The organism is Lysobacter stagni (assembly GCF_030053425.1).
GTDB lineage: Bacteria > Pseudomonadota > Gammaproteobacteria > Xanthomonadales > Xanthomonadaceae > Lysobacter_J > Lysobacter_J stagni.
Window position 1 is genome coordinate 1029941 of sequence record NZ_JASGBI010000001.1, and the last position, 113196, is coordinate 1143136.

The window sequence follows — 113196 nt, forward strand, 5'->3', positions numbered from 1 at the left end:
TGTACAGCGCGCCGCGTCGCAGGCGCGAGCACAGCGAACACATGGTCTTGCCTTCGGGCACCACGCGCGTCACCACCGAGTAGGTGTCCTGCTCGATGATGTGGTACGGGACGCCGATGGATTCCAGGTACCGCGGCAGCACGTGCTCGGGGAAATCCGGTTGTTTCTGGTCCAGGTTCACCGCGACCAGCTCGAACTTCACCGGCGCCTTCTGCTGCAGCTGCAGGAGGATGTCGAGCATCGTGTAGCTGTCCTTGCCACCGGACAGGCACACCATCACTTTGTCGCCGTCCTCGATCATGCCGAAGTCGGCGATCGCGCGACCGACCTGGTGGCGCAATCGCTTGGCGAGCTTGTGGTTCTCGTGCGCACGGCGCTGCGACGCGCGCACGTGCGGCTGGGGTTCCAGAAGGGGCAGGACGGTGCTCATGGACCGGCCATTCTACCGGCCGCGCCGCGGTGACGCTGGGCGCGGGGGCGCGTTAAGCTTCGCGCATGATCGAAAGCGACGATCCCGCGGTGCTCGCACGCAAGCTGGCCGAACTCCGGCTGGAGCACCGCGATCTGGACGCCGCCATCGATCGTCTGGCTGTGGCCGCCGACGCGGACGAGCTGACGGTCAAGCGCCTGAAGAAGCGCAGGTTGTGGCTGAAGGACTGCATCGCGCGGCTGGAAAGCGCGCTGATTCCCGACGAACCCGCGTAGGGCGGAAGCGCCGCTGTTTCCCTTCTCCCTGCGGGAGAAGGTGCCCGAAGGGCGGATGAGGGGAAACGGGGCGTCAAGCCTGGAACCGCAGTGCGGTGCTGCACTGCTGGTTCAGCCGCTTTCCCTACGACGCTCCTCACCCCAACCCCTCTCCCGTTGGGAGAGGGGCTCCCAAGGTCACTCCGCCACGGTAGCCGGAGCCGGCTTCGCGCTCTCCGGGCTGATCTTCTCGATGGTGTGGCGCAGCTCGCGGCCGAGGATGAACTTGGCGTCCTTCGCCCACACGTCCAGGCGCGAGTCGAAAGCCAGCTTGCCGTTCTCATCCGGCCAGACCAGTTTCATCTCGCGCAGCTTCTGGATGAAGCCGCGGAACAGCGTCTTGTCGAAGAACTCCGGCGCCGCCGGCGCATACAACAGCGACAAACGCTGCGCGGCGAGCTGGCACAGGCTTTCCAGTTCGCCGGCGGTGAGCGTGCCCGGACCGTTCTTCACCAGCACCGAAATGGCGATGTAGTAGCGCTCGAAGGCCTGCTGCAGCGAATGGCCGATGGCGCGCAGGCGGAACACCTCGTCGGTCTGCCCCGCGTTGCGCGCGAGGATGCCGCCCTCGTCGTCGCTGATCCGCTCCAGCAGCCCTTCGCGGATGAACACCTCCACGGTGCGCGTGAGGCGCTGGGCGAACTCGTCCTCGGTCCACGGCAGGAACAGCTCTTCCTGCAGGAACGGGTACACGCTGCGACCCAGGCGCAACACGCCGCCCAGGCTCATGCGGCGGTTGTTCTGGAAACAGCACGCGATCCACGACGCCGCGGTGAACAGGTGCAGCACGTTGTTGCGGAAATAGCTGAGCAGCACCGCCTTGTCGCCGCTCACGCCCAGCACGTCGCCCAGCGGGTGCGAGGTGCGCGAGAGCACGTTGATCTCCTCGCCGTGGGCGACGATCTCCTGCGGCGAATGCGGCGTGACCGTCACGCGGTCCGAGTACGGCAGTTCGGCCAGCAGCGACTTGCTCAGCGCGATCTGCGTCAGCAGGTCGGACTCGCCCATCGCGTGCTTGGGCGTGGACAGCAGCGCCAGCGCGAGCAGGTTGATCGGATTGACGTCGGCGGCGCGGTTGACGTTGACCTGGATCTGGTGCGCCAGGGAGTCGACGGTATTGGAGAACCACGCCGGCTTCTCTTCCTCGCCCACCGGCTGGCCGTCCCAGTCCGGCGCATGCTGGCCGAGCACGTCGTTGAGGCGGATGGGCTCGCCGAAGTTCACCACCACCTGGCCGTAGTTGCTGCGCAGCACCTTGGGGATGCCCATCATCAGCTGCCAGATCGATTCCTTCTCCTTGGGCTTGCCGGAGAGTTCGTCCAGGTAGCTGTTGCCCTCCATCAGCTTCTCGTAGCCGATGTACACCGGCTGGAACAGCACCGGACGCGTGGGCTGGCGCAGGAACGCGCGCAGCGTCATCGCCACCATGCCGCCCTTGGGCGGCAGCAGGCGGCCCGTGCGCGAACGGCCGCCTTCGACGAAGTACTCGATCGAATAGCCACCGGCGACCAGCTGCGCCACGTACTCGCTGAGCACCGCCGAATACAGCGCGCTGCCGCGGATGCTGCGACGGATGAAGAACGCGCCGCCCTTGCGCAGCAGCGTGCCGACCACCGGCAGGTTGAGGTTGATGCCGGCCACGATGTGCGGCGGCACGATGCCGCGCGTGTACAGCAGGTAGCTCAGCAGCAGGTAGTCCATGTGGCTGCGGTGGCAGGGCACGTAGACCACTTCATAGCCGGGCGCGTCTTCCTTGAGCTTGTCCAGGTGGTGGACCAGCACACCGCGGTAGATGCGGTTCCACACCGGCGTCAGCAGGAAGCTGACCGAACGCACGACCGGGTGCGAATAGTCGGCGGCGATCTCGTACGCAAAGGCGTGCGCCTTCTTCCAGGCATCGGCGAGCGAGCTCTTGTCGCGGCCAGCCTGGTCGGCGATGGCTTCCTTCACGGTCGGCGCGGTCAGCACCTGGTCCACGAGCAGGCGTCGCGTCGACAGGTCCGGGCCGATCACCGCCGCTCGGATGCGGCGGAAATGCGTGCGCAGCACGCGCGAAAGCTTGCGCACCGTGCGTTCGGCCGGCAGGCCTTCGTCGACGATCGAGCGCAGGCCCACCGGCGGCGCGAAGCGCACCAGCGTGTCGCGACCGTTCAATGCGATGGCGAGCAGGCGACGGAAGCGGCCGACCAGCGTCCAGTTCTCCGAGAACAGCACCGAGAACCAGCCGCTGCTCTTGTCCGGCGCGCGGCCGACGAAGATCGACACCGGCACCAGCTGCACGTCCAGCGAGGGGTCCTCGCGGTGCGCTTCGAGCAGGCGTGCCAGTGACCCCGAGTGGCTCTTCGGCGATGCCGGGGCCGTGCCCAGCGACTGCTGCAACTGGGCCAGCGTGTTGACGTTGCGGCGCGACAGCGCGAGGTAGGCGCGCTTGCGTCGCAGCGGATCGCCCGGCAGCGGTTGCAGCGGCGACGGCAGGCCGGCCTCGCGGCAGGCGCGCTCGAGGATCAGCGCATTGCTCAGGCCGTAGTCCTCGAGCACATAGCAGACCGGGCGGCCGGTCCATTCCTCGGGGATCTCGGCCGCGGGATTGCGCGGTTCGATGGTCAGCTGCACCCACGGGGCCATCAACCGGCCCAGCAGCTTGGCCCACCACGGGCGACGCGGTTCGCCGGCACGACGCGGGCCGCGACGGCCGCGGTCGGCATCGGTGGGGCTGGCGATCGGCAGTTCGGTCTGGGCCGGGTCGACGGCCGGACGCGCAGCGTCCTCGGCCACCGGTCCGGCGGTCGGTTCGCCGGCGTCACCGTCGGTGCGCTCGGTCGTGGAGGGGGCGGCCGTGGCGTCCTTGTCGGCTTCCGGGAAAGGCAGAGGGGTCTGTTTCGGCATCGCGGGCATTATGCCTTTCGCGGCTGTAACCGCGTTCAGCCCGCCGGGGCGCCCGTCGGCGCGGCGGCTGTGGCCGCCGGACGGTCGGCTTCGGCGCGCGCATGGCGCAGGGCGTCGGTGAGGTACCAGTGGCCGTCGATCCGTTCGACCGCGAGCTCTGCGGTGATGGCCTGTCCGGCCAGGGTGTACGTCAGGCGCACGCGGGCGTGGTCGCCGTCGCGCTCGATCAGGCTCTTCCGTGCGGTGCCCAGGTCGGCATCAAGATCGAGCGCGTAGGTCCGCAGGACCTGCTTGAAGCGTTCGAAGAAGGGACCCAGCCGTTCCAGGCTGCGTTCCATCCCGAGGTCGCGGAAGCGTTGCGGGCCGCCCGCCAGCCCGGTCTGCCGGGCCGCTGCGGTCAGCATCGGGATGGTCTGGCGCGCGCGTTGCAGGTCGCCCAGAGGTGCGCGCTGGCCCCAACGGCTGACCGCACCCACCAGTTGGATGTAATGCGCGCGCTCGTCCGGGCTGTAGTCGCCTTCGTTGCGCAGATATTGGGTGGCGAACAGCCCCAGCGTGGCCGCAGCGGAGCGGAGCTCGGCGCTCGCGCCGGAAAATTGGCGTCGGTAAACCGCCAGCAGCCGGCGATCGGCATCCGGAGCGGCCAGGGCATCTAGGAACGCCGGCAGCCGGTCGTCCAGGGGCAGTTCGGTCAGCGGCCAGCGCGTGCGGCCTTCCGCCCAGGCCACGTCCAGCCGGGCGTGCAGGTCCGGCGGGACGGCATGGCGCGACCAGGCCACCAGGTCGTTGTGGCGCAGATCGCGGATCAGCTGGTCGACCGCCAGCGTCGGTTCGGTCGGCGTCGGTTCGATCACCGGCGCAGGCGCGCGCTGGCAACCGGCAGCCACAAGGGCGGCCGCCAGCGTCAACGCAGCAGTGGCGCGGGCAATCGGATGCATGGGTGTGCGGCTCCCCCCAAGTCGCTGCCGGCATCTTGGCGGCCGACCGGGGGTGGAGCAAGCCAAGGTAGTCGCGGATTGGAAAACCCGCCGGAATATCGGCACGACGTCACTGAACTTAAGGTCAAAAAGTGACGCGATTGGGCCTAACCGACACTCAGAGTCGGAAACTGTGATCGAAATCTCGTTCAGCTTTGCGAAAACAGGCCCTTCACGCGCGCCTCACGAGCTCTGAACGGTTCTGCGACGGCTGGCACGGTTTCTGCTTTCTACGCAGGGACCCCCGGCATTGCGCCGGTTGCACAGCGCCAACCGCGCGGAGAAAACCCATGAAGCTCCTGAACACCGCCCTTGCCCTCGCCCTGTTTGCCGCCGCCCCGGCGGCGATGGCCGGCACCGCCACCGCCAACTTCCAGGTCTCGATCAAGCTGGACAACAGCTGCTCGATCGCCACCAACCCGCTGAACTTCAACACCCAGACCACGCTGGCCAGCAACGTCGACGCGCAGACCACCCTGACGGTCACCTGCGTCTCGGCCGGTCCGTACACCGTGGGCATCAGCGCCGGCGGCGGTACGGGCGCCACGTTCGCCAGCCGCAAGATGAAGCACGCCACCCTGACCGACACCATCAACTACTCGCTGTACGCCGAAACCGGCCGCACGAACGTGATCGGCGACGGCACCTCGGGTAACGTCACGCTGTCGGGTTCGGCCGCCGGTGCCACCGCCTTCACCATCTACGGCCGCGTGTTCGGCTCGCAGAACCCGAAGGCGACCGGTGACTACTCCGACACCGTCACCGCCACGGTCTCGTTCTGATGATCCTGCGCCGCACCCTGGTTGCCGGACTGGCCATCCTCGCCCTGACGGGCGGGGTCGCGCAGGCGCGCGGCCAGTTGCAGGCCCGCCAGACCAGCGTTGACCTGATGCCCGGCAATCGCGGCGGCAGGCTCATGCTCGGCAACGCCGGCGACAGCCCGGTGGCGGCGCAGATCCGTGTGTACCGTTGGACCCAGGACGGCAATGACGACGTCCTGGTGCCGAGCAACGATCTGACGGTCAGCCCGCCGGTGGTGGAAATCGCCGGTGGCGCGGACCAGCTGGTCCGGCTCGTGCGCAATTCCGATGCCGCTCCGCAGCGCGAAGAAACCTATCGCGTGGTCGTCGATGAGCTCCCGGGTGATCCGGCCGCTCAGCAGGGCAGCGCCGTCACCGTGCGCATGCGCTATCTCATTCCGGTGTTCGTGCGCGCAGTGGATCCCGCCCCGGCGGCGCTCGAATGCCACCTCGGTGCGGCCGAACTGGCCTGCAGCAACCGCGGCGGCGTCGCGGCCCAGCTCGGCGCCAGTCGCCTGCTGTCGGCCGACGGCCGCAGCGTCCAGATCACCGACGGTCTGCTGGGCTATGTGCTGTCAGGCAGTTCCCGCCGCTTTCCGCTCGACGCCGACAAGCTTGGCCCGGCGGCTCAGTGGAAGCAGCTCGAGGTCCGGCTGAACGGTCAGCCGGCGACGATTGCACTGTCGGCAGCGCCCTAAGGTCCGTCGCCTCGCGTATGCCCTGTCGGCCGCGATGTTCGTGGCCGTGGTGGGGCAGGCGCACGCGGCCATCGGCCTGAGCCCGGGCGACGAGAAGCTCTCGGCCGACCAGCAGCGCGCGCTGCTGGCGGCGCCGCAATCGCTGTACCTGGACATCGTCATGGATGGCCAGATCGTCCGTCCGCTGGTGCGCTTCGAGCGCTCCGGCGGAAACCTGTCGGTGGACGCCGCCGACCTGGACGCGATCGGCCTGCTGCTGCCGGCCGACGTGACCGCCGATCCGACCGGCCGCATCGCGCTCGACGCCATCGACGGCCTGTCCTACGCCTACGACGCGGCGCTGCAGCAGGTGGTGCTGGTGCCCGCGCCGGGCCTGCGTCGCGCCAACCAGATCGGCTACCGCTCGCCGACGCCGATCACCGTCAATCGGGACCAGGGCCTGGTGCTCGACTGGGACGCCTACACGCGCCGCTACGAAGACAGCCATACCGAATCGGTGGGCACGTCGCTGCGCTGGTTCGGCCGTTTCGGCAGCCTGCAGAACACCGGCGTCAGCCGCACCGGCGACCAGGACAACGGTTACCTGCGCCTGGACTCGCGCTGGATGATTTCCGATCCCCAGAACATGTGGACCTGGACCGCCGGCGACCTGATTTCCGGCGGCCTGTCGTGGAGCCGCCCGGTGCGCATGGGCGGTGTGCAATGGCGGCGCAACTTCAGCGTGCGCCCGGACCTCATCATCTATCCGATGCCGCAGTTCGCCGCCGACGCCACGGTGCCGTCGTCGGTGGACCTGTACATCAACAACGTCCGCCAGTTCAGCACGCAGGTCGATCCGGGCCCGTTCGTGCTCAGCGACTTCCCGCGCCTGGCCGGCGCCGGCCAGGCCACGGTCGTGGTGACCGACGCGCTCGGCCGCACCACGCAGACGGTGGTGCCGCTGTACGTGGACTACCAGCGCCTGGCGCGCGGGCTCAACGACTTCTCGTTCGAAGCCGGTGCGCTGCGTCGCAACTACGGCCTGCGCTCGAACGACTACAGCGATCACATCGCCGCCAGTGGCAGCTGGCGCCGCGGCCTCACCGACAACCTGACCGGCGAAATGCACGGCGAGTACGGCGACGACCTCACCCAGGGTGGCGTCGGCATGGCGTGGTCGCCGATGGGCCGGTTCGGTGTGTTCTCGGCCAACTACGCCTACAGCGGCGGTCTGGCCGGTGGCGAGCAGTACGGCGGCGGCTACCAGTGGTTCGGCCAGCGCGTGGGTTTCGACCTCTACGCGCAACGCGCCAGCCGCGGCTACCGCGACCTGGGTTCGATCGACGACGGCAGCCTGCCGTTGCTGCGGCAGGACCGCGCGTCCGCGTGGCTCTCGATTCCGCGCGGCTCGATCTCGCTGTCGTGGATCCGCTACGAGGACCGCAACCCGGAAAACCCGGGCAGCCGCACGATCGGTTTCGGTTTCAACCAGAGTTACCGCGCGTTCTCGTGGACCATCAGCGCGTTCGACGACGATCGCTCCGGTCGCGGCGCGTCGCTTTCGCTGAGCATTCCGCTGGGCGACCTGGACGCTTCGCTCTCGGTCGATCGCCAGGGCGGCGAGACCGATGCGATCGCCGCGCTGCGCAAGCCGCTGCCCTACGGCGGTGGCCTGGGTTGGGAAGTGCAGGCGCGCGACAACGGCGACGGCGTGCTTGGCGCCGGCTGGCGCGCGCGCTCGGGCGATGTGTGGGGCGGCCTCGATCACGTGGGCAACGAAACCGGCGCCTTCGCGCAGGCCAACGGCAGCGTGGTGTGGATGGGCGGCTCGGTGTTCACCAGTCGCACGATTCCCGATTCGTTCGCCGTGGTTTCGACGAACGGCGTGGCCGATGTGCCGATCCTCTACGAGAACCGCGTCGCCGGACGCACCAACAGCCACGGCTACCTGCTGCTGCCGGAACTGCGTGGCTGGCAGCGCAACCGCGTTGCGATCGACCCGGATGGCCTGCCGTCCTCGATGGAAGTGCCTTCGGTCGAGCGCCTGGTGACGCCGCCGGACCGCAGCGGCGTGCACGTGCCGTTCGCGATCCGCCAGGTGCGTACCGCCACGATCACGCTGCGCGACGCCAACGGGCAGCCGGTGGAGGCCGGCATGCGCGTGGTGCGTGCCGATGGGCGTGAAGCCATCGTCGCCTTCGATGGCGCACTGTGGCTCGACAATTACACCGACGGTGAAACGCTGCGCTGGACCCGTGCCGGCGTGGATTGCAGCACCGCCGCGCCGGCCATGGCGCGCGCCGCGGAGCCGGGTGCCACCGCGCCCGCGCAATGCCGAACGAAGGAGCAACCCTGATGCGTCGCACCCTAGCCGTCGTCGCTCTCGCCCTGGCCGCGTGGTTCGCGCCCGGCAAGGCGTCCGCCGCGATCACCTGCCAGATCGACAACGCCACCGACCTGAGCTTCGGCACGCTGACGCTGCCGGTGGGTGCGGCGACGTCCACCCTGACGGTGACGGCTTCGTGCCGTGGTACCGCACAGGCCGATGTCGGCGCCACCGCGCTGGTCTGCGCCGGCACCAACAACGGCGGCACCCCGCGCGAGATGGACCGCACCGCCACGCCGGTGCGCACGCTGGCGTACGACATCTACACCGACGCGACCTACACGCAGCAGGCCAACTACACCTACAACGCGTCGACGCTCATCACCATCACCTCGCGCAACACCTGGATCAGCCGCCCGATCACGCTGTACGGCCGGCTGGCGAACACGCAGCCGGACAACCCGACGCCGGGCAACTACACCGAAGCCATCAGCGCGGTGTGGGGCTACTCGACCGCCAACAATGCCAACTGCGCGACCAACGTCTCGCCGGGCACGCCGAACTACACCTTCACCTCGCGCGCGACACTGCAGGGCAGCTGCCTGATCGCGGCGCAGAACATGAACTTCGGCACCTACACCTCGCTGGCCGCCGCGCGCGACGCGCAGGCCAACCTGACGGTGACCTGCACCAACGGCACTGCGTACACGGTGAAGCTGGACGGCGGCAAGTCGGGCAACGTCAACGACCGCCGCATGTTCCTCAACGGCAGCGGTCCACAGTTCGTCTCCTACAACCTCTACACCACCGCCGCGCGTAACACGATCTGGGGCACCGGCGGTGGCAGCGGCAGCACGGTCATCGGCACCGGCACCGGCGCCGGCCAGGGCAGTCCGGTCACGATGACGGTCTACGGTCGCGTCCCGGCGGCGGGAACCTTCACCGCCGGCACCTACACCGACAGCATCACCGCTACCGTCGAGTACTGAGCGCCGCCGGCGCCGCGCAAAGACTCGCGCAAAGAAAAAGGAGGCGCGGGGGCCTCCTTCAAATCCGGCCAGGGGCCGGAGGACTTCGAGTTGTGGCATGGCTCCGGCTCGCGCCGGACGGAGGGCAGACTACCTGCCCGCCAAACCTGATGCAACACCTCAAGATATCGCATCTAACCTGTTGATTTTACGTGACCGGTTGAGCCGTCCGATCACTGGGCCACGTTCAGCGCGTCGCGCTTGGCCTGGCGACGGGCCTCGCGGGGCTGGCTCCAGTCGTTGTTGAACACCGCCGGCTCCCAGCTGCCGTAGGTCGGATTGGGCAGCATCCACCAGCGCTCGCCGAACCAGTCGCCGTACTGCTCCAGCAACTGCGCGCGACCCTCGCGCGTGTTGGCGGTGATCTGCACGAAGTCGCCGAGCTGGTCGCCGAACTGCATCAGCACGCGGTACTGCTGGCCGGCCAGGCGACGGCGGCAGTTCTTCTCGCTGCCGTTCTGCTCGCAGCCCTCGACCACCGTGCCCAGGCCCAGGAACACGCTGTCGTCCTTCACCGGCATGCCGACCGCCTTGAGGTTGGCGATGGTGGCGTCCTTCAGGTGCACGGCGCGGTTGGACAGGTACAGGATGGTCACGCCCTTCGCCGCTGCGGCCTTGGCGAAATCGACCACGCCCGGCACGGCCTTGGCGTTCTTCTCGGCGACCCAGGCGTCCCAGGTGACTTCGTCGTATTCCTTGCCATCGCGCACCAGGCGGGCCTGGTAAGGCGAGTTGTCCAGCACCGTTTCGTCCACGTCCATGACCACCGCCGGCGGCAGGCCCGTGGCCGCGTTGCCGCGCTCATCGGTCACCAGTGCGTCCCAGTGCTTCTGCTTGAGCGCGGTGTCGAGCTTGTCCGCGGCGGCGCGGTAGACCGTCGTGGTCGCGGCCGGGTACTCGGCGGCCGTCTGCATCCACAGCACGGCATTGAGGTTGTCGTCGGCCTGGACGACGGCCTTCGGCGCGGTGGTCGCGGCAGTGGCCGGCGCGGGCGACGGGGTCGGTTCGGTGTCGCTGCGCTTGCACGCGGTCAGAGCGAGCGCGCAGGCGAGAAGGGAAAGCGGAAGGACGCGAGGCTGCATGGCACGGGACAGTGGCCGGATCGGGGCGCGAGTGTAGCCCGAGGTCGGCGTCGGTGTTGTGTCCGTGCCTGCCGGCATTGGCCTGGCGCAGGAACGGGGCCGGCTTGCCGGCCCCGTCGTCCAGCGTGGATCAGAAGCGCAGTTCCAGACCGAGCGTGGTGGTGTTCGCTGTGCTCGAGTCGTCTTCCAGCTCGCCGTTCTCGTCCATTGGCGAGTAGGCGTAGCCGTTGAACATCACGTTGACGTTGAAGTTCGGCGTGACGTCCACGCCAATGCCCGCGCCGAAGTAGGCGCCACCGCCGTCCTCGCTCTCGGACACGCTCTCGCTGCCGTTGAACTGGCTGAGGAACGGGTCGTTGTACGTAAAGCGATAGCTGGCGTTGAGGTTCTGTTCGTAAGCCATGTAGCCGGCGCGGCCGATGGCGAACCAGCGGCTGTTGGGGCCGAAGCTGAAGCGAGCGTTGGCGCCGAGATGCGCGTAACGGACATCGAAGCCGACCCGGGCCTCTTCCGAGTAGACATCACCGGAATAGGAAAAGCCCTCGCTGATCTCGTCGACCTTGCCGCCACCGGCCTCCAGGCCGATCTGCACGATCGAACCGGCCTGCCAGCGATAGCCCAGGCTGAGCGCACTGGTGTTGGCCTTGTCTTCCGACAGACCGCTGTCCTCGTACGTCGCCTGGCCGGCCTGGCCAGCGACAAAGAAGTTTCCGTTGGCCTGCGCAGCAGGCGCAGCCACGCCGCACGCGATGGCGAGCAGCGCCATGCATCCATTCTTGGACATGTATTCCCCGTAATGCTTGATGTGATGGACGGACGCCATTGCGGCATCCGAGGGCCCTCCCCAGGGCCCGCCATACTTTAGCGGCATTCCGGGCCCGACGTCCGCAGCGCCTGTCAGGCCGATGCCACCTGCAGCGACACCTGTTTGCGCCCGTCGGCGACCCATTGCGTGCCGACCTCGCGGAAACCGAAGCCCGCGTGGAAGCGTCGCGAGGCTTCGTTGGGCGGCACGGTGTAGAACTCGCACGTCACCGCTTCCACGGCCTGCGCGCGTGCGAAGTCGAACAGGTCGCGATACAACCGCGGGCCGAGCTTGCGCCCCTGGTGCGAGGACGCCACGACCACGCGATCCACGTAAAGGAAACGCGGATAGCGCGCCGCGAACCAGCGGTAGTTGGGGCTGTCGTAGTCCACGCCCTCGCGGAAGGCGAGCAGGAACGCGACCACCTCATCGCCCTCGCACACGACGCGGTGGTACGCCGCCATCGTGTCGAGCTGGCGCAGGCGTGCGGCGTCCACCGGGCTCAGCATCTCCTCGGATTCGAGGTTGAGCGCGAGGATGCGCGGATGGTCGGTGTCCTGCGCGTCGCGAATGGCGAACGTCATGGCGCCTCGTACAGTTCGATCGGCAAATCGTCCGGATCGGCGAGGAAAGTGAAACGGCGCCCGGTGTACTCGTCGATGCGGATGGGCTCCACCGCGACGCCGAGCGCGACGAGCTCTTCCGCCGACGCCGCAACGTCGCTGACCTCGAATGCCAGGTGCCGCAGACCGCAGGCCTCCGGATACGACGGACGCGGCGGCGGCGACGGGAACGAGAACAGCTCCAGCTGCGTGCCGTCGGGCAGGGCGAGATCGAGCTTCCACGAATCGCGCGCATCGCGGTACACCTCGGCGAGAACGCGCAGCCCAAGCACCTGCGTATAGAAGCGTTTGGAACGCGCGTAGTCGGACGCGATGATCGCGACGTGGTGGATGCGTTGGAGGTTCATGGTCGCGATTGTCCTCGCAATGGATCGCGAATGTCGTCGTCCCGGCCATCGCGGAACGGTCGCCGTCGCGCGGCGACCGCCCCGATCACTCGCCGAGCAACGCCTTGATTGCCGCAAACCCCGCGGCGGCGCGCTCCTGCTTGCGCGCGGCATCGGCGACGGGGTCGGAGCCGTCGCGCTGGATCTCGGCGCCGGGCAGTTCGTCGAAGAAACGGCTGGGTTGCAGGCGCAGCTTGTCGCCCCACTTCTGTGCCTCGCGCGAGTGCGACAGCCACAACTGTTCCTTTGCGCGCGTGATGCCGACGTAGAGCAGGCGGCGCTCTTCTTCCAGTGAGCCTTCCTCCAGCGCCATCTCGTGCGGCAGCGTGCCGTCCTCCATGCCGACGATGAAGACGTAGCGGAACTCCAGACCCTTGGCCGCATGCAGCGACATCAGGCGCACCTGGTTGCCGGCATCGCCCTTGTCGGCGTGTGAAAGCAGGGCAAGCTGCGCGGCCAGTTCGCCCGGGCCGGAGCCCTTGCCGCCATCGAACCAGTCGGACAGTTCCTCCAGGTTCTCCTTGCGTCGCTTGAAGCTCGCCTCGTCCTTGCACTGCGCGCGGATCGCGGCGAGCAGGCCGCTCTTGTCGGCCAGCACGCGCACCAGTTCCGCCGGGCTGATCTTGAACGCTTCGCTGCGCAGGTGGCGCACGATGTTGACGAAGCCATCCATCGCGTTCGCCGCACGCGGCTGCAACTGCTTGAGCACGCCGATCTGCTCGGCCGCGCGCGACATCGGCATGTGCATGTGCTGCGCCATTTCGGCCAGCTTCGACAGCGTGGTCGCACCGATCTCGCGCTTGGGCGACTGCACCGCGCGCAGGAAGGCTGCGTCATCGTCGGGATTGGCGATCAGGCGCAGCCACGACAGCGCGTCCTTCACTTCGCCGCGCTCCAGGAACGCGGTGCCGCCGCTGAGGTGGTAGGGCACCCGCAGCAGCTGCAGCGCCTTCTCCAGCGCACGGCTCTGGTGGTTGCCCCGGAACAGGATGCAGAAATCGCTCCACGGCGCGGTCTTGGCGGCCGCGAGGAAGTGGATCTCCGCGGCAACTTTCTCCGCCTCGTGCGCACCGTCGCGGCATTCCCACACGCGGATGCGCTCGCCGTCGGCCTGGTCGCTCCACAGCGTCTTGGGGTGCTCGTGCGGGTTGTGCGCGATCAACGCATTGGCCGTGCGCAGCACGCGGTTGGAGCAGCGGTAGTTCTGCTCGAGCTTGATGATCTTGAGCTGCGGGTAATCCTTGCCCAGCTGGAACAGGTTGTCCGGATTCGCGCCGCGCCAGGCGTAGATGGACTGGTCGTCGTCGCCCACGCAGGTGAACAGGCCCTTCTCGCCGGCCAGCGCCATCAACAGGCGGTACTGCGCGTCGTTGGTGTCCTGGCACTCGTCCACCAGCAGGTAGCCGATGCGTTCGCGCCAGGCCAGGCGCACGGTCTCGTCGGACTCGAGAATCTGCACGGGCAGGCGGATCAGGTCGTCGAAGTCCACCGCGTTGAACGTGGACAGTCGCGCCTGGTAGCGCTGGTACATCAGCGCCGCTTCCATCTCGCGCGGGCTCTTCGACACGGCCAGCGCCTCTTCCGGCGACAACCCTGCGTTCTTCGCGCGCGAGATGAGGTTGCGCATGTCGTCGATGGCGTCGGGCTTGCTGCCCGGCGGCATCAGGTCCTTGATCTGCGCGTTGCTGTCGTCGCTGTCGAACACCGAGAAGCCGCGACGCAGACCGGCCTTGGCGTGGTCGATCTGCAGGAACTTCAGGCCCAATGCGTGGAAGGTGCAGACGGTGAGGCCTTCGGCCGCGTCGCCCTTGATGCGCTTGGCCACGCGCTCCTTCATTTCCTTCGCCGATTTGTTGGTGAAGGTGATGGCCGCGATGCGCTTGGCCGGCATGCGGCCGGAGGAGATCAGGTGCGCGATCTTCTCCACGATCACGCGCGTCTTGCCGCTGCCCGCACCGGCGAGCACGAGCAGGGGGCCCTCGGTGTGGAGGACGGCGGCGCGTTGGGGAGGATTGAGACCGTGCATGAACCGGGTTTACTGCCGCGGAGGCGGCGGCGTATTGTGCCGTAACCGCGGCGGCGGACCAGCGCGACGGTCACAATCGCCTGCTTTCGGTCGCCCCGGCGCGGCCGAGGGGCCACTAAGCCCGCGATCGACATCCAGGAGACGGCATGGAACTGCTCGCCACGGTGCTCTTCGCTGCCGCATTGTCCGCCGGGGATGGCGCCGTCGAGCCCACGCCCGACGCGCGCGCGGCCGTCGTGGCCGATACCGACCGCATGAATGCGCACACCTTCGACGTGCGCGCACGCTTCGCCAACGCCCTGCCCAACGAGCGCCACCGCCTCTACGGCGCCGACTACGCCGCGAAGGGCGACTGGGGCGATGCCCTGAAACAGTTCCGCCTGGCCGCGCGTTACGCGGACAAGTACTCGCAGCACCGCATCAGCCTGATGTACTGGCACGGCGTGGGCGTGCCGCGCGATCCCGCACTGGCCTATGCGTGGGCCGATCTGGCAGCCGAGCGCCTGTATCCCACCTTCGCGATCCTGCGCGAGAAGATGTGGGCCGAGCTGTCCGACGCCGAGCGCGAACGCGCGCTGCAGGAAGGCGCGACGCTGTACGCGCAGTACGGCGACAAGGTGGCCAAACCCCGGCTGGAGAAGGCGATGCTGCGTGCCAAGGGGCGCATCACCGGCAGCCGCGTGGGCAATGTCGACGGCCGCCTCATCGTCATGGCCAACCCGTCCGGCCTCAACGCCTACGACGGAGCCGGCTCGGTCGATCTGGCCCCGATGTACGACGAATGGCGCCTCAACCCCAAGCGTTACTGGGCGGCGGAAGACGCCATCTGGAAGCATGGCAACGTGGAAGTCGGGCCGACCACGAAGGCCAATCCGGACGACTGAGCCGTTGCAGTGGGGCGCGGCGGAGCCCGTGGCCGCGGTTAGACTTCGGCCTCGACTCCTCATGATGAATCCGCCATGCGCCTGGGCCTGGCCGCCAACCGCCTGCACCACCTGAGCGAAGACGCCGCACTGTTCCGTTGGCTGCGCATCTGCGAGCCGGCCATCCGCGAACTGGGCCTGGAACTGCACACCGTCGGCCGCACCTTCGACGCGATCGTCGCCGGCGGCATGCTGGCGGGCTACACGGGGCTGCGCCGCTACCCGTACGGGCGCGAAGGCGGCCTGATGAAGCTGGTGGCCGAAGTCGTCGGCCTGGGCAGCCCCGAGCGCACGCTGGACGGCGCGATCTACCTGATCGACCCGGTCGACCCGTCGTCCGTGTTTCCCGAAGCGGTGGCGCTCAAGCGCCAGTGCGTGATCCACGGCAAGCCGTTCATTTCCACCGTGGCCTCGGCGCGCGACTGGATCGAAGTGGAGCGCATCCACGCGGGGCTGGCGCCGGACCCGGGCGCCGACAACCTGCACCAGTTCGAACGCCAGACGCTGGCGATGATCGCGCACGACGCGATGAAGCCGCAGATGCTGGCCTATGCGTCCGAGCACTTCGACCTGCTGTCGCGCTTCTCGCGCCGCGTGGCCACCGGCACCACCGGCCAGCGCCTCAACGAACTGGCCTGGAGCCGCGGCTGGCCGCAGGGGCAGGCCTGGGTGCAGCGCTTCGAGAGCGGCCCCATGGGCGGCGATGCGCAGATCGCGGATCTCGTGCTGGAACGCCAGTGCCAGCGCGCCATCTTCTTCGAGGACCCGCACGTCGCGCGCCAGCACGAGGCCGACATCCAGTTGCTGGAGCGCGCCGTCACCACCGTGACCTTCGACGCGGCCTGCATCGCCTCGCCGGCGATGGCGCAGCGTTGGGCGTCGGCGGCGAAACTGCGCGCGGCGCATGCGCAAACCACGGCCTGAGCCAGGACCAACCGATTAAACTGAGCGCATGGCAAAGCTCTATTTCTATTATTCGGCGATGAACGCCGGCAAGACCACGACGCTGCTGCAGTCGGCGCACAACTACCGCGAGCGCGGGATGCGCGTGGCCATCCTGACCCCGCGCCTGGACAACCGCGCCGGCAGCGGCACGGTGGCCTCGCGCATCGGTCTGCGCGCGGACGGCATCGCGTTCGAACGCGACGACGACCTGGAAGCGCTGGTCAAGCGCGACATCGTGTTCAACGGCACGCTCAACTGCGTGCTGGTCGACGAGGCGCAGTTCCTGACCCGCTCGCAGGTATGGCAGCTGTCGGAAATCGTGGATGCCTTGCGCATCCCGGTGCTGTGCTACGGCCTGCGCACCGACTTCCGCGGCGAACTGTTCGAGGGCAGCCAGTACCTGCTGGCGTGGGCGGACGAGCTCAGCGAGATCAAGACCATCTGCCATACCGGCAAGAAGGCGACGATGGTGGTGCGCGTGGACGAACAGGGCCGCGCGGTGCGCGAGGGGCCGCAGGTGGAGATCGGCGGCAACGATCGTTACGTGTCGGTTTCGCGGGCCGAATACAAGAAGGTCATGCGCGGCGAGGGGACGATCGAGCCGTTGCAGCCGCCGCTGCCGCTGGGGTGAGCGCGCTGGCGTAACTTTGCCGAGCTGTTGCCTGAGCGGTTGCGGTTGCCGTTGCCGTTGCGCTGGCTGTTGCCCTTGCGACTTCGGAGCGAGCCGAGCACCGCAGCCGTGCGAGGGCCGAAGAGTCGCCCATGTTTGAGCGGAGCGCAGCGCAGCGAGTTTGGGCGACGTCCCCCTGACTGGCGAGGAGCACAGGGAACCGCCGCGTAGCGGCGGATCGCGGAGGGAGCGGATGGTTTTGGTTACTTTTGCCCGAAACAAAAGTAACCCGCTCGCTTGCGAGCGGAAGCTGTTGCTCTTGATATCGAAGCTCGTCCCGCGAAGGCGGGAATCCAACCTTCAGTCGTCACACTCTTTTCGAAGGCCGTGATACGCCGGATACGTGGATTCCCGCCTTCGCGGGAATGACGACAACCACGGCAACGGCAGTTGCAGGGCAACGGCAAAAGCAAAAGCTTCCGCCCGCGAACGGGCGGGTTACTTTTGTCTTGGCAAAAGTAACCAAAACCGTTGGCTCCCTCCGCGATCCGCCGCTGCGCGGCGGTCCCCTGCGCTCCTCGCCGGAAAAGGGACGTCGCCCAAACTCGCGCCGCTACGCGGCACTCAAACAGTGGGCGACTCTTCGCCCTTTTCCGGCTCCGGTGCTCGGCTCGCTCCGAAGTCGCAAGATCAATTGCAACGGCAACGGCAACGGCAACGGCAACGGCAACCGCAACCGCAACCGCAACCGCAACCGCAACCGCAACCGCAACCGCGGTGGTCAATGCCAACTTGCAGCTGCAACTCGCTTCCGCCAGCGCCATCGTGCGCGGCCAGTCAACCGCTATCCACACCCCCACACCCCCGCACGATCGCCGTCACCTCCCGCGTGATCGCGCCGCCATCCGGCTGAGCGGTCTGCAACTGGTCCTGCAATGAGGACAGCTTCGCCAGCGCGGGTTCGCGATCCGGTCCGTGGCAACGCAACTGCGCCGCATAGGCCTGTGCGCGCCATGCGGTGCGGCGCAGGTCGAGGTCGGTCTGCGACAGGCCGGCCAGCGCGTCCAGTCGAGTGAGTGCGCTGTCGTCGCCGTCCAGTGCCTGCTGGCGGGCCAGCGTGAGTTCCGCTTCGCGCGTCCGGGGGTGCGTGCTGCCGTAGCCGTTGCGGGTCAGCGTGACCGCCTGCGCAAGGTGCGCCATGCCGCGGTCGTGGTCGCCCAGCGAGAGTTCGATCAGGCCGAGCAGGCGGTCGGTGTCGCCCACGCGCGCATCGCGCGGTCCGACTTCCGCCATGCGCAGTTCGCGCGACTCGGTGATGGACTTCAGCGCAGCGCGGTCGCGTCCGGTGGCGTGCTGCAAACGCGCCTGGTCGTAAAGGGCGTCGGCCAGGCGCGCGTTGTCGCCATGGCGGCGTGCCAGCGTCACGGCGCGTTGCATCGATGCCAGCGCGGTGGCGTTGTCGCCGCGTTCCCACGCCACCATGCCCAGGCGTCGCTGCAGCATGCCCAGCTCGCCCGCGTCGCGGCGTGTCTCGGAGGGGTCGGGATCGCCCGCGCTGACACGCCGTTGCTGCAGGGCGATGGCTTCGCGCAATTCCTTTTCGGCCTGTGCGTAGCGGCCTTGGTCGATGTGCAGCACCGCCAGTTGCCGGCGCAGCGACAACGTCGCCGGATGCTGCGCGCCGTACATTTCCTGGGCCAGTGCGAAGGCGTCGGCCGCTTCGCGTTCGGCGGCGTCGGTCTGGCCAAGCCCCTGACGCAGCGACGCGACGCGTGTGCCGATCTCCACCTGCAGCGCGTGGCGTTCGCCCACCTTCTGGCGCAGCTGGTCGCGCGCCTTCGCATAGCCTTGCAGCGCGGCGCCGGATTGGCCCGCGTCGGCCTGCAGGTTGGCCAGGTCGATGAGGTTCTCGACGGTGCCCACTTCATCGCGGTCGTCGCGGCGCAGGGTCAGCGAACGCTCGAACAGCTGGCGCGCGCCCTGGCGTTCGCCGTTGTCGCGACGGCAGCGACCCAGCTGCGAGTAGAACTCGCTGACCTGCGGCGGCAACTGCGCCTGCTCGCGTCGTGCGGTCGCCAACGCCGGTTGCATCAGCGCGATGCACTGGCGCGACTCGCCGAGCAGGCGTAGCACCTGGCCGCGCTGCGTCAGCGATTCGAGCTCCAGACTGACCGGGATGTCGTCGGTCGCGCCCACGATCGCCGCCTGGCGATTGAGCAGCACCAGGGCTTCGCGGTAATCGCCCAGGCCGATGCGCAGGCGCGCGATCACACCGAACAACTCCGCACGGGCGCGCGGTTGCCGCGCGAGCTCGCGGTTGCCGCGTTCCAGCGAGCCGTCGAGCAGGCCGCGAAGATCCAGTGCCTGTCCTTCCGGCGTGCCGCGTGCGGTCTCGAACACACCGACCATGAAGTCCTGCATCGCCTGTGCGCGGCCGGCTTCGGCGACCGCCTGCCGGGCCTGCCAGGCGACGATGGCCAAGGCCGCGCTCAACACCACCGCCACCAGTGAACCGGTCGCCAGCGCCCAGCGATGCCGCCGCACGTACTTGCTGAAGCGATAGCCCATGCTCTGCGGCCGCGCCTGCACCGGCCGTCCGGCTTCGTAGCGCGTCAGGTCCAGTGCCAGCGCTTCGACCGACGGATAGCGCTGCTCGGGCCGCTTGGACAGCGTCTTGAGCACGATGTTGTCCAGGTCGCCCGCCAACTGCCGCGCGTGACGGCGCAGGGCGTGCACGTCCGCGCCGCTGTCCTCGGCGCGGCGCAGCATCGTCTGCGAGGGGCGCTGCGGATCGGCGCCGAGGATGGCCTCTTCCCACTCGGCGTCGGTCTGCCGCTTCAGGCGGTAGGGCTTGGTGTCGGTGAGCAGCTCGAACAGCACCACGCCCAGTGAGTAGACGTCGGTCATGGTGGTGACCGGTTCGCCACGCACCTGTTCCGGCGCGGCGTAGTGCAGGGTGAAGGCGCGCACGCCGGTGCGCGTCTGTTCCACCATCGGCGCTTCGGAGTCGAGCAGCTTGGCGATGCCGAAGTCGAGCAGCCGGACATCGCCGCTGGGCGTCACCAGGATGTTGGACGGCTTGAGGTCGCGGTGCACGATGAGGTTGGCGTGCGCATGGCTCACCGCATCGCAGATCTGGTGGAACATCTTCAACCGCTGCTCCAGCGGCAGCTGGTGGTTGCGGCAGTAGTCGGTGATCGGCTCGCCTTCGACGTACTCCAGCGCGAGGTAGGGGAGGCCATCGCTGCTGATGCCGGCATCGAGCAGGCGCGCGATGTGCGGGTGCGCCAAACGCGCGAGGATCTGCCGTTCGCGCGAGAAGCGCAGGCGCAGGTTGCTGTCGGTCAGTCCGGGGCGCAGCAGCTTCAGCGCCACGCGACGCTGGTACAGGCCGTCCGCACGTGCGGCCAGCCAGACCTGGCCCATGCCGCCTTCGCCCAGCAGGCGCTCCAGCCGGTACGGGCCCACCTCGGCGCCGGCGCGCAGTCCGGCCAGCGGGGCGATCAGCGGTTCGGAAAGGAAGTCCTCGTGGCTTTCGTCCAGCGTGATCAGCGTCTGCAGTTCGTCCGCGAGCGTGGGGTCTTCATCGCGCAACTGCTGCAGTCGGTGTGCGCGGGCATCAGGCTCCAGCTCGAACAGCGCGTCGAGCAGGGGAGAGAGGCGTTGCCAGCGCTCGGGATCCATCGGAGTCAGCCCATCAACGAACCACCGTGGCGCGCTTCCTCCAGCGAGGAAGGCGGATGCGAGGTGCAATGCGCGGTGCCGTGGATCCTGCGCCTCCGCCGCAGGTCCCTGCCGCGCGTCAGGAGTCCTTCAACGACGCCAGCAGGAACAGCCGCGCCTTCTGCCAGTCGCGGCGGATGCTGCGCTCGGAACGTTCCAGCAGCGCGGCGATCTCCAGCTCCGACAGGCCCGCGAAATAGCGCAGCTCCACCACCTGCGCCAGACGCGGATCCACCGCGGCCAGCTTGGTCAGCGCGGTATCCAGGCCCAGGGTGTCTTCGTCCAGGCGCAGGCCGCCTTCGACGTCATCGGGCAATTCCGTCACGCGGTGCAGGTCGCCGCCGCGCTTCTGCGCCAGGCGCTGGCGCGCGTAGTCGACCACGACACTGCGCATGGCGGACGCGGCATAGGCGAAGAAGTGCGCTCGATCGTCGAACTGCGCTTCGCGCCGTCCGATGAGTTTGAGGTAAGCCTCGTGGACCAGTGCCGTCGCATCCAGCGTCTGTCCATGCTGGCCGGCCAGTTGCCGGCGCGCCATGGTGTGCAGTTCCTGGTACAGCGTGGCGAGCACGCGGTCCAGGGCGCCACGATCCCCCTCCCGCGCAGCGTCCAGCAGCAACGTGATATCGGCAGTCTCGGCCATAGGGAACCCCATGCGCAGTGGGGGCGAATATAGCGCGTTTCGTGATCGGTTCCGCAGAAGGCCGACGTCGGAAAAACGTGAGGGCGCAGGTCAGTTATTTCTGACAGTGCCCGCACCAGACGGTGGTTCGCTGGCCGATGGCGGCCTGTTTCAGCGCCCGTCCGCAGCGCGGGCAGGGTTCGCCACCGCGGCCGTAGGCCGACAGTTCCTGCTCGAAGTAGCCCGGCGCGCCGTCCGGGGCGATGAAGTCCCGCAGCGTGGTGCCGCCGCGCGCGATCGCATGGTCGAGGATGCGCCGGATCTCCTCCGCCAGGCGCAGGTAACGCTCGCGCGAGACCTTGCCCGCCGCGCGCAGCGGCGACACCCCGGCGGCGAACAGCGCCTCGGCCACGTAGATGTTGCCCACGCCGACGACCACGCGCTGGTCCATCAGGAAGGTCTTCACCGGGGCGCTGCGGCCGCGGCTCATCGCGAACAGGTAATCGCCGTCGAAGGTGTCCGACAGGGGCTCCGGGCCCAGGTCGGCCAGCAGCTCGTGCGTCTGTCCGGGCGGCTGCCACAGCAGGCAGCCGAAGCGGCGCGGATCGTTGAAACGCAGCACGCGGGGGCCTTCGCGGCCGCCTTCGAGCGCCAGGTCGACGTGGTCGTGCGGCCGCACGGGCGTGTCGGCCGGCAGCACGCGCAGGCTGCCCGACATCCCCAGGTGCAGCAGCGCGCTGCCCATGGCGGTGTCCAGCAGCAGGTACTTCGCACGCCGGCGCACGGCATCGATGCGCTGGCCGGGCAGCAGGCGCGTGACCTCGTCGGGGATGGGCCAGCGCAGGTCCGGCCGGCGCAGCGTGACCGCCGTGACGCGCCGGCCCTCGACGTGCGGCGCCAGGCCGCGACGGGTGGTTTCGACTTCGGGCAGTTCGGGCATGGGGCGAGCGTACTATCGTGTCCGAGCTCAATGGGTTCGCCCGCCGCGATGGACAAGGTGTCCCCCCGCGTAACCGGAACCAGGCGCCGTGCGGAGAAGGCGCCGCCGGGCCCGGCGCTGTGCGCGTATGCCGTGTCCGAACTGGACGCCGCCCGCGAAGCGCTGGCCGATACGGATCTGCACGAAGGCGTGCACCGCGCGCGCAAGTCCGTGCGCCGCGTGCGTGCCTCGCTCGCGCTGGCCGGCGGCATCCTCGGCCCGGGTGCGGCGATGCTCGACCGCGAACTGCGCGGGTTGAACGAGGGCCTGTCCACGCTGCGCGACGCGCACGCGCTGGTCGAAACACTGGACCGTCTGCGCGCCCGCCGCGTGAGCGCGGAGACGAAAGCTCTGCTGGATCGCGCGCGTGAGGCCGCGGTCGCCGCGCGCGACGCATGCACGACCGATGCGCTGCGATCGGACCCCGGACTGATCGTCCGCCGCGCGCTGCTGGATGTACTGCGCGCGGCGTTGCCGGCGCTGGCCTGGGAACGTGCGACGTCCGCCGGGTTGCGCATGGCCGTCGCCGATGCGGACGAACGCACGCGCCGCGCTCGCGAACGCGCCCAGCACAGCGGCAAGGACACCGACTGGCATCGCTGGCGCCGCCGCGCCCGCCGGGCCTCCCAGCAACGCCGTGCGATGGACGCCGTCGGCCTGCGCGTGGTGGCGGCCCCGAAGGCGTTCGACAAGCGCACCACCGAGCGCCTGGGCGAAGCGCAGGACCTGAGCCTGCTGCGCGATCACTGCGGGCGTGAATCCCCATTCAGCCTGGACGACCGCAAGGCGCTGCGGCGGTACAGCGCCGATGCACTGGAGCGGCTGCGCAGCCGCATTGCCGTCGCCCCGGGCTGAACGCGTTCGTCCTTGCGTGAAGGCATGAACGACCCCATCACGGAACCAGGCCATACAGGCGCGAACGGTGCTGCCCGGCTGGCATGATCGACGCTGGACCTGCCTGCACGCAGGCCCTTTCCCCCGGAGTCTCCGAAATGCCCGCTTCCCTGTTCGATTTCCTCGCTGGCGGCCTGCTGCAGGCCACCTGGGGACAGCTGCTGATCTACCTGCTGGTGGTCACCCAGCTCACGATCTTCTCGGTCACGTTGTACCTGCATCGTTCGCAGGCGCACCGCGCGGTCGATTTCCATCCGGTGCTGGCGCACTTCTTCCGCTTCTGGACGTGGCTGACCACCTCGATGATCACGAAGGAGTGGGCGGCGATCCATCGCAAGCACCACGCCAAGTGCGAGACCGAGGAAGATCCGCACAGCCCGCAGTTCAAGGGCATCGACACGGTGATGTGGCGCGGCGTGGAGCTCTACCGCGAAGCGCGCGGCCAGCGCGAGGACATCGAGAAGTACGGCAAGGGCTGCCCGGACGACTGGATCGAGCGCCACCTCTACACGCCGTACGCCACGTTCGGCCCGACGCTGCTGGCGTTCATCAGCTTCGCGCTGTTCGGCTTCATGGGCCTGGCGGTGTGGGCGCTGCAGATGTTGTGGATCCCGTTCTGGGCCGCGGGCGTGGTCAACGGCCTGGGCCACTGGTGGGGCTACCGCAATTTCGAGACCACCGACACCGCGACCAATCTCACGCCGTGGGGTTTCTGGATCGGCGGCGAAGAGCTGCACAACAACCACCACGCTTTCCCGTCGTCGGCGAAGTTCGCGCTGCGCAAGTGGGAATTCGACATCGGCTGGAGCGCGATCAAGGTGCTGGAGAAAGTGCGCCTGGCCAAGGTGCTGCGCGTGGCGCCGACGCTGGACGTGCGCCCCAACATCGCCATGCCCGACGGCGAGACGCTCAAGGCATTGCTGGCCATCCGCTTCCAGGCGATGACCGACTACTACCGCAGCGTCACGCTGCCTTCGCTGCGCGAGGCCAAGTTGAAGCTGCCGCGCAAACTGCGACACGGCCTGGCCGACGGCGGTCGCTGGCTCGATGATGACAAGCGCGCCAAGTTGCAGGCCTGGCTGGCCGAACGTCCGAAGATGGCCACGCTGGCCGATTTCCGCCAGCGTCTGGCGCAGGTCCTGGACGATCGTTCGCACGACGCGCAGGCCACGCTTGCCAGGCTGCATGCCTGGTGCACCGAGGCCGAGGCCAGCGGCATCCAGACGCTGCAGGCGTTCTCGGCGCGCATGAAGGGGTATGCGCTGGCACCGGCGCGCACGGCCTGACATCATCGGCGCGATGGATCGCACGCACCTGCACACGCCCGCGCGGATCCGCGCGGGCGTTCTGTTTTTCATCGCACTCGTCTGGGGCGCCGATGCCGGCGCCCAGTCGATCCCGATGACGCTGAACCGCGCGCCCGTGCCGGCGTCCGATGCCGCACCCGCGCCCGTCGCACCGCCGGTGGTCGAACGTCCCGCCGTCGAAGCCAGCACCGACTACGTCGCACGCATGGATGCAGACCATGACGGTCGCGTGTCCCTGCTCGAATACCAGGACTGGCTGAGTTACGCCTTCACCCGCATGGACGCGAACGGCGACGGCCTGCTGTCGGTGGACGAACTTCCCGGCGGCCGCGGCACGCCCATCAGTCTGGTCGATCACCGCCGCACGCTGGCCGAACGCTTCGCCCGGCAGGACCGCAACCGCGACGGTTTCCTCGACGCCCAGGAACTGCTCGCTCCACCGCAGTGAACACTGGTTCCTGCCGATTCCCCGGCACTGGTCCACATGCGGGCATGCCCCGCCCCTAGCCTGATCGTGTCCAGGCACACCGCGCCTGCGCGGAACACGACCATGCCCTGCTTCATCTGCGAAACCTGCGGCACCCAGTACGCACCATCCGACGCACCGCCCGCGCACTGTCCGATCTGCGAGGACGAGCGCCAGTACGTCGGCTGGAACGGACAGACATGGACCACGCATGACGCGCTGGCGGCGCGGCATCGCCTGCGCATCGAGGACGACGCGGGTCTGCTGGGCATCGGCATCGCCGGCGAGTTCGCCATTCCGCAACGCGCGCTGTTGTTGCCGACGGACGCGGGCAACCTGCTGTGGGAGTGCGTGAGCCTGGTCACCGAGGAAGCCGTCGCGGCGTTGAAGGCGCGCGGTGGCGTGGACCGCATCGTGATCTCGCATCCGCACTTCTACAGCGCGATGGTGGAATGGAGCGAAGCGCTCGGCGGCGTACCGATCCTGCTGCACGAAGCCGACCGGCAATGGGTGATGCGCCCGTCCGAGCGCATCGAGTTCTGGCACGGCGATGCGTTGCGCCTGTCCGACGACGTCACGCTGGTCCGCGCCGGCGGCCACTTCGACGGCAGCACCGCGCTGCACTGGGCCCGTGGTCCACGAGCGGGCGGCGCGCTGTTCCCCGGCGACGCGCTGCAGGTGGTGCTGGACCGGCGCCATGTGACCTTCATGTACAGCTATCCGAACTACATCCCGATGAAGACCGGCGACGTGCGCGCGATGGAAGCGCGGCTGCGCGGGTTCGCGTTCGAGGATGTCTACGGATACACCTGGGGCCGCAACATCCTTGGCGGCGGCCGCGATGCGGTGGACGCGTCGTTCGACCGTCATCTGGCGGCGGTGGCCTAGCTGCTTCGCGCTGCCGCGATGGTTGGCCGTCACCGCGCCAACGATCGCGCCAACGCGTCCAGGCGATCCGCGATCGCGTCCTCGTCGATACATCCGATCCCGAACGCAATGCCCGCCATCGCATCGTCGCGTCGCGCCAGCGCGTGCAGCGGAATCGCGCCCGGCGCGTGCTCGAGGATGCGCGGGATCAGCGCGTTGGCGCCGTCCGCATCGCTCAGCCGTGCCGTCACGTGGATGCCCGCTTCGGACGCGACCGGCTCGAACCAGCGCGACAGCGGACCGTCGAACGCGGCGTTCAGAGCCGCGCGCCGCGCCGCGTAGACCTTGCGCATGCGACGCACGTGCCGCGCGAGATGGCCCTCGAGGATGAAATCGGCCAGGGCATCCTGCAGTGGGCCATTGCCGCAGGTGTCCGCGCCTTCCTTCGCGGCGGCCAGCGCGTCGCGCAGCCACGGCGGCGCGACGACGTAACCGATGCGCAGCGACGGAAACACGCTCTTGGAGAACGTGCCGACGTAGATCACGCGACCCTCGCGATCCAGCGTCTGCAGCGCGTCGAGCGGGCGCGCTCCGTAGCGGAACTCGCCGTCGTAGTCGTCCTCGATGATCCACGTATCGTGCTCGCGCGCGAAGCCGAGCAGGGCGCGACGACGCGCCATCGACATCGCCACGCCGGTCGGATACTGGTGCGACGGCGTCACGTAGATCAGTCGCGCGTCGCCGGGCAACTGATCGACGCGCAGTCCTTCCGAATCCACCGGCACCGGGACCACGCGGGCGCCTGCGGCCGACATCGTTGCATGCACCGTGGGGTAGCCGGGATCCTCGACCGCGACGGTGGTGCGACCGGGCTCGATCAGCAGGCGCGCGAGCAGGTCGAATGCCTGTCGCGCACCGGAGGTCACGATCACGTCCTCGCCGCGGCACGACACCGCGCGTGCGAACGACACATGCCCCGCGATGGCTTCACGCAGGCGGGGTCGTCCGTGCGGGGGCTGATAACCCAGCGATGCACCATGGCGCGGATGGAACGCCCGCGACAGCAGGCGTCGCCACACATCGAATGGAAACGCCCGATGGTCCGGCACGCCGAGGCGGAAGCCGGTGGTCCATTCATCGCCGGCCTGGACCGCGCTGCTCCATGACGGCGGCTGCCATGTCGCCCCCAGGCGCGGTGCACGGTCCGCGCGCCGCGTCGCGCGCCGGACCGATGCGGCAGGTCGCGACACCACGTCGGCCACCACCGCCTTCGCGCCGGCACGCGTGACCACATACCCCTCCGCGAGGAGCAGGTCGTACGCGGCGATGACCGTGTTGCGCGCGATGCGATAGGCCGAGGCGACGCGGCGCGTGGACGGCAGTTCGGTGCCGGCGCGCAGGCGCTGTTCGAGGATGGCGGTGCGCAGCTGTTCGTGCAGCAGGCGCGTGCGGTTCGCACCGGTCGCGCCGATGTCCAGCGGAAACTCGAAAACTGGTTCCTGCGGGGTCATGGCAACTGGCGCTCTCCTGGAACCAACCAGAGCCTACGGTATCCCTCACGGACCACAAGGCCGTCCACCGGAACCCTCCCATGACCGCGTTCAGCCGCACCCCGCTGCAGGACTTCCTCCCCGCCCGGATCGCCGCCACCGCCGACACGCCCTGGATTCCCATGAGCGTGGAGAAGTCCTGGAAGCCGCTGCGCTTCCTCAAGGACGGCCGCGGCTTCGTCGAACTGCTGCGGATGCGGCCGGGCGCGGTCATGCCCCTGCATCGCCATACCGGTGAGATCCACGCCTACAACCTCGCCGGCACGCGCACGCTGTGCACGGGCGAGGTGATCGGCCCCGGCGACTACGTCTACGAACCGCCCGGCAACACCGACTGGTGGAAAGTGACGGGCGAGGAGGAGATGACCGCGCTGGTGGTGGTTATCGGCGCGGTGGAGTTCATCGATGCGGGCGGCAACGTGAAGTCGCGCGCCGACGCGCATTCGCAGCTCCAGGCCTACCGCGACCATTGCGTGCGGCACGGGCTGGCGCTGCGCGATCTGGTCGACTGACCGCGCGGGCCGCCGCCGCTTCGCCGCGGATGTCAACGGGTACCGCGCCGCCGCATGCATTGCGACAATCGACGTTCCACCCGGAAGACCGGGTTACAACGATTGGAAGCAATGCAGGACCCCAAGAAGTTCAGCGCGCAGCTCGCCGCGAAAATCGCCCGCCTCATCGCCGATGAGATCGCCGCCCAACCGCAGCAGGCGCAGGCCGCCATCGCCCTGCTCGACGAAGGCGCGACCGTGCCGTTCATCGCGCGCTACCGCAAGGAAGTCACCGGCGGTCTCGACGACACGCAGCTGCGCAATCTGGAAACGCGACTGACCTACCTGCGCGAGCTGGAAGACCGTCGCGCCGCCGTGCTGGCGAGCATCGAAGAGCAGGGCAAGCTCACCGACGAGCTTCGCGCCGACATCGAGACCGCCGACAGCAAGGCGCGCCTGGAAGACCTGTACCTGCCCTACAAGCCCAAGCGCCGCACGCGTGCGCAGATCGCGCGCGAAGCCGGGCTGGAACCGCTCGCCGACGGCCTGCTGGCCGATCCCACGCTCGCGCCGGAGGAATTCGCCGCCGGCTTCGTCGATGCGGAGAAGGGCGTGAACGACGTGAAGGCCGCGCTCGACGGCGCGCGCGCGATCCTGATGGAACGCTGGGGCGAAGACGCGGCGCTGGTCGGCGAGCTGCGCACCTGGCTGGGCGAGGTCGGCGTGATCCGTTCGCGCGTGGCCGAAGGAAAGGAAGCCGCCGGCGAGAAGTTCCGCGATTACTTCGACCACGCCGAACCGCTGTCGAAGATTCCCTCGCACCGGCTGCTCGCGTTGTTCCGCGGCCGTCGCGAAGAGTTCCTGTTCCTCGACCTCGACCCGGGCAGCGATGCCGACGCCGGCCACGTGCAGGGCGAAGGCCGCGTCGCGGTGCACGCAGGCATCAAGGCGCAGGGCCGCGCCGCCGACAAGTGGCTGCTGGATTCGTGCCGCCTGACGTGGAAGGCCAAGCTGCACCTGCACCTCACGCTCGACCTGTTCGCGCAGGCGCGCGAGAAGGCAGAGGCCGAGGCCATCGATGTGTTCGGCGACAACCTCAAGGACCTGCTGCTGGCCGCGCCGGCCGGGCCGAAGGCGGTGCTGGGCCTGGACCCGGGCCTGCGCACGGGCGTGAAGGTCGCCGTGGTCGACCGCACGGGCAAGCTTGTCGACACCGCGACCATCTACCCGCACGAACCCAAGCGGCAGTGGGACCAGTCGCTGATGGTGCTGCGCGCACTGAGCGCGAAACACCAGGTCGAGCTGATCGCCATCGGCAACGGCACCGCCTCGCGCGAGACCGACAAGCTGGCGGGTGATCTCATCAAGCTCGCGCCGGAACTGAAGATGCAGAAGATCGTCGTCAGCGAAGCGGGCGCGTCGGTGTACTCCGCCTCGGAATTCGCGGCGAAGGAATTCCCCGACCTCGATGTCTCGATCCGCGGCGCGGTGTCGATCGCGCGACGCCTGCAGGATCCGCTGGCGGAACTGGTGAAGATCGAACCCAAGGCCATCGGTGTGGGCCAGTACCAGCACGATGTGGACCAGTTCAAGCTGGCGCGCGCGCTGGACGCGAGGGTCGAGGACTGCGTGAACGCGGTCGGCGTGGATGTGAACACCGCTTCGGCCGCGCTGCTCACGCGCGTGTCGGGACTGTCGTCGACCATCGCGCAGAACATCGTCGTGTATCGCGACGCGAACGGCGCGTTCAAGTCGCGCAAGGAACTGCTCAAGGTGCCGCGTCTGGGCGACAAGACGTTCGAGCAGTGCGCGGGCTTCCTGCGCATCGCCGACGGCGACCAGCCGCTGGATGCCTCGTCCGTGCATCCGGAGGCCTATCCGGTGGTGGAGCGCATCCTCAAGCAGTGCGGTCGCGAAGTGAAGCAGCTCATCGGCGATGCGCCGATGCTGCGTGGCCTGAAGGCCGAACAGTTCATCGACGAGACGTTCGGTGTGCCGACGGTGCGCGACATCCTCAAGGAGCTCGAGAAGCCCGGACGCGATCCGCGCCCGGAATTCAAGGCCGCGCGCTTCGCCGACGGCGTGGAGGACATCAAGGACCTGCGCGAGGGCATGGTGCTGGAAGGCGTGGTGAGCAACGTCGCCGCATTCGGCGCGTTCGTCGACATCGGCGTGCACCAGGATGGCCTGATCCACATCTCCGCGCTGTCGGACAAGTACGTGAAGGACCCGCGCGAAGTGGTGAAGGCAGGCGACATCGTCAAGGTGAAGGTGCTGGAGGTCGATGTCGCGCGCAAGCGCATCGCATTGACGCGTCGCCTCGACGACACCGCGCCCGCACCGCGCGGCCCGCGCGAGGAGCGCGATCCGCGTTCCGGCGGCCCGCGCCGCGACGGTGGCCGCGATGCGCGGGGTGCCGGTGCCAACGCCGCCCGCGCGAACACGCCGCCGCCCATGAACAACGCGCTGGCCGCGGCGTTCGCGAAGGCAAAGAAGTCTTGATCCGTGCGACCTCCCCCGCGAGTGCGGGGGAGGTCGTTGCGTTTCAGCGGAAGTACGGACGTTCCGGCGTGAACAGCAGCTTTTTGCTGGCTTCGCGCCAGGCCAGCGGGCACGCGTCGCCGCGCAGCGTCACCGCCATCGCATAGGCCAGGCCGCGGGTTCGCGGCATCACGTTGCCGAGTGCGGCTTCGGCATCGGTCTGGCTCGCGCCCGCGCGCACCGCATCGACGAAGCGAGCAACGGCCATGCCCTCGTCGGTCGGATCGGCCAGTGCCTTCTCGCGCCAGCCCGCATCGGACTGACCCTCACGCAGGGCCAGCGCCCAGCTGCTCCACAGCGTGCCCGGGTCGATGCCCTCGGTCGGCAGCAGGGCGAGCGCGCGCTGCACCAGCTCCGGCGATGCACCGTCGGAGGCCGCCGCCTGACGTAGCACGTGCGTATACAGCGTCGCATCGCCTTCGGCCTGCTTGACGGCGTTGTACAGGTCGCCCTGTTCCAGCCACGCGTACGCCTCGTACGGCGTGCCACGCGTGGCGGCGCTCGGTAGTTCGAGCATCTGCGCGAGCACCGACGATTGTCCGACCAGGGACTGCCACTGCGCGGCGGGCACGTCGGTGATGCGCTTCACGCGCGCCAGCTCCAGCGCCACGTTCTCCGCCGTTGCCGGCGTCCGCAGGGCCTGGCTCCACAACGTATCCGCCTGCGGCCACTGCTGACGTTGCGCATACACGTACCCGGACGCCAGCGCGAACCACGGATCGTCCGGCCAGCGTTGCTGGCCTGCCAGGAAGGCCGCGTCGTGGTCGGGACCTTCGGGCGTGCAACGCGCGGCGAGGTACGCGTAGCCGGCGAACGCAGGTTCCTTCTGAGCGAGCGCGCGCTGCCTTGCGCAGACCTCGTCATGGCGCGGGCCATTGGCCAGTGCGAGTGCCTGTTCGGCGCGCAGCGTCGCCACGTCGTGCGGATCGCGGCGCAGGCGGTCGGTGACGATCCCATCGACGCCGCCGGGAAGCTCCTTGGCAAGCCACAGCCAGGTCGACAGATGGCGCGACTGCGGATCGTCCCAGCGCGCATGCGCGCGGATCAGCTCGCGCTGCTCGTCGCTGCCCGGCACCAGTGCGATCTGCTGTTGCGGCATCAGGTCACCCGCCGCACTGAGCACGGTGCGCGTGCCGCCGTTATCGTGCGCCTGCGTGCTGATCGACTGGGGCGGTTCCTCGAAGACGTGGTCGGCCGCGCTGGCCGACCAGCGCAGCGCACCCAGATTGTGCTGTGGCGGTGCCTGCTGACCGGTGCCGTATATTGCGGTCCACTGCACCAGCGGCGTCGCGCCGGCAACGTTGTAGAGGAAGTGCGACGTACCCGGCATCTTCTCGCTGCGGAAGGTTTCGACGACATCGCCGTCCGGCGTGCGCGTGACGACCTCGTGCGCCGTGCCGGCCTCCACCGACAGGGTTGTCGCCCGCTGCGGCGCGAGCTCGACGGTCTGCCCGTCGATCTCCACCACCACCGTGCGCGAAAGGCCGTTGTACAGCGATACGGTGGCGGTGCCGGTCTGCATGCCGAGCATCAGAACGCCACCGACGATGCCGCCAGCCACCACCACGCGCGCGACCGTCGCCACCACACCGTCCGCCGTCTGGAAGCGATCCCACCAGCCCAGGCGCGTCTGCCGCTTGCGCTCCTTGCCCGGGACCAGCACGGGATAGGGATGCGGCACCTGGCATGGCGTCGGTGCGTCCGGCTTCTCGCCGGAGGCCAGCCACGCCGTCACATGGTCCTCGTTGGCCAGCAGGGATTCCAGCGCGGCCGCGCGCAGATGCATCAGTTCGCCGCAGGTGTGGTTGACCCAGCCATCCACCACCTTCAGCCACTGGTTGATGTTCTCGGCCGTCGGCACACCCAGCCCGAGCTTGCCCAGGCTTTCCGCGAACGAGTGCTCCAGTCGCGTGGCGACGGTGTCGTCGACAACGACGTCGCCAGCGCGGTCGTAGACCACGCCGATCGCATCGTGCAGGCGGTCCGCGTCGCCGATGAGGCGGCGCAGCTCGGTGGACGATACGCGGTTGTCGGCCGTCACCACCTGCAGCGTGTTGACGAACAACCCGTGCAGGTCGCGCAGGTTCGCTTCGGTATGTTCGCAGTAATGCAGCAGCTCGACTTCGCTGGCCAGCACACGCTCCCAGGCGGGCGCCACGCGTCGCGCCGCGATCAGATGCAGACTGCGGCACTGGCGGTCGTGCTCGCGCACGGCCTCGCGCAGCGGCGCGATCTCGGCATCCAGCTCCTTGATCACCGGCTTCAGCTGGCGCACCGACAGCGTCCGACCACGCCAGTGCACTTCGCCGCCGGGGGCACGCAGGTGCCCCAGATGCGTGGCTTCGAGCGTGTCGCGCTCCTGCGCCAGTTCGTCCAGGCGTCGCAGGTCGTCGCCGTGGCGGGGCGCATAGAGCTCGCCGATGCGGGCGAGCAGTTCGGCATCGCCCAGCGCATTGGCGGTGGCGGTGAACAGCTCCGCTGGCGCTTCCACCTCGCGCACGAACGAGCGGCCAAGGTAAGAGCCGCGGTAACGCAGGTCGAGCGAGCGCCGGTCGAACTCGGCATCCAGACGCTTCAGTGTTTCCTCGATGGGCGCGAATGCGGGCGGTTCACCGACGAGCATGTCGTGCGAGAGCCTCCGCTTGAGCGCATCGGCGTCCCGCAGCAGCAGCGTGGCGGGGCGCTCGTCGATACGCGCGGCGACGTACTGGCGCTTGAGGTTGCTTTCGCGGTCCGAGTTGCTCGGATGCGTGGACCACATCTGTGGCGGCCTCGCCAGCTCCGAGCGGAACACGCGATGCTGGTGACGGTCGTTGTCGGGCAGCGTTGGCGGCTCGCCGAAGGTTGCGTGCGGCGCAACACGGCGCATCTGCTCGATCACGCGCGTCTGCACGGCGAACAGGTCGTCGACCGCGCGACCGCGCTGGTACTCGCGCGAGGCGTGGGCGAGTGCGCGATTCCATGCGTCGTCGGCCGCGCCCAGGCGATGCAGCGCGTGCACCAGCGCATCGCTGCCGGTGAGCGACGCGGCGACCAGGTCGGCCTGGTACTCCATCTCGCGCGAGAGCGCACGTTCGGACAGGACCACGATACGGAACGCGGACTCCACCAGGGAGCGGATCGCCCAGACGATCAGCGACAACGCCCAGCCGATCCACGCAATGCGAATGTCCAACCGCGAGAGCGTGCCAAGAAGACTGTCGAGTGCGTCGCGCCGCGCGATCAGTTGCGAGGCGATCTGGTGCGCCACGTACACCCAGCGACCCACCGCCATCGTGCGTTGCGCGAAGTGGCCGAACTCGTGCGCCAGCACGGCCTTGAACTCGCCCAGGTTGAGCACGTTGACCAGCGCCAGGCCAATGTCGAGGTTCTTCTTCGACGGCACGATCAGGTTGAACAGCGACAGGTCGTAGAACACGCCAGCGTTCACGCGCGGCGACAGGAACACGCGATGCGGTCGCGGTGCGCGGGCTTCGTCGGCCAGGCGGTGCAGGAACGCGAACAGCTCTGGCTGGTCGGCAGCCTTCAGCTCGAGGTCCGAGTGGCCCGCGCTGCGCTTGAAGAACACCAGGCCCTTGGCCATGAAGATCGCCAGGAACGCGGCGAACGAACCGACCAGCACGTTGCTGAAGCCGTCGCCGCCTTCCCCGGCGATCAGTGCGTGGAACAGCCGCCAGGCGGTCCATGTGAACCAGCCCAGCAGGGCCAGGTAGGCGACGGCGAACGTCAGCAGTCCGGCGACCGCCAGCCACGTATGGCGACGGTAGGCGGCGCTGGGTGCGGTCAACTGAGCGGGCACGGCCGATGGGCCGGCCGGATAGAGCGTATCCAACGTGTGATCCCCCTGGTTGTGGCTTTCGTCCAGCCTGCGTCCGGGGGCTCGCCATTTACATGCGAAACCTCCGAAAGCGCCCCGGGTCCCACCGTGCACGCGCCACCCGCGCCGTCTCCCCAGACGGTTGGCCGCAGGCGTTGCCGCAGGCAGGTCAGGACCCCGGGCCGATTGTGCACGCTGCCGGGACTGTGCGCATCCGGGCCTGAAAACAACAACGCCGGCTTGCGCCGGCGTTGTTGTCACAGCTCACGACGTGGGAATGCTTACTTGGTGATGTCCACGTCCTTGGTCTCGCGCAGGAACAGCGAGCCGATCACGAACGTCATCAGCGCGATGATGATCGGGTACCACAGGCCGTAGTACATGTTGCCGGTCGCCGCCACGAGGGCGAAGGAGATGGTCGGCAGGAAGCCGCCGAACCAGCCATTGCCGATGTGGTACGGCAGCGACATCGAGGTGTAGCGGATGCGGGTGGGGAACAGCTCCACCAGCCACGCCGCGATCGGGCCGTAGACCATCGTCACGTAGAGCACCAGCACCCAGAGCAGTGTCAGCACCATCGGCTTGTTGATCCGCTCGGGATCCGCCTTCTCGGGATAGCCGGCGCCGATCAGGATGCCCTTCAGGGCCTTTGCGAACGCTTCGGCATGGGACTTGGTGTCGTCCTTGCTCAGTCCGGCGCCCTCGTAGGCCGTTACCTCACCGGCGCCGACCGTCACCCTGGCCAGCGAACCTGCAGGCGCCGGCTGGACTTCGTACGGGATGCCGGCCTTGGCCAGCGCAGCCGCGGCGATATCGCACGAGTTGGTGAACACCTTCTTGCCGATCGGGTCGAACTGGAACGAACACGTGTTCGGATCGGCATGGACCACGGCCGGTGCCGATGCGCGTGCCTCCTCGACGGCCGGGTTCGCGTAGTGCGTCAGGCCCTTGAAGATCGGGAAGTAGGTCAGCGCGGCCAGCAGGCAACCGGCCATGACGATCTTCTTGCGGCCGATCTTGTCGGACAGCGCGCCGAAGACGACGAAGAACGGCGTCGCCAGCAACAACGCACCGGCCACCAGCAGGTTCGCCGTGGTGCCGTCGACCTTCAGCGTCTGGGTGAGGAAGAACAGCGAGTAGAACTGGCCGCCGTACCACACCACCGCCTGGCCGGCCGTCGCGCCCAGCAGCGCCAGCAGCATCAGCTTGCCGTTGCTGGAGAACAGGCTCTCGCGGAACGGCTTCTTGGCGGTCTTGCCCTCGGCCTTCATCTGCTGGAACAGCGGAGATTCGCTGAGCTGCAGGCGGATCCACACCGAGATACCGAGCAGCACGATCGACACCATGAACGGAATGCGCCAGCCCCAGGCCTCGAACGCTTCCGTGCCCAGATACACGCGGCAGCCCAGGATCACCAGCAGCGACAGGAACAGGCCTGCGGTGGCCGTGATCTGGATGAAGCTGGTGTAAAGGCCACGCTTGCCATGCGGTGCGTGCTCGGCCACGTACGTGGCCGCGCCACCGTACTCGCCACCCAGCGCCAGACCCTGGAACAGGCGCAGGGCGATCAGGATGACGGGCGCCGCCACGCCGATGGTGGCGTAGTTGGGCAGGACGCCGACCAGGAACGTCGACAGGCCCATGATCACGATCGTCACGAGGAAGGTGTACTTGCGCCCGATCCGGTCGCCGAGGCTGCCGAAGAACGCCGCGCCGAACGGACGCACGAAGAAGCCGGCGGCGAATGCAAGCAGCGCGAAGATGAAGCCGGTGGTTTCGTTGACGCCGCTGAAGAACTGCTTGGCGATGATCGCCGCGAGCGAGCCGTACAGGTAGAAGTCGTACCACTCGAACACGGTGCCCAGGCTGGACGCGAAGATGACCTTCTTGTGCCCCTGGGTGAGGGTGCCCTCTTTCGGGGTATTTGCGGTGATGGTGGACACGTTGGTCGCCTCTTAGAAGTTGTACTTCACATGCGTCTGAAGGCGGTTGAGCTCGCCGCGGTCGCCGTTCTCGAGTTCACGCTGGCCCCAGATCAGCTCCGCACCCAGGTCGAGCTTGGGAAGCGGGGTGTAGATCAGGTTCAAGTGGGCCGATTGCGCGCCCTTGGTGATGCCAAGGCCAGTGAAGTCCACGTTCTGGTCGTAGTCGGCGCGCGAGTAGAACAGGTTCGTGCGCAGCTTCGGGCTGAACACGTGGCGCCAGCCGACGAAGCCGGCGATGACGTCGATGTTGTCCAGGTCGCCCGTGGAATCGAGCACCGCATCGTTGTTCAGCGCCAGACCGATGTAGCGGCCGATGCCGCTGCCGCCGGTGACCATGTAGCGGATGTCGTCGTTCTTGCCGATGTTGAACTTGCCCGACACGCTGATGCCGTAGCCGGTGGTGTCGTCCTCCACCGACGGGCGCGCCGGCACGGTCGGCGTGGCCGCGACGCCTGCCGTCTGGTACTTCAGCTGGCGCACGAGGCCCGCGACGCCGAAGTGGCCCCAATCGCCCTTGAAGGTGTAGCGCGCGGTGAGGTCGGGCATCGGGCCGTCGTCGCCGGCGATCTGCGCCATGTTGCCGTTGAACGGCGTGTAGACCGTCTCCGGGTTCTCCATCGAGAACGACCACGGCCCGTTGGTGTAGCGCACCTGTGCCTGGCGCACGAACACCGTACCTTCCGTCGGGCCGAGGAAGTCGACCGTGTCGGGCAGTGCGGCGGTGTCCTGGAAGTTGGTCCAGGTCTGGCCGGCCAGCCACTTGTTCCATTGCACATAGGCCTGGCGCAGCGTGAGCGCATAGGTGTTGGTGGCGATCTCGTTGCCGGTGAAGGCCGTGCTGCCGCCGCCGAACAGATCGAACTCCAGGTAGGCCTTCAGCTTGTCGCCGTTGTCGGTATCGCTGTCCACGCCGAACCAGAAGCGCGAGAAGTTGGCGCCCATGTCTGTGTCGGTGCCGCCCTCGCGCAGATGGCCCTGGCCGACAGGAATGGCCTTGGGCACATAGAACAGGCGACCGACGGTGCCGTCGGGAATGTCGCCGTCGTTGGTCGAGGTGAGCGAGGCGTCCAGCTTGATGAAGCCGCCGTAATAGAACTTCGAGTTCGGATTGGCGGCCGGCGTGATCGTCGTGCTCTGGATCGGCGACACCTTCGGTGCGCCTGCGGCAGCCGTCGCCGGTGCAGCGGCGGCCGGAGCGGCGGGCGGCGTCGCCTGCGCCGTCTTCACTTCGCTGATCTGGGTCTGTTGCTGCTGCTGTTGCGCGACCAGTTGCTGGACCATCGCTTCCAGCTGGGCGACGCGCGCCTCCAGCTCCTTCTCCTTCGCGGTCTGCGCGAACGCCATCCCCGGCAGCGCCAGCGCGACCAGCAATGCGGCGGCGAGCGGACGGCGGCGCGGTTGCGGCGTCGACGTCGGCGTCGTGGCAATGCGTGTGGACATGATTCCCTCCCAAGGAACGCCGCGCCCAATGCACGGGTCGGGTCAGCCTGCTGGGCCATCGCGCTGCACAACCATTCCCCATTGGTCGTAGGCGACGGCCTGTGGCAGGGGTTTACGACTAACGTCTAAACCGGCCCGGATGAGGCGGGACGGTGAATGCGGCACACTGGGCTTCCGACCGCTGGCGCGGCCGCGTCGCCCACACCGAATGCCGTCCCGGAGTACGTCATGAACCATCCCGCCACCGTCTATCCGATCGACCCGGACTTCGCCGCCCAGGCGCGGGTCACGCGCGAGTCGTACCAGCGCCTCTACGCTGAATCGGTGAAGGATCCCTCGGCGTTCTGGGGCCAGGTCGCGCAGCGGCTGGAGTGGTTCCGCGCACCGACGAAGATCAAGGACGTCAGCTACAACCTGGACGATTTCCGCATCCGCTGGTACGAGGACGGCGAACTCAACGCCAGCGTGAACTGCCTGGACCGCCACCTGGCCACGCGCGGCGACAAGACCGCGCTGCTGTTCGAGCCGGACGATCCGTCCACGCCCTCGCAGCACGTCACCTACCGCGAGCTGCATGCGCGCGTGTGCCAGCTGGCCAATGCGCTGCGCTCGCTGGGCGTGCGCAAGGGCGACCGCATCACCATCTACCTGCCGATGATCACCGAGGCCGTGGTGGCGATGCTGGCCTGCGCGCGCGTCGGCGCGATCCACTCGGTGGTGTTCGGCGGTTTCGCGCCGCAGTCCATTGCCGACCGCGTCGCCGACTGCCAGAGCAAGCTCATCATCACCGCTGACGAAGGCCTGCGCGGCGGCAAGAAGGTGCCGCTGAAGGCGAACGTGGATGCCGCGCTGAAGATGCCCGGCACCAACACGGTGGAAACCGTGCTCGTCGTGCGCCACACCGGCTCGGCCGTGGACATGCAGATGCCGCGCGACCGCTGGTACGACGCGGTCGTCGACGGGCAACCGACCGAATGCGCACCGGAGCGCATGAACGCCGAAGACCCGCTGTTCATCCTCTACACCTCCGGTTCCACCGGCAAGCCCAAGGGCGTGCTGCACACCACCGGCGGCTATCTTGCGTACGCCAGCTACACGCACGAAACCGTGTTCGACCTGCGCGAGGACGACATCTACTGGTGCACGGCCGACGTGGGCTGGGTCACCGGACACAGCTACATCGTCTACGGCCCGCTGGCCAATGGCGCGACCGCGCTGGTGTTCGAAGGCGTGCCGAACTACCCGAACGTCTCGCGCTTCTGGGAAGTGATCGACAAGCACAAGGTGACCATCTTCTACACCGCGCCCACCGCGATCCGCGCGCTGATGCGCGATGGCGACGAGCCGGTGGCGAAGACCTCGCGCGCCTCGCTGCGCCTGCTGGGAACGGTGGGCGAGCCGATCAATCCCGAAGCATGGCGCTGGTATTACGAAGTCGTCGGCGACTCGCGCTGCCCCATTGTCGATACCTGGTGGCAGACCGAGACCGGCGGCATCCTCATCACTCCGCTGGCCGGCGCGATCGACCTCAAGCCCGGCTCGGCCACGTTGCCGTTCTTCGGCGTACAGCCGGCGCTGGTCGATGCCAACGGCGCGCGCCTGGAAGGCGAGGCCGAGGGCAACCTGGTGCTGCTGGACTCCTGGCCCGGCCAGATGCGCACGGTCTACGGCGATCACCAGCGCTTCATCGACACGTACTTCCGTACGTACCCCGGCTCCTACTTCACCGGCGACGGCTGCCGCCGCGACGCCGACGGCTACTACTGGATCACCGGTCGCGTCGACGACGTCATCAACGTCAGCGGTCACCGTATCGGCACCGCCGAGGTCGAGAGCGCGCTGGTCTCGCACCCGAAGGTGGCCGAGGCGGCGGTCGTCGGTTTCCCGCACGACATCAAGGGCCAGGGCATCTACGCCTACGTGACGCTGATCGCCGGCGAAGCGCCGACCGACGCGCTGCACAAGGAACTGATCGCGCACGTGCGCCAGGAAATCGGGCCGATCGCCACGCCCGACCACCTGCAATGGGCGCCGGGCCTGCCGAAGACGCGCTCGGGCAAGATCATGCGCCGCATCCTGCGCAAGATCGCCGAGAACGCACCGGACCAGCTCGGCGACACCAGCACGCTGGCCGATCCGAGCGTGGTCGAATCGCTGGTGAAGGAACGGCGCGTGCCGTGAGGTAACTTCTCCTCCCCTTGCTTGCAGGGGGAGGTCGGGAGGGGGTTCGATGGCGCGCAAGCGCCGAGGCTCGCCGCGATGCGGCTTCGCACCCCTCCCCAACCCTCCCCTGTACACAGGGGAGGGAGCAAACTCCGATCGGAACTCATGCCCACACTCCTCATCGCCGACGACCACCCGCTGTTCCGCGAAGCACTGCGCGGTGCGGTCGCACGCGTATTGCCCGATGCGCAGCTGCGCGAGGCGGACAGCGTCGAGGCGCTGTACACGCTGGTCGAGGCCGAGCCCGACGCGGACCTGCTGCTGCTCGACCTCAACATGCCCGGCGCGCAGGGCTTCAGTGCGCTGGTGCACCTGCGCGCGCTGCATCCGCAGCTGCCCATCGTGGTGGTGTCCGCGCGTGAGGAGCCCACGGTGATGCGTCGCGCGCTCGATCACGGTGCGGTCGGCTTCATACCAAAATCCGCCGACGCCGCAACGCTGGGCGAGGCGATCACGCGCGTGCTCGATGGCGATCGCTGGGCGCCATCGGTCGCGCTCTCCGCGCCGGCGGCGCACGCCGACGAACACGACGCCGCGCAACGCCTGCGCGATCTCACGCCGCAGCAGTTCCGCGTGCTGCAGATGCTGGGTGCGGGCCTGCTCAACAAGCAGATCGGCTACGAACTGGGCGTGTCGGAGGCCACCGTGAAGGCGCACGTCACCGCGATCCTGCGCAAGCTTGGCGCCAGCAACCGCACGCAGGCGGTGTTGATCGCCGGCCGTCTCGCACTGGACCCGGGCGCGATCGTGCCGCCGCCGGAAGAGGCGGACTGACGCCGCACCCCCGCTGCCGGGTGTAGATTCGGCGCATGAGCCTGCAGCGACCCATCGCCGCGTTGCGCCCGTTCGTCGAAGCCCTGTGGGCGAGCGATGCTGCGTCGGGTGGCGTCGCGTATCGCGAACACGTGCTGCCCAGTGGCCGCATGCACCTGGCGATACGGCTGGGCGATGCGCCGATGCGGCTGTTCCGCGAGGCGAACGACTCCATGGGCGAGGGCATGCGCCCGGCCACCGTATGCGGCGCGCGCCCCGGCTTCTACATCAAGCAGGCGGCACCGGCGTCGTCGGTGGGCGTGCTGTTGCGGCCCGGCGCGGCACAGGCGTTGCTCGGCTGCGATGCGGACGAACTCGGTGCGCGGCACATCGCGCTCGATGATCTGTGGAGCGTGCACGACGTCGAACGCCTGCTCGAACAACTCCGTGCCGAACCGGATGCGCGCGCGCGGATCCAAGCGTTGCAGCGTGCGCTGCTCGATCGCCTGCGTCCGGTGCGCGCGATGCACCCTGCGATAGCCCAGGCCATGCAACAACTGGACGAGGGCGATGCCAAGGTGCGCGAGATCGTCGCCGCGAGCGGATGCAGCCATCGCCACCTGATCGCGCGCTTCCGCGCGGCCACAGGGCTGGCCCCGAAGGAGTACGCACGCGTGAAGCGCTTCCGCCGTGCGTTGCGCCTGCTTGCCGCGGCACGCCCGCTGGACGGGCTGGCGCTCGATGCCGGCTATAGCGACCAGGCGCATTTCAATCGCGAGTTCCGCGCGCTGGCGGGCATCACGCCACGCGAGTACCTCGCCGCGCCCGTGCGTGGCAGCCTGCATGTGCCCCGGGTCAATTTCGTTCAAGACGCCCCGGCCCGCGCCGACTAGGGTGTTCCCGACATCATTGCCGCGAGGTGTGTCATGGCCACACGAGAGCTGTTCGCCTATCTGTGCGTGCGCGATGCGCAGGCCGCCATCGCCTTCTACCGTGACGTGTTCGGCGCCAGTGAGACGTTGCGGCTGGTCGATGCCGGTGGGCGCATCGGCCATGCCGAAGTGACGGTCGACGGTACCACGCTGATGCTCTGCGAGCCGTACCCGGAGTACGGCATCCTCCCGCCCGATCCCGCGTCGCCGTCGAGCGTGACCTTGCATGTGCATGTGGATGACGCCGATGCCGTGATCGCCGGCGCGCTTGCCGCCGGCGCGGAACTGGTGATGCCCGCGCGCGACCAGTTCTACGGCGAGCGCTCGGGTGTCGTGCGCGATCCGCAGGGGCACCGGTGGAACATCGGCCATAGCATCGAGGACGTCGATGCGCAGGAAATGCAGCGACGCTTCGCGGCATTGACCGCGCCCTGCTGATGTCCGCCGGCTGAACGCATCCCGCGCCGATCACGCGCGTTGCACGGCTCCCGGCGTACTGGTCGATGCCGTCACGATGGTCGCCTGTGTGGAGGTGCGGTGAAACGGACGACGTGGATCCTGATAGTGCTCGCGCTGGCGGGTTGTGGCGGCCAGGCGACGTTGCGTTCCGGCGAGGACACCGGCCCCAGGCCGGTCATCGCGACGCCTTCGCAGGGTGTGTTCCCCACGGTGAACGTCGCGACCGCCACCGGTTGGGCGAACGGCGAAACACCGACGCCGGCAGCTGGTTTGTCGGTGGTCGCATTCGCCACCGGGCTGGATCACCCGCGTTGGTTGTACGTGCTGCCCAATGGCGACGTGCTGGTGGCCGAGAGCAATGCGCCTCCGGGCAAGCGCGGCATCGGTGGCATCAAGGGCAAGGTGATGGGCTCGTTGATGAAGAAAGCGGGCTCCGGCGTGCCCAGCGCCAATCGCATCACCCTGCTTCGCGATGCCGACGGCGACGGCGTGGCCGAGACGCGCAGTGTTTTCGCCGCAAATCTTGTCTCGCCCTTCGGCATGGCGCTGGTGGGCGATACGTTGTACGTGGCCAATGCGGAATCGCTGGTGCGGTTCCCTTACGTTGCGGGGCAACGCGCTGCGGGCGGCGCGTCGCAGAAGGTCGTCGACCTGCCCGGCGGTGGAAACCAGTTCAACCATCACTGGACCAAGAGCCTGCTCGCATCCCCGGACGGCGCGCGGCTGTATGTCGGCGTGGGTTCCAACAGCAACGTCGCCGACAACGGCATGGAGGCCGAAGTCGATCGTGCCGCGGTGCTGGAGGTGGATCCGGCCTCCGGCACGCGCCGCGTCTTCGCCAGCGGACTGCGCAATCCCGTCGGCCTTGCATGGGAACCACGCAGCGGTGCCCTCTGGGCCGTGGTGAACGAGCGCGATGAGCTCGGCAGCGATCTGGTCCCCGACTACCTCACGCGTGTGGATGCAGGCGCGTTCTACGGTTGGCCCTACAGCTACTGGGGAAATCACGTCGACGAACGCGTGAAGCCGCAACGACCCGACCTTGTCGCCACGGCGCGCGTGCCGGATTACGCGCTGGGCGCGCACGTCGCGGCGCTCGGCCTGGCCTTCGCCACCGGTAACCGGTTGGGAGATGCCTTCACGGAAGGCGCGTTCATCGGATTGCACGGCTCGTGGAACCGCGAGCCGCGCAGCGGCTACAAGGTGGTGTTCGTACCCTTCCGCGACGGCCGGCCCAGCGGTGCCATGACCGAGGTCCTGACCGGATTCCTCGATGGCGATGGCCATGCGCGCGGGCGGCCGGTAGGCGTGGCCGTGTCGCGCGATGGCGCCTTGCTGGTCGCCGACGATGTCGGCAACACGGTTTGGCGCGTCAGCGCGGCGCGTTGACGCGCGCTGTCAGGCCTGCACGGCCTGTCGTTGCGCGGCGAGGAACGCACGCAGCGAAGCCGGTTTGACCGGCTTGGTCAGCACGCGGCAGCCATGCTCGCGCGCGGCGATCTTCAACGCATCGCTGCCATCGCCGGTGAGCAGGGCGGCGGGCAGCGTGCGTCCACATTGCGCGCGCAATGCATCGATCACGCCAAGGCCGTCCAGTCGATCGTGCAGGTGGTAGTCCACCAGCGCCACGTCGGGCTGCTGCGGCAACAGTGCCAGCGCCTCGTCGGCATTGGCGGCGGTCAGCGCGACCACGCCCCAGCGCTGAAGCAGGCTGCGCATGCCATCGAGGATCTCCCGATCGTTGTCCACGCACAGCACGCGCAGCCCGGCGAGGGAATCGCCGCCGACCACCAGGTGCGGCTCCGGCAACGGCGCGACATACATCGCGCGGCCAAAGGGCACGGTGATGGAGAACACGCTGCCCACGTTGATACGGGACCGCACGCGCAACGGATGCTCGAGCGTCCGGGCGATGCGCTGGCAGATCGACAGGCCCAGGCCGAGTCCGCGCTCGCCGCCCAGGCTGGGCTGCTCGAAGCGGCGGAACTCGTCGAAGATCTGCGTCAGATGGTGCTCGGAAATGCCCGGACCGCTGTCCCACACCTGCAGCTCCACCGCACCGTCGCGGATGCGCGCGGCGATCAGCACGCCGCCTTCGCGCGTGTAGCGCAGTGCGTTGGCCAGGAAGTTCTGCAACGCGCGTCGCAGCAGTCGACGGTCGCTGCGCACGGGACGCGGGCGATCCGGCGCGCGTACGCGCAGCTGCAGACCGCGGCCCGCAGCGACCGGCGCGTACTGCGCCACCAGTTCGCGCAGCAGCTCGTTGACGTCGAAGTCGGTGATCTCGATACGCAGCGCGCCGGCGTCGAGGCGCGAGATGTCGAGCAGGCCGTCGAGCAGGTCCTCGGCGGCGCGCAGCGAGGCATCGACGCGCTCGGCCAGGCGTGCCTGCTCACTCGAATCCGGCGTTTCGCGCAACGCGCTGGCGAACAGGCGTGCGGCGTTGAGCGGCTGCAGCACGTCGTGGCTGATCGCGGCGAGGAAGCGCGTCTTGGATTGTTGTGCGGCCTCGGCTTCCCGAGTTCGCAGCTCCACGCGCTGCTCCAGCGTTTCGTTGACCTCGCGCAGGCCCTGCTCGGCGCGCTTGTAGTCGGTGACATCGCTGTAGGTGGTGACATAACCGCCCGGCAACGGGCGCCCGCGCATCTCGATCACCTGGCCGTTCGCGCGCACGCGTTCGAACACGTGCGGCGCGCCCGCGCGAAGGTGGTTGAGCCGGCGCCGCACCTGCTCCTCGATGTCGCCGGGCCCCATCTCGCCGCGTTCGGCGTTCCAGCGGATCAGGTCGGTGACGGGGCGGCCGACGTAGAGCATGCCGTCGGGGTATTCGAACAGCTCCTGGTAGCGGCGGTTCCATGCGACCAGGCGCATCTCGGCATCCACCACGCTGACGCCCTGGCTGATGTTCTCCAGCGTGGTCGAGAGAATCTGCCGGTTGAAACGCAGCTCCTGGTTCGCCTCGTCCAGCAGCGCCACCACTTCGCCCAGCTCCATGCCTGAGCCGCGCAGCGCGGTGGTCAGCGTGAGTCGCGCCGAGGCGGCACCGATGGCCGAGGCCAGGAGGCGTTCGGTGAACTGTGCGAGCGCGCGATCCGCGGGTTCCTCCGGCTGCCAGGCACGCCCCTGCTGCTGTGCATACTCCTCGAACGCGCGACGCGCGTGGCGTTCACCGACGATGCGTTCGGCCAACGCCAGCAGTTCACCGCCGCGCACACTGCCCGCCCAACCGCCGGGCCCAAGCGCGGGCCGCTGCACGTAGGGGTCGAGGAAAGGCGCGGCGAGCAACTGCTCCTGCAAGCGCGGGCGCTGCCGCACCGACACGAACACGAACACGCCGACGTTGAACAGCAGCGACCAGAATGTGCCGTGCGTGAGCGGGTCCCACCCGTGCAGGCCGAACAACTGTTCAGGACGCAGCCAGTCCACGCCCAGCGGCCCCTGTTCGATCCACCCGGTCGCGAGCCAGCCGCCCCGGGCCAGCGCCGGCAGCAGCAGTGTGTACAACCACAGCACGGTGCCGGCGAACAGGCCGGCGAACGCGCCCGCGCGACTCGCGCCGCGCCAGTACAGGCCACCGATCAACGCCGGTGCGAACTGCGCGACGGCGGCGAATGCGAGCAGGCCGTGCTGCGCCAGCGTGTCCTCGCCCGCGGCGTAATAGGCCGAACCGCGGTGATAGCCGTAGGCCATCATCGCCAGCACGAAGATGGTGACGCGCCGCACCCACAGCACCTGCTTGTCGATGCCGATGCTCTCGTTCGGGGCGCGTCCGTGCAGGGCGCCGCCGCGCAGCAGCAGCGGCATGATCAGGTCGTTGCTGACCATGGTCGCCAGCGCGACGCTGGCCACGATCACCATGCCGGTCGCCGCGGAGAAGCCGCCGATGTAGACGATCAGCGCGAGCGTTTCCTGCTTCAGCGCCAGTGGCAGCGCCAGAACGTAGGTGTCCGGCGAGGCGCCGGTGCCGGCGAGCAGGCTCTGGCCCGCCAGCGTGATCGGCACCACCAGCAGCGAGATCAGCACCAGGTACGCGCCGAACAGCCAGCGCGCGGAGCGAAGGTCGGATGGGTCCTGGCATTCGACCACCGCGACATGGAACTGGCGCGGCAGGCACACGATGGCGGTGAAAGCCAACAACGTCTGCGCGACGAAGCCCGCCGGGAGACCCGGTGCCATCACCACCGGCGCGGCCTGCACCATCCGTTCGAGCAGGTTGCCCGAGCCCGGCAGGTGCAACAGCGCGAATACGCCGATGGCGAGGAAGGCCAGCAGCTTCACCAGCGATTCGAGCGCGACCGCCAGCACCATGCCGCGGTGGTGCTCGGTGGCATCGATCTGGCGCGTGCCGAACAGGATCGCGAACACCGCCAGCAGCAGCGCGACGTAGAACGCAGGATCGGACAGCAGGCCGGCATCGCTGGGCACATCGGCCAGCACTTCCACGCTCATCGCCACGGCCTTGAACTGCAGTGCGACGTAAGGCACCGCGGCGGTCAGCGCGACCGCCGCCACCAGCGCCGCCAGCCCAGGCGCGCGGCCGTAGCGCGAGGACAGGAAGTCGGCGATCGAGACGATGCGGTGCTCGCCGGAGATCAGGACCAGACGTTCCAGGATTCGCCAGCCGAAGGCCAGCATCAGCAACGGGCCGAGATAGATCGGCAGGAAGCCCAGCCCCGTGCGGGCCGCGGTACCCACCGCGCCGTAGAAGGTCCACGACGAGCAGTACACCGCCAGCGCCAGTGAATACACCGCCGGTCGCAACCAGCGCGCCTTGGGCGTGGTCTCGCGCTGGTCGCCGTAGTAGGCGACCACGAACAGCACGCCGACGTAGCCCGCCGACACCAGCAGCAGAATCCAACCCGGGATCACCCTGCGTCCTTCCTCGTGCGATGACGGACCGAGTGTAGAACGGCCCGCGCCCGCGGGCTCGGCCGCGGGGGCTGAACGCGCGCGTCAGATCAGGGAATCGGCAAGACGGGCAATGCCTTCCACGCTGCGATGCCAGCGTGGCCGGCGCCGCCAGTCCTCGAGCGTGACCCGCTGCGCATCGGCCAGGTAGCCGTCCTGGACCGCGTGCAGGCGGGCTGTCACGGCCGGATCGAAGCAGACCAGTCCCGCCTCCGCATTGAGGGCGAAGGAGCGGATGTCGAGGTTGATCGAACCGATCAGCGCGATGCGGCCGTCGACACTCAGGTGCTTGGCATGCAGGAAGTGCGGACGGTGCAGGGCGATGTGCACGCCGGCCTGCAGCAGTTCGTCGTAGTACGACCGCTGGGCCCAGCGTGTGAGCCGCTGGTTGTTGCTCAGCGACAGGATCAGCTGCACTTCCACGCCCGACAGCGCCGCCACGCGCAGCGCGCCGAGGGTGACGTCGTCCGGCACGAAGTAGGGCGTGGTCAGCACCACGCGCTGCCTCGCGCGCTGGATCAGCGCGACCACGACGTTGCGCGCATTCTCGAACGGATACGCCGGGCCGCCCGGAAGCAGCTGGGCTGGCGTGTTTCCGGCAAGCGTGTCGACGAAGGCATCCAGAGTCAGCCGCTCACCCGTCTCGATGAACCAGTCGCTCGCGAACAATGCCGCGATCTGCCGCACCACCGGCCCGCGAACGCGTGCGACCAGCTCGCGATTGGGATGCTCGCGCACGAAGGTGGCGTCGGCCAGGTTCTGCGAGCCGACATAGCCCCACGTCCGGTCGATCAGCGCGAGCTTGCGATGGTTGCGCAGGTCCATGCGCGACAGGCTGCGCCAGGCCAGCCCACCGGCGAGCATCGCGTGGACCTCGACCCCGGCCGCTGTGAGCGGACGCCGGAACGCGCGCAGGCCCGGCTTGGCACCCACCGCATCGAGGAGCACGCGGCACCGCACGCCGCGCGCGGCGGCGCGCACCAGCGCGTCGGCGACGGCGCGGCCGCTGCGGTCATCGAACATGAGGTAGTACAGCAGGTGCACTTCCTCGCGGGCGGCATCGATGTCGGCAATCAGCGAGGCCAGCGACGCGTCGTAGTCGTCGAGCAGCTCGACCGAGTTGCCCTGCATGGGCATGAAATCGCCCAGGCGCTCGATGAGTCGCGTGATGTCCTCGGTGTCGCTTTGTCCGGGCGACCAGCGCAGCGCGCCCAGGCCGGCCTGGCGATCGCGAATCAGCTGCGAGGCATGCGCCTGGCGCTGGCGTCGCACCCGCGCCAGCCATGGATGTCCCAGCACCAGATAGAGCGGCAGCCCGAACAGCGGCACGAACCCGACCAGCAGCAACCAGCTGCGCGCCGCCGCCGGTGGACTGCGTACCGGGATCCACGCCAGCGCCGCCAGCCGGATCAGCCAGTCCAGCAGGAACAGCCAGTAACCGGGGATCAGGTCGAAGCCCATGCCGGCATTGGAGCACGTTCCGCATACGACATTGGCGTGGTGCATTTGGGAACGTTCCCATGGCCGCCAATGGATACGCCGCCCAGGCTCAAGGCCTTTGTCAAAGGCGGCATGCATGAAACGAATGAACTGGAAGTGGGCAGATCTTGGAAGGGCGATGCTGGAGGGGCCGTCGCAGGGCGCGTGGGCGCGTTGCATGGCGGCGTCCCGTCTGGGCAGCATCGAACTGGCCGCCCAGGAATGGTCGATCTGGGTGCAGGTGCGCGGCCAGGCGTGGGTCGAGGCGAAGGAAGGGCGCTTCTTCCTGCGTCGCGGCGACTGGATTGCCCTGTCGCGCGACTCGCACCCGACCCTGCAGGCGGACCCGGGCGGCCTGTGCGTCGGGGTGTCCGTCGCTGACGATGCGATGAAGGCGATGGCACAGTTCTCGGAGTTCGGCCTGCATGCGGGTCGGGGGCACCTGGCGCAGCGTGACGTGCGCACCTACACGCGGCTATGGCATCGGCTGGCGGCGAATCTGGACAAGGGCGCCTCCCCGCCTCGCATGGACGCGCCACTCCGTTGCCTTCTGCTGCATCTGGAATCGATGCAGGGCGAGTACCGCTCGCGCCTGCAGCGCTGCCCTGGCCCGTCGCTCGGACGCAAGCGACAGGTATTCGACCGCATGCAGCGCGCCCGCCTGTACCTGGAGGGCAACTGCGATCGCATGGTGCGCGTGAGCGAGCTGGCGGAGAGGACGCAGTTCTCGGTCTGGTACTTCTCGAAAGTGTTCCACAAGCTGTACGACGAGAGCCCTCAGTCGGCGTCCGCGGCCATGCGACTGGAGCACGCGGCGAACCTGCTGGTCTCCACGCCGATGACCATCGGCGAGGTCAGCGTGGCGTCCGGTTTCGACAACAACTGCAGCTTCGCGCGCAGCTTCCGCGCGCGCTTCGGCATGACGGCGACGGACTACCGAGGTGGACAGCACTTTCGCCACGACGCGCAAACCTGCGGAACGGCGCGGGCAAATCACATCGCCGCCCCCGGCGATTCGGTCGGCTACGCCCGGAAAAACGCCGATTCCCCCTCCCGCCCTAACGTGACTGGACGTTTAACACGCCCATAACGCGGCGGGAGAGAAGTACAGATGAAGCAATACAACAAGCGCGCCGCCGTGCGCGTCGGCATGCTGCCGTTCGGCATTGCGATCGCGCTGGCGCCGGTGATGGCAAGCGCACAGGAAGCTGCGGAGAAGAACGCCACTACGCTCGATGCCGTGACGGTAACCGGCTCGCGCATCCGCCAGGCAAGCATCGAAACCGCACAGCCGGTCATCAGCCTGAGCAGGGCCGACATCCAGAAGCAGGGCTTCACCAGTGTTGCGGACATCGTGCAGAACATCAGCGCGGCCGGCTCGCCTGCGATCAGCCGCGCTGATGCGCTGGCCTCCGGCGAAGAGGTTGGCGGCCAGTACGTGGATCTGCGCAATCTGGGCCCCCAACGCACGCTGGTGCTGATCGACGGCAAGCGCATGGGCGTCAGCTCGGGTGGGTACTCCGACTTGGCTTCGATTCCTACCTCAGCGGTGGAGCGCATTGAAGTGCTGACGGATGGTGCGTCGGCGCTTTATGGCTCTGACGCGATCGCTGGTGTGATCAACATCATCACGCGCAGGAACTTCGACGGTGCGGAAGCCAGCGCTTACATTGGTCAGTACGGCCAGGGTGACGGTGATAAGCAGGTCTACAGCTTCATCCTGGGAAGCGCGGGCGAACGCAGCGCGGTCATGCTGGGAGCGGAGTACACCAAGGAAGATCCGGTCGCAGCATCTGCCCGTCCGTTCAGTGCTTACGGTCAGGGCCCCTACCATCCCGCTCCCATTGACCTTGCCAACGGCACGGTCGCATCGAACGGATGGAGTGCGGTCTCTGCGCGCGGTGTGATCTCGAGCGGTCCTTGTGGCGGCGGTCTGCCCTCAGTCTCCACTGAGGCGCTTTGTGGAAAGGGCATCGGTCGCAGCTGGTCTGTGGATGCAGGCGGCGACCCGGCGAAGTTCGCCGACTACCACCCGACCAACGCCTCCGACTACGCCAACTCCAACGCGCAGATGCTGCTGCAGACGGGCATCGAGCGTCGGTCGCTCTTCGCCAATGGCGGATACGACATCACCGACAACGTGCGCTTCACCGCGGATGCCCTCTACACGCATCGCGAGACGCTGCAGCAGATCGCGGGCTATCCCTACCGTTCCTCGGCCTACGGCACTCCGCTGGCCGCGACGAGCTATTTCAACCCGCTGGGCAAGAACATCACCTTCCAGCGTCGTACTTGGGAAGTGCCGCGTCAGACTCGCTCGGAACTGACGACCTATCGCTTCTCGGGGGGCTTCGAAGGCTCCTTCGACATCGGCAACAAGCCTTGGGACTGGGATGCCGGCTATGTCTACAACCAGAACAAGGGCCTCAAGACCGGCACCGGCAATCTGTTCCTTCCTCACGTTGAGGATGCCGTGGGTCCGTCGTTCCTCGATGCGGATGGTGTGATCAGGTGTGGCGGTGCGGGCGCGGCGATCGAAGGTTGCGTGCCCTGGAACCCGCTTTCGCCATATGGCGCCGCCACTGCCGGCAACCTTTCGGATCCGGCGTTGCAGGCCTATCTGTTCCTGCCGAGCCATGACACTTCCGAGACCACCACTCAGGTCTACAGCGCCAATATCAGCGGCGTCCTGGGCACTCTGCCGGCCGGCGACGTCGGTATGGCCGCCGGTTTCGAGCACAGGCGCGAGCAAGCCCGGTACGAGCCGGATGCGCTGAACCAGTCGGGCCTTTCCACGGACCTGTCCGGTGGCGTGACGGCAGGAGGCTACTCCCTGAATGAGTTCTACCTTGAGTTCAACGTGCCGATCCTCGCGGATGTGGCCGGCGCCAAGGAGCTCTCGTTCGATGTTGCGGGTCGCTACTCCGACTACGACACCTTCGGCAACACCGTGAACGGCAAGTTCGGCCTCAAGTGGAAGCCGATCGACGACCTGCTGGTGCGCGGCACGTACTCCACGGGCTTCCGTGCGCCGACGGTGTCCGACCTGTATGGCGGCACCAGCGAAACGTTCGACAGCTACACCGACCCTTGCGACACGCTGTTTGGTGCGGCGACGCGTAACGCCGACGTGGCCACCCGTTGCGTGGGTAGTGTGCCGGCGAACTTCCGTCAGGAAGCCTCGGGCGGCGCGCCGGCGAGTGGACCGGGTGCGCAGTCGAATTATGCGTATCTGTCCGGGTCCAATCCGCTCCTGACGCCGGAAACGTCCAAGAGTTCCACCATTGGCTTTGTCTACAGCCCCGCCTGGGCTGAAGGCCTGGACGTCAGTCTCGACTGGTGGAAGATCCGGATCGATAACGTCATTGCCTCGGAATCCGTCACCTCCATCCTCAACGCGTGCTACGTACAGAACATTGCATGCGCTGGCTTCGAGCGTGACACCAAGACCGGCCAGGTCGTGGATGCGACACGTACGCTGGTTAACGGTGGCTATCAGGAGTCGGCTGGCTACGACCTGGGGGTGGCCTATCGCCTTCCTGAGACCTCCATCGGTCAGTTCAAGATCGACTGGAAGTCGACCTATGTCGACTATCTTGAGTACAAGCGCGACAACGAAACGGATACCCCGGTCATTCTGTACACCGGCTGGGGTTCCAACTTCCGGATCCGCTCGAACCTGACGATCGACTGGACGAAGAGCGACTTCGGCGCTTCTTGGTCGACGCGCTATTACTCGAGTATGAGAGAGGCATGCGCGTATGACCTGCAGGGTGGACCGGAATGCAACATCCCGGGCTTCGTGTCTGCGTACACGCTGGAGCAGCCTTCCCACGAGCGCGGCGCCAACACGTTCCATGACGTGCAGTTCCGTTACAACACGCCTTGGAATGCGACCGTGGCCGTGGGCGCGAACAACGTGTTCGACCATCAGGGTCCGGTCATGTACAGCGATCCGAATAGCGATTTCGACTACTACGGTGGTTTCGACATCGGTCGCTTCTACTACCTGAAGTATCAGCAGCGCTTCTGATCGGCAGTCTCACCGCAACAAGCAGTACCACTACGGCCCCGCAAGGGGCCGTAGTGCTTTGTGAACTCCTTTCCTGTACGCCGGCAACGCGCATGAAGTTGGGCAGCGGCCGCGCATGCCCGGAATACGCCCAAACAAAAAGCCCGCCTTTCGGCGGGCTTTTTGCTTTATCGCATCGAACAAGCCGGAAGGCGGCTTACTTGATCTTGCCTTCCTTGTACGTCACGTGCTTACGAACGACGGGGTCGTACTTCTTGACCTCCATCTTGTTCGGCGTGTTCTTCTTGTTCTTGTCCGTGGTGTAGAAGTGGCCGGTGCCGGCCGAGGAGATCAGGCGGATCTTGTCGCGCTTGGAAGCCATGGTTCAGTTCTCCTCAGATCTTCTCGCCGCGGGCACGCATGTCGGCCAGCACGGCGTCGATGCCGTTCTTGTCGATGGTGCGCAGGGCAGCGCTGGAAACGCGCAGCTTCACCCAACGGTTTTCCGAAGCGACCCAGAAGCGGCGCTCGTGGAGGTTGGGGAGGAAACGGCGGCGGGTCTTGTTCATGGCATGCGAGACGTTGTTGCCAGTCGTCGTTCGCTTGCCCGTTACTTGGCATACACGGGACATACGCACCTCGAGAGGTAATGGGCTTCCCTTGGCCAGGGAGGCGGCGGCCCCTCCGCTTCCGGACTTCCGGCGGCGGTGCACGATGCGGGTTGGATTTCCTGGCTGCCGGTGGCGGGGCGGAATCGTGCTTCCGGGTCCCGCCCGGTCGTGGCCACAAGGGCAGACCGGACGCAGCGAGCCGCGCATTATGCCCGGGAACCGTGTCCCGGGCAAGCACTTATCCACAGGCCCTGTGGCGGCCGGGTGTCGCCGCCATACCGGCGCGCGGCCGGACTCAGTCCGCCTTGGCCGTGGCCGTGGCGGACGTGCGGATGAACGCGCGGACCTGTTCCTCCAGCACCGGCAGGGGCACCGAGCCCTCGCTGAGCAGTGCGTCGTGGAAGGCCTTCACGTCGAACTTCGGGCCCAGCGCCTTCTCGGCCTCCTCGCGCAGGCGGACGATGGTGATCTCGCCCAGCTTGTAGCTCAGCGCCTGGGCCGGCCAGGAGATGTAGCGGTCGACCTCGGTGGTGACCTCGTGTTCGCTCAGCGCGGTGCGATCGCGCAGGTAAGCCAGCGCCTGGTCGCGGGTCCAGCCCTTGTGGTGCACGCCGGTGTCGATGACCAGGCGGCAGGCGCGCCACATCTCGTAGGTCAGGCGGCCGAAGTCTTCGTAGGGCGTCTCGTAGATGCCCATCTCCACGCCGAGCTTCTCGCTGTACAGCCCCCAGCCTTCGCCGTAGGCCGAGATGTAGGTTTCGCGGCGGAACTCGGGCAGCTCACCCTGCTCCTTGGCCAGCGAGCCCTGCAGCGCATGGCCCGGTGCGGACTCGTGCAGCGTCAGCGCGGGCAGGTTGTAGAGCGGGCGCGAGGGCAGGTCGTAGGTGTTGACCCAGTACGTGCCCGCGCCGCCACGACCGCTGGTCCAGAACGGCGCGATGTCCGGCGGCACCGGGACGATGGTGAAGCGGCCGCGCGGCAACGTGCCGATGAACTTGCCGACCTCGCCGTCCACGCGCTTGGAGATCCACGCGGCGCGATCCAGCAGTTCCTGCGGGGTCTTCGCATAGAACTGCGGGTCGGTGCGCAGGAACGCCAGGAAATCCGCGAAGCTGCCCTTGAAGCCGACCTGCTGGATGATCGCGTCCATCTCCGCCTGGATGCGCGCGACTTCCTTCAGGCCGATCTGGTGGATCTCCTCCGGGCTCAGGTCCAGCGTGGTGTATTCGCGGATCTGCTGGCGGTAATAGGCCTTGCCGTCGGGCATCTGCTCGGCGCCGAGCGTGGTGCGGGCCTTGGGCACGTATTCCTTGCGGAAGAAGGTGAGCAGCTTCGCGTACGCGGGAATGACGTTCTCGCCGATCGCCGCCGACGCATCGGCGCGCAGACGGGCCTGCTCGTCGGCGGGGATCGATGCCGGCATGCGCTTGAACGGATCGTAGAACTTGGATTCCTGCGGATCCTTCAGGTCGGCGACGGCGGTGATGGAACCGTCGCGTCCGTCGAGCACCGCGCGCGGCACGCTGAAACCGCGCGACAGGCCGGCACGCATGTTCGCGATGTTCTGGTCGAAGTAGCGCGGCACGTCGCGCAGGCGATCGATGTAGGCGCGGTAGTCCTCGCTGGTTCGCATCGGACGGCGCGCCATGAAGCCCAGGTTGGACCAGAACGAGGAATCCGAATTGAACGGCATCTCGTATCCGCGCAGTCGCACGTCGGCGGCCAGGTTCTCCACCTGCGACTGGTACACCTCGAAATTCACCTTGTTCTGCGTATCCAGCTGCGCGGCGTCGATGCCCTTGAGCTGGGCCAGCACGTCATCCCACACCTTCAGCCGCGCCTTCTGCGAGGCGGCATCCACGGACGGCAGGCGGTGGCGGCTGCCGGAGGTGTCGCTGTCCTCGTCGGACATCGCCAGCTCGTCCTGTCGCCACTTCCATTCCTTCGTGTAGATGGCCTCGAAGCGGTCGTCGACCGGACCGGCCACGGCCGTGGACGAGAGAAGGGCGAGCTGGGCCGACAGCGCGGTGGCGAGGAGCAGTCGTTTCACGGCAAGGACCTGGATGGGCAAGCGCCGATCTTCGCATTCCGGGCCATGCCGTGGTTGGCGGGATGCCGGGGTTTTGGGCGGCTCCCCGTCACAGGTCCCGATGCGTACGCCCCCGTCGGGTCAGTGACTGGCGCGGTCGCGCTTCCAGCCGCGGTGTTTGATGTCCAGGTACAGGCTGTAGGCTGCGGTGAAGGCCGGGAAGAGGTTCTGGATCACGCCCACCGAGTCCTGCTTCTGTGAGAACAGGAAGTAGCTCAGCGTCATCACGCTGCCCACCAGGCTCATGTACCAGAACAGGCGGGGAATCACGGGGCGTCCGTACTGACGTGATGCGAGGAACTGCACCAGCCAGCGGCCGCCGAACATGAGCGCGCCGGTCAGGCCGATGATCTTCCACGGCGACATGTGCAGCCCGGTCCATTCGAGCCAGGCGATGGGGTGGTTCATGAAGTCGAATTCCATGGCGCGGTCCCGTGGAGGCGTGTGTCCGGTCCGGAAGCGGAGCGCAGGGCATGCGGCGCCGCCGGCGACCGCTGGCCGCGCGACGGCCCGCCCTGTCTATCAGATTTCGCGGGTGCGGGTGATCTTGCTGCGCGTGATCAGCCAGGCCACGCCACGAAGGTCGCGGATGCCCACCAGCGCACGGTTGAGGTTGTTGTACTTGGACACGCCCGTCGAACGCGCGCGGTGGTTCACCGGCACGCTCACCGTCTTCCAGCCCGCGCGCTGCATCAGCGCCGGCAGGTAGCGGTGCATGTGGTCGAAGTACGGCAGGTCGAGGAAGGCCGCGCGTTCGAACAGCTTGATGCCGCAGCCGGTGTCGGGCGTGTCGTCGCGCAGCATGCGCGCGCGGATCGCGTTGGCCCACTTCGATGCCCAGCGCTTGCTGCCGCTGTCCTGGCGGTTCACGCGCCAGCCGGCGAAGAGCTTGATGTCGGACGCCGCGCGGGCGCGTTCGGCGATCAGTTTGGGAATGTCGGCCGGATCGTTCTGGCCGTCGCCGTCCAGCGTGGCCACCCACGTGCCGCGCGCGGCTTTCACGCCGGTGCGGATCGCGGTGCTCTGGCCGCTCTGGCTTTCGTGGTGCACCACGCGCAACTCGGGCACTTCGGCCTTGAGCGCCGTCAGCACGGCGAGGGTGTCGTCGCGCGAGCGGTCGTCGATGTAGACGATCTCGAAGTTGCCGCCGTCGTCCGCCGCGCGGCCGCGCAATGCGGCGGTGATCTCGTGCACCAGCGGCGCGACGTTGTCGCGCTCGTTGAACACCGGCACCACCACGGAAAGCTGGGGGGATGTGCTCACGGGCATCACGCCTTGTCACCGAAGTAGTCGCGACACCACGCCACGACCTGGGGCAGGCCGGTCTCGATGGACGTGGCCGGTTCGAAGCCGAACGCTTCCTGCGCGCGCTGGGTGTCGGCCATGGTCTCGATCATGTCGCCCGGTTGCATGGGTTTGTACACCTTCTGCGCCGCGGTGCCCGCGGCCTGTTCAATGACCGCGATGAAGCGCTCGAGTTCCACTGGCGTGTGGTTGCCCAGGTTGAACACGCGGTGCGGAACGGCCGGTGGCGGCAGATGCGTCGGCGGCGGATGGTCGAGCGCGCCGAGCACGCCGGCGACGATGTCGTCGACGAAGGTGAAATCGCGCCGCATCTTGCCGTGGTTGAAGACGTCGATGGGCCGCCCCGCCAGCACCGCGCGCGAAAACAGCAACGGCGCCATGTCAGGTCGGCCCCACGGTCCGTACACGGTGAAGAAGCGCAGACCGGTCGCGCGCAGGCCGTAGAGGTGCGCGTAGGTGTGCGCCATCAGCTCGTTGGCGGCCTTGGTCGCCGCATAGAGCGAACGCGGCTGGTCGATGCGCTGGTCCTCGGAGAACGGCGGCGTGGCCGAATCGCCGTACACCGACGAGGAGCTGGCATACACCAGGTGCTGCACGCCGCGATGACGGCACAGCTCCAGCATGTTGACGAAGCCGGCGAGGTTGCTGTCGACGTACGCGTGCGGGTTGCTCAGCGAATAACGCACGCCCGCCTGCGCCGCGAGGTGGATCACCTGCGTGGGCGCGATCTCGTCGAACAGCGCGGCCAGGCCGTCGCGATCGGTGAGGTCGAGCGCGCGGATGTCCACGTCCGGGCAGAGCGCGGCCACGCGGTCGCGCTTGATCTGCGGATCGTAGTAGTCGTTGTAGTTGTCCAGGCCGACGACGGTGGCGCCGCGCGCTTTCAATGCGCGGCAGGTGTATGCACCGATGAAGCCGGCGGCGCCGGTGACGAGGATGGTGCCGGGGGAGGTATCAGCCATCTGGGTCGTGTTGGGAGAGGAAAGTCAGTCCGGGAACGGGTGGATGTCGAAGCCCAGGGTCAGTTTGAGATCCGCCAGGCCGGCGCCCAGGGACGGGTCCAGTTCGAATCCGAAGCTGTCCTGGCCCGACAGGCCGATGGACAGGCCGCACCGGCCGCCGCGGATGAAGAACGTGTGCAGCGCGTCGCGGTGCATCGCCAGTCGCTGCTGCACGCCACGAAGGTAGTCCTGCAGATCCTCATCCGACCAGTTTCGCGATCCGAGTGTCAGATTCGTGTAGGCGTAGCTCTCGCGGTACACACCGTCCAGCGGCGCGCCGCCGGGCGTGGAACGCGGTTCGCCGGCGCGCCAGGTGCGTTCCGGCGTCAGGCCCAGCTGATCGAAGAGGGGACGCAGGTCGTCGCGCGGATGCATCGCGCGCAGTGCAACCCGGTAGCGGTACGGGTTCATGCCGACACCTCGAACTTACTCCGTGACGGTGCCGCGCAGCCGTTCCAGCACGCCCTCGAGCGAATCGAGGTCGGTGTAGTGGATCACCAGCCGGCCCTTGCCGCCGCGGCCATGCAACACGTTGACCTTGGTGCTGAGCGATTCGGACAGCTCGCGTTCCAGCGCGGCGATGTCGGCCTGCGGCTTGGCCTTGGCCGCCTTGGGCTTGGCCGTGCTGCTGGTCGGGATCACCCCGGCGGACACCTGCTGCACGCGGTGTTCGACCTCGCGCACCGACCAGCCGTGTTCGGCGGCCTGGCGTGCCAGTGCGATGGCAGCCTGCGGCGCAAGCGCCAGCAGGGCGCGGGCATGGCCCATTTCCAGCGAGTGGGTTTCCAGCAGCACGCGGATCTCGGCGGGCAACTCCAGCAGGCGCAGCAGGTTGGACACCGCGGCACGCGAACGTCCGACCGCCTCGGCGGCCTGCGCGTGGGTCAGGTCGAACTCGTCGATCAGCCGCTGCAGCGCGTTGGCTTCTTCCAGCGGGTTGAGGTCCTCGCGCTGGATGTTCTCGATCAGCGCCATCGCGACCACGGTGCGGTCGTCGACTTCGCGGATGACGACCGGGATTTCGCTCAGCCCCGCCAGTTGCGAGGCACGCCAGCGGCGTTCGCCGGCGATGATCTCGTAGCGCTTGCCGCCCAGGTCGCGCACGACGATGGGCTGGATCACGCCCTGTGCCTTGATCGACCCGGCCAGCTCTTCCAGCTTTTCCTGGTCCCAGTGCTTGCGCGGCTGGTACTTGCCGGGCGTGAGTGCATCCACCGGCAGGTGGCGCAGGATGTCGCCCTCGACCGCCTCCAGCGCCGGCGCCTCGGCGGCGGCCTTGGGGCCCAGCAGTGCTTCGAGGCCGCGGCCCAGGCCGCGCTTCTTGGCTACGCTCATGCAGTCGTCTCCTTCGCTTCGGCGCGGGCGGCCTTGCCGGCCTGTTCGCGCTCGCGCTGGCGGCGCAGCACTTCGCCCGCCAGCCCCATGTAAGCGATGCCGCCGCGGCTGGCGCGGTCGTAACCGACGATGCTCTGGCCGTAGCTGGGCGCTTCGGCCAGGCGCACGTTGCGCGGCACGATGGTGCGGAAGACGCGGTCGCCGAAATGCTTGGTCAGTTCCGCCGAGACGGCGTTGGCCAGGTTGTTGCGCACGTCGAACATGGTGCGCAGCACGCCTTCGATCTCCAGCGCGGGATTGAGGTTGGCCTTGAGCGCATCGATCGTGTCGATCAGTGCGCTGATGCCTTCCAGCGCGTAGTACTCGCACTGCATCGGCACGATGATCGAATCCGCGGCGGTCAGCGCATTGAGCGTGAGCAGCGACAGCGCCGGCGGGCAGTCGATCAGGATGAAGTCGTAGTTCGCACGCAGCGGCGCGAGCGCGGTCTTGAGGCGCTGCTCGCGGCCCGCTTCGCTCATCAGGCTGATTTCCGCCGCCGTCAGCTCGATATTGGCCGGCAGCAGGTCGAATTCCTCGGCGGTGCGCTTGAGGATCGAGGTCGCGTCGGCTTCGCCCAGCAACACGTCGCAGATCGTGTCCTCGATCTCGCGCTTGTCGATGCCGCTGCCCATGGTGGCGTTGCCCTGGGGATCGAGATCGACCAGCAAAACGCGCTTGGGCGTCTTCGCCAGGGCGGCGGCCAGGTTGACGGCGGTGGTGGTCTTGCCGACCCCGCCTTTCTGGTTGGCAACGGCGATGATGCGGGCCATGCGGCTCGTCCTGGGCTGTGTATGCGGAATGAGACCGGCGTGGGGCCGGACCGGTGATTATGCCCGGATGGGAACTCGCGCGCGCCCTCGCCCGTTCCTGTACGGGCGGCGATCGGTGCCGATCCGGCGAGTGCGACGCCGGATCAAGCACTTGCGGTGCCCGCCTTCAGACGGGCGGTTCCGATCGGTTTACGGAGCCGTGCGGCCGATCACGACCAGATGGCGTTCGGCGTCCAGCCCCGGCACGCGCAGGGGGTGCGAGGCCTGCACGGCCCAGCCGGCCGGCAGCGCGGCGATCTCGTCGGCGGGGTAGACGCCCTTCATCGCCAGCAGGCGGCCGTCGGGCTTGAGCAGGTGGCCGCCCAGTTCGAGGATCAACGGCAGCGTGGCCAACGCGCGCGCGGTGATCGCGTCGTACGCGCCGGGTTCGTCCACCGCTTCGATGCGCGATTCGGCCACGCGCGCGTCCTTCAGGCCCAGCTGGCGGATCGCCTCGCGCATGAACCGCGCCTTCTTGCCGTTGCTCTCCACCAGCGTGACCTGCAGGCCCGGTTTGACGATCGCCAGCGGAATGCCGGGAAGTCCGGGGCCGGTCCCCAGGTCCGCCAGGCGCCCGCCGCGCGCGGCCAGATCGTCGAGGAAGGGGTGCATCGCCAGCGAATCGAGCAGGTGCTTGGTCACCATCTCGTGCGGATCGCGCACGGCGGTGAGGTTGTAGGTGCGGTTCCAGCGCAGCAGCAGCGCCAGGTAGTCCAGCAGCGGCGTCGCGGCGGCGGGGTCCAGCGCGAGCGCGCGCAGACCATCGTCCAGCGTCCGTCGCAGCGACGGGTCGAGAGGGGCGGGGGTGTTCATGGAGCCGGAGCGGGGGGCGGAATTCGGGAAAGGGTAACTGACCGGCCGCAGGCGCCGCTCCTGCGCGTCTCCCGCGGCGCCGCGATCCGGGGGATCAGTCCGTCCGTCGCCAGGCCAGGGCGCCCAGGTAGTCCGGCTCCGGCCGCAGCTCCTGCAGCGACCAGTCCTCGGCGTGGCCCAGCGCAGGGTCGCATTCGGCCAGTCGCAATACGCCGTCCTGCTCGGCGAAGCGCAGGCGATGCAGGCCGAACGAAATGCCGTGCCCGTGCGCCTTCAACAGCGCTTCCTTCGCGCACCACAGGCGCAGGAAGCCGTGATCGCGCACGGCCGTGGACGGGGCCGCGTGCAGCCATGCCAGCTCGGGGCCGGTGAAGAAACGCTGCGCCAGTTCCAGGGCGCGGCCCCGCGGACGTATCCGCTCCAGGTCGATGCCCACCTGTACGCGATGGCCGAGCGCGATCAGCAGCCCGTCGCCGCTGTGGCTCCAGTTGCAGTCCCAGTCCGACAGCGCGCCCCCCAGGCGCGGGCGGCCGCGCACATCGCGCTCCAGCGGAAGGTCGGCGGGCGATAGGGAAAGCTCGCCGGCGAGCCAGCCGCGCGCCAGCGGCTCGGCCGGCGCGCGGGGCGGATGGGGGCACCAGGCCCAGCGCACGACGCCGGGCCCGGTCCCGCCGGCGGGCGTCGTTGGGGCTGCGGACAGCGACATGAACTGATCATATGGGTTCGAAGACGGCCCCCAGCGTAAGCTAGCGCAGGGGAGGCGGCGAAGCCGCTGGTACACGGAACACCACATGTCCGCGGTTGTCGACGTTGTCATCACTACTCAAGTTGCGCCCGTTCCGCTCACCTGCGGGGACGGCGCGCGCGCGATCGCCTTCGACGCGGGCCGCGCAATCGATCTGCGCACCTTCACTCGTCAGGTGCGCGCGCTGGCCGCCACGCTGCCGCACGCGCGACACGCGATCAACCTGTGCGAAGACCGCTACCGTTACCTCGTGGCCTTCTGCGCGGCCGCGGTGCGTGGGCAGACCACGCTGATGCCGGCTTCGCGGGCGCCGGCGATGATCGAACAGGTCCTGGCGCAATACCCCGATGCCTACTGCATCACCGACGTCGAACTGTCTCCGGCGCCGCCGCACTGCGTGCGCATGCTCGCCACGCTGGACGAACTCGACGGAGAGCCGCTGATGCTCGAGGACGAATGGCGCGTCGCGATCGGGTTCACGTCCGGCAGCACCGGCCAACCGCGTCCCTACGACAAGACCTGGCGCAGCTTCCGTACCAGCACCGCGCAGAATCTGGCCGCGCTCGACGGACTGCTGTCGGCCAATGGCGTCACGCACGTCATCGCCACCGTACCGCCGCAGCACATGTACGGCATGGAGATGACCGTGCTGCTGCCGCTGCTGGGACAGGTGTCGGTGCATTCGGCGCGCCCGCTGTTTCCCGCCGACGTGGTGCGCGCCCTGTGCGATGCGCCCTCGCCGCCGCTGCTGGTCACCACGCCCGTGCACCTGCGCGCGCTGGTCGCCTCGGACCTGCCGCTGCCGCCGCTGGCCGGCATCGTCTCGGCGACGGCGCCGTTGCCACCGGAACTCGCTGCCCAGGCCGAAGCGCGCTTCGGTTGTGAAGTGCGCGAGGTATTCGGTTCGACTGAGACCTGCGTGTTCGCGCGGCGCCGCACTGCGCGCGACGACGCATGGACGCCGCTGCCCGGCGTGCGACTGGCGCCGCAGCCCGACGGCACTGCCGTGCACGCGCCGCACTTGCGCGAACCGGTGGTGCTGGCCGATCTCATGGACGTCCACGCCGACGGCCGCTTCGAACTGCGCGGCCGCAACGCGGACCTGCTCGACATCGCCGGCAAGCGTGCATCGCTGGGCGACCTCACCCGCAAGCTGCTTGCCGTGCCCGGCGTCGAGGACGGCGTGGTGTTCCAGCTCGATGCCGAGGACGCCATCGGCGTGCGACGCATCGCGGCACTGGTGGTGGCGCCGCGCCTGGAGGAGGGCGACATCCTGCACGCGTTGCGGCAACACCTGGATCCGGTGTTCCTGCCGCGGCCTCTGCGTCGCGTCGCGTCGCTGCCGCGCAACGAAACCGGCAAGCTGCCGCGTCAGGCGCTGGAAGCGCTGCTGCACGGTCCCGCGCCCCTGCCCGTAGGCTGATGCCGGGCTGACGCCCCCATCACACCTGCCCGTCCAGACTCGCGTCGCCCCGCGCAGGGGTGACACCTGCCATCGCACTGGATCCAGGAGGCACGAGCATGATGGGCATCCTCATTTGGCTGGTCCTCGGCGGGATCATCGGCTGGATCGCCAGCCTGATCATGCGCACCGACGCACAGCAGGGCCTGTTCCTCAACATCGTCGTCGGCATCGTGGGCGCGCTCATCGGTGGCTGGCTCGGCGGATTGTTCGGCCTGGGCGGCGACATCAACGATGGCGACTTCTCCATCAGCGGCCTGCTGATGTCGCTGGTCGGCGCGATCGTGCTGCTGGCGATCGTCAACCTGTTCCGGCGTGGTCGCGTGCGCTGAAGCGGTTGCTCGAAGTGATTACGAAAAGGCCCGGCAATGCCGGGTCTTTTGTTTTCTGCATCGAGTCGCGTGGTCACCATGCGAAGGAAGCTGACCCAACCGGTGGTTGCGGCTTGGAGTCCCACTGGAAGCCCCGCCCGCATGGCGTTCTGACCCTCTTGCGGCCGCACCCGCGTCCTCTCGAATTTTTCCTATAGGCCACCGCCGCGCGGCGTGTTCAGTTGGCCTATCGCGCCTGACGCTGCACGCGCTTGCACGGAGAGAACGATGAAATGGAAGCACGCGGCTGCGACGGCCGCTTTGGCCGGTGTGGTGAGCGGCTGCCAGACGAAGCAGCCGGAGATCCAACGCGACCCGCATCCGCAGGAACGCTACGAGATCACGATGACGATCCAGGACGCGCCGGGTCCGTTCCGCAATATCGGCGGGGGCGTGCAGTACGACGTTGAGAACTGGGTGGACTGCATGCCCGAGAAGTGGACCTTCGAGAGAGGGCATTACCACGATCAACCCGACGAGTTCCTGCCGCTGACTTACACGAAGATCGCCGAGAACGTGTACCGGACGCGGATCACGGTGGACGCATTGGTGGACGAGGACTACCACGGGTTAGGTGCGTGCCGCTGGAAGATGACGGTGGTCACCTCGCGTCTGTATGGCAAGAGTGTTCGATTCACGCCGCGGCTTCATCTGGATGAGCTGCGAGCGCAACAGCCAAAGAAGGTCTACTTCTCTAAGCGCACCTACTTGTCCAACAAACTGGATGATTTCCCAGATTCAGGGGAGATCTCGCCCTCCGGTTTCGGTGCGGAAGTGCAGGATGAACTGTTCGCGATCACGTTGACACCGCGGAGGATCGCGCCATGACTTTGGGCGTCATGGACCGCGCCTATCTGCCCAAAGGGCATCCGGACCGTCGCCCCGAAACGTCGAGTGGTGACGCGATCCCCATGGCGGGATTCGTGTCGGTCACCGATGTCAGGGCAGGGATGCATGACGACCTCGAATCGGATGGTGGCCGGGTTGGGTGGAGGCAGAGATGTTCTACGTGACGGTAGTGGTCGGTGCGCTCGTGCTGTTCTGGGCGGGCGTCATGGGGTCGTTCCTGTGGTTTGGGCCACGGCGATGGCGCGCGGAGGAGCAGTGGTTGAGGAGCCGGCGCGCGGCCTTCGTTCCCGAGCCGAACCCGGACTCGGTAGATGAAGCGCCTCAAAGAGAGATGCCAATCCATCGGCGGCCCTTTCACGAGGCGCTGTGGGAGGACGAACCCAGCCTGGCGCCTTCACCGCGGGTGCGCGCCCTGGTTCGCGAGGTGGCCGCACGTCAGCAGTGGTTGACGGACGAAGCAGGTTTGCATGAGGAGAACGGCGAAATGAAATGGAAGCATGCGGTTGCAACAGCCGCATTGACTGCCGGTGTGGTGAGTGGCTGCCAGACGAAGCAGCCGGAAATCCAGCGCAACCCGCATCCGCAGGAGCGCTACGAAATCACGATGACGATCCGGGATGCGCCGGGTCCGTTCCGCGATATCGGCGGGTCGGTGCAGTACGACGTCGAGAACTGGGTGGACTGCATGCCCGAGAAGTGGACCTTCGAAAGAGGGCATTACCACGATCAACCCGACGAGTTCCTGCCGCTGACCTATACGAGGATCGCCGAGAACGTGTACCGCACGCAGATCACCGTCGATGCGCTGCAGGATGAGGACTACCACGGATTGGGTGTGTGCGAGTGGAAGATGACGGTCGTCACCTCGCGTCTGTACGGCATGAGCGTTCGATTCACGCCGCGGCTTCATCTTGAGGACCTGCGAGCGCAGCAGCCTAAGAAGGTCTATTTCTCTAAACGCACCTACCTGTCCACCAAGCTGGACGACTTTCCCAACTCAGGGAAGAGTTCCCCTTCCGGCTTTGGCGCGGAAGTGCAGGATGAGCTGTTCACTATCACGTTGACACCGCGGAGAATCTGGCCATGAGTCTGGGCACATTGGATCGCGCCTATCTGTCCAAGGATGCGTACAACGACCGCAGCCGCGAAGCATCCGCCACAAATGCCAAGGACAAGGAGGTCATGATTGGAGGGCGCGCCTACGAGGTTTTCGCCTATGTGAGCAAGCCTTCCGGCTATCAGGCCACGGCGTATCGCGAGCTTCCCGACGGCGAGGTGGTGATCGCCAACCGCGGCACCGAGTTCAATCTGCTCAGTCCGCAGTTCATGCACGACGTGGTGCGAGCCGATGGCGGCATGGTGGCGAAGGCCGCGAATGTGCAGGCGCAAGACGCTATCGCGTTTGCAGGTCAGGTAGTGGCCAAGGTCAAGGGGAATGCCGAATCAGAGGGCTATCCGACTCCCCTCATCACCGCCGTCGGCCACTCCCTCGGAGGCACGGACGCACAGATCCAGGCGCATCACCTCGGCATCCGTGCCGAGACCTTCAACGCCTACGGTGCGGCCGAACTGGCGATCATGCAGGGGCCGCCCAAGCCGGGTGCACACGCCGTCAACCACATGGACGCAGCCGACTTCGTCAGCGCGGCGGCCCGTCAGTACGGCGAAGTGCGCGTGTACGCCACCGAAGCCGATCTCGCCCATCTGCGCCGCCAGGACTACGGCATGGCGCCGTATCGGCCCGAGGTGCCGGCCCTGTCATCGCCCACCACCGATATCGCCCGCTGGTTCACCCAGCCCGATCCCGTGGGAGCCGCGCTCAGCGGTCACGGAATCGCCGCGCACGGCATCGCGACGATGGCACCGGATCGTCTTGGCGGAGCATCCGTGCTCTCCCAGGAGAACCGGCACCGGTACGAGGAGAACCGCACGCTGGTCGACGCCTATCGCAACGACATCCGCGAGTTACGACAGGGAATATCGGCGCACGCCAACCAATGGCCGCGTGCTGCCGACGCAGCGGGCTGGAGCGCTCAGCAGGCGGCCGGTGCCATGGAGGCCACCGGCCACGTCCTTTCAGCCATGCAGGCCGTGCGTGAGGCACCCATCCGCGTTGGTCTGGCCGCAACTGAGCGCGTGCAGGAGTTGGCTCGCGATGCGCGGGACTTGATCCCGCCACCCAGGTCTTCTTCCGGGCTGCTCTTCACGCCCGCCGATCATGCGCGCCCGCTCGACACCGAGACCATCCAGGACTCCACGCGCCACTTCCTGCGCGATGCGCCGCACTCACCCAAGGCGCCGCGCGAGCCGTTGACCTATCTCGATCCCGCACATCCGATCCATCCGCTGTACTCCGAACTCCGGAACAAGCTGCCCGCCGACGTGAGCAACGAGAAGGTCGCCGAGCTGACGCTGGCGGCGCGCGAGGGCGGCGTGCGGCCGGGACAGGTGGAGTCGGTCCATGTCCATGACGGAAAGGCCTGGGTGCTGGGCACGGGGTTGTTCGACGGGGTGATCGACCTGCGGACTCCCGCGCCGCCGATCGCTGAGACGATGCAGAAGTCCGAAGCGTTCGAGCAACGACATCAGGCTCAGGTGGAGCAGTGGCGCATGCAGGAACAGCAACGGAACTCGCACTCGCATGGCAGATCGATGTGAGGAATATCGATCCCATGACGGTGCTTCCGGCCGCCGCGTGAGGACGCACCGCGAAGGGCAGGGATCCCATGCTCCGGCACGGCCTATTCGGACCGTGTGGTGCGCCGGGCGTCCGCCTTCGCCTTGGCCGCCGGGCGCTCCAAACTCCCTACCCCAGCTCCACCCACGCCGGCGCGTGATCGCTGGGCCGGTCCCACGTGCGCGGTTCGCGATCGATGCCCGAGGCCACGCAGTGCGGGCGCAACGCGTCGGAGACCAGCGTCAGGTCGATGCGCAGGCCCAGGTTGCGGCGGAAACCGGCCTGCCGGTAATCCCACCAGCTGAACTGCGTCTCCTCGGGGTTGAGCGCGCGCCAGGCGTCGTGCAGTCCCAGCGAGCAGAGCCGCTGCAGCGCATCGCGCTCGGCGCGCGAGGTGAGGATGTGCGTGTCGTTCCACACCGCAGGGTCGTGCACGTCGCGATCGTCCGGCGCGATGTTGAAATCGCCCAGCACGATCATGCGCGGATGCGCGGCCAGTTCCTGCGCGAGCCAGTCGTGCACCGCTTCCAGCCAGCGCAGCTTGTAGGCGTACTTGTCGGTGCCGACGTCCTGTCCGTTGACCACGTACAGGTTGACGATGCGCAGATCGCCCACCGTCGCGGCGATCACCCGCTTCTGCTCGTCCTCGAAGCCGGGCACGCCCACCTGCACGTCGCGGGCGCTCTCACGCGAGAGCACGGCCACGCCGTTGTAGGTCTTCTGCCCGGCGAACACGCTGCGGTAGCCGGCGGCGATCAGCGGATCGTCCGGGAACTTGGCGTCCTCCAGCTTGGTTTCCTGCAGCGCGACGATGTCCGGCGCGGACTGCGCGAGCCACTGTTCCAGGTGCGGCAGGCGCACGTTGAGCGAATTGACGTTCCAGCTGGCGATCTTCATGGCGCGAAGTGTAGCGGGTGAGGCTGGCCGCTCACGCGGCACTGCCGCGTGGCCTGCCGAACGCCCGGCCATGGATGGCCGGGCCGGGCGATCCGAAGTCCGCTACGTCCCGCCATGGACGGCCCCGGCAGCGGCATCGAAATCGATGCTCACACGGCACTGCTGCGCAAGGAGAGTCGGAGGGGGCAGCGGCACTGGCATACTCGACGCATCGTCCGACACACGCCTGATGCCATGCACTGGACCGACCTTCGCAGCGACACCGTCACCCAGCCCACGGCCGCCATGCGCGAGACGATGGTGCGCGCGCCGGTCGGCGATGACGTGTACGGCGAGGATCCCTCGGTCAACGCACTGCAGGCGCGCCTGGCCAGCGACCTGGGCTTCGAGGCGGGGTTGTTCGTGCCGAGCGGCACGCAGTCCAACCTGATCGGCCTGATGGCGCACTGCCAGCGTGGCGACGAGTACATCGTCGGCATGGACGCGCACACCTACAAGTACGAAGGCGGTGGCGCCGCGGTGCTCGGTTCGATCCAGCCCCAGCCGATCGTGCATGCACCGGACGGAACGTTGCCGCTGGACGCGGTGGAGCGCGCGATCAAGCCGATCGATCCGCATTTCGCGCGCACGCGCCTGCTGTGCCTGGAGAATACCTGGCACGGTCGCGCGCTGCCGCTGGACTACCTCGCCCAGGCGCGCGAGCTCTGCGACCGTCGTGGCCTGTCGCTGCACCTGGACGGTGCGCGCATGTTCAATGCGGCGGTCGCGCTGCGCGTGGCGCCGCGCGAGATCACGCAGCACTTCGACAGCGTGTCGGTGTGTCTGTCCAAGGGGCTGGGCGCGCCGGTCGGTTCCGTGCTGTTGGGCACGCGCGCGCTGATCGAGACCGCAACGCGGTGGCGCAAGGTGGTCGGCGGCGGTATGCGCCAGGCGGGCATGCTGGCGGCGGCCGCGTCGTATGCGCTCGACCATCATGTCGCGCGGCTGGCCGACGACCATGCCCGCGCCGCGCGCATCGCCGAAGGGCTGCAGGGTGCCGAGGGCGTGCACGTGGTCGCGCAGCACACCAACATGGTCTTCATCGAAGTGCCTCTCGAACGCCACGACGCCCTGCGCCGCGCCATGGACGCCGCGCACGTGCGCCTGTCCATCGGCTACACGCAGGCGATCCGCCTGGTCACCCACCTGGACATCGATGACGAAGGGGCGGCGCGGGTGGTGCGGGCGCTGCGATCCTTTGCCGCCGGCGGCGAATCCGCCCCAACCTGATCCGGATCAAGGGCGTGGCCACGTCGCCGCGCGATAACAACAGCCCCGACCCAGGAGCGCCGCCATGTTCAGCAAGGTCCGCCGTTACGCCCCCGGCCTGCGCCGCCTGCACTGGCTGATGGCGCTGCTCATACTCGCCGTCTACCTCGCGGTGGAGCAGCGCGGTCTGTTCGCACGCGGCACGCCGGCCCGCGCCGCGATGATGCAGACGCACTTCTGGCTGGGACTGTCGGTGCTGGCGCTGGTGGTGTGGCGCATCGTGCTGCGCGTGCGGCATGGCGTGCCCGCGATCCACCCGCCGCTGCCGCTCTGGCAGGCCCTGCCGGCCGGGCTGCTGCACCTGGCGCTGTATGCGTTCCTGATCGCCATGCCGGTGCTGGGCCTGCTGACGGCATGGACTGACGGCAAGACGCTGTACGTGCCGTTCTCGCAGATCGCCGTACCGGCGCTGCTATCGCCCGATCCCGCGCTCGCCGAACGCCTGGAAGACCTGCACGGCGCCATCGGCGAGTTCTTCTACTGGGTCATCGGTCTGCACGTACTGGCCGCGCTGTACCACCACTATGTGCGCGGCGACGACACGCTGCGGCGCATGGTGTGATCCGCGGTGACGGCGGGCGAGGCGATGCGCCCCGCCCTCCATGGCACGACGAAAACCTACTTCGCCAGCAACCGCACCATCCGGTCCACGAATCCACGGTACGGCGGCTTGAGCAGGTCGCTGCCGGCCATGCGGCGCTGGCGGAACACGGGCAGCAGCTTTGAGAACGTGTCGAAGCCGGTGCGTCCGTGGATGGCGCCGATGCCGCTGGGGCCGATGCCGCCGAAGGGCAGGTCGTGTGCGCCGAAATGCAGCAGGGTGTCGTTGACCGTGACGCCGCCGGCGAGCGTGCCCTGGAGGATCTTCTCGACGCTGCGGTTGTCGTCGCTGAAGGGATACAGCGCCAGCGGCCGGTCCATCGAGCGGATGCGCGAGACGGCTTCGTCCAGCGAGCGATACGACACCACCGGCAGGATGGGGCCGAAGATCTCGTGGCGCATCACCTCCGCATCGGCCGGCGGATCCAGCACCAGCGTCGGCGGGAAGATACGGTCCTGCACCATGCGCGTGTGCGCCGCTGCGTCGGCTTCGCCGGTAAGCGGTTCGATCACGGTGATGCCGCGCCGGCGGGCGTCGTCGACGTAACCGCGCAGTCGCGCGTACTGGCCGTCGTTGATGATGCGGGTGTAGTCGTGCGGCGCGCTGAAGTCGCCGTAGCGCGACGTCAGCTCGGCCCGCAGGGCCTCGACGAACGCGTCGCGTCGCGCTTCGTCGACCAGAACGTAGTCCACGCCGATGCAGGTCTGCCCGGCGTTGAACCACTTGCCGGTCGCGATGCGCGCGGCAGCCTTGCGCAGGTCGAAATCCGGACACACCACGGCCGGTGCCTTGCCGCCCAGTTCCAGCGTCACCGGAGTCAGGTTCGGCGCGGCGGCCGCCATCACCTTCCGGCCCACGGCGGTGGAGCCGGTGAACAACAGATGGTCGAACGGCAACGCCGCGAATGCCGCGCCCACTTCGGGTCCGCCCAGTGCGACGGCGACGCGGTCGGCTGGAAACACTTCCGACAGGAGTTCACGCAGCCACAGGGCGGTACGCGGTGTGTGTTCGGACGGCTTGAGGTAGACGTGGTTGCCGGCCGCGATGGCCGACACCACCGGCACCAGTGCCAGGTTCACGGGGTAGTTCCACGGCGACAGAATGCCCACCACGCCCACCGGCTCCGGCCGGATCTGTGCGCGTGCCGGCCAGAAGCGCCAGCCCACCGCGGCACGGCGCGGACGCATCCAGCGGCGCAGGTGCGAGATCGCATGGTCCATTTCGGCCAACACGATCATTGCTTCCGAAAGCAGGTTCTCGTGCTGGCTGCGGTGGCCGAAGTCGGCGCGGATCGCCTCGTCCATCGAGCCGATGCGTGCGCGGAACGCGGTGCGCAGGCGCTCCAGGTCGGCGCGGCGCTGGTCGTAACCGGGCTTGCGCGCGAGCCATGCGGTGCGCAGCTGGTCGCGCGTGGTGGCCAGTTCGTCCAGCGGGGTGTCGGCGGTGATGTCCATACGCCGGAGTGTAGACCTCGCACGTCGCGGCAGGAGGGGCGAAAGCGGCGCGCGCCGGGGGGCGTCGCGGACGACCCGGCCGGTCCGCCCGAGCCCCGCGCGGTAGAATCGACGCATGACGATGCGCCCCTACCTCGACGCCTTCCCGACCCACGGCGAACGCGTCTACATCGACCCCGCGGCGGTGGTCATCGGCGACGTGACCCTTGGCGACGACGTGTCGATCTGGCCCGGCTGCGTGATCCGCGGCGACGTCAACCACATCCACATCGGCGCGCGTACCAACGTGCAGGACGGCACGATCATCCACGTCACCCACGAGGGCCCGTTCACCCGGCCGGGCGGCCTGCCCACCGTGGTCGGCAACGACGTGACCATCGGCCACGGGGTGATCCTGCATGCGTGCACGCTCGACGACTTCTGCCTGATCGGCATGGGCGCGCGGGTGCTCGACGGCGTGCGCGTGCACCGCCACGGTTTCGTCGGCGCCGGCGCGGTGATCCCGCCCGGCAAGGAAGTGGGCGAGGCCGAGCTGTGGCTGGGCAATCCGGCACGCTTCGTGCGACGCCTGGACGAGCGGGAGATCGAACAGTTGCACTACAGTGCGCAGCACTATGTACGATTGAAGGACCGCTACCTCGGCATGGCCGGGTAGACGCGGCAGGCCGCGACAGGGGGTCGTGACGCCGCGCCACTGGGAGATGGGGAACATGGAAGCCTCCGCACACCGCAATCCGTATGCGGCGCCAACGGCGGCCGACACGATGGTCGTGAACGCCTGATGCTCGACACCTATCGGGAAGTCGTCACACCGGAAGGCGTGTCACTGCACCTCTCGGCAGCCGGTCCGGTGCCGCGCGCGCTGGCCTGGATCATCGACTTCCTCATCCGCGCCGTGGTGCTGCTGGGCATGCTCATGGTGCTGGGTTTGCTCGGCCCCAGCGGTGCCGGCTACTTCGCCGTCGTCATGTTCCTCGTCTACTGGTTCTACCCGGTGCTGTTCGAGGCGATGTGGGACGGCCGCACGCCCGGCAAGCGCGCATTGGGCCTGCGCGTGATCGCCGGCAACGGCGCGCCGGTGGGCTGGATGGCCGTGTTCGCACGCAACCTGCTGCGCGTGGTCGACATGTTGCCGATGGGTTACGCGGCCGGGCTGGCGTGCGGGTTGGCCGATCCCTGGGGCCGTCGCCTGGGGGATCTGGTGGCCGGCACCGTGGTCGTGCACGACACGCGACCGCGCGAACCCACCGCAGCGCCGATGCATCACGTGCTCGCGCCATCGATGGCGCTGCGCCCGCACGAGCAGGTCGCGCTGGTCGCTTTCGCCGAACGCGCCCCGCGCCTGACCGAAGCGCGCCAGGCCGAACTGGCCGACCTGGCCGAGCCGCTCACCGGTGCACGCGGCATGCTGTCGGTGGCACGCCTGTACGGCATCGCCAACTGGCTGCTGGGGCGCCGATGAGGCAGGAAGATTTCGTCCGTCGCCACCAGGACGAGTGGCTCGCCTTCGAGGCCTGGCTCGACGGTCGCGCCGGCCGCGCGCGCGAAGCACGCCGCGCGCGTCGAACGTGGCGCGGCCTCCCCGACGCCGACATGCCGATGCAGTACCGCCGCCTGTGCCAGCAGCTCGCACTGGCGCGCCGTCGCGGCTACAGCCCGATGGTGACCGGACGCCTGCAGGACCTGATGCAGCGCGGCCACGGCGAGCTGTATCGCACGCCCTCGCCGCGCTGGCGCCGGGCCGCGGAATTCCTGATCGCCGGGTTCCCGCGGCTGGTGCGCGCCGAGCGCGGCTGCATGCTCGCTGCGTTCGTGCTGTTCTGGGTGCCGGCCGTGGCCATCTTCATCGCGATCGTGCGCCAGCCGGAGCTGTCCAGCTCGCTGTTCGACCAGAGCATGCTGGCCAGCTTCGAGTCGATGTACGACCCGGACAGCCCCATACGCAAGCTGGGACGCGAGAGCGATTCGGACATCGCGGCCTTCGGCGGCTACATCTGGAACAACATCTCGATCGGCTTCAAGACCTTCGCCAGCGGTCTGCTGGCGGGCATCGGCTCGGTGCTGGTGCTGGTGTTCAACGGCATCATGATCGGCGGCGTGGCCGGTCATCTGCAGGCAGTCGGTCATGGCGACCCGTTCTGGCGTTTCGTCGCCGGCCATTCCGCGCCGGAACTCACCGCCGTGGTCATCGCCGGCGGCGCGGGCCTGCGCCTGGGATTGTCGCTGGTCGCGCCTGGGCGGCAGCGTCGCATCGACTCGCTGGTCGAAGGCGGTCGTCGCGGTGCGCTGCTGTGCATGGGCGTGCTGGCGATGCTGGTCTTCGCCGCATTCGTCGAAGCGTTCTGGTCGTCCATCGGCTGGATGCCGGCGTGGATCAAGTACAGCGTGGGCGGCGCGCTGTGGTGCCTCATCGGTGCGTGGCTGCTGCTGGGCGGACGCAACCGCGTGCATGAGGACGCGGCGCCATGAAGATCGAGGCGCTGACCGTCGCACTGCGTCCGCGCACCGCCTGGGAGGCGGTGGAGCTGGGCATGGCGCTCACGCGCCGCCACGCTGGCGCGATCTGGAAACCCTGGCTGGCGCTGACGCTGCCGGTGTTCGTGCTGGCCAACCTGCTGGCGTGGTCGCTGGACCGGGCGTGGCTGGGCGCACTGCTGATGTGGTGGCTCAAGCCCGCTTTCGATCGCATCGCGCTGTTCGTCCTCTCGCGTGCCGTGTTCGGCGACGTGCCCACGCCCGCGCAGACACTGAAGGCGCAGTGGACGTGGGGACGCCGTTGGCTGCTGCCGTACCTCAGCTGGCGCCGCCTTGGTCTGGTCCGCTCGCTGTACCTGCCCATCGACCTGCTCGAAGACGCGCGCGGCAGCGAAGCGCGCGCGCGTCGCCAGGCACTGGGCGCCCCCGTCTACGGCGTCGCGTCCCTGCTGACGGTGGTCTGCCTGCACTTCGTCCTGGCATTGTCGTTGGGCATGGTCGCGCTGGTGATGCTGTTCGTGCCGAACGAGTACGCGTCGGGGACGGTGGCGAAGCTGTGGGTGCTGCTGGCGAATCCGCCGATGTGGATGGCGCTGGCGAGCAACGCCGTGGTCTGGCTGGCGACGAGCATCATCGAGCCGTTCTTCGTCGGTGCCGGCTTTGGCCTGTACCTAAACCGCCGCACCGAGATCGAAGCCTGGGACATCGAGCTGACCCTGCGACGCCTGCGGGCCCGCCTGCTGGCCGGCGCCGCGCCGCTGGCCTTGCTGCTGGCGGTGGCTGGACTGTTTGCTCCATTGGTTTCGCAGGCGCAGGCGCAGGAGGCGGGGAGCTGGCAGGGGCCGACGGCGCCAGCCAACGAATCGCAGCCGGCCTCCGAGGATGAAGGGAAGGCGACGCCCGACGCGCAGGCGCGGAAAGAGGCCGAACAGGCACGCCAGGCGATCGCCAAGACCCGGCCGGCGGTGACGCTGGAGCAGGTCTTCCGCGCTCCCCTCGCCGACGATCGCTCGCTGCGCGATGCGACCAAGCGCGCCTTCGCCGATCCGACCGTGTCGCCCAAGCGTCAGGTCTCGTCGTGGAAGGCACGCAAGCCCGCCGAGAAGAAGAAAGAAGAACGTCGCCAGGACAACGCGTTCCTGGTCGGCATGGGCGCCTTCCTGGCCGTAGCGGCCGAGTACGGCCTGTGGATCATCGCCGGCATGTTGCTGTTGGCGCTGGTGTTGACCCTGCCGCGCTGGATCGGCTGGTTCCGTCGTGGCGCGCGCGAGGAGCGCGAACAGGACACGTTGAAGCGCGAGGCCGTGGAGGCCCCGGCTGCGCTGCCCGACGACCTGCCGTCCGCCATCGGCCGCCTGTGGCGCGAGGGCCGGCAACGCGAGGCGCTGGCCTTGATGTACCGCGCCAGCGTCGAAACCATGACCGCGCGTGCGCAGGTCGTACTGGTGCCTGGTGCGACGGAGGCCGAAGTCCTGCGCGTCTCGCGCCGCCTCCCGCTCGCCGCGGAACGCGACGTGTTCACGCGCGTCGTGCACGCCTGGCAATACGCCGCGTACGCGCAACGGTTTCCCGATTCGGACGGGTTTGAAACGTTGTTGCGTCAGGTCGTCGAATGCTTCGCGTGGTCCACGACCCGCGTGGCCGAAGGGGAACGCGCATGAGCGTTCTGCGCCGCCCGCCGCTGTCGGCGATCCTCGCGATCGCGTTCGTCGTGGCCGTGGCCGCCGCCATCGCCTGGTGGAACTACAGCTTCGTGCGCGTCGAGAAGTCGGTCGAGGTGCCGCGCACGGGCGAGGCACGCAGCAATCCGCTGTACGTGCTCAAGCTGGCCCTGCGCCTGGACGGCGTGAATGCCGTGGCGCGACCACGCCTGCAGCGTGATCGCGTATCCCTTGGGCCGCGCGATACCGTGCTGATCTACAGCGACCCACAGACGCTGATGACGGCGGACGTCGATGCGCTGCTGGCCTGGGTCGAACAGGGTGGCCATTTGCTGGTGCGTACGCCGCCGGGCGGGAACCGGGCCGACCACGGCCATTCGTCCCTGCTGTCGCGCTTTGACATCGTTCCCACGGCGCCCGGCTGCGCGGGCCTGCGGGTGCGCGGCGAAGACCCGCACGTCGAGTTCTGCGAGGGCAGCCACTTCCGCCTGTCACCGGCCTCGCCCACGCCGCTGCTGCAGTGGCGCGACGAACGCGACACGCTGGCCTTCGCCCGTCTGCGCCATGGTCGCGGTTTGGTCGATGTTCTCGCCGATTTCGACTTCCTCGAGAACGATGCGATGAAGGACGGCCCACACGTTGCGCTGGCCCGGCAACTGCTGGCCCCCAACTACCGCGCCGGCGCCGTGCACCTGATCTACGACGCGCAGGTGCCGTCGTTCTGGTGGACGCTGCTGACCCGAAGCTGGATGGCGTGGGCGCCGTTGATGCTCGCGCTGCTGGCGTGGCTGTGGCGGCGCTCGCAGCGCTTCGGGCCACAGTTGCCCGCGCCCGCTTCGGAGCGCCGCTCGCTGATGGAGCACATCGTCGCCAGCGGCGAGCACGTCTACCGCTACGGCTACGCACACCTGCTGCACCAGGCCGCGCTCGACGCCTTCCTCGCACGCCTGCGCCGGCGCGATCCGGAAGCCGCGGCACTGCGCGGCGAACCGCAGGTCGCGCTGCTCGCACAGCGACTGGCGATGCCGCCGGCCGAAATCCGCGACGCCTTGTCCACGCCCATCGCCCGCGACCGCGCGGCGTTCCGCCAGCGCGTGGCGACGCTCGTCCGCATGCGCAACTCACTCTGACCCGAACAACCGAGAGCCACCTCATGAACGCTGACACCGCCACTCCCCTGGTTCCGCTCGCCGGGCAAGCGCTGGCCGCGCGCGCCGCTGCCGTGCGCGAAGAAGTCGGGAAGGCCTTCATCGGTCAGGAAGCCGTGCTGGACCAGATCCTGATCGCGTTGCTCGCCGGCGGCCATGTGCTGATCGAAGGCGTGCCCGGTCTGGGAAAGACGCTGCTGGTGCGCGCGCTGGCGCGTGCGCTGGACTGCAGCTTCTCCCGCGTGCAGTTCACGCCCGACCTGATGCCCGGCGACATCAGCGGCCACGCGGTGTGGAACCCGAAGACGGAGACGTTCAACATCCGTCGCGGCCCGGTGTTCACGAACCTGCTGCTGGCCGACGAGATCAACCGCGCGCCGGCCAAGACGCAGTCGGCACTGCTGGAAGCGATGCAGGAACTGCAGGTCACCATCGAAGGCCACAGTTTCCAGCTCCCGCCGCCGTTCCTCACCTTGGCCACGCAGAACCCGGTGGAGCAGGAAGGCACCTATCCATTGCCGGAGGCGCAGCTCGACCGCTTCCTGCTGAAGGTGCTCATCGGCTATCCCTCGCGTGCCGACGAGAAGCGCATGGTCGCCGCCGTGAGCCAGGGCCGTGCGGCATCGGACTTCGATCTGTCACAGGTGGCGCGCGTGCTGGGACCGCAGGACATCGTCGCGATGCAGGCCGGCACCGCACTCACCCAGGTGGACGAGGCGGTGATCGACTACGTCGTGCGCATCGTCGCCGCCACGCGCGACTGGGCCGGCATCGCATTGGGCGCGGGACCGCGCGGCAGCCTGGCACTGGTGCGCGCCGCGCGCGCGCAGGCGGTGCTGTCCGGTCGCGATTTCGTCACGCCCGATGATGTGCGCGAGATCGCCAAGCCCGCGCTGCGCCACCGCATCGCGCTTGCGCCCGAACTGCAGATCGAAGGCCAGTCACCGGACGACGTGCTGCACGCACTGCTGTCGAAGGTCGAAGCGCCGCGCAAGTAACCATCGCGAAGTACCAAAGGAGAGGTCATGAGCGAGTCCTGGAATCCCTACGAAGTCGCCCCGTCCTCGCGCGCCACGCAATCGCGGCCGGAACGCGAACACGATCCCATCGCCGATCTGGATGTGTCCGAGACGTGGAAGCGCCGCTTCCGCCTGATCGAGAAGGCCGGCGGCGTGCAGATGACCCACTTCCGCGACCTTTCCTTCGGCGAGCGCATGTCGATCAACTTCAACGTGCTCGCGTTCTTCTTCGGCCCCTTCTATTACCTGATCAAGGGCATGTGGCGGCCTGCGGTGGCGTACCTGCTGATCGTCTTCGCCATCGTCGTGGTGCTTGAACTGGCCGGACTGGGTCGCCTTGCGCGGTCCGTGGGCTATGGCATGGCCGCGGTCTATTCGCTGCGTGCCAACATCACGTACTACCGCCAGCGGGTCCTTGAGGAATACCCGTGGCTGTAAGCATTCCCCGTCCCGCGCCGCCCGCGCTCGCCTTGCTGGCGTTATGGGCGGCGCTCGGGCTGGCGGTCGTGTTCGAAGCGGTCGACATGATCGCGTGGTACGCGGCGGGCGCGGGTCTGCTTGCATTGCTGGTGGCCGATGCGGTGCTCGCATTGCGCAGACCGACGCCCCGCATCACGCGTCGCATGCCCGACACCTGGCCGGTCGGCATCGAGCGACCCGTCACGCTGAACCTGGAGACGGACAGTCGCCAGCGCGTGGACGTATTCGACCTGCACCCCGGTGGCTGGAGCATGCACGGTCTGCCACGACGGCTGTCGCTGCGTGGTGGCGAGGCGACCTCGTTGGACTACCACCTGCGCGCCAACGCACGCGGCGACTTCCGCTTCGATGGCGTGCAGCTGCGCATGCACTCGCCGTTGCGCCTGTGGTGGCACTCACGCGTTGCCGGAACCGGGCAGGACGTGCGCGTGTTCCCCAACTTCGCGCCGCTGGCGCGGTTCACCATGTTCAGCGCGGAACAGGCCTCGCGCCTGGTCGGCGCGCACCTGCGCAGGCGGCGCGGTGAAGGAACGGATTTCCACCAGATGCGCGAATACCGCATCGGCGACAGCCTGCGCCAGGTGGACTGGAAGGCCACCGCGCGCGCACGGCGCCTGATTTCGCGCGAATACCAGGACGAGCGCAACCAGCAACTGGTGATGCTGCTCGACACCGGCCGCCGTCTGCTCGCACGCGACGGCGAGCTGGCGCACTTCGACCACGTGCTCGATGCGGCGCTGGTCGTGGCCTACCTCGCGCTGCGCCAGGGAGACGCGGTCGGCATGCTGGCCAGTGGCGGCGCCAGCGCGTGGGTGCCGCCGCGACGCGGCGTGGGCGCCATCGACGAACTGATGCGTGCGACGTACGCGCTGCAGCCGCAACCGGTCGCCACGGATTTCCTCGCCGCGGCGACGGAACTGTCGGTGCGCCAGCGGCGCCGTTCGCTGGTGATGCTGGTGACCAACCTGCGCGACGAAGACATGGACGACGTGCTGGCTGCCGTCAGGATGCTGCGCAAGCGGCACCTGGTGTGCGTGGCCAGTCTGCGTGAAGGCGCACTCGATCAAGCGTTGTCGGACCCGGTCGACGACTTGCCCGGTGCCATCCGCGCCGGTGCCACCGCGCAGTACATCGCCCAGCGCAACGCCGCGCATGAAGCGCTGCGCAACCACGGTGTGATGGTGCTGGACGTGGCCTGCGATCAGCTGGCGGCGTCGCTGGTGGAGAAGTACCTGGCGGTGAAGCGCGACGGCTTGTTGTAGCTGAAGCGGCGGGCGCGAAGCGCCGCATTCCGGCAAACCGTTCGCGCAGCAGGCGCAAAGCGTCAACGCACGAAGTCACGGAAGGCGCAGTCAGAAAGATGAACCTCACGCGCGTCTGAACGATCCCGCCGTGAATCTTCGGACGCGCCCACAAATCCGGAAGTTGCTGGCCTCGGATTCATCACTGGCACGATGGTGTGAGCTAGCGTACGCCTCAGTCACGAAGATGATCGTGACGTGATGATGCGAAGGGCGACGGGGAGGCCGGAAGTCCTTCGCTTCATCTACGCGGGCCTCGTGCCAGCGACCAATCCTTCCATCCGGAAACGAACGTGAACAAGATCCGCGCCGAACACGCGGCCGCCATGCCGCGCCGCCAACTCATCCAGAAGAGCCTCATCCTCGCGGCGCCGGCCGTGCTCGGGTTCGGTGGAATCGGCAAGGTCTTCGCCGCCGCGGGCGCGACGACCTCCGCGACCTACACCCCGATCGCCCGCGCGCGCGGAGCCGACATCGTCAGCGTGCGCGACCATGGCGCAGCCGGAAACGGCAGCAACGACGACACCGCCGCCTTCCAGGCCGCCATCGATGCGCTGCCCGCCACCGGCGGCACCGTGACCGTCCCGGCAGGCGACTACGTGCTGGACCCCACCGTCAACGTGCGCCTGCGCAGCAAGATGCATCTGCAGCTGGCCGAAGGGGCGCGCCTGCTGGCCAAGCGCAACAGCGCCGAGCGCGCCTATGTGCTGATGGTCTTCAAGGTGTCCGACGTGGAGATATCCGGTGGCCAGATCATCGGCGACCGCGATACGCACCTGGGAACGACGGGTGAGTGGGGCCACGGCATCATGATCCGCGGCGCCTCGCGCGTCACGGTGCGCGACATGCACATCTCCAACTGCTGGGGCGATGGTGTCTCGATCGGCGGCGCCATGGTCACCGGTGCGCCGACCATCCCGAGCACCGATGTGGTGATCGCCAACATCGTCTCCACCAACAACCGTCGCCAGGGGCTGACCATCGGCTGCTCGACCAACGTCAAGGTCTACGACAGCGAGTTCAGCTACTCCAACGGCATCGCGCCGCAGTGCGGCATCGACATCGAGCCGGACTCCAACGACTCGCGCACCACCGATACCGTGCACATCCAGAACTGCCTGCTCCGCTACAACAAGGGCAACGGCATCCTGTCGTACAAGCGAGTGAAGGGCGTGACGGTGAAGAACTGCACGCTCGAGTACAACGGCGGCTACGGCCTGCTCACGGTGGGTGCGAACAGCGGCTACATCGCGCAGAACCGTTTCCAGCACAACTACCTGTACGGCGTGATGTTCAGCGCCGCCACGCTGTCCTACCAGGCCAGCGGCAACGTGTTCAAGAACAACCACACCCGCCTGCACGGCGTGAATACCGCCACCACGCCGTACGTGACCATGACCGGCCTGGTGGCTGGCAACAACGGCAACGGTGCGCACATCGCCGCATCCACCGACAGCACCGACATCCGCGTCACGGCCAACCAGTACGCGAAGTAGCGCGAGTGTGGAGGACGGCCGGATGCCAGGGAGCTCCGGCTGTCGATCTCCCGTCTCGGGCACGGCCGATGCCAGCTGCTAGTTTCCCGACGATGGCCTGCATCCCTTGAGTTGCTTGTCCGCGTACCACAGCGCACGGCGCGCGAGGTCGTAGGCGCGATCGGCGCTGCGCGGCATCAGGTGCTCGGCCTGGGTCGGATCGACGCCGTGTGCCATCGCCCGCTCGATATGCTCGAGCTCGACGATGTTCGCCTGCACGGGCGCCAGCAGGCGCTTCAACAGCAGTGGATCGCAGTCGGTATGACGTTTGAGCAGCTCGTCCGCGCTGGCGCGGATGCGCCGGCTCGCCTCGCCCTTCAGGTCCGGCGCGTGCTCGAACTTGATGGGTGCCGCCTTGTACGCATCGCCGGTGGCTTCGCTGCCGAGGTCGGAAGGGCGCTCGTGCAGTGCCGGGTTGAAGGGCACGTCCGGAGGTGGGCGGGCTCGCGCAGAATGGTCTTTACCGAAGACGAACCGGCTCAATGCAGCGAATCCCTCCAGGCGATTGCCGAGCTTCTGCAACGCGACATCTCCCAGGGTCCCGTCGCTTGCCCAGTCCTTGTCGAAGCGGGTGGGCCGATAGTCGATCGGGTTGCGTCGTTCGAAGATCCGGCTGGCGCTCGCGGGAGCGTCGCCATCGGACGCACCGGGCGGAAGCGCCTCGGGCTTCAGGGGATCGATGGCGATGTTGGCGGGCAGGCGGATGCGACCGTCCGGCGAATACACCTCGGTGCTTGTGCTCGCCGCGGTCGGTGCCGGTGCGTTGCGTGGTAGCTCCGCTTGCGCCGCCCCGATTTCCGCTTCTGGCGCAGCTCGCCTGGCCGCGACGTTCGGCATGCGCGGCACGGGTGGGCGCGCACGCGGAATGAAGAACACCTGCATCGCGTCGTCTTCCGTGTCGACCGGCACGATCGCGGTGTGGTGGAACACCGCCCAGCCCAGCAGCAGAACGATCACCGTCGTGACGACCACGGCGGCGGTATGCGCGGGCAGATCGACCGTTGCTGCGGACGCCTTCACCGCGCGAAGGGCGGATTCATGCAGGCGATCGCAATCCGCTCGCGGTCGATCGATGCGCGTGGCGTTACCGCGTTCACGCGGGCAATGGCGATGACAGGTGCCGCCGACGAACCGGGTACTGCACTGCGATCAATGCGTCACGACCTCATTACTGCGAAACCGCGGCGCCGGGCAGCGTGAGCGGGATCAGACGGTCGTGAGAGTGTGGCCCGGCCGTGTCGCGTGACATTGCCGGCGTGTGTCATCGCTGACACACGGGAAACGCTGCGAAAGGAACCGGAAGGGCAGATGGCCCGCTCTGGATCCATAGCGGGGCCTGCTCAACTTCCAATGGACTTCAGGCCTTTTCCGGGAAGGTCTCGACGGTCACTTTCTCGATCCGACCGCTGAAGGCGAACGGCATCGTGTAGGTGAAGTCGATCGGCGAGCCGGTATCCATCCCGATGTCGAGGCCTTCACCCAGCGAGAACTGGACGGGCACCGTCTTCTCCAGTCGTCCTTCCGCCAGGGTCTTGCCGTTGGCCGACACCTTGAGGCTGCCGCCCTTGCCCATGCCGCCGCCGTCGTACTTGAAGTCGACCACCAGCTGCGTCTTGCCTTTACCCAGCGCCTGGCTACTGGCAACAGTGGTGCGGTCGATCGACAGGAAGTTGTAGACGAACGTCGGCTTGCCGTCGCGCAGGTACAGGCCGTAACCGCCTTCCAGTCCGCCATGCGTGACGATCATGCCGCTGGCCTTGTCGTCGGGCAGCTCGATGTCGGCAGTGATCGTCCACGACTTGTTGAGCATGCGCATGCACGCGCCATCGGGAAGGGCGACCATGCCGGGGTAGTACACGGCGTTTGTGCGTTTGCCCACCAGCGATGGACGGCCCATCGCTTCGGAGTTCAATCGAATCGAGGCGCGCCAGTCGAGCGGCAGCACGTTGTACCGGGAGGCTTCCGCCCACCACAGGTCCTGCAGCTCACGCAGCTTGTCGGGGTGCTGGCTCGCCAGGTCGTTCGCCTGGGAGAAGTCCTCGTCGATCTTGTACAGCTCCCACACCTGCTGGTCCGGGCTCCAGTCTTCGGAGCGGTTGGGTTCCCACGGCACGAACGATGGCGCCGAGGCCATCCAGCCATCGTGGTAGAGGCCGCGATTGCAGCCCAGTTCGAAGTACTGCGTTCGTCGCCTGCTCGGCGCTTTGGCGTCCTCGAAGGTGAAGGCGAAGCTGATGCCCTCGATGGGCTTCTGTGGCACGCCGTTGAGTTCGCGCGGCGCCGTGACGCCGCAGGCCTCGTAGAGGGTCGGCACGATGTCGATCGTGTGGATGAACTGATCGCGCAGCCCGGCCTTGTCCTTGATGCGTTGCGGCCAGCTGATGATCATCGGGTTTCGCGTGCCGCCGAAGTGGCTGGCCACCTGCTTGGTCCACTGGAACGGCGTGTTCATCGCGTGCGCCCACGACGATGGGAAGTGGTTGAAGTGCTTCGGTCCGCCCAGCTCGTCGATGGCCTTCAGGTTGTCCTGCCACTTCTCGGAAATGCCGTTGAAGAACAGGTTCTCGCACAGCGAACCCTCCAGGCCGCCCTCGGCGCTGGAGCCATTGTCGCCGGCGATGTAGAGGATGATGGTGTTGTCGGCATCCGGCAGCTCCTTGACCGCATCGATGATGCGGCCCATCGCGACGTCGACCTGCGCGCCGTAGGCGGCGAACACCTCCATCATCCGGGCATACAAACGCTTCTGGTCCGCGTTGAGGTCGTCCCACGCGGGCAGCCCCTTCGATCGAACGGTGAGCTTCGTGTCCTTGGGGACCACGCCGAGCTTCTTCTGTCGTTCCAGCGTCTGTTCGCGATAGGCGTCCCAGCCCATGTCGAACTGCCCCTTGAACTTGTCGATCCAGGCCTTCGATGCGTGATGCGGTGCGTGCGTGGCGCCTGGTGCGACGTAGAGAAAGTATGGCTTGTCCGGCGCGATGCTCTTGACCTTGCGCACCCATGCGATGGCCCGATCGGCCAGGTCTTCGGTGAGGTGGTAGTCGGGATCCTCCGACGCCGGCACCAGGTCGCGGTTCTCGAACAGCAACGGACTCCAGTGATTCATGTCGCCGGCGTTGAAGCCATAGAAGTAGTCGAACCCAAGTCCGTTGGCCCAGCGGTCGAACGGCCCCGCCGCGCTGGTTTCCCACGTGGGTGTGTTGTGGTTCTTTCCAATCCACGCCGTCATGTAACCGTTCTGGCGAAGCACTTCGCCAATGGTTCCGCAACTGCGCGGCAGCACGCAGCAGTAGCCGTCGTACCCGGTGGCGACCTCGGTGATGCCGGCAAAGGACGTCGAGTGGTGGTTCCTGCCGGTGATGAGCGCCGCGCGCGTCGGGCTGCACAGCGCCGTCGTGTGGAAATGGTTGTAGCGCAGGCCTTCGGCGGCGAGCCGGTCCATCGTCGGCGACGGCACGCCACCACCGAAGGTGCTGAACTGACCGAAGCCCACGTCGTCGAGCAGTATCAGCACGATGTTGGGTGCGCCAGGCGGCGGCTGGACGGGCTGCGGAAACTGCGCGGGATCGGAATCGGCGTAAGTGCGACCCACCTGTCCGTCGAAATGGAAATCCGGTCGGGGGAGGATGTCCGGCGTGCCGACCGTCGCGTCTTCCTTCTTGCCCATCTCGCTTCTCCGACGGAATGAAGTAGCGATCTTCTGTCGGGGACTGTCTATCGAGCGTGAGAAAGGCGTGCACGATTGGCAGTGGTCAACCCCCGCGCGCCGGCATCGGCTCGCGCGGATGCATCCTTCACGCACTGTTGATGCCAGCGGGGGTGAAGTCCATCGCTCCGGATGGAAGGAGTTTGCCGTGAGCGAGCGCACCAGCACACTCAGCAAGGCCGAGCGCACTCGGGACAATCTCGAGCCCGCGGTTCCGCACGTGGAGCAGGCCAACGCAGCGAAAGCGAAGCTCGATGCGCTCATCGAAGCGAAGGGGCAGCGACCGAACATCGTCTGGTTCCTGATCGACGACATGGGCTACGGCGACCCCGGTGCATTCGGTGGTGGCGAGGCCATCGGTGCGGCCACGCCGAATATGGACCGGCTGGCACGCGAAGGCCTGAAGCTGACGTCGACCTACTCGCAGCCCACGTGCACGCCCACGCGCTCGGCGATCCTTACCGGTCGTCTTCCGGTGCGGACCGGACTCACTCGACCGATCCTGGCCGGCGATCGCGTCGGAAAGAATCCGTGGGAGGACGAGATCAGCCTGGCCGCACTGCTGAGCGATTCCGGTTACACCACCGTGCTCAGCGGCAAATGGCATGTGGGCGAGGCCGAAGGCATGCGCCCCCACGACGTGGGCTTCGATGAGTTCTACGGCTTCTATCCGGCTCAGAAGGAGCTGTCGCAGGCGTTCGACAAGCGGCGTTACCCGGATCTGCTGCTGAACCCGGAACGATTGGCGGCCCTGCGCGCCGAGGGCGGGAGCGAGGCACTCATCCACGGATGGAAAGGCGGAAGGACCGAGGAGGCCAGCAGGATCACGTGCCTGGACGACGTCGCCGACGGCGATCGGAAGTTGAAGGAGTTCTCGATCGGCAAGATCAGGGAGCTTGCGGCATCGGGAAAGCCATTCTTCCTGGAACACGCCTTCATGAAGGTGCACGCCGACAACTTCCCGTCCAAGGCCTTCGAGGGGGCCAGTTCGAGCAAGTTCCCCTACAAGGACAGCGTCGTGGAAGTCGATACCTACATCGGTGAGATCGTCGATGCGTTGGATCAGGCCGGGGTGTTGGAGAACACGTTCATCTTCATCACGTCGGACAACGGTCCCCAACGCGACAGCTGGCCGGACGCGGGATACAGCCCATTCCGCGGCGCGAAGTCGTCCGCGTGGGAAGGCGGCGTCCGCGTTCCCGGTATCGCCTACTGGAAAGGCATGATCTCGCCGGGTCGCGAGAGCGATGGGCTGTTCGATCTGATGGACCTGTTCAACACCTGCCTGGCCTTGGCCGGTGCGGAGGACAAAGTGCCACAGGACCGGTACATCGATGGCATTAGCCAGGTCTCGTTCCTGCTGTGCGACGGCGGCGAGTCGTGCCGGGAAAAGGTGTTCATCTGGGCCGAGAAGGACCTCATGGCCATGCGCATGTACGAATACAAGATCCACATCAAGGTCATGACCACCCACGCGCAGTGGCTGGATATCGACATGACGACGGTGGCATCGGTCGGCATCGCACCGTGGCTGTTCAACCTCTACATCGACCCGAAAGAGGAGTACCCCGTCGGCCATCGCATGAACGCGTTCATTGCGCCCATGTCGGCGGAGCTGAAGGCGCATGCGGCGACGTTCAAGAAGTTTCCGCCAAAGGACATCGGACTCTGAGCGGCTGCGTGTTCCTTCATCCACCGCTCGAACGCTTTCGCCATTGCACGTAGGGAACGACCGTTATCGTCACCACCAGCAGGTACAGCACGACGGTGGCTGCCAGGTGACGCTCGTCCGGAAAATTGCCCTTGGCGATGGCCAGGGCGATGGCGGGATGTCGCGACGCCGTGGACAGCGCCAGCACCGTCCTCTGCTCGGCGACGGGTCCGCCCAGCCAATGGCCCGACACCAGCCCGACACACGCGAACAGAAGCATCGCCCATAACGTGCCGTCTCCAATCAGCGCGACCAGCGTGGGAGCCACGCTCACGATGATCGCCAGCGCGCACACCGCCAGCAGCACCGTCGAGGCGACGAGTATCGGCTTCACCAGGCGCGCGGCGACTTCCGGCTTCCATGCGTGCACCAGCATTCCAAGCACCAGAGGCATCGCGATCATGACCAGCACCGGCTTCGCCACCGTCATGCCGGACACGTGGAACGGCCGGTCGAAATAGCGGGCCAACAGTTCGACGGCCAGCGGCACCAGAACGATGGCGAGCAACCCCACGGTAACCATCAGCCCGAGTCCGTAATCGGCAAGACCACCCGCCTTCCCCTCCTTCTTCGGCAGCAAGGGCGGAATGGGCGAGATGGCCAGCGCCACCAGCACGATCTGCGTGGGCTTGGGCAACGAGAACAAACCCTGGATGACCAGCGCCGCGGCCGGCATCACCAGGAACATCGAAAGCAGTGAGCGCAACAACAAGCTGCGATGTCGCGTCAGGTGAAGCGCATCCTGCAATGTCGCTTGCAGGCCGAAGCAGAACACGGCGCCCAGGATGCTCGCCTGTATGCCCAGCATCACCAGCGCGTGCATGCTCACCTCACCACTCAAAGGCAGGTCGTAGTCTTGGTTTGAATGCGTCTAGGCGGCGTGAGGTGCGAACGTCCGCCGGTTCATGGGCGGCGGCGTTCGTACGTCCGCGGCGCCGGGTGCTCGCGAACTTCCGAGCACCCATGCCACCGCATCCAGCACTAGCGACTGCGGCGACGCCCCTGACAGTGTGAGACTGCGGCTGATCGGCTCTGCGTGGCCGGGTCAGGGAGCACCGGCGGAGCTTGCGTTGGTCGCCGGCGCCGCTGCTGGTGGCGCCAGCATGCCCAGTTGCCTCATCAATCCAAGCGAATCGGCGCATGTCCATTCTTCGGCGATTCGCCCATCAGCCATCCGGAACAGCGTCGTGCCCGTGATCTGCACTGCGCGACCGGTGGCCGGAATGCCATTGCCAGCGCCGGTGTTGGTTCCGAGCGCCGTCCAGCGCACCGCCACCAGGTCCCGCTCGGCAACCTGCTTGTCGACCGTGACCTTCAGATCCGGAAACGCCTTGCGCCATCCCTTGGCTTCGGCCATGCCATCGGCATGGGTAAAGGTCGCCCTGCCGCCGTGACCAACGAAGTCCGCACTGTACGGAACTTCGAATCGACCCTGACTGAGACCTTCCTCGTACACCTTGCGGGTGATCGACTTGTTGAGCTCCAGGGACTCAGCGCGAACACCGTCGGACGCATTGGCCCCACACGGAATTGCGCCGGCCAGAGCGACGATGGTTGCCACTGCGGACAGCAGGATGTTGCTCGTTTTCATGGACATCTCCGAAACGCGGAAGTGCGTGTTGCGGAAGATGGACTGGCGAATGGGCGCTCGCGTCGCTTCTGTGTCCGGCGGACGCGACGGTGGGACGAGTGGGGGCTGCGCAGTGACGAGAGCGATGCCGTAACGGTTCGGATCGCCCGTCCTGCGCGAAGGTCTACCGCCCAGTCCGCCCGCGAGACCTGCGGAAGACAGCGGTCAACCAAGCAACACGTCGAGCGCCGCCCGATAGCGGCGGCTGCCGTTCACCTGCGCGCCATTCTTGAGGAGAACGACGAAGTCCCCATTGAGCAGTGGCTGCACTTCGCGAATCTGGGCAATGCTGATGATCGCCGCCCGCGATACCCGGATGAAGCGTTGTGGGTCCAGCCGGGACTCGAGGCTGGCCATTGTCTCGCGCATCAGGTGATGTTTCGCGCCTGTGTGGATCTCGACGTAGTTGCCCGCGGCGACGATGCGGTCGACCTCGCCGACGTCGAGCAATCGAACGCGACGCTCGGAACGGATGGCGAGCCGCAAGGGGTAGCGCTGCAGCTCTCCTCGATCGATCGACTTCAAGGCCTCGGAAACGCGGCGGACGAAGTCGCCATCGGGATGGGCCAGGTGGGAGCGGACGCGTTGCAGCGCACGGCGGAAGCGTTCCGGATCTATCGGTTTCAGCACGTAGTCGAGCGCCTGCGCATCGAACGCCCGCACGGCGTGTTGATCGAATGCGGTCACGAACACCACCGCTGGCATGCGGTTTCCCCTGATGGCGTCAATGACAGCGAACCCGTCGAGTTCGGGCATCTGTACATCAAGGAAGACGAGGTCGGGCGAAAGCGTGCTGATTGCCGAGATCGCGGCTTCACCGTCGCCGCACTCTCCGACGACTTCGATGTCCGGCTCCTGCCGCAGGAGCCGCAGTATCCCGCGCCGGGCGACGGGTTCATCGTCAACGATCAGTGCGCGGATGGTCATGGGGCGGTGCGCCAAGGCAGCTCGATCTCGGCGATGACGCCGCCGTCATCGGAATTTCGCACGTCGAAGCGTTGCTTGTCCGCATACAGCAGGCGCAACCGCGCCCTGGTGTTTGCCAGGCCGACGCGTTCGGTCGTCGCCGGTGGCAGCCCTCGGCCGTCATCGACAACGCGCAGCAGGAGCGAGTCGCCCTGCCGGTCCGCCCTGATTTCCACCTGCCCCGGTCCGGCGCGCGTGGCCAGTCCATGGCGCAGCGCGTTCTCGACCAGGGGTTGGAGGATCAGGTTCGGGACCCGCGCTTCGAGAGCCTGATCAGGGATGAGGATCCGGTAGCTCAGACGCCCGCCGAAGCGGGCCTGCTCGATCTCGAGATAGCTCTGGAGAAAGCCGATCTCCTCGCCGAGCGTCACCTCATGCGCGTCGGTGCTGTCGAGCGAGCGGCGCAGCAACGCGCTGAGCTGCAGGAGGACCCGGTCTGCCGAGTCGACGTTCTCGTGCATCAGCACCGAGATCGTGTTGAGGGCGTTGAAAAGGAAGTGGGGCTGCAGCTGGGTGCGCAATGTCTGCAGGCGGGCATCGGCCAGCTGCGCTTCGAGGCGGAGTTGCCGACGATCCTTTTCCCGGGCGGTCCGCGCGAGTCGCGCCACATGTGCCGCGGCGACGATCAGCCAGTACACCGGGAGGTTCAGCAGAAGCGTCGTGCCAAGCAGTCGGCTGAAGGTGCCGAGCCAGGTGGGCTCGACCTGGGTCGCCCCGACGAATGGCGCCGCCAGCGCGAAGAGCGCCAGGTTGAGCAGGGCGCAGGTCGCCGAAGCGACGCCGTGCACTGCAAGCGCGCCAAGCAAGCGCGGTCGCTGCAGCGGGAACCGTGCCTCCAGTCGCAGCGCGATCGGCGTGAGGGCAGCCCAGACCGCGGCCCAGACGAGCCAGATGACACTGGCACGCGCCCACGCCAACGGTTCGCCGCGCACCTGTGCGGCAAACCAGGCCTGCCCGGCGAGGAGCATCGCGACCAGCGTCCACGCCGCCAGAATGGCTACGCCCCTGCGGCTGATTCCGGCCTCGTTCTCCACCACCGGTCGCGCCCCTTGGTGCTCTTCTCCAGCGAGCTGTGTCATCGGTCGGACTGCTTCCAGTCGCCGACCCCGTCGCCGGCGTTGGCAGCATACCCAAATGCTCCGCGGCTCCCTCCCTGATCGGCACACCGCATCTCTGACAGCACTTCTCCAGCTCACAGCGCCTCCTCAAGTGCCCGCTATGGGTCGAAAGCGGCTGAAGCTTCGACCGCGGTCAACCGAAAGCGGACACTCGGCCCAGGGCGCGCCGGCTCCGAGGAGTCAGCGCACTACGGTGTAGGTGTCTGTGCCCGCCACCATGTCGTGCCATACGCGCAGCTCAACCCCGTTCCCCCCGGTGAGGGCTGCATCGGATCGCGCAGTCACGTGCGCGCCGTCGGGCACGAGTTCCACCTGGCAGGCGTACGCGCTCGCCACGCGCGTGCAGGAACCGGGAATGACAACGCCCTTGGTCCAGCGCAGTGGCGTACCCGTCGCGACCCACATGGCGAACATGATCGCGAGGATGAGCGCGAAGGCGGCAAGTGCGGCTTGCAGTGAGCGGCGTGTCATAGTGGCTAGTCTAGCCACTACAGTGGGCGGCTTGGTTTGCGACCGTCCGCCCCTGGCCCCTAGCTGACATCGAACAACGCACCCGACGGCCGCACAGCTGCCGGCTACGAGCGGTCCTGCGCCCCCGGCCATCCCCATATTCCCGGTTTCGTCGGCCCATTCCACGATTCGTCGCATGGCGGTTGCCAGGCGGTGTCGGGTGATCGCAGCCTGATCCCCGCCGGATGACCGGCATCGCCCTGCGAGTCGCTCGTGAAAACCCTCATCGCTCTGCTGGCCTGGTGCCTGCTGCTGGTGCTGTGCTGGCCGCTCGCGCTGCTGGCATTGGTGCTGTGGCCGCTGGCCTGGCTGGTTTCCCTGCCTTTGCGGCTGATCGGCATCACGTTCTCCGCGATGTTCGCTTTGCTGCATGCACTGCTGACGCTGCCGGCGCGTCTCCTGGGCTGGCGCCCACGACCTGTGCCTGCGTAAGCCGCGCGCTACGCGCAGATCGTGGGCAGGACACCACTCAAGATCGACCGATTACAGGGACACGCAAGCATGAAGACGATCATGTCGATGATGGCCGCCCCACTGGTGGCCGTGGCCATGTCGGGTGGCGCCGTGGCGGGAGGCCATGACGATCCACCTGCCGTGCCGCCGACCGAATCCCTGCAGGACACCATCGCCGCACTCGATGCCGCGGTGTTCGACGCATTCAACACCTGCAGCGACCCCGCGCAGCTGGATCGACATGCCGGCTACTTCGCATCGGACGTCGAGTTCTATCACGACACCGGCGGGGTCACCCACTCGCGGACGAGCATGCTCCAGAACACCGCGAAGCATGTGTGCGGAAAGTTCCGACGCGAGCTCGTACCGGGAACCTTGAAGGTGTTCCCGATCAAGGATTACGGCGCCATCGAACAGGGGGCGCATCGCTTCTGCCACTTCGACAGTGGCAAGTGCGAAGGAATGGCCGACTTCGTCATCGTCTGGCACAACCAGAACGGACTCTGGAAGATCACCCGCGTCCTGAGCTACGGGCACCGTCCTAACGACTAGCCGGCGCGCAGGGCGAGGGATGTGATGGCATTGCGCGCCATCGACGGATCGATAGCGGACATCGGAGGAAGGCGAAGCGCGTCGGCAGTGCTAATGTCCGCGTTCGACCCATAGAGGTCACTCGAAAGGTGCGTATGGAGCGCAATGCTGAGAGGGCAAGGTGGAGTCAGTTCCGGCAATTGCGTATTGCCGCGTGGGTGTCATTTGCCGTTGTGTTGGTCTGTCTGTTCGTAGCAGACGGCGCCATTCTCCTCATCTCGTTCGTCGTGTGGGGCGCTATTTCCGTTGGCGCAGCGTTCTGGCCGTGCCCGTTGTGCGGTCGCCGCGTTGGTTACGTGCCTGCGGGGCCATTCATGCTTCTTTGGCCGTTTGGCGGCTGGTGCACTAGTTGTGGTGGCAGATTGTTTCTCCGCCGATAACGGCGAATGACCGCTTCTGGCAGATAGCGGACATGGTTGGGGAGTGCGGCGCTGGCCACCCGGCCCAATGCAGACGCGCAACCGCGTTGCGTGCCCTTGGGGAACGGCCTGGAGCGCAGCACTCACTGGATATCTCGCTCACGGCTACGAGTCACCGGATTTCGATGCATGGAATTCGACCAGCAGGCCGAGGTCCTCCTGCGTCGGCGCCAGGAACGCATCGCCCTGCGACCCCTGATAGCGTGGGATGCGGACGTCGTAACCACGTTCTACGCGTCGTTGCGCGCGGTCGATATCCTGCACCTCGATGCTGATGCCAAGCACTTGCGGGCCGCCATCGCGCAACGCTTCCGCGGCGGTTCCCGGGCCAGCCGGCTGCAGGGCGAGCAGCTCCTTGTGTCCGACCTGGATGCGGTACCCCTGTGCGGCGATCCGCCGAAGGCGGACGGGTGTGGCGCCACCGAAGCCCATGCGTTCAAGCTGCCTGCGGTCTGCATCCGCGTCCGACGAGAGCAGCCAGATCCCGGTCAGCGCCTGGGCACCATTGGGCTGCTCCTGTGCGACACGAGTATCGACGACGCGCGCCGGCGTCGCTTCGAGCGCGGAATAGTCGATGTAGAAGAGATGGCTGGACAAGGGCGAACGCTCGAAAGCGAACAGACGCCAACGGGGCGGCCTGGAAGGTCCGTCGCCATCGGGGTCGTCGGGCGAAGCGCTGAAGACCGGCGTCGGCGCGAACCCCTGCGCCTTCAGTAGTGCCAGCGTCCCTTCGAGGTTCGACGCGCGCAGGCCGAAGGTGCGCGCGCCGGGGGCTCCATGCAGCGAGGATTGGTCGGCCTGCATGCCTGGATCCAGCTCGGCGTCCGCTCGCTCGATTCCGAACAGTTCAAGGTAGCTGCGATCCCCGAAGCGCACGTAGCGGTTGGCCACGCCATCCGGATTGCGCCCCGGCCGCACCTGGAAGCCAAGCTTCATCGCCATGACCATGCTGACCTGGTCGATGGAGCGCCCCCACAGCAGGGCATGGTCGATCTCGTTGGTGTATCCCGGTTGCCTGTCCAGTTGCCTCGCATCGGCGGCGATCGCGATCGGCGTCGAGGTGCCCAGGATCAGTGCGCAACACAGAGCCGACAGGCGGCTCCATGGCTTGGATCGTTGCAGGTTCATTCCGGATCTCCATGGCAGGTGGCGTGCGCTGTGCGCGCATGAAGCCGTCCGCGCGCGCTGCGGACCACGCACAGCGCATGCGCACATCTGGCTGGAACGCATCGTCCCCAGCCGTCGCCGCCTCGGCGCGCACCAGAAGCCGACCACGAGCATGGACGGATGATTCTTTTACGCCTGCAGCGGACGACGTTCCTGGCAACGCGAAGAGCGCCCCTCATCGTTGGAGCCGCCCGGCGAGGGGCATTGGGATCGGTGCTAATGTCCGCTTTCGACCCAAAGCGGACACTGAAAATCTCGCTTGAGGCATGTCGGGCGACTGGGAGATGGATGGAAATCATGAAACGGATAGCGATTGTCGCGGCTTCGGCCTTCTTGGCTGCATGTGCGTCTGTCCCGAATGCGGCGACATACGCAGGCGACGTTCCCGCCGAGATTTCAGCGAGGCCAGGCGACGAGTTCTCGTGGCGAGGGCGGACCTACACGCCAGACCGCATGGGCGATGCGATTCGTGCAGCCAAGGCGTCTGAGGGCCTCACCTCGGTCGTCCTGCTGTACGGCGACGATGCCACCGTTCAAGACATTATTGATGTTGCGATCATCGCTCGTGCTGCCGGGTTGCCTGCGTTCTATAAGCAAGGCGACAAGCTCAACCCGATCACGGTCAGCCGCTGAGCGCCAAGCAGGGAATGTCCGCTTCTGGCCGATAGTGGACATTGGGCCGGGTGGCGCGGCCGGAGCGATGCAAATGTCCGCTTTCGCCCTAAAGAGGACATCGGAAGCTTGGTAGATTGCCTGCCTTGAAGTTGGGAGTCGAGCGATGCGTGCCTCGTTGGAAGACTGGAAGAATGGCTGGGTTGAGATCGAAGTGGGACTGTCAGTGCGGGACATCGATCTCCTTATCGCTTCATTGCAAGTGATCAAGGCCGATCCCGATCAGCACTTCCATGCCACAAGCGACTTTATCGGCGAGGGGGGAATAGGCCAGATTACATTCCAGATTCAACAACCCTCAGAGGCGAACAACCTGAGTCTTGGTAGTCGGGCCGTCGGCCCAAGCGAATCGATCGACCTCTAACTTGGTGGACCGCTTCTGGCCAATGGCGGACATTGGGCGGGAGTGGGGCGGTCGGCAGTGGCCATGTCCGCTTTCGACCCGAAGCGGACATATGGGACTTCGCTAAGTACAGGTTCGCGGGGTCTCGGTATGCCAGTTTTCCTGAGCGCAACCTACTGGTTGATTGAACCCCTCAATGACCTTCTCGCACGAGCCATGGTTAGTTCTCTCCGTTCTTGTGTTCACGGCCTTGTGGCTTGGGTTGGTGGCGTACTTCCAGCGTTACCTCAGGACGCGGCATCCCGCCGAGTTCGTGGCCTTGGGCGAGCCGTCTTTCCGCATTGGTAAAGGCCAGTTCCTCCGGATTGCCGCATACATCTATAGGCGGCGTCATACCGCCTTGGGCAGCCCGAGACTTTCCTTTATTTGCGATGCGATGGCCGTCTGTCTCACGGCGGTGGTTGGGCTGTATGTCTACGCCTGCTTCACGCTCCCGGGGCGATGACCGGTACGTCGCAACATCCAAGCTGATGCTGCAAGGCGACCGGCCTAAATTCTGGGACAAGCGAACGTCCGCTCCTGGCCGGTAGCGGACATTGGGGCAGGGTGACGGCTGAGACTGGTGCTAATGTCAGCTTTCGACCCAAAGCGGACACTCGGGTTCGATTACTGGAGATCGGGAAGCATGGAGGTAACGAAGCGAAGGATTCGCGAGACTATCGAGCTTGCGTTTGACGGAGTTCCTCGACCGAGCATGTCACTTCGGCAGTTCCTGCTCACGGATGAGAGAGGATTGGCGGGTGACATCACGGAGGAGGAGTGGCGACTGGCTGGGATCATCAGAACGGACTCGAGATGGCAGGACATATCCGATCTTGAGATCGAGCACTGCGAGTGCCAGCTGGCCCACATGCAGGCAGAGGAGTTCCGCTATTACCTTCCGGCCTACATGGTGTACTCGATAGTTCATGCCAATAGACCCATCTGGGAAAGCTCTGTCCCTGGTGGCGTCATCTTCGGGCTTACTCCAAGCAGTGAAGCCCCCCTATACAACCTCTTGCAATACAGTCTTCTACAGCTCGATCAGCGCAATGCAATCGCGGAATTCCTCAGGTACATGGCGAGCAATGCGGCTGTGTACTTACGAGAGGATGCAGAAGGGGCGCTGACCTTCTGGAAAGAATGCGCCTGATGGGCAGCGGCCTTCCGGACAATGTCCGCTTGTGGCCGAAAGCGGACATCCGCGCGGACGCATGGTCGGACTGATCCTCGCGTGCGTTGCCCGCCGTTGCCCGCCGTTGCCCGCCGTTGCCGCCTGCGATAGCGTTGGCGTAGGGACTTGGGGGAAGGATGGAATCGATGCGTGCCGAGCGGTGGGCTTTTACCGCACTCGTCCGCGTGGGAATCGCCGCATCGCTGCTGCTACTCGCCGGCTGCCGCGACCGCGTGCTCGAGTCCCTTTGCAATGACGAAGGAAGGTACCTAGCTGGGCACGACGTAGCGTCCGCGGGCGTGTTGCTCGAGCACTTCGAATACGATGACCCGGGCAACGGGCCCGATCCCGTCAGTCGCGACGTGCTCGCCTTGCTGACGCAGGGCGGAATGCAGTTCGTCGAAGTAAGACGCTCGGAAACGTCGGACCGCGCGCTTGCACCACTGCGCATCGCATCGCCGTACCTGCGCATGTCACTGGAGCCGGTGGGCATGCCAGCTTGCGCGGACGCCTATCGCTTCACGCAGGAGCTGATCGGGACGGTGAGTGCCAGTCAAGAGGTTGCAATCGTCATTCCCCGCGGCCTTTGCTTCGCAGTGCAGGGCGTTGCCGCGCCCTCGGCCGAGTATACGGCGCGCTGGCACCACGACCGGCGCAAGACCTGGTTTAGGTCCTATGATCGAATCACGCAGGGGCTTTACGAGACACGCAGCGGCAGGGCGGTCACAGAGTTCAGGACCTTCGACAGCGACATGCGCTCGGCGCGGGCTGGTCGGTATACCTCCTGCGCCGGCTTGCGCAGTCCCTTCCTCCGCGCGGTTCCGCATGGCATAGATTTCGGAAAGGATCGCCTCATGAATGCGCAGGTCAAGCAGCCTCGCGATCTCAAGGGTCGCTACTACAGTCTCGCCTCCTTCCGCTTCAAGGACATCCCCCCATTTTCGACGGAGAACCTGCCCGATCCCGTCGTCGTACCGGCTTCGGAGATCACGCAGGAACCGATCAACGAGATGATTTCCGCGGCGGAGCTGCAAGCGCGCTTCCGCACGCCACAGGAAAGTCTAGACGGCGCGGTGTTCTCGTCGATGTGCAGGGTGCGCGAGCTGTGCCTGCTGACGCGACGTCAAGACCGACTTATCGCGTCTCCGCTGCCGGCCGACGACCTGTCCTATCAGGGGGCGCAATGGGTGTTCGCGCTGCGCGATGGGGGCGTGCTGGTGCTGGTCATGCCTGCGGTGCCGCAGGACGGCAAGTACGGGCCGGTCCGGCTGACGTTGAATCACTACGACGTCGACCGATGGCTCAAGGCGACTTACAAGGTACCCCTGCCCGGCGTCGCATGGCGCGGGAGCATGGTCAAGCTCGTCGAGTCAGCGACGCTTTCCGGCAATCAACTCGAGGTCGAATTGCTGCAACTGTCTAATACCGGCCGGACCCCTGACCTCGGGACCATCCAGGCCGACCGCGACAATCGGATCATCAGTCGCATCCACGTTCGGGTGGCGCTGCCATTTGCCTTCGGGAACGCGGAAGGTTCTTCCGTTCGATGATGTCCGGTTCTGGCCGATAGCGGACATTCAAGCGGAAGCGGCCAGCCCGCAGTGCTAATGCCCGCTTCCGCCCCGGAGCGGACATCCGGGTAGCCAGGTACATTCTTCGTCGGATCGCTCATCCATGCCGTACTTCAGAGTCAGGCTCTCGAGCGCAGGTATCTCCTATGCCTTCGAGGGAGGTGACTCTGCCATCGGGTTCTTCACCACACGGCTGGTTCGGACGCCCGGTCTCCTGCAGGCCCACCGCGTCGCCAGTGAGCTTGTCCTCTCGGAGTGGCGGCCCGGCGATCCCTATGCTGCTGGCAATGCGGGTGCGATACCCACCTTAGCCATCGAGGATGCCTGGCCTGTCGGCATGCTCTCCGGATGGTTCGGCCCGAGAGGCGGCGACCACGCGTTCTATCTGCACGAGGATCAGGTGACATCGGCCGTCGCGCCGCCCTGCGATGCTAATGTCCGCTGGAGACCCGAAGCGGCTACGCTTCGTCGTCGGGGGTAGTCGAAGAAGCCCGTTTCCGTGCGTCCAACGCACGGCCGCAACGCCATGTCCGCGTGCGGCGCGCGGTCGTCGGGTGTAGTCAATCGGTAACTCCTTCAGGAGTCGGCTCGATCACATCACAGGGGACGAAACGCATGAACAAGGCAATCGCATATCTGGTTATTGCGGTCGTTGGTGTATTCCTCCTGCGCAGCACCGGTCTTCTGGACGGAATGTTCAGTCGGGGGAACCTGGAGGAGCGGGGCAAGTTCTGGCAAGACACCGTGGCGCGCGAGACGCCGGTGGGGACCGGAAAGGATCGGGTGGATGCACTGGTCGCCCGTCATGGCATGACGCTCGAGTGTTTCGATTCCTCCCTCAAGCCACCCGTCTCCGACTGCCTCGCCGACGACCCGGCATCGAAGGGCGGAACGTCGGGACATCCCGTGGCCGTCCAGCTTCGCTTCACGTTCCGCAGCGGGATGCTGGAGAAGTTCGAAACCAGCACGCGCGTTCTCAGGTAGGCCCCTGTCGGCAAACGCAGCATCCGTCGCTGCGTTTGAGCTCGATGTGGAAGTGCCACGTTGGCTGTCGTACTGACGAGCAACCGATCACAGTTGCAGATCAGCGGCAGCTGCGTGGCGGGGCGTCGCAGGAAGTCCGTATGACCTTCGGCGCTGGCCGACGGCGAGAGGTCGCTCGCATTCTCGTTCCATCACGACTCTCCGACCCGATGCCCCATGACCAGACCGCTGACCCTCGCGATCGCACTTTCCCTTGCCACATTCGCGAGCACGCCTGTGTTTGCTGCCGGCGCTGCCAGCAAAGCCGCCGCCGCGACACCCGCGCCGCCGTCGTGGGTAGGAAAGAGCAACGAGTACGCCCGGATCCTGCTTGACGCGCAGGCTCCGTTCGCGCCCGAGGACATGTCGTTCATGGGCGTGCCCGGCTACGACACGCTCGTCACCGACTTGAAGCCGGCGTTCGCCGCCCGCTTCCGTGCGGACACCACGCGTGCCCGCGATGCGCTCGAATCCAGGCGTGCCTCCGAGCGCGATGCGAACGTGCGCCAGGATCTGGAAATCATGATCCGCGCTGCCGACGAGGCGGTCGCGACCAGTGCGCTCAACGAGCAACTGACGCTGCCCTGGCGTGACGCGCCGCAGATCGTGTTCAACGGCGTGCGCACCCTGCTGTCCGACCAGACCCCACCCGAGCGCCGCGCACTCGCACTCGAACGCCTGAAGAACTACGTCGGCCAGGGCAAGGAGACGACTCCCCTCACCGAACTCGCCAAGGCGCGCTATGCGGAGCGTGTCGAAGACCGCACGCTGCTGCGTCCCACGAAGCTGGAAGTCGAGCAGGCGCTGGAGAACGTCGACACCTACGTCGCCGGCATCCGTGATCTGTTCGGGAAGCATCACGTGCCCGGCGCCGATGCCGCGCTGGCCGCGATGGAAACGCAGCTGAAGGACTATGGCCAATGGATGCGCACGACCGTCCTGCCGCAGGCACGCACCGACACCCGCCTGCCGCCGCCGCTGTACGCCAACCAGCTCAGGCAGATCGGCGTCGACATCGACCCGCAGTTGCTGGTCCGCCGCGCGCAGGTGGAGTTCATGGAGACACGCGCGGCGATGGCGCAGCTCGCGCCACTGGTGGCGAAAGCGCACGGGCTGGAGGTCGCCGATCCGCACGACTACGTGGCCGTTGTGCGTGCGCTCAAGCAGGATGCGATTGCCAATGACCAGCTCGTGGGGCGCTACCGTACGGTCATCGATGCGATCGATCCGATCATCCGCAGGGAACGCATCGTCGACGTGCCGAACCGCCCGATGGTGATGCGCCTGGGCAGCGAGGCCGAATCCGCGGTGGTGTCGGCCCCGCACCTGCTGCCGGCGCCGCTGGTCGGCAACACCGGCCAGCAGGGCCAGTTCGTGTTGCCGGTGTCGCTGGCGACGGCGGGCGGCAAAGCGCTGCAGTACGACGATTTCAACTTCGATGCAGCGCGCTGGACGCTCTCCGCACACGAAGGTCGCCCGGGACACGAACTTCAGTTCACCGCGATGATCGAGCGCGGTGTCTCACTGGCGCGCACGATGTTCGCGTTCAACTCGGTCAACGTCGAAGGCTGGGCGTTGTACGCCGAAGCGGAGATGGTTCCCTACGAACCGCTGGACGGACAGCTGATCGCGCTGCAGTTCCGCCTGATGCGTGCGGCGCGCGCGATGCTCGATCCGATGATCAACCTGGGCCAGATCGACCGTGAAGACGCCGGTCGCATCCTGCGCGAGAAGGTCGGTCTGTCGGAGGCCATGACCAAACAGGAACTCGACCGCTACACCTTCAACTCGCCAGGGCAGGCGGGAGCCTACTTCTATGGCTACAGCCGCATCCTCGAGCTGCGCATGGAGACCGAACTGGCGCTGGGCGACAAGTTCGACCGGCTGGCGTTCAACAACTTCCTGCTCGACCAGGGCCTGTTGCCGCCGGACCTGCTGGCCAAGGCGGTGCGTGAGCAGTTCATCCCGGCGATGCGGAAGGGAGTGGCCCTTTCCGTGAAGTGACATCCTGATTCCCGGCGGTAAGAATTAGCATTGACTAATGAATAAGTCATGGCTAATGTGTGGCCATGACTGAACCCGCCGCCCTCACCGCCGTCATGCGTGCCCTGGCCGATCCGACGCGGCGTGCCGTGTTCGAACGCGTCGTCGATGTGGACGAGATCAGCGTTGCCGAACTCACCCGCGGCAGCGGGGTGACGCAGGGCGCGATCTCACAGCATCTGAAGTCGCTGAAACAAGCGGGGCTGGTCATCGAGCGCCCCGAAGGGCGCAACGTCTATTACCGCGCGCAACCCGATGGCCTGGCGCCGCTGGTCGACTGGATGAGCCATTACGGCGTCTTCTGGCGCGAGCGCTTCGCCGACCTGCGCGCGCTACTCAAGGACATCGATCCATGAACGATCAACGGCGGGAGCCAGACACTCAGTCCATCGTGCTCGACGAGGTGTTTCCGCATGCGTCGGAGACGATCTGGAAGGCGTTGACCACGGGCGATCTGATCGCGCGCTGGATGATGGCGCCGCGCGGCTTCGAACCGGTGGTCGGCAATCGCTTCACGTTCCAGACGACGCCAGCCGGTGAGTGGGATGGCCTCATCCATTGCCAGGTGCTGGACGTGGTGCCCTGCGAGCGCCTGAGCTATCGCTGGCGCGGCGGTCATTCGGACAACCTGGGCTATGGCGCGCCGCTGGACACGGTGGTGACCTGGACGCTGGTTAAAGCCGACCACGGCACGCGCGTGCGCCTGGTGCATTCGGGCTTCGTGCTGCCGAAGAACGACACGGCCTTCCGCAACATGAGCGAGGGCTGGAAGAAGGTGGTGCGCAATCTGGACGCTGTCGCGGGCGATGCGGACGCGCTGCCCGCATCGCACGACCACGCGACGCGGCACTGATCCATCGCCGTCGGCACCGCTGCTTTTCACACAGGAAGCCACACCATGAGCCAGGCCTACACCGGCGGCTGCGCCTGCGGCGCGATCCGCTACGAGATCAGCGGCGAGCCGGTCTTCATGAACGATTGCCAGTGCCGCGATTGCCAGCACCAGAGCGGCACGGGACACGGGTCGTACCTGACGTTTCCGCGCGATGGCGTCACGCTGGAAGGCAGCGCAACGCACTGGGACATCGTCGCCGACAGCGGCAACGTGAAGACGCGCGCGTTCTGTCCCCTCTGCGGCTCGCCGGTCTACATGACCTTCGCGGCGATGCCCGGCGTGTTCACCGTGCATGCCGCAAGCCTGGACGACCCCGGGCGCTACCGGCCCCAGGCGGTGACGTACGCGATGCGCGGCCACGCATGGGACCACCTCGACCCGGCCATTCCGGTCTTCCAGAAGATGCCGGGCTGATCGTCCCGGCGAACCGCGTGCGGCTCAGGCCTGCGGAGCGGTCATCCGTTCCAGCTCGGCCAGCGTCGTCATCGCCGCCTCGCGCGATGCGCCGCACATCTCCATCGTCGGTCGCAACGAGGCGCAGAAGGCCGGGCGTTCCGGCCTGCCGAAGAGTCGGCACCGGTAATCATCGTCCAGTTGCACGCACGGCATGCCCGCGGGTTTGCCGTGCGGCATGCCGGGAATGGGCGAAGTGATCGACGGCGCGATGCAGCACGCGCCGCAGTGGGCGCGGCAGTCCATGACGGTGTGGCTCAATCGGCGGTGACCAGCTCCGCGCGATGTTCGCGCAGGGTCTCGTAGATCTCGTCCGTTTCCGGGCGGACGCCGTGCCAGCGCTGGAAGCTTTCGGCCGCCTGCTCGACCAGCATGCCCAGGCCGTCGATGCAGTCGTGCGCGCCGGCCGCACGTGCCCACGCGAGGAACGGGATCGCCACCTCGCCGTAGCTCAGGTCCACCGCGGCAGTGCGCGGATTCGCAAGCGCCACCTGCAGCATCGGCAGCGAGGCATCGCGCGCGGCGGATGTGGCGTTGATGATCAGGTCGAACGTGCCGAGCGAACCGATGTCGCGCAGGTAGCGCGGATGCACGCGGCCGGGCATGGCCAGCGCATCGGCCAGCGCGTCTGCGCGTTCGGGCGTGCGGTTGACGATGTACAGATCGCCGATGCCCGCATCCAGCAGCGACGGCGCCACGCCGCGCGCAGCACCGCCTGCACCGATCAGCAGCGTGCGGCGCGCGCGCAGGTCCAGGCCGTGGCGTTCGGTGAGATCGCGAACCAGCCCCACGCCGTCGGTGTTGTCGCCTTCCCAGCCGGTGGCGGTGCGGATGAGCGTGTTGACCGCGCCGGCGCGACGCGCGCGCTCGCTCAGCGTGTGGCACGCCAACGCCGCGCGCCCCTTGTGCGGCAGCGTGACGTTCGCGCCCACGCCGCCTTCGGCCGCGAACGCGGCGAGGATGGCATCGAACGACTCCGAGGGGGCGTCCATCGCCGTATAGTCCAGCGCGATCCCGGTCTGTCGGCCGAACGCGGCATGGATGCGTGGCGACAGCGAATGCGCGACCGGATGGCCGATGACGGCGAACCGCTTGACCACGGCCGGATTTGCGACGGAAGCGAAGTTGGACACGGCGGGCTCTCGAATAGACTGGGGAACACTAAGACAGGAGACGCACGATGCGACGCAGGACGGCCTTGGCGCGTGGAGTTCCGAGTGTACTGACGTGCGTCGTCGTCGGTGTCGTGTTGTCCGGGCCGGCGTCGGCCTTCCTGTCCGAATTCGGCATCGAAGGGATGGGCGTCGTGTCGACCAAAGCCAGCGAGATCCGCGGCAGCGTCAGTCCGGACGGCCAGCATATCGTCTGGGGCAGTACCGACCGTGAAGGCGGTGCCGGTGGCTGGGATCTGTGGCAGGCGCGCCTGAAGGACGGCCGCTGGCAGGACGCGAAGCCGGTTTCGGTCAACTCCGCGGCCAACGACTTCGACCCGCTGTTCAGTGCCGACGGCCAATGGCTCTATTTCTTCTCTAATCGCCCGGGCGGCGCCGGCGGCGACGACCTGTACCGCGCGCCGGTCAAGGCCGATGGCAGCGTAGGCGCGGCGGAAAACCTGGGCCGCGGTGTGAACACGCGCGGGGACGAATGGGCGCCCACGCCGTCGCGCGACGGCCGACACCTGCTGTTCGCCAGTGACGGACACGGCGGCAAGGGTGGCCATGACCTGTTCGTCGCGCGCTGGGATGGCAAGGCGTTCGTAGACGCCCAGCCCGTGCCGGGCGTGAACACGAAAGCCGACGAGTTCGATGCGGCGTGGCTGGGCGATGGGCGCACGCTCGTCTACGCGCGCTCGCAGGACCCGGCGACCCGGCCGGTGCGCCTGTTCGTCGCGCACTGCGACGGCGCGGCCTATGACGATGCAGGCCCGCTGAAGCTGTCGTTCAACACCGACGACGCCACCACGCTTGGCCCCGCGCTGGACTGGAACAAGCCCGGTGAACTGCTGGTCAGCGGCGCGGCCAAGGCCCCGCGAGCGGGCAAGCTGGACCTGTACCGGATGAAAGCGCCGGCCGTGGAAGGGAAGGAGGGCTGCGTGCGATGAACAGACGGCGCTCCCGGCCACGGAAGGAGAGCCGCGGAATGACGCGCGGCCTGTTCAACGCTGCCTTGACCTCGGGATGCATCGGTTCGTATTTCTTTGGCAAAGCCATGCAGTGGAGTACCAACGACTGGGTCGTCAAAGGGCAATCACTGCTGGATCGTCAGCTCGACAAGGCCGGGTGGTATGCGATTGGATTTGTAGCAGGCGCTGGTTTGGGCGCGTTTCTTGCCTTCACCTGGATGCGCGCGGGCACACGAAGAAGAGGTTGAAGATCTCGCACCTCCTCGTCCACGTCCCCACCGCGCGGCATCGGTACGCGCGTCGCTCCATTGCGCTGTTCCCGGGGAACTCGTGGTGTTGCGAGAGAACCTACAGCCGCTTTCGGTAGACGTGCTGGGTCTTGGCCCGTTCGAATCCCGCGTCTTCATAGAACGGATGCGACTCGGCGCGCACCACGTTCGAACGCACCATCATCTCCGGCACGCCGATCGCGCGCGCCCAGTCTTCCGCCGCACGCACCAGCGCCTGGCCGATGCCGCGCCGGCGCGCGGCGTCGTCGACCACCAGGCCGACGATCTCCACGCGTTCGCCCGTTTCCAGCATCAGGCGGCGCTCCAGCGCGATGAAGCCCAGCAAGGTACGGTCGTCGTCGGTGGCGACGACGACGGGATGGTCGGCACTGATGAGCAACCGGCGCAGGCGCGAGGCGAATGCCGCTTCGTCCTGCGGATAGCCCAGCTGCGCGGACAGGCGCGCAAGCTGCGCGGCATCGTCCTGGCGTGCGCGGCGCAGCGTGGCCGACGTCGACACCGCGTCACCCACGCCGTCAGGCGCCTTCACGCAGCCAGCGCGCCGCGTCGAGCGCGTAGTAGGTGAGCACGCCGTCGGCACCGGCGCGCTTGAACGCGAGCAGCGCTTCCATCGCGGCCGCGCGCTCGTCGAGCCAGCCGTTCTGCGCGGCGGCCTTGAGCATCGCGTACTCGCCGCTCACCTGGTAGACGTAGGTGGGCACGCGGAACTCGTCCTTCACGCGACGCACGATGTCCAGGTACGGCAGGCCCGGCTTCACCATCACCATGTCGGCGCCTTCGTCCAGGTCCAGCGCGACTTCGGTCAGCGCTTCATCGGAATTGGCCGGATCCATCTGGTAGGTGTGCTTGTTGCCCTTGCCCAGCGCCGCGGCCGAACCCACCGCGCTGCGGAACGGGCCGTAGTACGCGCTGGCGTACTTCGCGCTGTAGGCGAGGATGCGCGTGTTGACCAGGCCTTCGCCTTCCAGCGCGCCGCGGATGGCGCCGATGCGGCCGTCCATCATGTCGCTGGGCGCGACCACGTCGGCGCCGGCCTGCGCGTGCGAGATCGCCTGCTTCACGAGTGCATCGACGGTGACGTCGTTGAGGATGTAGCCGGTGTCGTCGATCAGGCCGTCCTGGCCGTGCGTGGTGTACGGATCCAGCGCGACGTCGGTGATGACGCCCAGCTCGGGGAAACGCTGCTTGAGCGCGCGCACCGCGCGCTGGACGATGCCGTCCTCGCGCCACGCGATCGCGCCGTCTGCGGTCTTGCCGGCGACGTCGGGCACGCCGAACAGCGTCAGTGCCGGCACGCGCAGTTCCGCGGCCTGTTCGGCCACGCGCAACAGCTCGTCGATCGACAGGCGTTCCACGCCGGGCATGGACGCCACGGCTTCGCGGCCATCGCGCTCGTGCACGAAGACCGGGTAGATCAGGTCGTTGGTGGTGAGGACCGACTCGCGCATCAGGCGGCGCGAGAACTCATCGCGACGCATCCGTCGCGGGCGTGCGTGGGGGTAGCTGCTCATGGCGCGACATTGTACGCCGGTCATCCCTGGCCACCGCCCGAATGGAATGCTCGCTCCCCTGCCTGCAGGGGAGGTCGGGGAGGGTTGCGAAGCCGCATTCGCGGCGAGCTCGGCGCTGGCGCGCCTCGACCCCTCCCAGCCTCCCCCTGCGAGCAGCGGGAGGGGCGACGATGTCAGGTCGAATACACCCGATACCGCAAAGGCAACAGGCCGACCGTGCTGGCCGGCGCGGGCGTGGTCAGCCCCGGCGTCGCGGCGAAGTCGAGTTCGACCGGTCGCGACTGCCCGTCGGCGGTGAGCTCCAGCGTGATGCGGTCGGCAAGCCTGTGCGCCGCGACCACGCGTGCGTCGAAGCCGGTGCCGGCCTCGCCCGGGGCGATGTCGTGCGGACGTGCGTACAGGCGCGCCGGACCGTCGGCCACGTTCTCCACCGGCAGCGCCAGCGCATGGCCCGGCAGGCGGAACTGCCCGCCGTCCACGCGCCCTTCCAGCACGTTGGCGCGGCCGATGAAGTCGAACACGTACGCCGAAGCGGGCGAACTGTAGATCTCGTCCGGCGTGCCCACCTGTTCGATGCGTCCCTCGCGCAGCACGACGATGCGGTCGGCCAGCTCCAGCGCTTCTTCCTGGTCGTGCGTGACGAACAGCGTCGTCTGCCCGGTGCGCTCGTGCAGCTCGCGCAGCCAGCGGCGAAGTTCGACACGCACCTTCGCATCGAGCGCGCCGAAGGGTTCGTCCAGCAACAGCACCGTCGGGTCGATCGCCAGCGCACGCGCCAGCGCCACGCGCTGCTTCTGCCCGCCAGACAACTGTTCGGGATAGCGGCCTCCGAAATCCGGCAGCTGGATCAGGCCCAGCAGCTCGTTCACGCGGCGGGTGATCGTCGCCTTGTCGGGACGCTTGCGGCGCGGGCGGCTGCGCAGTCCGAAGGCGATGTTCTCGGCCACGGTCATGTGCTTGAACAGCGCGTAGTGCTGGAACACGAAACCGACGTTGCGTTCGCGCAGGCTCAGTCGCGTGGCGTCGTTGTGCCCGAACAGCACCTGTCCCGCATCCGGGTGCAGCAGTCCGGCGATCACGCGCAGCAGCGTGGTCTTGCCCGAGCCCGACGGACCGAGCAACGCGACCAGCTCGCCCGCATCGACGTCCAGGTCCACGCCATCCAGCGCAGCGACGCCGGAATAGCGCTTGCTGAGCTGGCGCAGGTGCAGGTCCATGCCGCTCCGGGTGGGTTGCCGCACGCGGGCGGCGGACGCGCGCAGGGTGACAGAGTCGGCTCCAGCGGTCGAATCGCCGGTCCTCACGCCCGGCGGAGCCGTGCGGTAGGCGCGGTCCGTTGCCGCGGCGGTGACGGGCGCGTCAATGTCGACGATGGGATTTCGCAAGGGCGTCGCCATGGCGTGCCTCCAGCCAGAACTTCAGGATCAGGGTGATGAGGGACAGCCCGGTCAGCAGCGACGCCGCGGCGAAGGCGGCGGTGCTGTCGAACTCGTTGTAGAGGATCTCGATATGCAGCGGCAGCGTGTTGGTCAGCCCGCGGATGTGGCCGGAGACCACCGACACCGCGCCGAACTCGCCCATCGCACGCGCCGAACACAGGAGCACGCCGTACAGCAGGCCCCATTTGATGTTCGGCAGCGTGACGCGGAAGAACATCGTCCACGCACCCGCGCCCAGCGAACGCGCCGCGAGTTCCTCGTCCGCGCCTTGCTGCTGCATCAGCGGGATCAGCTCGCGCACCACGAACGGGAAGGTGATGAACAACGTCGCCAGCACGATGCCGGGTCGCGCGAAGAGGATCTTGATGTCGTGTTCCTGCAGGATCTGCGCGAACCAGCCGCTGGAACCGAACAGCAACACCAGGCACAGGCCCGCCACCACCGGCGAGACCGCGAAGGGCAGGTCGATCAGCGACAGCAGCAGCTGCTTGCCGCGGAAGTCGAAGCGCGTCACCGACCACGCGGTGAGCATGCCGAACACGCCGTTGATCGGAACGACGATGGCGACCGTGAACAGCGTGAGCTTGAGCGCGGCGACCGCGTCGGGCTGCGTGAGCGCATCCAGCCACGCACCAAAGCCGTCGCCGAACGCGGCGCCCAGCACCATGGCCAGCGGCAGCACCACCAGCGCAGCCATCACCAGCACCGCCAGCGCGATCAACGCCCAGCGCAGCCACGCGGGTTCCTGCAGGTTGTGGCGGGCGTCGTCAGACATCGCGCTTGGCTCCCCTGCGTTCGTGCGCGAACAACAACGGGATCGCGTTGATCGCGAGCAGGCATACGAACGACGCCGCCAACAGCAGCGCGGCGATGGCCACCGCACCGGCGTAGTCGTACTCCTCCAGGCGGATGGTGATCAGCAGCGGCGCGATCTCGGTGCGATAGGGCAGGTTGCCGGCGATGAAGATCACCGAGCCGTACTCGCCCAGCGCACGCGCGAAGGCGAGCGAGAAACCGGTCAGCAGTGCCGGCAGCAATTCGGGCAGCACGACGCGGCGCAGTGTGGTCAGGCGCGAGGCGCCAAGCGAGGCTGCGGCTTCTTCCTGCTCATGGCCCAGCGCTTCCAGTACCGGCTGCACCGTGCGCACCGCGAACGGCAAGCCGATGAAGATCAGCGCGATGACGATGCCGATCGGTGTGTAGGCGATCTTGAGGCCCAACGGCTCCAGCCAGCGGCCGACCCAGCCGTTGGCCGAGTAGATCGCCGTGAGCGCGATGCCCGCCACGGCGGTGGGCAGCGCGAAGGGCAGATCGACCAGTGCATCGAGCAGGCGCCGGCCCGGGAACCGATAGCGCACCACCACCCACGCCACCAGCGCGCCGGCGAGGGACGCCGCCAGTGCGGCGACCAGCGATGCGCCGAAGCTGAGCTTCAGCGAAGCCTGCACGCGTGGGTCCTGGATGGCGCGCAGCCAGCCGTCCACGCCCAGGCCTGCCGCGCGGATCGCCAGCGCCGCCAGCGGCAACAGCACCACCACGCTCAGCCATGCCAGGCCCAGGCCCAGGCTGAGGCCGAAGCCCGGCAGCGGACGGCGTCCGCGGCGTGCAATCACCCGCAACGTGGGCTGTAGGACCGCGCTCATCCCCAGTACTCACGCTTCTGCGACGCGCATCCGTTCGTCCTGAGCGTAGGCGCGTAGCGCTGGAGTCGAAGGATGCCGTCGCCAGCCCGCGCACCCTTCGACTTCGGCCTGCAGCCTACGCTCAGGGCAAACGGTGATCGGGTGATGACGTTGACGGTCACGCGGCTCATGCCATCACCGCGGTCGGTAGATCTTGTCGAAGAAACCGCCGTCGGCGAAATGCTCCGCCTGCGCCTTCTTCCAGCCGCCGAATGCCGCATCGATCGTCACCTGCTTCACCTCAGGGAAGCGTGCCAGGTCCGCGGCGGGCACCTTGTCCGGCTCGGCCGGGCGATACCCGTGCTTCGCGGCGAGGCGCTGACCTTCGGGCGTATACAGGAAGCGCAGGTAGGCCTCGGCCTGCTTGCGCGTTCCGTGGCGGTCCACGTTCTTGTCGACCCATGCCACCGGCGGTTCGGCCTTGATGCTCAGGCTGGGCACGACGATCTCGAACTTCGCGCTCGTGTCGGGATCGGCCAGCGTGAGCAGGGCTTCGTTCTCCCACGCCAGCAGCACGTCGCCGATGCCACGCTCGACGAACGTGGTGGTGGCACCGCGCGCGCCGGTGTCGAGCACCGGAACGTTCTTGAACAGACGCGTGAGGTAATCCGTGACCTTCGCACCGTCCCGGTATTCCTGCGACGCCCATGCCCAGGCCGCGAGGTAGTTCCAGCGCGCACCGCCGGAGGTCTTCGGGTTCGGCGTGATCACGCCGATGCCCGGCTTCACCAGGTCGCCCCAGTCGCGGATCTGCTTCGGATTGCCCTTGCGCACCAGGAACACGATGGTCGAGGTGTACGGCGCGCTGTTGTGCGGCAGGCGCTTCTGCCAGTCAGCCGGAAGCAGCTTGCCGTTGGTGGCGATGGCGTCGATGTCGGCGGCCAGCGCGAGCGTGACGACGTCGGCCTCCAGGCCGTCGATCACCGCGCGCGCCTGCTTGCCGGAACCGCCGTGCGAGGCGCGGATGGTGAGCGTTTCGCCGGTCTGCTGCTTCCACTGCGCGGCGAAGGTCTGGTTGACGTCGGCGTAGAACTCACGCGTCGGGTCGTACGAAACATTGAGCAGCTGCACGTCCTTGGCGAACGCGGCGCTGCTGGCGAGCATCACCGACAGGCCGAACAACGCATTGCGAAGAAAGGTTTTCATGGCGCTTTCCCTGGTGGGGTCAGGTTGAAAGGTCGTGAATCTGGGGTGTGGTTCAGAACGAGAACTGCGCGCGGGTGAAGAAGGCCTTCTCATCCTCCCGATCCGCGCCGGCAGCCGCGCCACCGTCGAACTCGGTCTGGGTGTAGTTGGCCACGAGCTTGAAGTTGCCGGTGAGGTACCAGTTCACGCCCAGCGCCCATGCCTTGGCGCGACGTGCGACCGCATTGGGATCGGCGAACACCGGGAAGGCGTCGTCGTCGATATCGAGTTCACCGTACCTCGCAACCAGTTCCCACGCGCCCCAGCCTGCACTGTCGACCGTAAAAGGATGGTTAGGCCGCGCCACGCCGCGGTATCCGGCGTCCTCGCCGGTGAGCACGTAGCCTGCGACGAGCTGCCACGCCGTGTGGTCGAGCGACTGGCGCGCGCCGGTCGTGGGCAGGACGACTTCCTGCTTCGAGCTGATGTACTCGCCGAGCACGCCGAACGCGTTGCGGTACCAGTACGCCTGCGGCGACCAGCGCGTCTGTTCGCCATCGGCGATCACCGCGCTGCGATAGTTGAAGAACTGCACCTGCCCCGGTGTGCGGTAGCGCGGCAGGAAATTGTTGCCGGCGCCTTCCTTGTCGCCCTGGCTGCCGGCGATGCCGAAGCCCAGGCCCGACAGTGCGTTCGCGTCGTTCTTCCACGGTTCGACGAACACACGGCCGGCGAACTCGAAGTTGTTGTCGGGATTGGTCGTCACCGCATCGCGGCCATCGACGGTGCCGTTGTACACACCGACCGCGTAGCTGACCGTGCTCTTGGCGAACTCGCCCTGCAACTGCACGCCGATGTCGCGGCCGGGCGCGAGTTCGCCCGGGAATCCGAGTTCGATCGCCTCCGTCGCGTTGCTTGCCTGCAGGCGTTCCAGGCCGACGGGGCTCTTGGTCTTGCCGATGCGCAGCGTTGCCGCAGGGCTGAAGCGCAGGTCGGCCCACGCATCGAGCAGCGTGACGCTGTCGCCGGCCAGTTCCGGCGTGATGCGAAACGCGAGCAGCGGGCCCCAGCTGCCCTCCAGCGTGAGCTGCGCGCGGCGCCACAGGAAGGTGTCGTTCTGCGGGATCGCATCGTCGTCGATGTAGAAGCGGCCGTCGGCCTGTGCCAGACCGCGGAACTTCAGTTCGACATCGCCCGGCGGCGGCGACTTCACCGACAGGCCCTTGCTCGCGCTCAGGCTCACCACCGGCGTGCTCGCGACGCGGGCTTCGGCTTCCTCCGCCTGCAGGTCGAGCTTGCGTTCGATCACGCGCAGGCGCTGGTCGAGGTCGGCCAGGCCGTTGGCGTCAGTCGTCTGGCCGGCCGGCGCGGACGCGGTGCCCAGGCGTTGTTCGATGGCCTGCAGGCGACGGGCCAGTTCCTCCACGGTGGGCTGCGCTGTCTGCGCCTGCACGGGCGCGGCCAGCGCACAGGCCAGGATGCTTCCGGCCAGCACGGGTACGGACGGTCTTCGCGTTCGGAACTCGGTCATCGCAGCAATCCAGGCAGGGAGGGGAGGGGCGGCCTCCGCAGGGGGCGGCCGCGAGGCGACTGTCGCCGCGCGGAGGCGGCGACGGAAAGGCAGGTGCGTCATGCGCTCATGCCTTTCCGGTATGAGCGCGAGGGCGGGACGATAGCGAACGACCGCGTGAAGACGGTTGCGACAATGCCCCCGCAGGCCGGCCCAGCGCCTTGTCATGGATCAAGAAAAAGACCGGCGCCCTGGGGCGCCGGTCGGGGTGGTGCGGTTTGCGGGGAGGCGATTACGGCTTCAGGTTCGTCGCCGTGCACACCAGGATCGCCGCGCCCTGCAGCGGGTGGATCAGCTTGGCATCGCGCAGGCGATGCTGCAGATCGACCATGCACTGCACGTACCTGCCCGGGTTCTTCGCGGACGACTTGCACAGGTTGTTCCAGGCCTGCACGTTGGCGCCGACGATGAAGCCACCCGGCTCGAGCACATCGACCGTGGTGTTGCACTTGCCGATGCGCGCATCGCCGTTGTTCACCTTCCAGCCCATGTCGCGGTACAGCGCCGGGGTCAGGTCGACGTTGTACTGCGCCTGCACGGTCGGTGTGTCGAACGGCTCCATCAGCGCGTTCGGTGCCAACGCCGTGTCGTAGTGCGAGAACGTCGAGCCAGGTGCGACGACGGACGGCGCATACAGACGCACGCGGCCGGTGTCGTCGGCGCCCTGCAGCAGTACCGGATCGACCTGGAAGGTCACGTTCACCGGCAGGTTCGCCTTGAACGTGTTGCCGTCGGCCAGCGTGATGCGGATGGCGGGGATGGTGATGTTCGGGTCCGAACCGCCCAGGTCGGGCGGCGGCGAGCCGGCGACGTTGTCTGCCACCACCATGCCGATGCCGCCCGCGGCCTGCACGTTCGCCGCCTTGATCACGAAGCCGCAGGTGCCGCGATCCACCAGCACCAGCTTGCCGGCGACCGCGGCCGCATTGGTCAGCGGCGTGCAGGCGTCGGTGGTGCTGAGCCCCGAGGCGTTCGACTCATCCAGCCCCTGCACCACCTGCCCGGTGAAGTTCGCCGGCGACACCGGCGGGCCGAAGCTCGCGGTGCCGTACAGGTAACGCCCGGCGATGCCGGCAGGCGCGGTCACGGTGAAGTACTGGCGGTTGTCGAGCACCAGCGCCGCTTCGTTCTTCACGCGCGTACCCGACCACACCAGGCGGCCTGCGGTACGCATCGTCTCCGCGCGCTGCGCCGGCGTGCTGGTCGGACTGTTGAAGCCGATGCCGAGCGCGTTGTCGTACGCGTTCTGCGTGTACGCATCGGAACGCGGGCCTTCGCCGTCGAAGTCGAGGAACTGGCCGGTGCTCTTGTCCAGGAAACCCTGGAAGCCCAGGCCGTGCCCGATCTCGTGCATCACCACGTTGAGGAAGTTGATGCCGCCCGGCGGTGTCTTGCCGTCCAGGCCGTAGTACCAGGTCGTGCCGACCAGGCAGTCCGGCTTGCCCAGGTCGCCGTTGAAGCGCGAAACGATGTCGGCCGGATCGTCCGGAACCGGGTCGAGGTCGACGCCGGCCAACGAATCGGCGAGCGCCGCGTTGTACCAGATGCCCTTGATCGGCGCGTTCGGATAGTCGCGGTCGACCCAGTTCGCACCGGCCGAACCCAGAGTGGCGCCGGTGGCGGTGCAGTTCAGCCGCTGGAACGAGGCGCCGACCTTGATCGGCACGTCGCTCTTGAGCACCGAACCCCACAGGTCCATGGCGAAGCGGTAGACGATCTGGCGCTGCTGGCCGACCGTGGTGCCGGGGTTGAGTCCGACCGGCGTGGCCGGTGTCGGATCGTCCAGGCCCAGGCCGGTGCCGGCATCGCCGTTGAGCAGCACCAGCTGCGCGGCGTCGGCGTGTGCGAATGCGAAGGCGCCGGCAAGGGCCAGCGCGGAGGCGAGGAGTTGCTTTCTCATTTCAGCAGCTCCTCGTTCTGGGCTTCGTTGTCGGCGTGGTCGCTGCCGTCGGTGTGTTCGACGACGAGCTGGCCCGAGGCGTCGTGCGTGGCGACCAGCGAGGTCATCTGCGATTCGGGCACCTTCACCGAGACACCACCGTGCGAGCCGCGACGCACCGTCGCGCGCGCCGCCGCCGCGTCGCGCGGCGCGTTGAACGTCTTGGCCATCGCCGGCGCGACGCGCGCCTGCTGGCCCTGCGTCAGCGCCTGGTCAAGCTGCGCGCTTTCGCTCGACGTGAGCGGACGAAGACGTCCGGTCTCGGCATCGATGCCGACCTTGACGCCTGCATACGTCACGACCTGCGTTTCGGACTGCTTCTCTCCCGCCTGGGCGTTCAAACACATCCCAAGCGCCACACCTGACAACCAAAGCGCGGATCCAATCCTTTTCATGGGTCAAGTCCCGATCTGAAGGTGATGGAACACCCCCGCGATGGCTCATCGCGAATCGATCGTGGGGATGCATGTGGGCTTCCCCCTTCAGCCCGGCCCGAGTGTGCACCTGCCCGCGCGCACGCGACAAGCTTGCGGCGCAACATCGTGCGCCGCTACGTATTCAGCGGGAAAAAGCGGTCACGCAGCACGCCGCGCGTGATGGCGGCGTCATGACGACTGGCGTCAGATGAGACCGAAGCCGAGGTTGAGCCGGACGATGGCCACCACGATCACGATGCCGTTGAGCACCAGGCCGGTCTTGGCGCGACCGCGGTTGCCCGGACTGGTGAAGAGGATGCCGAGCGCGGCGATGATCGCGCCGA

102 protein-coding genes (2 of these 102 only partly in view) are annotated in these 113196 nt (G+C 67.5%); 52 read left to right on the top strand and 50 right to left on the bottom strand.

The annotated features are described in order from the left end of the window. Positions 1-430, bottom strand: partial view of a tRNA 2-thiocytidine(32) synthetase TtcA gene (ttcA, locus tag QLQ15_RS04610; protein ID WP_283211672.1) — the 5' end (the start) only. Its footprint begins 470 nt before the window's first position; the window shows 430 of its 900 coding nt (coding positions 1-430); the start codon lies at positions 428-430; the stop codon falls past the left edge of the window. A gap of 65 nt (positions 431-495) precedes the next feature. On the opposite strand from ttcA, the gene QLQ15_RS04615 reads away from it, so the two are divergent. Next, entirely contained in the window at positions 496-705 is a 210-nt protein-coding gene (locus QLQ15_RS04615) for a YdcH family protein (protein WP_283211673.1), read from the top strand. 177 nt (positions 706-882) lie between these two features. Here QLQ15_RS04615 and plsB read toward each other — a convergent pair whose 3' ends face one another. Both plsB and QLQ15_RS04625 read right to left on the bottom strand, forming a co-directional pair. After that, a complete protein-coding gene (gene plsB, locus QLQ15_RS04620; protein WP_283211674.1) occupies positions 883-3639 on the bottom strand; it encodes a glycerol-3-phosphate 1-O-acyltransferase PlsB in 2757 nt (918 codons plus the stop codon). 26 nt (positions 3640-3665) lie between these two features. Beyond that, the gene (locus QLQ15_RS04625) at positions 3666-4568 is read right to left on the bottom strand and encodes a hypothetical protein (protein WP_283211675.1); all 903 of its coding nucleotides are present in this window, start codon (positions 4566-4568) and stop codon (positions 3666-3668) included. Between the two features lie 329 nt (positions 4569-4897). Here QLQ15_RS04625 and QLQ15_RS04630 point away from each other — a divergent pair, with 329 nt between their 5' ends. The 4 genes from QLQ15_RS04630 to QLQ15_RS04645 are packed head-to-tail and all read left to right on the top strand — an operon-like array spanning position 4898 to position 9399. Continuing rightward, positions 4898-5389, top strand: coding sequence for a Csu type fimbrial protein (locus QLQ15_RS04630; RefSeq protein ID WP_283211676.1), 492 nt, complete (start codon positions 4898-4900; stop codon positions 5387-5389). Further along, on the top strand, positions 5389-6105 hold the full coding sequence (locus tag QLQ15_RS04635) for a fimbrial biogenesis chaperone (RefSeq protein ID WP_283211677.1): 717 nt from the start codon (positions 5389-5391) through the stop codon (positions 6103-6105). The genes QLQ15_RS04630 and QLQ15_RS04635 overlap by 1 nt, the downstream gene beginning before the upstream one ends. Positions 6106-6139: 34 nt before the next feature. Then, positions 6140-8440 carry a fimbria/pilus outer membrane usher protein gene (locus tag QLQ15_RS04640; RefSeq protein WP_283211678.1) on the top strand — a complete coding sequence of 767 codons (2301 nt, stop codon included), beginning with the start codon at positions 6140-6142 and terminating at the stop codon, positions 8438-8440. After that, positions 8440-9399 carry a Csu type fimbrial protein gene (locus tag QLQ15_RS04645; RefSeq protein ID WP_283211679.1) on the top strand — a complete coding sequence of 320 codons (960 nt, stop codon included), beginning with the start codon at positions 8440-8442 and terminating at the stop codon, positions 9397-9399. The genes QLQ15_RS04640 and QLQ15_RS04645 overlap by 1 nt, the downstream gene beginning before the upstream one ends. A gap of 212 nt (positions 9400-9611) precedes the next feature. Here QLQ15_RS04645 and QLQ15_RS04650 read toward each other — a convergent pair whose 3' ends face one another. From QLQ15_RS04650 to QLQ15_RS04670, 5 genes are all read right to left on the bottom strand, one after another. Further along, positions 9612-10520 carry a 5'-nucleotidase, lipoprotein e(P4) family gene (locus tag QLQ15_RS04650; RefSeq protein WP_283211680.1) on the bottom strand — a complete coding sequence of 303 codons (909 nt, stop codon included), beginning with the start codon at positions 10518-10520 and terminating at the stop codon, positions 9612-9614. A gap of 130 nt (positions 10521-10650) precedes the next feature. Then, entirely contained in the window at positions 10651-11286 is a 636-nt protein-coding gene (locus tag QLQ15_RS04655) for a porin family protein (RefSeq protein ID WP_283211681.1), read from the bottom strand. Between the two features lie 131 nt (positions 11287-11417). Beyond that, a complete protein-coding gene (locus QLQ15_RS04660; RefSeq protein WP_283211682.1) occupies positions 11418-11909 on the bottom strand; it encodes a GNAT family N-acetyltransferase in 492 nt (163 codons plus the stop codon). After that, entirely contained in the window at positions 11906-12295 is a 390-nt protein-coding gene (gene gloA2 / locus QLQ15_RS04665) for an SMU1112c/YaeR family gloxylase I-like metalloprotein (RefSeq protein ID WP_283211683.1), read from the bottom strand. Before gloA2 ends, QLQ15_RS04660 begins: the two co-directional genes overlap by 4 nt. 85 nt (positions 12296-12380) lie before the next feature. After that, positions 12381-14360: a UvrD-helicase domain-containing protein gene (locus tag QLQ15_RS04670; RefSeq protein ID WP_283211684.1), complete on the bottom strand. Its 1980-nt coding sequence runs from the start codon at positions 14358-14360 to the stop codon at positions 12381-12383. Between the two features lie 146 nt (positions 14361-14506). Here QLQ15_RS04670 and QLQ15_RS04675 point away from each other — a divergent pair, with 146 nt between their 5' ends. From QLQ15_RS04675 to QLQ15_RS04685, 3 genes are all read left to right on the top strand, one after another. Further along, entirely contained in the window at positions 14507-15244 is a 738-nt protein-coding gene (locus QLQ15_RS04675) for an SEL1-like repeat protein (RefSeq protein WP_283211685.1), read from the top strand. Between the two features lie 75 nt (positions 15245-15319). Then, a complete protein-coding gene (locus tag QLQ15_RS04680; RefSeq protein ID WP_283211686.1) occupies positions 15320-16207 on the top strand; it encodes a methylglyoxal synthase in 888 nt (295 codons plus the stop codon). Between the two features lie 28 nt (positions 16208-16235). Beyond that, positions 16236-16859, top strand: coding sequence for a thymidine kinase (locus tag QLQ15_RS04685; protein WP_283211687.1), 624 nt, complete (start codon positions 16236-16238; stop codon positions 16857-16859). A gap of 816 nt (positions 16860-17675) precedes the next feature. On the opposite strand, the gene QLQ15_RS04690 is transcribed toward QLQ15_RS04685, so the two are convergent. The 3 genes from QLQ15_RS04690 to mutM form a co-directional block, all read right to left on the bottom strand. Further along, positions 17676-20522, bottom strand: coding sequence for a serine/threonine-protein kinase (locus QLQ15_RS04690; protein WP_283211688.1), 2847 nt, complete (start codon positions 20520-20522; stop codon positions 17676-17678). 118 nt (positions 20523-20640) lie between these two features. Continuing rightward, entirely contained in the window at positions 20641-21204 is a 564-nt protein-coding gene (locus tag QLQ15_RS04695) for an ECF-type sigma factor (RefSeq protein WP_158731879.1), read from the bottom strand. 94 nt (positions 21205-21298) lie between these two features. Beyond that, on the bottom strand, positions 21299-22123 hold the full coding sequence (mutM, locus tag QLQ15_RS04700; protein ID WP_283211689.1) for a bifunctional DNA-formamidopyrimidine glycosylase/DNA-(apurinic or apyrimidinic site) lyase: 825 nt from the start codon (positions 22121-22123) through the stop codon (positions 21299-21301). Positions 22124-22255: 132 nt separating this feature from the next. Between mutM and QLQ15_RS04705 the strand changes: the two genes are divergently transcribed. The 4 genes from QLQ15_RS04705 (at position 22256) to QLQ15_RS04720 (ending at position 25717) form a co-directional block, all read left to right on the top strand. Then, entirely contained in the window at positions 22256-23017 is a 762-nt protein-coding gene (locus QLQ15_RS04705) for a CHAD domain-containing protein (RefSeq protein WP_283211690.1), read from the top strand. Between the two features lie 137 nt (positions 23018-23154). After that, positions 23155-24342 carry a DesA family fatty acid desaturase gene (locus QLQ15_RS04710; RefSeq protein WP_283211691.1) on the top strand — a complete coding sequence of 396 codons (1188 nt, stop codon included), beginning with the start codon at positions 23155-23157 and terminating at the stop codon, positions 24340-24342. A 13-nt stretch (positions 24343-24355) separates the two neighbouring features. Beyond that, a complete protein-coding gene (locus tag QLQ15_RS04715) occupies positions 24356-24811 on the top strand; it encodes an EF-hand domain-containing protein (RefSeq protein WP_283211692.1) in 456 nt (151 codons plus the stop codon). 102 nt (positions 24812-24913) lie between these two features. Further along, complete coding sequence (locus QLQ15_RS04720) at positions 24914-25717, top strand: MBL fold metallo-hydrolase (protein ID WP_283211693.1); 804 nt, start codon at positions 24914-24916, stop codon at positions 25715-25717. 29 nt (positions 25718-25746) lie between these two features. Here the strand turns inward: QLQ15_RS04720 and pdxR are convergent, their stop codons facing one another. After that, the gene (pdxR, locus tag QLQ15_RS04725; RefSeq protein ID WP_283211694.1) at positions 25747-27207 is read right to left on the bottom strand and encodes a MocR-like pyridoxine biosynthesis transcription factor PdxR; all 1461 of its coding nucleotides are present in this window, start codon (positions 27205-27207) and stop codon (positions 25747-25749) included. A gap of 80 nt (positions 27208-27287) precedes the next feature. Between pdxR and QLQ15_RS04730 the strand changes: the two genes are divergently transcribed. Together QLQ15_RS04730 and QLQ15_RS04735 are read left to right on the top strand one after the other, a co-directional pair. Beyond that, positions 27288-27758: a cupin domain-containing protein gene (locus QLQ15_RS04730; RefSeq protein WP_283211695.1), complete on the top strand. Its 471-nt coding sequence runs from the start codon at positions 27288-27290 to the stop codon at positions 27756-27758. Positions 27759-27869: 111 nt separating this feature from the next. Then, positions 27870-30239 carry a Tex family protein gene (locus QLQ15_RS04735; protein ID WP_283211696.1) on the top strand — a complete coding sequence of 790 codons (2370 nt, stop codon included), beginning with the start codon at positions 27870-27872 and terminating at the stop codon, positions 30237-30239. A 43-nt stretch (positions 30240-30282) separates the two neighbouring features. On the opposite strand, the gene QLQ15_RS04740 is transcribed toward QLQ15_RS04735, so the two are convergent. The 3 genes from QLQ15_RS04740 to QLQ15_RS04750 all read right to left on the bottom strand — a co-directional run bounded on the left by QLQ15_RS04740 (position 30283) and on the right by QLQ15_RS04750 (position 37520). After that, on the bottom strand, positions 30283-34077 hold the full coding sequence (locus QLQ15_RS04740) for a M48 family metallopeptidase (RefSeq protein WP_283211697.1): 3795 nt from the start codon (positions 34075-34077) through the stop codon (positions 30283-30285). A gap of 299 nt (positions 34078-34376) precedes the next feature. Continuing rightward, positions 34377-36038 carry an MFS transporter gene (locus QLQ15_RS04745; protein WP_283211698.1) on the bottom strand — a complete coding sequence of 554 codons (1662 nt, stop codon included), beginning with the start codon at positions 36036-36038 and terminating at the stop codon, positions 34377-34379. A gap of 12 nt (positions 36039-36050) precedes the next feature. After that, positions 36051-37520: a DcaP family trimeric outer membrane transporter gene (locus tag QLQ15_RS04750; RefSeq protein ID WP_283211699.1), complete on the bottom strand. Its 1470-nt coding sequence runs from the start codon at positions 37518-37520 to the stop codon at positions 36051-36053. Positions 37521-37676: 156 nt separating this feature from the next. Here QLQ15_RS04750 and acs point away from each other — a divergent pair, with 156 nt between their 5' ends. The 5 genes from acs to QLQ15_RS04775 all read left to right on the top strand — a co-directional run bounded on the left by acs (position 37677) and on the right by QLQ15_RS04775 (position 43276). Then, a complete protein-coding gene (acs, locus tag QLQ15_RS04755) occupies positions 37677-39701 on the top strand; it encodes an acetate--CoA ligase (RefSeq protein ID WP_283211700.1) in 2025 nt (674 codons plus the stop codon). Between the two features lie 147 nt (positions 39702-39848). Beyond that, a complete protein-coding gene (locus tag QLQ15_RS04760; RefSeq protein ID WP_206861808.1) occupies positions 39849-40517 on the top strand; it encodes a response regulator transcription factor in 669 nt (222 codons plus the stop codon). 35 nt (positions 40518-40552) lie between these two features. Beyond that, entirely contained in the window at positions 40553-41389 is an 837-nt protein-coding gene (locus tag QLQ15_RS04765) for a helix-turn-helix domain-containing protein (RefSeq protein ID WP_283211701.1), read from the top strand. Between the two features lie 33 nt (positions 41390-41422). Next, positions 41423-41866, top strand: coding sequence for a VOC family protein (locus QLQ15_RS04770; protein ID WP_283211702.1), 444 nt, complete (start codon positions 41423-41425; stop codon positions 41864-41866). A gap of 99 nt (positions 41867-41965) precedes the next feature. Further along, positions 41966-43276, top strand: coding sequence for a PQQ-dependent sugar dehydrogenase (locus QLQ15_RS04775; RefSeq protein ID WP_283211703.1), 1311 nt, complete (start codon positions 41966-41968; stop codon positions 43274-43276). 9 nt (positions 43277-43285) lie between these two features. On the opposite strand, the gene QLQ15_RS04780 is transcribed toward QLQ15_RS04775, so the two are convergent. Together QLQ15_RS04780 and cls are read right to left on the bottom strand one after the other, a co-directional pair. After that, entirely contained in the window at positions 43286-46756 is a 3471-nt protein-coding gene (locus QLQ15_RS04780) for a PAS domain-containing hybrid sensor histidine kinase/response regulator (protein WP_283211704.1), read from the bottom strand. 84 nt (positions 46757-46840) lie between these two features. After that, a complete protein-coding gene (cls, locus tag QLQ15_RS04785; RefSeq protein ID WP_283211705.1) occupies positions 46841-48256 on the bottom strand; it encodes a cardiolipin synthase in 1416 nt (471 codons plus the stop codon). A 115-nt stretch (positions 48257-48371) separates the two neighbouring features. On the opposite strand from cls, the gene QLQ15_RS04790 reads away from it, so the two are divergent. Then, positions 48372-49364, top strand: a complete 993-nt coding sequence (locus tag QLQ15_RS04790) for a helix-turn-helix transcriptional regulator (protein ID WP_283211706.1) — start codon at positions 48372-48374, stop codon at positions 49362-49364. A 21-nt stretch (positions 49365-49385) separates the two neighbouring features. Continuing rightward, positions 49386-52307 carry a TonB-dependent receptor plug domain-containing protein gene (locus QLQ15_RS04795; protein WP_283211707.1) on the top strand — a complete coding sequence of 974 codons (2922 nt, stop codon included), beginning with the start codon at positions 49386-49388 and terminating at the stop codon, positions 52305-52307. A 196-nt stretch (positions 52308-52503) separates the two neighbouring features. Here QLQ15_RS04795 and rpmG read toward each other — a convergent pair whose 3' ends face one another. The 11 genes from rpmG to QLQ15_RS04850 all read right to left on the bottom strand — a co-directional run bounded on the left by rpmG (position 52504) and on the right by QLQ15_RS04850 (position 60997). Next, positions 52504-52668: a 50S ribosomal protein L33 gene (gene rpmG, locus QLQ15_RS04800; RefSeq protein ID WP_158983112.1), complete on the bottom strand. Its 165-nt coding sequence runs from the start codon at positions 52666-52668 to the stop codon at positions 52504-52506. Positions 52669-52681: 13 nt separating this feature from the next. Next, on the bottom strand, positions 52682-52918 hold the full coding sequence (rpmB, locus tag QLQ15_RS04805; protein WP_283211708.1) for a 50S ribosomal protein L28: 237 nt from the start codon (positions 52916-52918) through the stop codon (positions 52682-52684). Positions 52919-53192: 274 nt separating this feature from the next. Beyond that, the gene (locus QLQ15_RS04810) at positions 53193-54947 is read right to left on the bottom strand and encodes a DUF885 domain-containing protein (RefSeq protein WP_432277774.1); all 1755 of its coding nucleotides are present in this window, start codon (positions 54945-54947) and stop codon (positions 53193-53195) included. Between the two features lie 120 nt (positions 54948-55067). Continuing rightward, a complete protein-coding gene (locus QLQ15_RS04815; protein WP_283211709.1) occupies positions 55068-55409 on the bottom strand; it encodes a lipid-A-disaccharide synthase N-terminal domain-containing protein in 342 nt (113 codons plus the stop codon). 99 nt (positions 55410-55508) lie between these two features. Beyond that, complete coding sequence (locus QLQ15_RS04820; RefSeq protein WP_283213929.1) at positions 55509-56255, bottom strand: glycosyltransferase family 2 protein; 747 nt, start codon at positions 56253-56255, stop codon at positions 55509-55511. Beyond that, positions 56255-57253 (bottom strand): NAD-dependent epimerase/dehydratase family protein, encoded by a 999-nt coding sequence (locus QLQ15_RS04825; protein WP_283211710.1) that lies wholly within the window; start codon positions 57251-57253, stop codon positions 56255-56257. The genes QLQ15_RS04820 and QLQ15_RS04825 overlap by 1 nt, the downstream gene beginning before the upstream one ends. Positions 57254-57277: 24 nt before the next feature. After that, positions 57278-57703, bottom strand: a complete 426-nt coding sequence (locus QLQ15_RS04830; protein ID WP_283211711.1) for a DUF4279 domain-containing protein — start codon at positions 57701-57703, stop codon at positions 57278-57280. A gap of 15 nt (positions 57704-57718) precedes the next feature. Then, positions 57719-58627 carry a ParB/RepB/Spo0J family partition protein gene (locus tag QLQ15_RS04835; protein WP_283211712.1) on the bottom strand — a complete coding sequence of 303 codons (909 nt, stop codon included), beginning with the start codon at positions 58625-58627 and terminating at the stop codon, positions 57719-57721. Continuing rightward, on the bottom strand, positions 58624-59439 hold the full coding sequence (locus tag QLQ15_RS04840) for a ParA family protein (RefSeq protein ID WP_283211713.1): 816 nt from the start codon (positions 59437-59439) through the stop codon (positions 58624-58626). Before QLQ15_RS04840 ends, QLQ15_RS04835 begins: the two co-directional genes overlap by 4 nt. Positions 59440-59628: 189 nt before the next feature. Next, positions 59629-60291 carry a 16S rRNA (guanine(527)-N(7))-methyltransferase RsmG gene (gene rsmG, locus QLQ15_RS04845; RefSeq protein ID WP_283211714.1) on the bottom strand — a complete coding sequence of 221 codons (663 nt, stop codon included), beginning with the start codon at positions 60289-60291 and terminating at the stop codon, positions 59629-59631. A gap of 94 nt (positions 60292-60385) precedes the next feature. Continuing rightward, positions 60386-60997 carry a 4'-phosphopantetheinyl transferase family protein gene (locus QLQ15_RS04850; RefSeq protein WP_283211715.1) on the bottom strand — a complete coding sequence of 204 codons (612 nt, stop codon included), beginning with the start codon at positions 60995-60997 and terminating at the stop codon, positions 60386-60388. Between the two features lie 109 nt (positions 60998-61106). On the opposite strand from QLQ15_RS04850, the gene QLQ15_RS04855 reads away from it, so the two are divergent. The 5 genes from QLQ15_RS04855 (at position 61107) to QLQ15_RS04875 (ending at position 66376) form a co-directional block, all read left to right on the top strand. Further along, entirely contained in the window at positions 61107-62459 is a 1353-nt protein-coding gene (locus QLQ15_RS04855; RefSeq protein ID WP_432277841.1) for an AMP-binding protein, read from the top strand. 101 nt (positions 62460-62560) lie between these two features. After that, on the top strand, positions 62561-62830 hold the full coding sequence (locus tag QLQ15_RS04860) for a GlsB/YeaQ/YmgE family stress response membrane protein (RefSeq protein ID WP_283213930.1): 270 nt from the start codon (positions 62561-62563) through the stop codon (positions 62828-62830). A 267-nt stretch (positions 62831-63097) separates the two neighbouring features. Further along, the gene (locus QLQ15_RS04865) at positions 63098-63697 is read left to right on the top strand and encodes a hypothetical protein (RefSeq protein ID WP_283211717.1); all 600 of its coding nucleotides are present in this window, start codon (positions 63098-63100) and stop codon (positions 63695-63697) included. A 172-nt stretch (positions 63698-63869) separates the two neighbouring features. Then, complete coding sequence (locus tag QLQ15_RS04870) at positions 63870-64805, top strand: hypothetical protein (protein WP_283211718.1); 936 nt, start codon at positions 63870-63872, stop codon at positions 64803-64805. Continuing rightward, complete coding sequence (locus QLQ15_RS04875) at positions 64802-66376, top strand: hypothetical protein (protein ID WP_283211719.1); 1575 nt, start codon at positions 64802-64804, stop codon at positions 66374-66376. Before QLQ15_RS04870 ends, QLQ15_RS04875 begins: the two co-directional genes overlap by 4 nt. A gap of 148 nt (positions 66377-66524) precedes the next feature. Here the strand turns inward: QLQ15_RS04875 and xth are convergent, their stop codons facing one another. Then, complete coding sequence (gene xth, locus QLQ15_RS04880) at positions 66525-67292, bottom strand: exodeoxyribonuclease III (RefSeq protein ID WP_283211720.1); 768 nt, start codon at positions 67290-67292, stop codon at positions 66525-66527. Positions 67293-67526: 234 nt separating this feature from the next. Between xth and ltaE the strand changes: the two genes are divergently transcribed. Both ltaE and QLQ15_RS04890 read left to right on the top strand, forming a co-directional pair. Beyond that, positions 67527-68561 (top strand): low-specificity L-threonine aldolase, encoded by a 1035-nt coding sequence (gene ltaE / locus QLQ15_RS04885; protein ID WP_283211721.1) that lies wholly within the window; start codon positions 67527-67529, stop codon positions 68559-68561. 64 nt (positions 68562-68625) lie between these two features. Next, entirely contained in the window at positions 68626-69162 is a 537-nt protein-coding gene (locus tag QLQ15_RS04890) for a cytochrome b (RefSeq protein WP_283211722.1), read from the top strand. A 56-nt stretch (positions 69163-69218) separates the two neighbouring features. On the opposite strand, the gene QLQ15_RS04895 is transcribed toward QLQ15_RS04890, so the two are convergent. Next, positions 69219-70649 (bottom strand): coniferyl aldehyde dehydrogenase, encoded by a 1431-nt coding sequence (locus tag QLQ15_RS04895; protein WP_432277842.1) that lies wholly within the window; start codon positions 70647-70649, stop codon positions 69219-69221. A gap of 121 nt (positions 70650-70770) precedes the next feature. Here QLQ15_RS04895 and QLQ15_RS04900 point away from each other — a divergent pair, with 121 nt between their 5' ends. The 9 genes from QLQ15_RS04900 (at position 70771) to QLQ15_RS04940 (ending at position 80235) form a co-directional block, all read left to right on the top strand. Continuing rightward, a complete protein-coding gene (locus tag QLQ15_RS04900) occupies positions 70771-71310 on the top strand; it encodes a gamma carbonic anhydrase family protein (RefSeq protein WP_283211724.1) in 540 nt (179 codons plus the stop codon). 126 nt (positions 71311-71436) lie between these two features. Further along, complete coding sequence (locus QLQ15_RS04905; protein ID WP_283211725.1) at positions 71437-72117, top strand: RDD family protein; 681 nt, start codon at positions 71437-71439, stop codon at positions 72115-72117. Then, positions 72114-73124 (top strand): stage II sporulation protein M, encoded by a 1011-nt coding sequence (locus tag QLQ15_RS04910; RefSeq protein WP_283211726.1) that lies wholly within the window; start codon positions 72114-72116, stop codon positions 73122-73124. Before QLQ15_RS04905 ends, QLQ15_RS04910 begins: the two co-directional genes overlap by 4 nt. Then, positions 73121-74791 (top strand): DUF4129 domain-containing protein, encoded by a 1671-nt coding sequence (locus tag QLQ15_RS04915; protein WP_283211727.1) that lies wholly within the window; start codon positions 73121-73123, stop codon positions 74789-74791. The genes QLQ15_RS04910 and QLQ15_RS04915 overlap by 4 nt, the downstream gene beginning before the upstream one ends. Next, entirely contained in the window at positions 74788-75921 is a 1134-nt protein-coding gene (locus QLQ15_RS04920) for a DUF4350 domain-containing protein (RefSeq protein WP_283211728.1), read from the top strand. Before QLQ15_RS04915 ends, QLQ15_RS04920 begins: the two co-directional genes overlap by 4 nt. Before the next feature lie 23 nt (positions 75922-75944). Further along, positions 75945-76937, top strand: a complete 993-nt coding sequence (locus QLQ15_RS04925) for an AAA family ATPase (protein ID WP_283211729.1) — start codon at positions 75945-75947, stop codon at positions 76935-76937. 27 nt (positions 76938-76964) lie between these two features. Beyond that, positions 76965-77396: a DUF2628 domain-containing protein gene (locus QLQ15_RS04930; RefSeq protein ID WP_283211730.1), complete on the top strand. Its 432-nt coding sequence runs from the start codon at positions 76965-76967 to the stop codon at positions 77394-77396. Beyond that, positions 77387-78700: a DUF58 domain-containing protein gene (locus tag QLQ15_RS04935; protein WP_283211731.1), complete on the top strand. Its 1314-nt coding sequence runs from the start codon at positions 77387-77389 to the stop codon at positions 78698-78700. Before QLQ15_RS04930 ends, QLQ15_RS04935 begins: the two co-directional genes overlap by 10 nt. 332 nt (positions 78701-79032) lie before the next feature. Continuing rightward, the gene (locus QLQ15_RS04940) at positions 79033-80235 is read left to right on the top strand and encodes a right-handed parallel beta-helix repeat-containing protein (RefSeq protein ID WP_283211732.1); all 1203 of its coding nucleotides are present in this window, start codon (positions 79033-79035) and stop codon (positions 80233-80235) included. 78 nt (positions 80236-80313) lie between these two features. On the opposite strand, the gene QLQ15_RS04945 is transcribed toward QLQ15_RS04940, so the two are convergent. Together QLQ15_RS04945 and QLQ15_RS04950 are read right to left on the bottom strand one after the other, a co-directional pair. Continuing rightward, positions 80314-81156 (bottom strand): hypothetical protein, encoded by an 843-nt coding sequence (locus QLQ15_RS04945; RefSeq protein ID WP_283211733.1) that lies wholly within the window; start codon positions 81154-81156, stop codon positions 80314-80316. A 475-nt stretch (positions 81157-81631) separates the two neighbouring features. Beyond that, a complete protein-coding gene (locus tag QLQ15_RS04950) occupies positions 81632-83941 on the bottom strand; it encodes an arylsulfatase (RefSeq protein WP_283211734.1) in 2310 nt (769 codons plus the stop codon). 187 nt (positions 83942-84128) lie between these two features. Here QLQ15_RS04950 and QLQ15_RS04955 point away from each other — a divergent pair, with 187 nt between their 5' ends. Further along, positions 84129-85652 carry an arylsulfatase gene (locus QLQ15_RS04955; RefSeq protein ID WP_283211735.1) on the top strand — a complete coding sequence of 508 codons (1524 nt, stop codon included), beginning with the start codon at positions 84129-84131 and terminating at the stop codon, positions 85650-85652. A gap of 16 nt (positions 85653-85668) precedes the next feature. Here QLQ15_RS04955 and QLQ15_RS04960 read toward each other — a convergent pair whose 3' ends face one another. The 5 genes from QLQ15_RS04960 to QLQ15_RS04980 form a co-directional block, all read right to left on the bottom strand. Beyond that, entirely contained in the window at positions 85669-86514 is an 846-nt protein-coding gene (locus QLQ15_RS04960) for a bile acid:sodium symporter family protein (RefSeq protein WP_283213931.1), read from the bottom strand. 222 nt (positions 86515-86736) lie between these two features. Then, complete coding sequence (locus QLQ15_RS04965; protein ID WP_283211736.1) at positions 86737-87282, bottom strand: ester cyclase; 546 nt, start codon at positions 87280-87282, stop codon at positions 86737-86739. 204 nt (positions 87283-87486) lie between these two features. After that, a complete protein-coding gene (locus tag QLQ15_RS04970; RefSeq protein WP_283211737.1) occupies positions 87487-88248 on the bottom strand; it encodes a LytR/AlgR family response regulator transcription factor in 762 nt (253 codons plus the stop codon). Continuing rightward, complete coding sequence (locus tag QLQ15_RS04975; RefSeq protein WP_283211738.1) at positions 88245-89324, bottom strand: sensor histidine kinase; 1080 nt, start codon at positions 89322-89324, stop codon at positions 88245-88247. The genes QLQ15_RS04970 and QLQ15_RS04975 overlap by 4 nt, the downstream gene beginning before the upstream one ends. Positions 89325-89585: 261 nt before the next feature. Continuing rightward, positions 89586-89876 carry a hypothetical protein gene (locus QLQ15_RS04980; RefSeq protein WP_283211739.1) on the bottom strand — a complete coding sequence of 97 codons (291 nt, stop codon included), beginning with the start codon at positions 89874-89876 and terminating at the stop codon, positions 89586-89588. Between the two features lie 252 nt (positions 89877-90128). On the opposite strand from QLQ15_RS04980, the gene QLQ15_RS04985 reads away from it, so the two are divergent. Next, positions 90129-90347 (top strand): hypothetical protein, encoded by a 219-nt coding sequence (locus tag QLQ15_RS04985; RefSeq protein WP_283211740.1) that lies wholly within the window; start codon positions 90129-90131, stop codon positions 90345-90347. A gap of 69 nt (positions 90348-90416) precedes the next feature. Continuing rightward, a complete protein-coding gene (locus QLQ15_RS04990; protein WP_283211741.1) occupies positions 90417-90920 on the top strand; it encodes a nuclear transport factor 2 family protein in 504 nt (167 codons plus the stop codon). A gap of 563 nt (positions 90921-91483) precedes the next feature. Here the strand turns inward: QLQ15_RS04990 and QLQ15_RS04995 are convergent. Continuing rightward, on the bottom strand, positions 91484-92659 hold the full coding sequence (locus QLQ15_RS04995; protein ID WP_283211742.1) for a VOC family protein: 1176 nt from the start codon (positions 92657-92659) through the stop codon (positions 91484-91486). 174 nt (positions 92660-92833) lie between these two features. On the opposite strand from QLQ15_RS04995, the gene QLQ15_RS05000 reads away from it, so the two are divergent. The 10 genes from QLQ15_RS05000 to QLQ15_RS05045 all read left to right on the top strand — a co-directional run bounded on the left by QLQ15_RS05000 (position 92834) and on the right by QLQ15_RS05045 (position 100719). Then, positions 92834-93178, top strand: a complete 345-nt coding sequence (locus tag QLQ15_RS05000; protein ID WP_283211743.1) for a hypothetical protein — start codon at positions 92834-92836, stop codon at positions 93176-93178. Between the two features lie 145 nt (positions 93179-93323). Then, positions 93324-93581: a hypothetical protein gene (locus tag QLQ15_RS05005; protein ID WP_283211744.1), complete on the top strand. Its 258-nt coding sequence runs from the start codon at positions 93324-93326 to the stop codon at positions 93579-93581. Between the two features lie 175 nt (positions 93582-93756). Beyond that, positions 93757-94065, top strand: a complete 309-nt coding sequence (locus QLQ15_RS05010) for a hypothetical protein (RefSeq protein ID WP_283211745.1) — start codon at positions 93757-93759, stop codon at positions 94063-94065. Positions 94066-94188: 123 nt separating this feature from the next. After that, complete coding sequence (locus tag QLQ15_RS05015; RefSeq protein ID WP_283211746.1) at positions 94189-94752, top strand: DUF6714 family protein; 564 nt, start codon at positions 94189-94191, stop codon at positions 94750-94752. A gap of 158 nt (positions 94753-94910) precedes the next feature. Then, positions 94911-96323, top strand: a complete 1413-nt coding sequence (locus tag QLQ15_RS05020; protein WP_283211747.1) for a hypothetical protein — start codon at positions 94911-94913, stop codon at positions 96321-96323. A 636-nt stretch (positions 96324-96959) separates the two neighbouring features. Next, on the top strand, positions 96960-97328 hold the full coding sequence (locus QLQ15_RS05025) for a hypothetical protein (RefSeq protein ID WP_283211748.1): 369 nt from the start codon (positions 96960-96962) through the stop codon (positions 97326-97328). Positions 97329-97544: 216 nt separating this feature from the next. Beyond that, on the top strand, positions 97545-99371 hold the full coding sequence (locus tag QLQ15_RS05030) for a DUF885 domain-containing protein (protein WP_283211749.1): 1827 nt from the start codon (positions 97545-97547) through the stop codon (positions 99369-99371). A gap of 65 nt (positions 99372-99436) precedes the next feature. Further along, complete coding sequence (locus QLQ15_RS05035; protein WP_283211750.1) at positions 99437-99766, top strand: ArsR/SmtB family transcription factor; 330 nt, start codon at positions 99437-99439, stop codon at positions 99764-99766. After that, positions 99763-100263 (top strand): SRPBCC family protein, encoded by a 501-nt coding sequence (locus QLQ15_RS05040; RefSeq protein ID WP_283211751.1) that lies wholly within the window; start codon positions 99763-99765, stop codon positions 100261-100263. The genes QLQ15_RS05035 and QLQ15_RS05040 overlap by 4 nt, the downstream gene beginning before the upstream one ends. Before the next feature lie 45 nt (positions 100264-100308). Next, complete coding sequence (locus tag QLQ15_RS05045; protein WP_283211752.1) at positions 100309-100719, top strand: GFA family protein; 411 nt, start codon at positions 100309-100311, stop codon at positions 100717-100719. Between the two features lie 24 nt (positions 100720-100743). On the opposite strand, the gene QLQ15_RS05050 is transcribed toward QLQ15_RS05045, so the two are convergent. Further along, positions 100744-101004, bottom strand: a complete 261-nt coding sequence (locus tag QLQ15_RS05050) for a YkgJ family cysteine cluster protein (RefSeq protein ID WP_283211753.1) — start codon at positions 101002-101004, stop codon at positions 100744-100746. Positions 101005-101015: 11 nt separating this feature from the next. Then, positions 101016-101858, bottom strand: a complete 843-nt coding sequence (aroE, locus tag QLQ15_RS05055; protein WP_283213932.1) for a shikimate dehydrogenase — start codon at positions 101856-101858, stop codon at positions 101016-101018. A gap of 80 nt (positions 101859-101938) precedes the next feature. Here aroE and QLQ15_RS05060 point away from each other — a divergent pair, with 80 nt between their 5' ends. Together QLQ15_RS05060 and QLQ15_RS05065 are read left to right on the top strand one after the other, a co-directional pair. Then, entirely contained in the window at positions 101939-102859 is a 921-nt protein-coding gene (locus QLQ15_RS05060; protein ID WP_432277775.1) for a TolB family protein, read from the top strand. A gap of 38 nt (positions 102860-102897) precedes the next feature. Further along, positions 102898-103128 carry a hypothetical protein gene (locus tag QLQ15_RS05065; protein ID WP_283211754.1) on the top strand — a complete coding sequence of 77 codons (231 nt, stop codon included), beginning with the start codon at positions 102898-102900 and terminating at the stop codon, positions 103126-103128. A gap of 100 nt (positions 103129-103228) precedes the next feature. On the opposite strand, the gene QLQ15_RS05070 is transcribed toward QLQ15_RS05065, so the two are convergent. The 10 genes from QLQ15_RS05070 to QLQ15_RS05115 all read right to left on the bottom strand — a co-directional run. Beyond that, entirely contained in the window at positions 103229-103699 is a 471-nt protein-coding gene (locus QLQ15_RS05070; protein WP_283211755.1) for a GNAT family N-acetyltransferase, read from the bottom strand. Continuing rightward, positions 103686-104681 carry a porphobilinogen synthase gene (gene hemB / locus QLQ15_RS05075; protein ID WP_283211756.1) on the bottom strand — a complete coding sequence of 332 codons (996 nt, stop codon included), beginning with the start codon at positions 104679-104681 and terminating at the stop codon, positions 103686-103688. Before hemB ends, QLQ15_RS05070 begins: the two co-directional genes overlap by 14 nt. 173 nt (positions 104682-104854) lie before the next feature. Then, a complete protein-coding gene (locus QLQ15_RS05080; protein ID WP_283213934.1) occupies positions 104855-105898 on the bottom strand; it encodes a sulfate/molybdate ABC transporter ATP-binding protein in 1044 nt (347 codons plus the stop codon). 142 nt (positions 105899-106040) lie between these two features. Beyond that, positions 106041-106895, bottom strand: a complete 855-nt coding sequence (gene cysW, locus QLQ15_RS05085; RefSeq protein ID WP_283211757.1) for a sulfate ABC transporter permease subunit CysW — start codon at positions 106893-106895, stop codon at positions 106041-106043. Beyond that, positions 106888-107763, bottom strand: coding sequence for a sulfate ABC transporter permease subunit CysT (gene cysT / locus QLQ15_RS05090; RefSeq protein ID WP_283211758.1), 876 nt, complete (start codon positions 107761-107763; stop codon positions 106888-106890). Before cysT ends, cysW begins: the two co-directional genes overlap by 8 nt. A gap of 174 nt (positions 107764-107937) precedes the next feature. After that, positions 107938-108948 carry a sulfate ABC transporter substrate-binding protein gene (locus tag QLQ15_RS05095; protein ID WP_283211759.1) on the bottom strand — a complete coding sequence of 337 codons (1011 nt, stop codon included), beginning with the start codon at positions 108946-108948 and terminating at the stop codon, positions 107938-107940. Positions 108949-109000: 52 nt separating this feature from the next. Then, on the bottom strand, positions 109001-110458 hold the full coding sequence (locus QLQ15_RS05100; RefSeq protein WP_283211760.1) for an OprO/OprP family phosphate-selective porin: 1458 nt from the start codon (positions 110456-110458) through the stop codon (positions 109001-109003). A gap of 271 nt (positions 110459-110729) precedes the next feature. Continuing rightward, the gene (locus QLQ15_RS05105) at positions 110730-112397 is read right to left on the bottom strand and encodes a PA domain-containing protein (protein ID WP_283211761.1); all 1668 of its coding nucleotides are present in this window, start codon (positions 112395-112397) and stop codon (positions 110730-110732) included. After that, positions 112394-112783 (bottom strand): post-PEP-CTERM-1 domain-containing protein, encoded by a 390-nt coding sequence (locus QLQ15_RS05110; protein ID WP_283211762.1) that lies wholly within the window; start codon positions 112781-112783, stop codon positions 112394-112396. Before QLQ15_RS05110 ends, QLQ15_RS05105 begins: the two co-directional genes overlap by 4 nt. A 273-nt stretch (positions 112784-113056) precedes the next feature. Continuing rightward, positions 113057-113196, bottom strand: partial view of a hypothetical protein gene (locus tag QLQ15_RS05115; RefSeq protein WP_283211763.1) — the 3' portion only. It continues 109 nt past the right edge of the window; the window shows 140 of its 249 coding nt (coding positions 110-249); its start codon lies beyond the right edge, outside the window — the gene reads right to left on this strand; its stop codon occupies positions 113057-113059.

What these genes read in the sequence shown, in the direction of transcription:
- QLQ15_RS04615 (WP_283211673.1), top strand. Translation starts at nt 496, where the DNA reads ATGATCGAAAGCGACGATCCCGCGGTGCTCGCACGCAAGCTGGCCGAA.
- plsB (WP_283211674.1), bottom strand. Translation starts at nt 3,639, where the DNA reads ATGCCCGCGATGCCGAAACAGACCCCTCTGCCTTTCCCGGAAGCCGAC.
- QLQ15_RS04625 (WP_283211675.1), bottom strand. Translation starts at nt 4,568, where the DNA reads ATGCATCCGATTGCCCGCGCCACTGCTGCGTTGACGCTGGCGGCCGCC.
- QLQ15_RS04630 (WP_283211676.1), top strand. Translation starts at nt 4,898, where the DNA reads ATGAAGCTCCTGAACACCGCCCTTGCCCTCGCCCTGTTTGCCGCCGCC.
- QLQ15_RS04635 (WP_283211677.1), top strand. Translation starts at nt 5,389, where the DNA reads ATGATCCTGCGCCGCACCCTGGTTGCCGGACTGGCCATCCTCGCCCTG.
- QLQ15_RS04640 (WP_283211678.1), top strand. Translation starts at nt 6,140, where the DNA reads ATGTTCGTGGCCGTGGTGGGGCAGGCGCACGCGGCCATCGGCCTGAGC.
- QLQ15_RS04645 (WP_283211679.1), top strand. Translation starts at nt 8,440, where the DNA reads ATGCGTCGCACCCTAGCCGTCGTCGCTCTCGCCCTGGCCGCGTGGTTC.
- QLQ15_RS04650 (WP_283211680.1), bottom strand. Translation starts at nt 10,520, where the DNA reads ATGCAGCCTCGCGTCCTTCCGCTTTCCCTTCTCGCCTGCGCGCTCGCT.
- QLQ15_RS04655 (WP_283211681.1), bottom strand. Translation starts at nt 11,286, where the DNA reads ATGGCGCTGCTCGCCATCGCGTGCGGCGTGGCTGCGCCTGCTGCGCAG.
- QLQ15_RS04660 (WP_283211682.1), bottom strand. Translation starts at nt 11,909, where the DNA reads ATGACGTTCGCCATTCGCGACGCGCAGGACACCGACCATCCGCGCATC.
- gloA2 (WP_283211683.1), bottom strand. Translation starts at nt 12,295, where the DNA reads ATGAACCTCCAACGCATCCACCACGTCGCGATCATCGCGTCCGACTAC.
- QLQ15_RS04670 (WP_283211684.1), bottom strand. Translation starts at nt 14,360, where the DNA reads ATGCACGGTCTCAATCCTCCCCAACGCGCCGCCGTCCTCCACACCGAG.
- QLQ15_RS04675 (WP_283211685.1), top strand. Translation starts at nt 14,507, where the DNA reads ATGGAACTGCTCGCCACGGTGCTCTTCGCTGCCGCATTGTCCGCCGGG.
- QLQ15_RS04680 (WP_283211686.1), top strand. Translation starts at nt 15,320, where the DNA reads ATGCGCCTGGGCCTGGCCGCCAACCGCCTGCACCACCTGAGCGAAGAC.
- QLQ15_RS04685 (WP_283211687.1), top strand. Translation starts at nt 16,236, where the DNA reads ATGGCAAAGCTCTATTTCTATTATTCGGCGATGAACGCCGGCAAGACC.
- QLQ15_RS04690 (WP_283211688.1), bottom strand. Translation starts at nt 20,522, where the DNA reads ATGGATCCCGAGCGCTGGCAACGCCTCTCTCCCCTGCTCGACGCGCTG.
- QLQ15_RS04695 (WP_158731879.1), bottom strand. Translation starts at nt 21,204, where the DNA reads ATGGCCGAGACTGCCGATATCACGTTGCTGCTGGACGCTGCGCGGGAG.
- mutM (WP_283211689.1), bottom strand. Translation starts at nt 22,123, where the DNA reads ATGCCCGAACTGCCCGAAGTCGAAACCACCCGTCGCGGCCTGGCGCCG.
- QLQ15_RS04710 (WP_283211691.1), top strand. Translation starts at nt 23,155, where the DNA reads ATGCCCGCTTCCCTGTTCGATTTCCTCGCTGGCGGCCTGCTGCAGGCC.
- QLQ15_RS04715 (WP_283211692.1), top strand. Translation starts at nt 24,356, where the DNA reads ATGGATCGCACGCACCTGCACACGCCCGCGCGGATCCGCGCGGGCGTT.
- QLQ15_RS04720 (WP_283211693.1), top strand. Translation starts at nt 24,914, where the DNA reads ATGCCCTGCTTCATCTGCGAAACCTGCGGCACCCAGTACGCACCATCC.
- pdxR (WP_283211694.1), bottom strand. Translation starts at nt 27,207, where the DNA reads ATGACCCCGCAGGAACCAGTTTTCGAGTTTCCGCTGGACATCGGCGCG.
- QLQ15_RS04730 (WP_283211695.1), top strand. Translation starts at nt 27,288, where the DNA reads ATGACCGCGTTCAGCCGCACCCCGCTGCAGGACTTCCTCCCCGCCCGG.
- QLQ15_RS04735 (WP_283211696.1), top strand. Translation starts at nt 27,870, where the DNA reads ATGCAGGACCCCAAGAAGTTCAGCGCGCAGCTCGCCGCGAAAATCGCC.
- QLQ15_RS04750 (WP_283211699.1), bottom strand. Translation starts at nt 37,520, where the DNA reads ATGTCCACACGCATTGCCACGACGCCGACGTCGACGCCGCAACCGCGC.
- acs (WP_283211700.1), top strand. Translation starts at nt 37,677, where the DNA reads ATGCGGCACACTGGGCTTCCGACCGCTGGCGCGGCCGCGTCGCCCACA.
- QLQ15_RS04760 (WP_206861808.1), top strand. Translation starts at nt 39,849, where the DNA reads ATGCCCACACTCCTCATCGCCGACGACCACCCGCTGTTCCGCGAAGCA.
- QLQ15_RS04765 (WP_283211701.1), top strand. Translation starts at nt 40,553, where the DNA reads ATGAGCCTGCAGCGACCCATCGCCGCGTTGCGCCCGTTCGTCGAAGCC.
- QLQ15_RS04770 (WP_283211702.1), top strand. Translation starts at nt 41,423, where the DNA reads ATGGCCACACGAGAGCTGTTCGCCTATCTGTGCGTGCGCGATGCGCAG.
- cls (WP_283211705.1), bottom strand. Translation starts at nt 48,256, where the DNA reads ATGGGCTTCGACCTGATCCCCGGTTACTGGCTGTTCCTGCTGGACTGG.
- QLQ15_RS04790 (WP_283211706.1), top strand. Translation starts at nt 48,372, where the DNA reads ATGAAACGAATGAACTGGAAGTGGGCAGATCTTGGAAGGGCGATGCTG.
- QLQ15_RS04795 (WP_283211707.1), top strand. Translation starts at nt 49,386, where the DNA reads ATGAAGCAATACAACAAGCGCGCCGCCGTGCGCGTCGGCATGCTGCCG.
- rpmG (WP_158983112.1), bottom strand. Translation starts at nt 52,668, where the DNA reads ATGGCTTCCAAGCGCGACAAGATCCGCCTGATCTCCTCGGCCGGCACC.
- rpmB (WP_283211708.1), bottom strand. Translation starts at nt 52,918, where the DNA reads ATGTCCCGTGTATGCCAAGTAACGGGCAAGCGAACGACGACTGGCAAC.
- QLQ15_RS04815 (WP_283211709.1), bottom strand. Translation starts at nt 55,409, where the DNA reads ATGGAATTCGACTTCATGAACCACCCCATCGCCTGGCTCGAATGGACC.
- QLQ15_RS04820 (WP_283213929.1), bottom strand. Translation starts at nt 56,255, where the DNA reads ATGCCCGTGAGCACATCCCCCCAGCTTTCCGTGGTGGTGCCGGTGTTC.
- QLQ15_RS04825 (WP_283211710.1), bottom strand. Translation starts at nt 57,253, where the DNA reads ATGGCTGATACCTCCCCCGGCACCATCCTCGTCACCGGCGCCGCCGGC.
- QLQ15_RS04830 (WP_283211711.1), bottom strand. Translation starts at nt 57,703, where the DNA reads ATGAACCCGTACCGCTACCGGGTTGCACTGCGCGCGATGCATCCGCGC.
- QLQ15_RS04835 (WP_283211712.1), bottom strand. Translation starts at nt 58,627, where the DNA reads ATGAGCGTAGCCAAGAAGCGCGGCCTGGGCCGCGGCCTCGAAGCACTG.
- QLQ15_RS04840 (WP_283211713.1), bottom strand. Translation starts at nt 59,439, where the DNA reads ATGGCCCGCATCATCGCCGTTGCCAACCAGAAAGGCGGGGTCGGCAAG.
- rsmG (WP_283211714.1), bottom strand. Translation starts at nt 60,291, where the DNA reads ATGAACACCCCCGCCCCTCTCGACCCGTCGCTGCGACGGACGCTGGAC.
- QLQ15_RS04850 (WP_283211715.1), bottom strand. Translation starts at nt 60,997, where the DNA reads ATGTCGCTGTCCGCAGCCCCAACGACGCCCGCCGGCGGGACCGGGCCC.
- QLQ15_RS04860 (WP_283213930.1), top strand. Translation starts at nt 62,561, where the DNA reads ATGGGCATCCTCATTTGGCTGGTCCTCGGCGGGATCATCGGCTGGATC.
- QLQ15_RS04865 (WP_283211717.1), top strand. Translation starts at nt 63,098, where the DNA reads ATGAAATGGAAGCACGCGGCTGCGACGGCCGCTTTGGCCGGTGTGGTG.
- QLQ15_RS04870 (WP_283211718.1), top strand. Translation starts at nt 63,870, where the DNA reads ATGTTCTACGTGACGGTAGTGGTCGGTGCGCTCGTGCTGTTCTGGGCG.
- QLQ15_RS04875 (WP_283211719.1), top strand. Translation starts at nt 64,802, where the DNA reads ATGAGTCTGGGCACATTGGATCGCGCCTATCTGTCCAAGGATGCGTAC.
- xth (WP_283211720.1), bottom strand. Translation starts at nt 67,292, where the DNA reads ATGAAGATCGCCAGCTGGAACGTCAATTCGCTCAACGTGCGCCTGCCG.
- ltaE (WP_283211721.1), top strand. Translation starts at nt 67,527, where the DNA reads ATGCACTGGACCGACCTTCGCAGCGACACCGTCACCCAGCCCACGGCC.
- QLQ15_RS04890 (WP_283211722.1), top strand. Translation starts at nt 68,626, where the DNA reads ATGTTCAGCAAGGTCCGCCGTTACGCCCCCGGCCTGCGCCGCCTGCAC.
- QLQ15_RS04900 (WP_283211724.1), top strand. Translation starts at nt 70,771, where the DNA reads ATGACGATGCGCCCCTACCTCGACGCCTTCCCGACCCACGGCGAACGC.
- QLQ15_RS04905 (WP_283211725.1), top strand. Translation starts at nt 71,437, where the DNA reads ATGCTCGACACCTATCGGGAAGTCGTCACACCGGAAGGCGTGTCACTG.
- QLQ15_RS04910 (WP_283211726.1), top strand. Translation starts at nt 72,114, where the DNA reads ATGAGGCAGGAAGATTTCGTCCGTCGCCACCAGGACGAGTGGCTCGCC.
- QLQ15_RS04915 (WP_283211727.1), top strand. Translation starts at nt 73,121, where the DNA reads ATGAAGATCGAGGCGCTGACCGTCGCACTGCGTCCGCGCACCGCCTGG.
- QLQ15_RS04920 (WP_283211728.1), top strand. Translation starts at nt 74,788, where the DNA reads ATGAGCGTTCTGCGCCGCCCGCCGCTGTCGGCGATCCTCGCGATCGCG.
- QLQ15_RS04925 (WP_283211729.1), top strand. Translation starts at nt 75,945, where the DNA reads ATGAACGCTGACACCGCCACTCCCCTGGTTCCGCTCGCCGGGCAAGCG.
- QLQ15_RS04930 (WP_283211730.1), top strand. Translation starts at nt 76,965, where the DNA reads ATGAGCGAGTCCTGGAATCCCTACGAAGTCGCCCCGTCCTCGCGCGCC.
- QLQ15_RS04945 (WP_283211733.1), bottom strand. Translation starts at nt 81,156, where the DNA reads ATGCAGGTGTTCTTCATTCCGCGTGCGCGCCCACCCGTGCCGCGCATG.
- QLQ15_RS04950 (WP_283211734.1), bottom strand. Translation starts at nt 83,941, where the DNA reads ATGGGCAAGAAGGAAGACGCGACGGTCGGCACGCCGGACATCCTCCCC.
- QLQ15_RS04960 (WP_283213931.1), bottom strand. Translation starts at nt 86,514, where the DNA reads ATGCACGCGCTGGTGATGCTGGGCATACAGGCGAGCATCCTGGGCGCC.
- QLQ15_RS04965 (WP_283211736.1), bottom strand. Translation starts at nt 87,282, where the DNA reads ATGAAAACGAGCAACATCCTGCTGTCCGCAGTGGCAACCATCGTCGCT.
- QLQ15_RS04970 (WP_283211737.1), bottom strand. Translation starts at nt 88,248, where the DNA reads ATGACCATCCGCGCACTGATCGTTGACGATGAACCCGTCGCCCGGCGC.
- QLQ15_RS04980 (WP_283211739.1), bottom strand. Translation starts at nt 89,876, where the DNA reads ATGACACGCCGCTCACTGCAAGCCGCACTTGCCGCCTTCGCGCTCATC.
- QLQ15_RS04990 (WP_283211741.1), top strand. Translation starts at nt 90,417, where the DNA reads ATGAAGACGATCATGTCGATGATGGCCGCCCCACTGGTGGCCGTGGCC.
- QLQ15_RS04995 (WP_283211742.1), bottom strand. Translation starts at nt 92,659, where the DNA reads ATGCTCGTGGTCGGCTTCTGGTGCGCGCCGAGGCGGCGACGGCTGGGG.
- QLQ15_RS05000 (WP_283211743.1), top strand. Translation starts at nt 92,834, where the DNA reads ATGGAAATCATGAAACGGATAGCGATTGTCGCGGCTTCGGCCTTCTTG.
- QLQ15_RS05005 (WP_283211744.1), top strand. Translation starts at nt 93,324, where the DNA reads ATGCGTGCCTCGTTGGAAGACTGGAAGAATGGCTGGGTTGAGATCGAA.
- QLQ15_RS05010 (WP_283211745.1), top strand. Translation starts at nt 93,757, where the DNA reads ATGACCTTCTCGCACGAGCCATGGTTAGTTCTCTCCGTTCTTGTGTTC.
- QLQ15_RS05015 (WP_283211746.1), top strand. Translation starts at nt 94,189, where the DNA reads ATGTCAGCTTTCGACCCAAAGCGGACACTCGGGTTCGATTACTGGAGA.
- QLQ15_RS05020 (WP_283211747.1), top strand. Translation starts at nt 94,911, where the DNA reads ATGGAATCGATGCGTGCCGAGCGGTGGGCTTTTACCGCACTCGTCCGC.
- QLQ15_RS05025 (WP_283211748.1), top strand. Translation starts at nt 96,960, where the DNA reads ATGAACAAGGCAATCGCATATCTGGTTATTGCGGTCGTTGGTGTATTC.
- QLQ15_RS05030 (WP_283211749.1), top strand. Translation starts at nt 97,545, where the DNA reads ATGACCAGACCGCTGACCCTCGCGATCGCACTTTCCCTTGCCACATTC.
- QLQ15_RS05035 (WP_283211750.1), top strand. Translation starts at nt 99,437, where the DNA reads ATGACTGAACCCGCCGCCCTCACCGCCGTCATGCGTGCCCTGGCCGAT.
- QLQ15_RS05040 (WP_283211751.1), top strand. Translation starts at nt 99,763, where the DNA reads ATGAACGATCAACGGCGGGAGCCAGACACTCAGTCCATCGTGCTCGAC.
- QLQ15_RS05045 (WP_283211752.1), top strand. Translation starts at nt 100,309, where the DNA reads ATGAGCCAGGCCTACACCGGCGGCTGCGCCTGCGGCGCGATCCGCTAC.
- QLQ15_RS05050 (WP_283211753.1), bottom strand. Translation starts at nt 101,004, where the DNA reads ATGGACTGCCGCGCCCACTGCGGCGCGTGCTGCATCGCGCCGTCGATC.
- QLQ15_RS05060 (WP_432277775.1), top strand. Translation starts at nt 101,939, where the DNA reads ATGCGACGCAGGACGGCCTTGGCGCGTGGAGTTCCGAGTGTACTGACG.
- QLQ15_RS05065 (WP_283211754.1), top strand. Translation starts at nt 102,898, where the DNA reads ATGACGCGCGGCCTGTTCAACGCTGCCTTGACCTCGGGATGCATCGGT.
- hemB (WP_283211756.1), bottom strand. Translation starts at nt 104,681, where the DNA reads ATGAGCAGCTACCCCCACGCACGCCCGCGACGGATGCGTCGCGATGAG.
- QLQ15_RS05080 (WP_283213934.1), bottom strand. Translation starts at nt 105,898, where the DNA reads ATGGACCTGCACCTGCGCCAGCTCAGCAAGCGCTATTCCGGCGTCGCT.
- cysW (WP_283211757.1), bottom strand. Translation starts at nt 106,895, where the DNA reads ATGTCTGACGACGCCCGCCACAACCTGCAGGAACCCGCGTGGCTGCGC.
- cysT (WP_283211758.1), bottom strand. Translation starts at nt 107,763, where the DNA reads ATGAGCGCGGTCCTACAGCCCACGTTGCGGGTGATTGCACGCCGCGGA.
- QLQ15_RS05095 (WP_283211759.1), bottom strand. Translation starts at nt 108,948, where the DNA reads ATGAAAACCTTTCTTCGCAATGCGTTGTTCGGCCTGTCGGTGATGCTC.
- QLQ15_RS05100 (WP_283211760.1), bottom strand. Translation starts at nt 110,458, where the DNA reads ATGACCGAGTTCCGAACGCGAAGACCGTCCGTACCCGTGCTGGCCGGA.
- QLQ15_RS05105 (WP_283211761.1), bottom strand. Translation starts at nt 112,397, where the DNA reads ATGAGAAAGCAACTCCTCGCCTCCGCGCTGGCCCTTGCCGGCGCCTTC.
- QLQ15_RS05110 (WP_283211762.1), bottom strand. Translation starts at nt 112,783, where the DNA reads ATGTGTTTGAACGCCCAGGCGGGAGAGAAGCAGTCCGAAACGCAGGTC.